Origin of the sequence: Flavobacterium cheongpyeongense, assembly GCF_003202435.1 — a bacterium.
In the GTDB taxonomy this organism is placed as follows: domain Bacteria; phylum Bacteroidota; class Bacteroidia; order Flavobacteriales; family Flavobacteriaceae; genus Flavobacterium; species Flavobacterium cheongpyeongense.
Map to the genome: position 1 here is coordinate 115,343 of NZ_QJHK01000007.1, position 96,584 is coordinate 211,926.

Annotated in this window: 81 protein-coding genes and 3 tRNA genes (1 of these 84 cut by a window edge); 55 read left to right on the top strand and 29 right to left on the bottom strand. The window is 34.3% G+C overall.

Annotated features, from left to right (window positions below; genetic code table 11):
- The 4 genes from DMB65_RS22640 to DMB65_RS10145 form a co-directional block, all read right to left on the bottom strand.
- Positions 1 to 879 carry the beginning of an aminotransferase class V-fold PLP-dependent enzyme gene (locus DMB65_RS22640; RefSeq protein WP_165834907.1) on the bottom strand. Its footprint begins 888 nt before the window's first position, so only the first 879 of its 1,767 coding nucleotides appear in the window; its start codon is at positions 877 to 879; the stop codon falls past the left edge of the window.
- A gap of 32 nt (positions 880 to 911) precedes the next feature.
- Positions 912 to 1,577: an ArsR/SmtB family transcription factor gene (locus DMB65_RS10135; RefSeq protein ID WP_110306533.1), complete on the bottom strand. Its 666-nt coding sequence runs from the start codon at positions 1,575 to 1,577 to the stop codon at positions 912 to 914.
- Between the two features lie 16 nt (positions 1,578 to 1,593).
- Positions 1,594 to 2,028, bottom strand: a complete 435-nt coding sequence (locus DMB65_RS10140) for a rhodanese-like domain-containing protein (protein ID WP_110306534.1) — start codon at positions 2,026 to 2,028, stop codon at positions 1,594 to 1,596.
- 363 nt (positions 2,029 to 2,391) lie between these two features.
- A complete protein-coding gene (locus DMB65_RS10145) occupies positions 2,392 to 3,711 on the bottom strand; it encodes a site-specific integrase (RefSeq protein ID WP_110306535.1) in 1,320 nt (439 codons plus the stop codon).
- 824 nt (positions 3,712 to 4,535) lie between these two features.
- On the opposite strand from DMB65_RS10145, the gene DMB65_RS10150 reads away from it, so the two are divergent.
- The 6 genes from DMB65_RS10150 to DMB65_RS10175 all read left to right on the top strand — a co-directional run bounded on the left by DMB65_RS10150 (position 4,536) and on the right by DMB65_RS10175 (position 12,694).
- Positions 4,536 to 5,297, top strand: a complete 762-nt coding sequence (locus DMB65_RS10150; protein WP_110306536.1) for a phosphatase PAP2 family protein — start codon at positions 4,536 to 4,538, stop codon at positions 5,295 to 5,297.
- Positions 5,298 to 5,365: 68 nt separating this feature from the next.
- Positions 5,366 to 6,046, top strand: a complete 681-nt coding sequence (locus DMB65_RS10155) for a response regulator transcription factor (protein WP_110306537.1) — start codon at positions 5,366 to 5,368, stop codon at positions 6,044 to 6,046.
- Complete coding sequence (locus tag DMB65_RS10160) at positions 6,036 to 7,301, top strand: sensor histidine kinase (protein WP_110306538.1); 1,266 nt, start codon at positions 6,036 to 6,038, stop codon at positions 7,299 to 7,301. Before DMB65_RS10155 ends, DMB65_RS10160 begins: the two co-directional genes overlap by 11 nt.
- 63 nt (positions 7,302 to 7,364) lie before the next feature.
- Complete coding sequence (locus DMB65_RS10165; RefSeq protein WP_110306539.1) at positions 7,365 to 9,776, top strand: TonB-dependent receptor domain-containing protein; 2,412 nt, start codon at positions 7,365 to 7,367, stop codon at positions 9,774 to 9,776.
- A 75-nt stretch (positions 9,777 to 9,851) separates the two neighbouring features.
- A complete protein-coding gene (locus tag DMB65_RS10170; protein WP_110306540.1) occupies positions 9,852 to 11,810 on the top strand; it encodes an LTA synthase family protein in 1,959 nt (652 codons plus the stop codon).
- Positions 11,810 to 12,694, top strand: a complete 885-nt coding sequence (locus tag DMB65_RS10175; protein ID WP_110306541.1) for a diacylglycerol/lipid kinase family protein — start codon at positions 11,810 to 11,812, stop codon at positions 12,692 to 12,694. Before DMB65_RS10170 ends, DMB65_RS10175 begins: the two co-directional genes overlap by 1 nt.
- 78 nt (positions 12,695 to 12,772) lie before the next feature.
- Here the strand turns inward: DMB65_RS10175 and DMB65_RS10180 are convergent, their stop codons facing one another.
- From DMB65_RS10180 to DMB65_RS10200, 5 genes are all read right to left on the bottom strand, one after another.
- Positions 12,773 to 13,531 (bottom strand): phosphatase PAP2 family protein, encoded by a 759-nt coding sequence (locus tag DMB65_RS10180; RefSeq protein ID WP_110306542.1) that lies wholly within the window; start codon positions 13,529 to 13,531, stop codon positions 12,773 to 12,775.
- Positions 13,532 to 13,850: 319 nt separating this feature from the next.
- Entirely contained in the window at positions 13,851 to 15,161 is a 1,311-nt protein-coding gene (locus DMB65_RS10185) for a site-specific integrase (RefSeq protein WP_110306543.1), read from the bottom strand.
- A 427-nt stretch (positions 15,162 to 15,588) separates the two neighbouring features.
- Positions 15,589 to 15,662 (bottom strand) — tRNA-Arg (locus DMB65_RS10190).
- A 31-nt stretch (positions 15,663 to 15,693) separates the two neighbouring features.
- Positions 15,694 to 15,768, bottom strand: a tRNA-Pro gene (locus DMB65_RS10195).
- A gap of 13 nt (positions 15,769 to 15,781) precedes the next feature.
- Positions 15,782 to 15,865 (bottom strand) — tRNA-Ser (locus tag DMB65_RS10200).
- A gap of 238 nt (positions 15,866 to 16,103) precedes the next feature.
- Here DMB65_RS10200 and DMB65_RS10205 point away from each other — a divergent pair.
- From DMB65_RS10205 to DMB65_RS10215, 3 genes are all read left to right on the top strand, one after another.
- Complete coding sequence (locus DMB65_RS10205) at positions 16,104 to 17,282, top strand: acetyl-CoA C-acyltransferase (RefSeq protein WP_110306544.1); 1,179 nt, start codon at positions 16,104 to 16,106, stop codon at positions 17,280 to 17,282.
- A gap of 64 nt (positions 17,283 to 17,346) precedes the next feature.
- Positions 17,347 to 18,108 (top strand): C40 family peptidase, encoded by a 762-nt coding sequence (locus tag DMB65_RS10210; RefSeq protein WP_110306545.1) that lies wholly within the window; start codon positions 17,347 to 17,349, stop codon positions 18,106 to 18,108.
- 27 nt (positions 18,109 to 18,135) lie between these two features.
- A complete protein-coding gene (locus DMB65_RS10215; protein ID WP_110306546.1) occupies positions 18,136 to 19,197 on the top strand; it encodes an SMI1/KNR4 family protein in 1,062 nt (353 codons plus the stop codon).
- Between the two features lie 117 nt (positions 19,198 to 19,314).
- Here the strand turns inward: DMB65_RS10215 and DMB65_RS10220 are convergent, their stop codons facing one another.
- Positions 19,315 to 20,022, bottom strand: coding sequence for a class I SAM-dependent methyltransferase (locus DMB65_RS10220; RefSeq protein WP_110306547.1), 708 nt, complete (start codon positions 20,020 to 20,022; stop codon positions 19,315 to 19,317).
- Positions 20,023 to 20,204: 182 nt separating this feature from the next.
- On the opposite strand from DMB65_RS10220, the gene DMB65_RS10225 reads away from it, so the two are divergent.
- From DMB65_RS10225 to DMB65_RS10235, 3 genes are all read left to right on the top strand, one after another.
- Positions 20,205 to 21,083: a LysR family transcriptional regulator gene (locus DMB65_RS10225; RefSeq protein ID WP_110306548.1), complete on the top strand. Its 879-nt coding sequence runs from the start codon at positions 20,205 to 20,207 to the stop codon at positions 21,081 to 21,083.
- 146 nt (positions 21,084 to 21,229) lie between these two features.
- Positions 21,230 to 22,507: a DUF2130 domain-containing protein gene (locus DMB65_RS10230; protein WP_110306549.1), complete on the top strand. Its 1,278-nt coding sequence runs from the start codon at positions 21,230 to 21,232 to the stop codon at positions 22,505 to 22,507.
- Positions 22,508 to 22,879: 372 nt separating this feature from the next.
- Positions 22,880 to 23,449, top strand: coding sequence for a hypothetical protein (locus tag DMB65_RS10235; protein ID WP_110306550.1), 570 nt, complete (start codon positions 22,880 to 22,882; stop codon positions 23,447 to 23,449).
- A 168-nt stretch (positions 23,450 to 23,617) separates the two neighbouring features.
- Here DMB65_RS10235 and moaA read toward each other — a convergent pair whose 3' ends face one another.
- The 11 genes from moaA to rocD form a co-directional block, all read right to left on the bottom strand.
- A complete protein-coding gene (gene moaA / locus DMB65_RS10240) occupies positions 23,618 to 24,625 on the bottom strand; it encodes a GTP 3',8-cyclase MoaA (RefSeq protein WP_110306551.1) in 1,008 nt (335 codons plus the stop codon).
- Positions 24,612 to 25,526 carry a bifunctional molybdenum cofactor biosynthesis protein MoaC/MoaB gene (gene moaCB / locus DMB65_RS10245; protein WP_110306552.1) on the bottom strand — a complete coding sequence of 305 codons (915 nt, stop codon included), beginning with the start codon at positions 25,524 to 25,526 and terminating at the stop codon, positions 24,612 to 24,614. Before moaCB ends, moaA begins: the two co-directional genes overlap by 14 nt.
- An 11-nt stretch (positions 25,527 to 25,537) precedes the next feature.
- Complete coding sequence (locus DMB65_RS10250; RefSeq protein WP_110306553.1) at positions 25,538 to 25,969, bottom strand: molybdenum cofactor biosynthesis protein MoaE; 432 nt, start codon at positions 25,967 to 25,969, stop codon at positions 25,538 to 25,540.
- Between the two features lie 27 nt (positions 25,970 to 25,996).
- Complete coding sequence (locus DMB65_RS10255; RefSeq protein WP_110306554.1) at positions 25,997 to 26,350, bottom strand: lysozyme inhibitor LprI family protein; 354 nt, start codon at positions 26,348 to 26,350, stop codon at positions 25,997 to 25,999.
- A 26-nt stretch (positions 26,351 to 26,376) separates the two neighbouring features.
- Positions 26,377 to 27,462: a HesA/MoeB/ThiF family protein gene (gene moeB, locus DMB65_RS10260; protein ID WP_110306555.1), complete on the bottom strand. Its 1,086-nt coding sequence runs from the start codon at positions 27,460 to 27,462 to the stop codon at positions 26,377 to 26,379.
- An 11-nt stretch (positions 27,463 to 27,473) separates the two neighbouring features.
- On the bottom strand, positions 27,474 to 27,710 hold the full coding sequence (locus tag DMB65_RS10265) for a MoaD/ThiS family protein (protein ID WP_110306556.1): 237 nt from the start codon (positions 27,708 to 27,710) through the stop codon (positions 27,474 to 27,476).
- A gap of 189 nt (positions 27,711 to 27,899) precedes the next feature.
- The gene (gene cobA / locus DMB65_RS10270; protein WP_110306557.1) at positions 27,900 to 28,688 is read right to left on the bottom strand and encodes a uroporphyrinogen-III C-methyltransferase; all 789 of its coding nucleotides are present in this window, start codon (positions 28,686 to 28,688) and stop codon (positions 27,900 to 27,902) included.
- Between the two features lie 6 nt (positions 28,689 to 28,694).
- Complete coding sequence (locus tag DMB65_RS10275) at positions 28,695 to 29,267, bottom strand: molybdenum cofactor guanylyltransferase (protein ID WP_110306558.1); 573 nt, start codon at positions 29,265 to 29,267, stop codon at positions 28,695 to 28,697.
- A gap of 133 nt (positions 29,268 to 29,400) precedes the next feature.
- On the bottom strand, positions 29,401 to 30,147 hold the full coding sequence (locus DMB65_RS10280) for a sulfite exporter TauE/SafE family protein (RefSeq protein ID WP_110306559.1): 747 nt from the start codon (positions 30,145 to 30,147) through the stop codon (positions 29,401 to 29,403).
- 74 nt (positions 30,148 to 30,221) lie between these two features.
- Positions 30,222 to 31,394, bottom strand: coding sequence for a molybdopterin molybdotransferase MoeA (locus DMB65_RS10285; protein ID WP_110306560.1), 1,173 nt, complete (start codon positions 31,392 to 31,394; stop codon positions 30,222 to 30,224).
- 505 nt (positions 31,395 to 31,899) lie between these two features.
- Complete coding sequence (gene rocD / locus DMB65_RS10290) at positions 31,900 to 33,153, bottom strand: ornithine--oxo-acid transaminase (protein ID WP_110306561.1); 1,254 nt, start codon at positions 33,151 to 33,153, stop codon at positions 31,900 to 31,902.
- Positions 33,154 to 33,303: 150 nt separating this feature from the next.
- On the opposite strand from rocD, the gene DMB65_RS10295 reads away from it, so the two are divergent.
- The 3 genes from DMB65_RS10295 to DMB65_RS10305 all read left to right on the top strand — a co-directional run bounded on the left by DMB65_RS10295 (position 33,304) and on the right by DMB65_RS10305 (position 35,696).
- Positions 33,304 to 33,756 (top strand): Lrp/AsnC family transcriptional regulator, encoded by a 453-nt coding sequence (locus DMB65_RS10295; RefSeq protein ID WP_110306562.1) that lies wholly within the window; start codon positions 33,304 to 33,306, stop codon positions 33,754 to 33,756.
- A 129-nt stretch (positions 33,757 to 33,885) separates the two neighbouring features.
- Positions 33,886 to 34,659 carry a dienelactone hydrolase family protein gene (locus DMB65_RS10300; protein WP_110306614.1) on the top strand — a complete coding sequence of 258 codons (774 nt, stop codon included), beginning with the start codon at positions 33,886 to 33,888 and terminating at the stop codon, positions 34,657 to 34,659.
- A gap of 20 nt (positions 34,660 to 34,679) precedes the next feature.
- Positions 34,680 to 35,696: a M28 family peptidase gene (locus tag DMB65_RS10305; RefSeq protein ID WP_110306563.1), complete on the top strand. Its 1,017-nt coding sequence runs from the start codon at positions 34,680 to 34,682 to the stop codon at positions 35,694 to 35,696.
- A gap of 193 nt (positions 35,697 to 35,889) precedes the next feature.
- On the opposite strand, the gene rho is transcribed toward DMB65_RS10305, so the two are convergent.
- Positions 35,890 to 37,683 carry a transcription termination factor Rho gene (gene rho, locus DMB65_RS10310; RefSeq protein ID WP_110306564.1) on the bottom strand — a complete coding sequence of 598 codons (1,794 nt, stop codon included), beginning with the start codon at positions 37,681 to 37,683 and terminating at the stop codon, positions 35,890 to 35,892.
- A 184-nt stretch (positions 37,684 to 37,867) separates the two neighbouring features.
- On the opposite strand from rho, the gene DMB65_RS10315 reads away from it, so the two are divergent.
- From DMB65_RS10315 to DMB65_RS10325, 3 genes are all read left to right on the top strand, one after another.
- Positions 37,868 to 38,281, top strand: coding sequence for a DUF4293 domain-containing protein (locus DMB65_RS10315; RefSeq protein WP_110306565.1), 414 nt, complete (start codon positions 37,868 to 37,870; stop codon positions 38,279 to 38,281).
- 166 nt (positions 38,282 to 38,447) lie between these two features.
- The gene (locus DMB65_RS10320; protein ID WP_110306566.1) at positions 38,448 to 39,113 is read left to right on the top strand and encodes a response regulator; all 666 of its coding nucleotides are present in this window, start codon (positions 38,448 to 38,450) and stop codon (positions 39,111 to 39,113) included.
- 180 nt (positions 39,114 to 39,293) lie between these two features.
- Complete coding sequence (locus DMB65_RS10325) at positions 39,294 to 40,982, top strand: tetratricopeptide repeat-containing sensor histidine kinase (RefSeq protein WP_110306567.1); 1,689 nt, start codon at positions 39,294 to 39,296, stop codon at positions 40,980 to 40,982.
- A gap of 101 nt (positions 40,983 to 41,083) precedes the next feature.
- On the opposite strand, the gene DMB65_RS22125 is transcribed toward DMB65_RS10325, so the two are convergent.
- Positions 41,084 to 41,224 (bottom strand): hypothetical protein, encoded by a 141-nt coding sequence (locus tag DMB65_RS22125; RefSeq protein WP_165834910.1) that lies wholly within the window; start codon positions 41,222 to 41,224, stop codon positions 41,084 to 41,086.
- Positions 41,225 to 41,478: 254 nt separating this feature from the next.
- Between DMB65_RS22125 and DMB65_RS10330 the strand changes: the two genes are divergently transcribed.
- Positions 41,479 to 43,167, top strand: a complete 1,689-nt coding sequence (locus DMB65_RS10330) for a tetratricopeptide repeat-containing sensor histidine kinase (protein WP_110306568.1) — start codon at positions 41,479 to 41,481, stop codon at positions 43,165 to 43,167.
- A 64-nt stretch (positions 43,168 to 43,231) separates the two neighbouring features.
- Here the strand turns inward: DMB65_RS10330 and DMB65_RS10335 are convergent, their stop codons facing one another.
- Both DMB65_RS10335 and DMB65_RS10340 read right to left on the bottom strand, forming a co-directional pair.
- Positions 43,232 to 43,729 (bottom strand): metallophosphoesterase family protein, encoded by a 498-nt coding sequence (locus DMB65_RS10335; protein WP_110306569.1) that lies wholly within the window; start codon positions 43,727 to 43,729, stop codon positions 43,232 to 43,234.
- 203 nt (positions 43,730 to 43,932) lie between these two features.
- Positions 43,933 to 45,858, bottom strand: a complete 1,926-nt coding sequence (locus tag DMB65_RS10340) for an SPFH domain-containing protein (protein WP_110306570.1) — start codon at positions 45,856 to 45,858, stop codon at positions 43,933 to 43,935.
- Between the two features lie 403 nt (positions 45,859 to 46,261).
- Between DMB65_RS10340 and truA the strand changes: the two genes are divergently transcribed.
- From truA to DMB65_RS10390, 10 genes are all read left to right on the top strand, one after another.
- Entirely contained in the window at positions 46,262 to 46,996 is a 735-nt protein-coding gene (gene truA / locus DMB65_RS10345; protein ID WP_110306571.1) for a tRNA pseudouridine(38-40) synthase TruA, read from the top strand.
- A 68-nt stretch (positions 46,997 to 47,064) separates the two neighbouring features.
- On the top strand, positions 47,065 to 48,819 hold the full coding sequence (locus DMB65_RS10350) for an ABC transporter ATP-binding protein (protein WP_110306572.1): 1,755 nt from the start codon (positions 47,065 to 47,067) through the stop codon (positions 48,817 to 48,819).
- 20 nt (positions 48,820 to 48,839) lie between these two features.
- Positions 48,840 to 50,414 carry a histidine kinase gene (locus DMB65_RS10355; protein WP_110306573.1) on the top strand — a complete coding sequence of 525 codons (1,575 nt, stop codon included), beginning with the start codon at positions 48,840 to 48,842 and terminating at the stop codon, positions 50,412 to 50,414.
- An 85-nt stretch (positions 50,415 to 50,499) separates the two neighbouring features.
- On the top strand, positions 50,500 to 53,100 hold the full coding sequence (locus DMB65_RS10360; protein ID WP_110306574.1) for a zinc-dependent metalloprotease: 2,601 nt from the start codon (positions 50,500 to 50,502) through the stop codon (positions 53,098 to 53,100).
- 20 nt (positions 53,101 to 53,120) lie between these two features.
- The gene (locus tag DMB65_RS10365) at positions 53,121 to 56,459 is read left to right on the top strand and encodes a SusC/RagA family TonB-linked outer membrane protein (protein WP_110306575.1); all 3,339 of its coding nucleotides are present in this window, start codon (positions 53,121 to 53,123) and stop codon (positions 56,457 to 56,459) included.
- A gap of 10 nt (positions 56,460 to 56,469) precedes the next feature.
- Entirely contained in the window at positions 56,470 to 57,789 is a 1,320-nt protein-coding gene (locus tag DMB65_RS10370) for a RagB/SusD family nutrient uptake outer membrane protein (RefSeq protein WP_110306576.1), read from the top strand.
- A gap of 169 nt (positions 57,790 to 57,958) precedes the next feature.
- Positions 57,959 to 58,723, top strand: a complete 765-nt coding sequence (locus tag DMB65_RS10375; protein WP_110306577.1) for a LytR/AlgR family response regulator transcription factor — start codon at positions 57,959 to 57,961, stop codon at positions 58,721 to 58,723.
- Positions 58,724 to 58,942: 219 nt separating this feature from the next.
- On the top strand, positions 58,943 to 59,527 hold the full coding sequence (locus tag DMB65_RS10380) for an NUMOD4 domain-containing protein (RefSeq protein WP_110306578.1): 585 nt from the start codon (positions 58,943 to 58,945) through the stop codon (positions 59,525 to 59,527).
- 429 nt (positions 59,528 to 59,956) lie between these two features.
- A complete protein-coding gene (lpdA, locus tag DMB65_RS10385; RefSeq protein WP_110306579.1) occupies positions 59,957 to 61,345 on the top strand; it encodes a dihydrolipoyl dehydrogenase in 1,389 nt (462 codons plus the stop codon).
- A 331-nt stretch (positions 61,346 to 61,676) separates the two neighbouring features.
- Positions 61,677 to 62,069, top strand: a complete 393-nt coding sequence (locus DMB65_RS10390) for a hypothetical protein (RefSeq protein WP_110306580.1) — start codon at positions 61,677 to 61,679, stop codon at positions 62,067 to 62,069.
- Positions 62,070 to 62,436: 367 nt separating this feature from the next.
- On the opposite strand, the gene DMB65_RS10395 is transcribed toward DMB65_RS10390, so the two are convergent.
- Complete coding sequence (locus DMB65_RS10395) at positions 62,437 to 63,810, bottom strand: jacalin-like lectin (RefSeq protein WP_110306581.1); 1,374 nt, start codon at positions 63,808 to 63,810, stop codon at positions 62,437 to 62,439.
- 133 nt (positions 63,811 to 63,943) lie between these two features.
- Between DMB65_RS10395 and DMB65_RS22130 the strand changes: the two genes are divergently transcribed.
- The 4 genes from DMB65_RS22130 to DMB65_RS10410 all read left to right on the top strand — a co-directional run bounded on the left by DMB65_RS22130 (position 63,944) and on the right by DMB65_RS10410 (position 66,418).
- On the top strand, positions 63,944 to 64,102 hold the full coding sequence (locus tag DMB65_RS22130; RefSeq protein WP_165834912.1) for a hypothetical protein: 159 nt from the start codon (positions 63,944 to 63,946) through the stop codon (positions 64,100 to 64,102).
- Positions 64,103 to 64,581: 479 nt separating this feature from the next.
- Positions 64,582 to 65,154 (top strand): hypothetical protein, encoded by a 573-nt coding sequence (locus DMB65_RS10400; RefSeq protein ID WP_110306582.1) that lies wholly within the window; start codon positions 64,582 to 64,584, stop codon positions 65,152 to 65,154.
- A gap of 175 nt (positions 65,155 to 65,329) precedes the next feature.
- Entirely contained in the window at positions 65,330 to 65,632 is a 303-nt protein-coding gene (locus DMB65_RS10405) for a hypothetical protein (RefSeq protein ID WP_110306583.1), read from the top strand.
- A 186-nt stretch (positions 65,633 to 65,818) separates the two neighbouring features.
- Entirely contained in the window at positions 65,819 to 66,418 is a 600-nt protein-coding gene (locus DMB65_RS10410) for a nitroreductase family protein (RefSeq protein WP_110306584.1), read from the top strand.
- 382 nt (positions 66,419 to 66,800) lie between these two features.
- Here the strand turns inward: DMB65_RS10410 and DMB65_RS10415 are convergent, their stop codons facing one another.
- Positions 66,801 to 67,721 carry a hypothetical protein gene (locus DMB65_RS10415; RefSeq protein ID WP_110306585.1) on the bottom strand — a complete coding sequence of 307 codons (921 nt, stop codon included), beginning with the start codon at positions 67,719 to 67,721 and terminating at the stop codon, positions 66,801 to 66,803.
- Between the two features lie 574 nt (positions 67,722 to 68,295).
- Here DMB65_RS10415 and DMB65_RS10420 point away from each other — a divergent pair.
- The 14 genes from DMB65_RS10420 to DMB65_RS10485 all read left to right on the top strand — a co-directional run bounded on the left by DMB65_RS10420 (position 68,296) and on the right by DMB65_RS10485 (position 79,493).
- The gene (locus tag DMB65_RS10420; RefSeq protein ID WP_110306586.1) at positions 68,296 to 68,889 is read left to right on the top strand and encodes a Crp/Fnr family transcriptional regulator; all 594 of its coding nucleotides are present in this window, start codon (positions 68,296 to 68,298) and stop codon (positions 68,887 to 68,889) included.
- 310 nt (positions 68,890 to 69,199) lie between these two features.
- A complete protein-coding gene (locus tag DMB65_RS10425; protein ID WP_110306587.1) occupies positions 69,200 to 69,598 on the top strand; it encodes a hypothetical protein in 399 nt (132 codons plus the stop codon).
- Positions 69,599 to 69,821: 223 nt separating this feature from the next.
- The gene (locus DMB65_RS10430) at positions 69,822 to 70,211 is read left to right on the top strand and encodes a helix-turn-helix transcriptional regulator (RefSeq protein WP_110306588.1); all 390 of its coding nucleotides are present in this window, start codon (positions 69,822 to 69,824) and stop codon (positions 70,209 to 70,211) included.
- A 306-nt stretch (positions 70,212 to 70,517) separates the two neighbouring features.
- On the top strand, positions 70,518 to 71,567 hold the full coding sequence (locus DMB65_RS10435; protein ID WP_165834914.1) for an alpha/beta hydrolase: 1,050 nt from the start codon (positions 70,518 to 70,520) through the stop codon (positions 71,565 to 71,567).
- Positions 71,568 to 71,714: 147 nt separating this feature from the next.
- Complete coding sequence (locus DMB65_RS10440) at positions 71,715 to 72,404, top strand: YiiX family permuted papain-like enzyme (protein ID WP_110306589.1); 690 nt, start codon at positions 71,715 to 71,717, stop codon at positions 72,402 to 72,404.
- 443 nt (positions 72,405 to 72,847) lie between these two features.
- Positions 72,848 to 73,402, top strand: coding sequence for a DUF6985 domain-containing protein (locus tag DMB65_RS10445; RefSeq protein ID WP_110306590.1), 555 nt, complete (start codon positions 72,848 to 72,850; stop codon positions 73,400 to 73,402).
- A gap of 776 nt (positions 73,403 to 74,178) precedes the next feature.
- Positions 74,179 to 74,547 carry a nuclear transport factor 2 family protein gene (locus DMB65_RS10450; protein ID WP_110306591.1) on the top strand — a complete coding sequence of 123 codons (369 nt, stop codon included), beginning with the start codon at positions 74,179 to 74,181 and terminating at the stop codon, positions 74,545 to 74,547.
- Positions 74,548 to 74,830: 283 nt separating this feature from the next.
- Positions 74,831 to 75,955, top strand: coding sequence for a lactonase family protein (locus tag DMB65_RS10455; protein ID WP_110306592.1), 1,125 nt, complete (start codon positions 74,831 to 74,833; stop codon positions 75,953 to 75,955).
- Between the two features lie 17 nt (positions 75,956 to 75,972).
- Entirely contained in the window at positions 75,973 to 76,497 is a 525-nt protein-coding gene (locus tag DMB65_RS10460; RefSeq protein WP_110306593.1) for a GNAT family N-acetyltransferase, read from the top strand.
- A 74-nt stretch (positions 76,498 to 76,571) separates the two neighbouring features.
- On the top strand, positions 76,572 to 77,153 hold the full coding sequence (locus DMB65_RS10465) for an LOG family protein (protein WP_110306594.1): 582 nt from the start codon (positions 76,572 to 76,574) through the stop codon (positions 77,151 to 77,153).
- Between the two features lie 97 nt (positions 77,154 to 77,250).
- Complete coding sequence (locus tag DMB65_RS10470; protein WP_110306595.1) at positions 77,251 to 77,940, top strand: DUF2490 domain-containing protein; 690 nt, start codon at positions 77,251 to 77,253, stop codon at positions 77,938 to 77,940.
- Between the two features lie 18 nt (positions 77,941 to 77,958).
- Positions 77,959 to 78,426, top strand: coding sequence for an SRPBCC family protein (locus DMB65_RS10475; RefSeq protein WP_110306596.1), 468 nt, complete (start codon positions 77,959 to 77,961; stop codon positions 78,424 to 78,426).
- Positions 78,427 to 78,445: 19 nt separating this feature from the next.
- Positions 78,446 to 78,727 carry an iron chaperone gene (locus tag DMB65_RS10480; protein ID WP_230470642.1) on the top strand — a complete coding sequence of 94 codons (282 nt, stop codon included), beginning with the start codon at positions 78,446 to 78,448 and terminating at the stop codon, positions 78,725 to 78,727.
- 82 nt (positions 78,728 to 78,809) lie between these two features.
- On the top strand, positions 78,810 to 79,493 hold the full coding sequence (locus DMB65_RS10485) for a 2'-5' RNA ligase family protein (protein WP_110306597.1): 684 nt from the start codon (positions 78,810 to 78,812) through the stop codon (positions 79,491 to 79,493).
- A 110-nt stretch (positions 79,494 to 79,603) separates the two neighbouring features.
- Here DMB65_RS10485 and DMB65_RS10490 read toward each other — a convergent pair whose 3' ends face one another.
- Entirely contained in the window at positions 79,604 to 81,751 is a 2,148-nt protein-coding gene (locus DMB65_RS10490) for a cation:proton antiporter (protein ID WP_110306598.1), read from the bottom strand.
- A 317-nt stretch (positions 81,752 to 82,068) separates the two neighbouring features.
- On the opposite strand from DMB65_RS10490, the gene DMB65_RS10495 reads away from it, so the two are divergent.
- From DMB65_RS10495 to DMB65_RS10530, 8 genes are all read left to right on the top strand, one after another.
- Positions 82,069 to 83,496 carry an L-serine ammonia-lyase gene (locus DMB65_RS10495; RefSeq protein ID WP_110306599.1) on the top strand — a complete coding sequence of 476 codons (1,428 nt, stop codon included), beginning with the start codon at positions 82,069 to 82,071 and terminating at the stop codon, positions 83,494 to 83,496.
- An 88-nt stretch (positions 83,497 to 83,584) separates the two neighbouring features.
- Positions 83,585 to 84,403: a 3-methyl-2-oxobutanoate hydroxymethyltransferase gene (panB, locus tag DMB65_RS10500; RefSeq protein ID WP_110306600.1), complete on the top strand. Its 819-nt coding sequence runs from the start codon at positions 83,585 to 83,587 to the stop codon at positions 84,401 to 84,403.
- A 268-nt stretch (positions 84,404 to 84,671) separates the two neighbouring features.
- Positions 84,672 to 85,361, top strand: a complete 690-nt coding sequence (locus DMB65_RS10505; protein WP_110306601.1) for an RluA family pseudouridine synthase — start codon at positions 84,672 to 84,674, stop codon at positions 85,359 to 85,361.
- 75 nt (positions 85,362 to 85,436) lie between these two features.
- The gene (locus tag DMB65_RS10510) at positions 85,437 to 86,765 is read left to right on the top strand and encodes an aldehyde dehydrogenase (RefSeq protein ID WP_110306602.1); all 1,329 of its coding nucleotides are present in this window, start codon (positions 85,437 to 85,439) and stop codon (positions 86,763 to 86,765) included.
- Between the two features lie 119 nt (positions 86,766 to 86,884).
- Positions 86,885 to 87,676, top strand: a complete 792-nt coding sequence (locus tag DMB65_RS10515; protein WP_110306603.1) for a hypothetical protein — start codon at positions 86,885 to 86,887, stop codon at positions 87,674 to 87,676.
- Between the two features lie 38 nt (positions 87,677 to 87,714).
- Positions 87,715 to 91,764, top strand: a complete 4,050-nt coding sequence (locus DMB65_RS10520; RefSeq protein ID WP_110306604.1) for a PAS domain S-box protein — start codon at positions 87,715 to 87,717, stop codon at positions 91,762 to 91,764.
- An 87-nt stretch (positions 91,765 to 91,851) separates the two neighbouring features.
- Positions 91,852 to 92,694 carry a KPN_02809 family neutral zinc metallopeptidase gene (gene ypfJ / locus DMB65_RS10525; RefSeq protein ID WP_110306605.1) on the top strand — a complete coding sequence of 281 codons (843 nt, stop codon included), beginning with the start codon at positions 91,852 to 91,854 and terminating at the stop codon, positions 92,692 to 92,694.
- Positions 92,695 to 93,207: 513 nt separating this feature from the next.
- On the top strand, positions 93,208 to 95,292 hold the full coding sequence (locus DMB65_RS10530) for an LruC domain-containing protein (protein ID WP_110306606.1): 2,085 nt from the start codon (positions 93,208 to 93,210) through the stop codon (positions 95,290 to 95,292).
- Between the two features lie 322 nt (positions 95,293 to 95,614).
- Here the strand turns inward: DMB65_RS10530 and DMB65_RS10535 are convergent, their stop codons facing one another.
- A complete protein-coding gene (locus DMB65_RS10535; RefSeq protein WP_110306607.1) occupies positions 95,615 to 96,382 on the bottom strand; it encodes an XRE family transcriptional regulator in 768 nt (255 codons plus the stop codon).
- Positions 96,383 to 96,584: the final 202 nt, after the last annotated feature.

Below are 96,584 nucleotides of genomic sequence, written 5' to 3' on the forward strand. Positions count from 1 at the left end.
GGTATTGCATAGTCGCTTTTCAATATGGCCGTTTAAAACAGCTTTGGGATAACGCGAAAAAATGATATTTTGAAGCCTATCTCTAAGTTCTATATTTTTGCTATGGTATTGATCTATTCTTGATGAGCTTAACTCTAAAGCCTTCGCTAATCCTACAATATAAGGAGTGTTTTCAGTACCTGCTCTAAAGCCATTTTCGTGCCCTGCTCCATGAATTAACGACTCAATTTTTATACCTTCGCCAATCAGTAAAGCGCCAATTCCTTTTGGTGCATAAAATTTATGTCCAACTACTGTCATTAGGTCAACTCCAAGATCCGATACATTAATGTGCATTTTACCCACAGCCTGTGCTGCATCAGTATGGACAAGTATATTCCTTTTTCTCGCTATTGCTACAATTTCCTTAACAGGCTGAATAGTTCCAATCTCATTGTTAGCAAGCATTACACTTATTAGCACAGTCTTATCAGTTATTGCATTTTCAATGTCCTTTGGGCACACTATCCCATATTGATCAACAGGCACAATAGTAACCTCGCAATTGTTTTGTTGCAAAAAGTTAATTGGAATTTGAATCGCAGGATGTTCAATGGCAGATATAATAATGTGATTCCCTTTACTTCTCTGGGCATGTACAACCCCTTTTAAAGCCATATTATTGGCTTCACTTCCACTGCCGGTAAATACAATCTTAAAACTTTCAGCGCCCAATGCAGTTCCAATTTTTTCTCTAGCCTCAATTATCGCTTTTTTTGAATTCCGTCCTAACAAATGGCTGCTGGAAGGGTTACCAAACTCGTGTTTAAAATAAGGCATCATCTCAGCTAAAACTTCTGGGTCAATCGGTGTTGTTGCATTGTAGTCAAGATAAATCATAAACAAGTATTTAATAGAGTAAAAAAAGTTTTTTAAGCGGAAAAGCTAACAGGAAAATTTCTGGATTTCCAGTCTGGATATCCTTCGATCATCCTATTGGCATTGAAACCTTCTTTGGTAAGTATTTCTACTGCCTGATCAGCATATATACAAAATGGTCCCCTGCAGTAGACAATAATTTCCATTTCTTTAGAAAGTTCCTCCAGCCGTGATACTAACTTATCAATGGGTATCGAAAGAGCATTCTGAATATGTCCATATATAAATTCGTCTTCAGGACGTACATCTATTAGGGTGATTTTTCCTTTGGAAACCTTTTCATAAATTTCATCAATACCAGCAGGCTGTAACGAATGATAGTTCATTCGGAATCTATCAACTGCCTCTCTCGCTTTCGAGCTCTGTTCTATGCCTAATTCCCGAAGACCCCGCCAAACATCAAATACTTTTTCACTTGCCAGGCTATAATAAATGAAATAACCCCTTCGATTTACCGTTACCAATCCTGCAGATTTAAGTACTTGTAAGTGTTGGGAAGCATTGGCAGTACTTATACTTGTGCAAGAAGCAATTTCTTCAACAGCATATGGACGCTGCGCTAATAGATCAATAATTTCAATGCGATGTGGATTAGACATGGCTTTTGAAATTTTGGACAATTCGCCATAAACTTCATTTTTAAAATCTCTTTTGTCCATCTTGGTTGTTTATATCTTAGTTTACAGGATATTTCATATCAATCCAATTCACTTTTATATTTTTCTGAAGACCCAAGACCTTTTGATTTTTAAATCCCATTTTGTTGAGCACTGCAAAAGCCGGTCTAATATTGGGACACTTATCAAAAGGGCAGCAACCGCAAAATATTACGATTTCTCTTGTCTTTTTTTCATTTTTTAGAATCCCTTTCAATTTTGCAATATTTGCTTTTTCAGATGCTGCCCCGGCATCTACAGACCCCTTAATCGTTGCTGAGGGTCCTATACTTATAATTAAAGGCAAAGCTCTGGTAGGATTGTTAATTTCCCATGCAAGTTCTGAAGGTTCCATAATCTGAGAATCCGTCCATGGCTCCTTCTTACTTTGTGCAAAGGAAATGCTTGCTGCCATTAGAAATAGTGTAAAGGCAAAAATTTGAAATATTTTCATTTTTATTTTTTTTACAAAAATAGACAATTTAAAACTATTCAATAAATTTGTTGAATAGTTTTTTTTATCTTTATAAAGACAAATCGCATTTTGAGTATACTACTGGAGTGGACACCTTTTTTGCTACAAAAACTTACTTTGGTTTTTAAAGATATTTACCAGTTGAATTTTCGTGGCAGAATCGTGGCATACCAATATTGTAAAAATAGAAAACGAGTTATGTTAGCGGATCCAACAGTTAGGTTCGAATCTGCAGCTCTCCGCTGAATTGCCACAATTTATAGTTGACAACATGTGTATCACATTAAAACTGTAGACTAACTTGAGAAAAATCTCTTCATTAGTCTTCCGCTTTTTATTAAATTATTCCTTTTGATTTATTGTAGCAAATTTCCTTTTCATTTCACTTAACTCCTTCTCCATCCTCTCAATTGTTTGTAAAGTTAACTTACCCGACACATCCTCTTTATCTGCCAATCTTTGTTTTAATCCCTTCATTTCCCGACCAATAGAAATCTGTTCTGTTATCGCATACTCTTCGGTTTGACTGACCGACTGGTGGCCCAGCATTTCTTTTACAATGTGTATTGGTACATTATTATTTAGAGTTATGGTACTTCCAAAAGTTCTTCTTGCTTTATGAGTGTTTAAAGCACTATTTATACCACATAAATCAGCAATTTCTTTAAGATATTCATTCATCTTTTGATTTGAGTTCACTGGAAGTACAGAATCTCGTTCAATGCAAGTAGGATGGTTTTTATACCGCTGTAGAATCTCAGCTGCCTTTGGCAGTAGTGGAATATTTATTGGACTTCCTGTTTTTTGCCTCTCTGTTAAAATCCACTGTTCCCCGTCTATTCCTTCTTTTATATCGGAACGTTTAAGATTAAAAACATCAATATAAGCAAGACCGGTGTAACATTGAAAAACAAAAACATCTCTGACTACTCCGAGACGGGCAGTAGAAAACTTATGTTTTTCCAGTAGTGCCAACTCAAAGCCTGCCAATGGTTTTTTCGGAACCTTTATTTTTCTGCATTTAAAACGCTTAAAAGGATCTGTTACAAGAAATTCTTTATCTAACGCAATAAGTACAATTTTCTTAAAGTTAGTAATATACTTAAGAGCAGTATTATTCGCATTGTTCTTTACAGTTTTAAGATAAAACTCATATTCTTTTACAAACTCAAAATTAAGTTCTGTAAACTCCATATCCTGCACACCATATTTGTACAGCATGAAGTCTTTAATATGATTCTTTGATATCTCAAAACGAACATGGGTACCTATTGCATATTCACCTTTTTTTACCAAAGCAAGCATCTGATCATTATGAATCTGAAATTCCTCAAGTACGGTAGTTTTCAGCTTAGTTTTACCTAAAATAAAATTAATCAGCTTTACACTGGTCACAGGTTCCTGCTTTTCCAAAAGCTGGTCAGCAAATTTTCTTATTTTCATTTCCAGAGAGTACAAAAAGAAATTCAATGCTTTAGCATCTTCTTTATTTCCTGCTGCACGTCCTGACTTCTGGTCCCAACGGTTTACATTCCACTTTCGTTTAGTGGAGGTTTCTTTGGGGACGCCATTAACTGTAATTCTAAGATAAATAAATCTTTCATTGGTACTTTTTGCGGAACTCTTCAAAAAGAAGATAATTCCAAAACTGTTTTCTAACATAATTCAACAATTAATAAGTTAATAAAGGTCGAATTATAATATCTCTAAATCAAGTCGTTAACCAGCTTAACATGTCTGACTAACAACGCATTACGTTGTTTTTCGTGGCAACTTTTTTTGAGATTCTAAAATGCCACAAATAATCCACAAAAATTAGGGCAGTTTTGAGCATTTTTGAAAACAAGATGAGGAATAAAAAAACCCGCATCGTAGTAATGATGCGGGTTTTCAACGTTTAAACTGATTTAAAAAATCAGTTTCAGTGATCCCAGAAGTTTTCGAACCCGCGATCTCCTGTAAGAAAAGACACAATTATATCTCGAATTTTAAATATTAATTCTAAGACATAAGTAACTAAAATTCAAGGCTTATGCTCTCTAAGCACCAGTAAATACAAGATGTCTGAGTAATATCTTTCAATTCATACTTCAATTCCCCAACACTCTAACAATCAGAAAATTAATTTAATCGTTTTCAAAACAACTTAAGTTTATAGGGCAAAATCGTGGCAATTTGAAATTCAAATTTTGAAAAGGCTTAAAATTACTGGGGTGTAGACCTGTAGGTTCGAATCTTTTTTGGAATGGATTCATTATCTTTAAAAGACCTAATTTACTTTTATCAATTGTTTATAAATCTATTGCAAAAAACGATTGCAATTGCAAACATTTAAACTGAAAACATCTTCATTACCAAAGTTTTATAAAAACTTTACAGGTTAATTAATTTCATACATTATATTTTTGCATCGAATTAAAAATAATCATACATTTAGTTAAAGACTTAATGATCAATATATCTTTGCAACAAAAAAAAATTATTTGATGAGAAAAATAATTATACTTGTTATTTTACAGTTTTTATCTTACGCTGTTTTAGGTCAAAATACCTCTCCAACGGATTCTATAATAAATGATACTGTTAAAAATATCAGGTTTAATTACAAACAACTTATCATTCCAGGAGTTTTGATAGGATATGGTTTTTGGGGAGCCGAAAGCGGGCAGATTAAAAGTTTTAACTTTCAAATACGTGATGAATTTACAGAGGATATTGATCAAAAGGTTACAATAGATGATTTTTCAAGATATGTTCCTGCTGTTTCTGTTTATGCACTTAATTCGTTTGGGGTCAAGGGAAAAAATAATATGCGGGACCGATCTGTAATTCTGGCGACTTCAACAATTTTAACTGTAGGATCTGTTTTCGCTTTAAAGTCAGTTACTAATGTAGAACGCCCCGATGGATCTTCCAATAATTCATTTCCTTCCGGTCATACCGCTATCGCTTTTGCAGGCGCTGAATTTTTATATCAGGAATATAAAGACAAATCTATATGGTACGGCGTGGCAGGGTATGCGGTGGCTACGGGTACTGGAATATTTCGAATGTACAACAACAGGCACTGGCTTACAGATGTAGCTGCAGGTGCAGGAATTGGAATTCTGAGTACCAAAATTGCTTACTGGATGAATCCCTATATTTCAAGAAAATTATTTCATAAGGAACAAAATAAATCGACATCTTTTATAGCCCCGTCATACGATGGAAAGAATTTTACAATCTGCTATTTTAAAACATTTTAGGCTGATTTAATTTCAATAAAGAGTCCTTTTATTCAGATTTTCTTCAGAATTCATTTGTAAATTGCAGCATGAAAATTTTGATTATTGAAGATGAGCGCGAAATTGCGCAGAGCATCAAAGACTACTTTAAAACAAACGGCATTCAATGTGAGACGGCCGAAAACTATGATTTGGCACTCACTAAAATAGACAGTTATGATTACGACTGCATCTTATTGGATCTTATGCTGCCAGATGGTGATGGATTTGATATCTTAAAAGAGTTAAAAGCTAAAAATAAAACCGAAGGGGTAATTATTATTTCAGCAAAAGAAAACCTTGAAACGCGTCTGGAGGGATTTAATCTTGGTGCCGATGATTACCTGACCAAACCTTTTCATCTTGCTGAACTTTTAGTCCGCATGCAGGCACTAATACGCCGTAAAAATTTTAAGGGAAGCAATAGTATAATATTTAATGAAATTGTAGTCGAAATTTTCTCCAAAACAGTTGCTGTAAATGATATAAAACTAGATCTCACCAAAAAAGAATTAGATTTACTTTTGTTTTTAATTGGCAACGAAAATAAAGTATTATCAAAATCTGCTATTGCAGAACATCTTTCCGGTGATATGGCTGATATGCTGGACAATCATGATTTTATATATGCCCATATTAAAAATCTTAAAAAGAAACTAACTCACGCCGGCAGTGGAGATTATATAAAAACCGTGTACGGCTTAGGATACAAATGGGAAAATGAGCAATAAAAAACTACTTCTTAAAACCACCAACAGTTTTCTTATTTACGCTGTTATTATACTTTTAATAGCGGCGCCGGTATTTTATTACATCTGCCAGTGGCTGTATATTTATGAAACAGATGAAGTGCTGCTTTTTCATAAAGGGGCTTTTGTAAATGAAAGCCATAGCAATTATCAGGCAAGTGATATTGCGGCATGGAACAAATACAATCATAATGTTACTATTGTGCCCGATATGGGCGTAACCAAAGATTCTATCGTTGGTGAGATGATTTTTGAAGCCATTGCCAATGAAAAAGAGCCTTTTCGCATACTGTATGCCCCGGTAGAAATAAACGGGAAAAAATACACTTATATAGAAAAGCGTAATTTGGTAGAAATGGAAGGAATGGTGATCAGCGTTGCTTTCATGTTTCTTTTTATCATCATTATCCTGCTTATCGGTATTATATGGATATCCAAAAAATCGGCGGCAAAAATCTGGAAACCTTTTTACAATACACTGAGCCAGATCGAGGAGTTTGAAATTGACAAAAATAGTCCGCCTCAATTTATTGCAACAGATATCGATGAATTTGACCGGCTTAATAAAAGTCTGGAACGGTTAATCGAAAAAAACACTGTTATTTATAAAAGCCAAAGAGAATTTGTAGAAAATGCAGCCCATGAGCTCCAGACCCCATTGGCTTTATTTCAGACTAAAATTGACACGCTCCAGCAATTGGACTTAACCCGCGAACAATCTGAATTGGTGGGATCTCTCAACAAAGACGTTTCAAGACTCAGCAGACTCAATAAAAACCTGCTGTTACTCTCTAAAATTGATAATGAAATTTATCTGGAACAGGAAGCCATTATTTTAAATGAATATATTGATAAAAATCTTGATTTCTTTATTGAACAGGCACAAGCCAAAAATGTAAAAATCAATACGCATTTTAAAAATATTCTAAGAACTAAAGGAAATACTGCCCTGACAGAAGTGCTGCTTAATAATTTATTCCTGAATGCCATTCGCCACAATATAAAAAATGGCGTCATTGATATTATAACAGAAAATAATTCGCTAAAATTTGTCAATACGGGTCAGCAAACGCCACTCGGAGCGCAGAGCATCTTCAACCGTTTTTCAAAAGTAAATCCGTCATCACAGGGAAATGGCCTGGGACTGGCTATTATCAAAAAAATCTGCGAAATTAACAAGTGGGAAATCCGTTATTCTTTTAATGATAATCTACATACTTTTGAGGTGATTTTTTAGAAAATTCAAACTTCCTACAGAATCACCTATGAGCTTTGTACTATTCTTTTTTAAATAGTACAAATGAAATCAAAAACACTACTGCTCTTCTCTTTTCTGCTGATAGCCGTAATGCAATTATCTGCCCAGAAAAAAACAGTAATTCTTTCGGGAATTATTACCGACAGCAAATCCAAAGTTGCGATACCTTACGCCAACGTTGTTTTAAAATCTTCAAAAGATCCTAAAATTTTCTTCGGGACTGTTAGCACCGAAGACGGGCGCTTTACTGTAACAGGAGTCAATTCAGGAAATTATACGCTGGAGTTAACTTCAATTGGTTTTAAAACAAAATCTCAACCTGTATTTGTTGGAAGCCTTTCTGATTATCTGGATCTTGGAGCTATCGAAATGGAAGAAGACATCAACACTTTATCTGAGGTCATTGTGAGTTCATACACGCAAAAAAATCCTGTAACAATGGATAAAAAAGTGTTTGCAGTCGCTGATAATATTACGCAAAGCGGAGGCTCAGTTTTGCAGTCGATGCAGAGCCTCCCGGGGGTTACTGTACAGAATGGAAAAGTGCAGTTAAGGGGAAATGATAAAGTAACCATTTTAATTGATGGCAAACAAACCGCGCTCACAGGATTTGGAAACCAGTCTGGGCTGGATAATATTCCGGCTTCTGCCATCGAAAAAATTGAAATTATCAATAATCCATCTTCTAAATATGATGCAAACGGAAATGCCGGAATCATCAATATCATCTATAAAAAAAATAAGCAGGATGGCCTCAATGGTAAAATTGGAATCAGTTCGGGTTATGGCGCGTTGTGGGAGCGTAAGGCAAATCTTTCTACGATCAGGGATCAATATCACATGACGCCAAAAATCAATCCGAGCCTGTCTTTAAATTACAGAAAAAATAAAGTAAACACTTATTTACAAGCCGATTATCTGTATACTGAAACCCTAAACAAAAATGAGTTTGTAACCAGAACCTATGATGATGGAACGATAATCAACCAACAAACCAAACGAAATCGTGACACACATTTTACGACTATTAAAACCGGAATCGACTGGAATTATAACGACCAGAATACTTTTTCATTTTCCGGATTATTTGGAAGCGAAAAAATTATCGATCACGGAGATGAGCCTTTTTTTAACCAAGATTATTCTCAGCGTTTGCGCTTATGGCAATTTTTAGAAGATGAGCTTAAAACAACCGTCATGGCAAGCGCTTCTTACCAGCATAAATTTAGACAAGCTGGGCGAAAATTAAATGCGGGAATTAATTACACGTACCATCAGGAAGATGAAAAATATTTCTTTGATAATATTCTGCCAGCTTCTACAGGAAAAGATGCTTTTAAGTTACTGTCAGATGAAAAAGTAATCGATCTGAATTTAGATTATATCCAGCCTTTAAAATACGGTCGTTTTGAAACGGGCCTAAAATTTAGAAACCGCCAAATTCCAACCAATATGCAGTTTTTTCCCGGCGAAAACTCCCCTATCGATGCCAATGCCGGAGGATGGGCCACCTATAAAGAAATCATACCTGCTGTTTATGGGAGCTATATTTATGAAACAGAAAGAATTGAAGCAGAGCTCGGACTGCGTTATGAATATGTACAGCTAAAGTATGAGGTCAATCCTGACCACCCTGTCTATAAAAGTGACGGTTACAATTATACAGAACCTTTTCCGAGTGTTAAGCTTGCCTACAAGATAGATGATCAAAATAAACTTACCGCTTTTTACAACCGCCGCGTTGACAGGCCCAACGAAGTGGATATTCGTATTTTTCCAAAATACGATGATGCTGAAATTATTAAGGTAGGAAATCCTGCCCTTCGTCCCCAGTACACAAGTGCCTTTGAAGCTGGATATAAAAATGATTTTAAAAAAGGCTATTTTTTAGGTTCACTTTATTACAGGGTGGTAAACGGCACCATTACCCGAATTGCAACAACGGTTCCTGGCAGCCCAATCATTTATAATGTATTCCAAAATGCCATGGAAAGTTCTTCTTTTGGCATTGAGCTTGTCTTCGCCAAAGAGCTCACTTCCTGGTATACATTTAATCTGAATGCAAATTTATATAAAAATACCATTGACGCTTTTACGGTAACCAATTTATATCCCGTTCCGTCAACCTATAACGCAAGTCTGCAGGAAGTAACTTCGGGAAATGTAAAATGGAACAATACTTTTCAATTTAATAAAACTCTTACCGGACAGGTTTCAATGGTTTACCTGGCACCCGATATTATTCCACAAGGAAAAATTGATTCACGCTTTTCTACAGATCTCGGTGTAAAAAAGATGGTGCAGAAAGGAAGAGGCGAAGTATTTTTAAATGCCGCAGACATCTTCAATACGCTGGTCATCAAAAAAGAAATTCAGGGTGAGGGTTTTCGCTACACCAGCAGGGATTATTATGAGACACAGGTAGTTCGCTTTGGCTACAGCTATAAATTCTGATTTCCCAATAAAAACCAAAATTCAAAATAAATTCAGAATTGGGTTATAAAATTTGCCTTTTAATAGTATAAAAACATGAATAAATTATCCTCAAAATACGGCAGGTATTCACTGCTGTTTCATTTCATTATCTGGTTTTTAATGCTTTCTCAGTTGCTGAGAATTTCCTTTTTCATATGGCAATATGATGAAGTTTCGTGGAATTTGATTGCTCTTTTAAGAACATTCCTGACAGGTTTGTTTTTTGATTTTGGCACTGTTACTTTCATTTCACTCTGCAGCATATTTTATTATAGCCTAATGCCTAATAAATGGATTGGCTCTATTTTAGATAAAGTCCTTGTTTATTTTTTTACCTCATTAACGGTATTTATTCTTGTCTTTACTTTTTTTGCCGAATTGACATTTTGGGACGAATTTAAAACCAGATTTAATTTTATAGCCGTTGATTATCTTATCTATACACATGAAGTTGTAGCCAATATCAAACAGTCTTATCCGCTTCCTTTGCTAATTGGCGGCGTTTTATTGTTAAGTGCCGCATTTTTGTTTCTTTTTCATCAACGAAAAGCCTTTACAACGACTTTTACTTCAAAAGCAACTTTAAAAACCAGACTTTCGGTTTTGTCTTCAGCTATAATTGTCGCTCTGTTTTTTAGCTTCTTTATTACCAATAATCAGGCGGAATGGTCTTCCAACCGCTATAATTCTGAAATTTCAAAATCAGGAATTTATTCCTTTTTTGCTGCTTTTAGGAATAACCAGATGAAATATGTGGACTTCTATACTTCAATCGATAATGACAAAGCTTTTGGTATTATAAGAAAAAAACTGGCAGCTGATAATGCGGTTTATGCCAAAAATGATTATTCTATTCACAGAAAAATAACAGACAGTATAGCTTCTCCTAAAAATAAAAATGTTGTCTTTATTTTGGTCGAAAGCCTTAGCGGAAGTTTCCTTAAAGAATTTGGAAACAAAGAAAATATAACTCCCTTTCTGGACAGTCTTGCCCAAAAAAGCATCTTTTTTGAAGATTTATATGCCACCGGAACCAGAACCGTAAGAGGTATGGAAGCCGTTACTTTATGTATTCCGCCAACGCCGGGGCAAAGTATTGTGAAAAGACCTCATAATCAAAATCTTTATACGGTTTCTAATGTTTTTAAATCCAGAAATTACGATTGTAATTTTTTCTATGGCGGAGACGGTTACTTTGATAATATGAACGCCTATTTTGGAGGCAACGGATTTACTATTTACGATCGCGGACGCGGAAGTGTTTTGAGCGACGAAATCAAAACCGTGCGTCATAATATTAATGATAATGAAGTAACTTTTGAGAATGCATGGGGAATTTGTGATCAGGACATTTTCAATAAAATGCTAAAAGTGGCCGATTCGCAATCCAAAGCCGGAAAGCCATTTTTCAATTTTGTAATGACAACATCCAATCACAGGCCTTTTACTTATCCCTCGGGAAAGATTGATATCCCATCGGGAACAAGCCGCGAGGGAGCTGTAAAATACACCGATTTTGCCTTGAAAGAACTATTCAAAAAAGCCAAAACAAAGCCCTGGTTCAAGAATACTGTCTTTGTAATCATTGCAGACCATTGCGCCAGCAGCGCCGGAAAGGACGAAATAGATGTTGCCAATTACCATATTCCAGCCTTCATTGTGAATTTACCTGAAAATCAGAATCAAAAAATAGCCAAACAGTGTTCGCAAATCGACCTATGGCCTACTCTTTTTTCTTTGTTTCAATGGAACTATGAATCTGATTTTTTCGGGAAAAATGTTTTGGATGCCAATTTTGAACAAAGGGCATTAATGGGAACGTATCGCAAACTGGTTTTGATGAAAAAAGATAAAGTAATGATTTTATCAGACCAGAAAAAGCAGGCCTTTTACTCATGGAACAAAAAAGATAATAGTCTTAAAGCTCTTACTATCGACGAGTCATTTTTAGAAGAAACAATTTCGTGGTACCAGACTGCCGATTTTCTTTTTACAAATAAACTTTTAAAATAATGATTTACATTCATTTTATAATCAATCCTATATCCGGGAGTGGACAACACAACCTATCTACTTCCTATCTTTTGAATCAATTTTCTAAAGACGAATATAAAATTCAAGTTGATTATACCAACCAAAAAAAGCATGCTATAGCACTCACAAAAGCTGCCATTTTACAAAATCCCGATTATATAATTGCTTGCGGTGGAGACGGAACCATCAACGAAGTAGCTTCCTGCCTTGTGGGAACCTCAATAAAATTAGGGATTATTCCTGTAGGCTCGGGAAACGGGCTGGCCTCTAACCTAAATATTCCCAGAAATTTTGACAAAGCGATTGCTATTATAAAAAAAGGAAATTCAACAGCGATCGATGTTGGGCAATTGAATCACAAATACTTTTTCAGCAATATGGGCATCGGTATTGATGCCATGATTATAAAAAAATATGAGAGATCAGGAAAAAGAACACTTCCCGCTTATGTCAAGGCTGCTTTGTCATCGAGTTTAGAATTCAAACCGCAAAAAACCATTGTGCATTTTAACGATCATATTCTGGAAACAAATCCTTTGATGTTATTCATATCTAACTCAAACGAAATGGGTTATAATATGAGCCTGACTCCAAAAGCAAGTCTTCAAGACGGATTACTGGATATGATTATTATACCGAAATTATCTTTTTTAGAAAAAATTATGCTGGGTTATCATGTACTTCGAAATTCAATTGAAAAATTTGAAAAGGCAAAACACTGTTTCTTAAAAGATATTCAAATCGAAATGCCGTCTAAAATCTTCATTGATGCCCAAATTGACGGAGAACAGTATAATTTAAAAACAAATAAAATAAAAGTAAGCATACTTCCGAAGGCTTTACAGGTTCTAGTAGATTTATAAATAACATTAATTCCATAGATAGACTTACTTACATCTGTCTATGGAATTAATTTTGTGATCCCTAAATTATATACTGCTTTAAAATTGCCTTACGAAACTGCATCCTAATTCTTTTCCGTTATAAAAAGGCATAATCATCGATGTGGTTTTATTTTCTTTTGAGGATTTAAATACCTTATTCTGCAGATAAGGATACATCCAATACGCAGCTTTTGTGCTTAATATCCCTATACCTGCGCCCGCCACTACATCTGTAAGCCAGTGCCTGTCATTATACATTCTAAAAAGTCCCGTTCCTGTAGCTACTGCGTATCCTGCAATTCCGTACCAAATGGATTGGTTCTTGTATTCCTGATACATAAATTCGGCTCCCGCAAAAGCAGTGGCCGTGTGCCCTGATGGAAATGAGTTATTGGAAGATCCGTCCGGTCTTTCAACTTTAGTAATATTTTTCAGGGCAAATACCGAAGCGCTCATCATCAAATAAGAACTGGCCAAAATAATAGAGCGGTCTTTTAGGTTATTTTTCCCTTTTACGCCAAAAGCATTAAGTGCATAAACAGAAGCTGCAGGTGCCCACTGAGAAAAATCATCAATTGAAACTTTATGATCAATATCCTCATTTACTTCTTCCTTAATTTCTGAATTATAACTCTTAAGCTGATCACTTTCCAAACCAATAAATCCATATCCCAAAAGAACTCCGGGAATGATTAATTGTTTGTAGTTGAATTTTAAATTGGGCAGGGTATTTTGTACAGCGATTGTATCACTTATTGTGTTTTGTGCACAAATCGAAGTCATACCAAAAAGGAATAAGAGGAAGGTTTTTAACATTTTAAAAAAGATTAGAAATTACTAATTACGCCTGTTGAATAGAAAATAAACGTAGTTTTTCCTCATAGAAACAGATTAAATTAAGGTGATAGGTTTTTATCTCAAAGATTAATTATAAGACAAAGTTGAAGATGAAATCTGAAGAAATTCTGTATTTGCGGTGTTTAGAATTTTTTTAACAAAAATATAATCGATTACTCCAAGCTATAGATTCTACAAATGTCAAATGGTACAACTAAACTGTATTTTCACCAAAAAAAAGTACCAAGCAAAGAGACATGTCGCTTCACTGGTACCCCTATCTTGTTACAAATTCATTCTATTTCAGCAAACTAAGCTTCTTTCTCATTTGATTTAACTCCTTCTCCATTCTTTCAATTGTTTGCAAAGTTAATTTATCGGTAACATCTTCCTTATCTGCCAGTCTTTGTTTTAGTCCCATCATCTCACGCCCGATAGCAATCTGCTCAGTTATAGCATACTCCTCTGTCTGACTTACTGACTGGTGGCCCAGCATTTCTTTTACAATGTGTATTGGCACATTATTATTTAACGTTACTGTGCTTCCAAAAGTCCTTCTGGCCTTATGAGTATTTAAAGCACTTGTAATACCGCATAAGTCAGCTATTTCTTTAAGATATTCGTTCATTTTCTGATTTGAACTCACTGGAAGTACTGAATTTCTTTCGATGCAGATAGGATGATTTTTATATCGTTCTAGAATTTCAGCTGCCTTTGGCAGTAGTGGAATATTAATTGGACTTCCCGTCTTTTGCCTTTCTGTTAAAATCCATTGTTCCCCGTCAATACCTTCTTTGATATCCGATTGTTTCAAATTGAATACATCAATATAGGCTAGACCAGTATAACACTGAAAGACAAAAACATCTCTTACTACTCCAAGACGGGCAGTAGAAAATTTATGTTTCTCTAAAAGCGATAATTCAATACCTGTCAGCGGCTTTTTCTGCACTCTTGTCTTTTTACCTTTAAAACGCTTAAAAGGATCAGAAGTTAACAGTTCTTTATCCATTGCTGTTAGAACAATTTTCTTAAAATTGGTAATGTATTTAAGCGCCGTATTATTAGCGTTGTTTTTTACTGTCTTGAGATAAAACTCATAATCTTTTACAAACTCAAAGTTAAGTTCATTAAACTCCATATCCTCCACTCCGTATTTATACATCATAAAATCTCTAATATGTTTTTTTGATATTTCAAAACGTTCATGTGTGCCAATAGCGTATTCACCCTTTTTCACTAAAGCCAACATCTGATCATTATGAAGCTGAAATTCCTGAAGAACCGTAGTTTTCAGTCTGGTTTTACCTAAAATAAAATTGATCAGCTTTACGCTATTCAGAGATTCCTGTTTTTCTAAAAGATAATCTGCATGTTTTCTGACTTTAATTTCTAATGAGTACAAAAAGAAATTTAACGCTTTAGCATCTTCTTTGTTTCCTATTGCACGTCCGGTTTTCTGTTCCCAGCGGTTTACATTCCATTTTCGTTTGGTGGAGGTTTCTTTAGGTACACCATTAACAGTAATCCTGATATAAATATATCTTTCACTTGTGCTTTTTGCGGAACTCTTCAAAAAGAAGATAATTCCAAAACTGTTTTCTAACATAATTCAACAATTAATAAGTTAATAAAGGTCGAATTATAATATCTCTAAATCAAGTCGTTAACCAGCTTAACATGTCTGAATAACAATACATTACGCTGTTTTTCGTGGCAACTTTTTTTGAGACTCTAAAATGCCACAAATAATCCACAAAAATTAGGGCAGTTTTGAGCATTTTTGAAAACAAGATGAGGAATAAAAAAACCCGCATCGTAGTAATGATGCGGGTTTTCAACGTTTAAACTGATTTAAAAAATCAGTTTCAGTGATCCCAGAAGGATTGCAACTATAGCCGCAAACCCGCGTCATTTCTAAACTTCAATAATTTCAAAAACCGTTTGCCACGGTTTTGCCACATTTTTTTCAGCAATTTTGAAAACAAATAAAATAAACAAAAAAAGCCACTCAAATTGATGAGTGGCTTTCTACGTGAACGCAGAAGGATTCGAACCTTCGACCGCCTGCTTAGAAGGCAGGTGCTCTATCCAGCTGAGCTATGCGTCCATTTTTTTAAAAACTTATGTAAAAGTTTTAGTCGGGGTGGCAGGATTCGAACCTGCGGCCTCCTGCTCCCAAAGCAGGCGCGATAACCGGGCTACGCTACACCCCGAGGCAAATTAAAGCGGAGAGACAGGGACTCGAACCCTGGCGACGGTTACCCGTCGACAGATTAGCAATCTGCTCCATTACCGCTCTGGCACCTCTCCAAGCTCAAGGAACGTGTCCTGTTTTGCGGTGGCAAATGTATAACAACATTCGATATCTCACAACTATTTTTGCGCTTTTTTTAATCTTTTTTTAATCTTTTTTTTAAAACACTTCACAATCAAACATATAGAATTAACAAAAAAAACACCTTGAATATAAAATTCAACGAATTGATTCAAAATTTGAATTTGTATAAATAAAGATTAAATTTGCTAGAATAACTAATATATCAGGACAATGAACAAAAGAGTTGTTATCGTTTCTGCCGCTAGAACACCTATCGGAAGTTTCATGGGAGGATTATCTACTATACCCGCTCCAAAATTAGGGGCAACAGCCATAAAAGGAGCATTACAAAAGATCAACCTTGACCCTAAGTTGGTTGATGAAGTATTCATGGGCAACGTAATTCAGGCAGGCGTTGGACAGGCACCTGCACGTCAGGCAGCTCTTTTTGCAGGAATTCCGGAAAACGTTTCCTGTACAACCGTTAACAAAGTTTGTGCTTCGGGAATGAAGGCTGTCATGTTTGCTGCCCAGGCGATTAGTTGTGGCGATGCAGAAATCGTTGTGGCGGGCGGAATGGAAAACATGAGCCTGATTCCGCATTACATACAAATGCGTACCGGAAATAAATTTGGCTCTGCTACTCTGCTCGACGGAATGCAGAAAGACGGTTTAACAGATGCTTACGATAACAGCGCAATGGGAGTCTGCGCTGATTTATGCGCTTCAGAATATAAAATTACACGTGAAGAACAGGACCAATACGCTATTCAGTCTTACGAAAGAAGTGCAACAGCCTGGGATACCGGAAAATTTGATAATGAAATAGTATCGGTAGAAGTACCTCAAAGACGCGGAGAACCAATTCTCTTTTCAAAAGACGAAGAATATACCAACGTAAAACTGGACAAAATACCTTCCTTAAATCCTGCTTTTTCAAATGACGGAACTGTTACAGCAGCCAATGCTTCTACTATTAATGACGGAGCAGCGGCCCTGATTTTAATGTCTGAAGAAAAAGCAAATACATTAGGTCTAAAACCTCTGGCATACATAAAAGGCTACGCAGATGCCGCACAAGAACCTAAATGGTTCACAACAAGTCCGGCTAAAGCATTACCAAAAGCCTTGGAAAAAGCCGGGATTTCGATCTCAGATGTTGATTATTTTGAGTTCAACGAAGCATTCTCTGTCGTTGGTTTAGCCAATTCAAAAATCTTAAATTTAGATAACAATAAAGTAAACGTAAATGGTGGTGCTGTTTCTCTAGGACATCCCCTTGGAGCTTCCGGAGCCCGTATTATAGTTACTCTGATGAATGTTTTAGAACAGAACAATGCCAAAACCGGAGCCGCAGCAATTTGCAACGGAGGCGGAGGGGCATCTGCTATTGTTATCGAAAGAGCTTAAATAAATTCAATTAGAAGCTGTTCTATTTAGCAGCTTCTAATTTTTAACTTATAAATTTTCCTAAATGTTTGGAATTTGCAATCTTGCCATAGTACCCGTAAGGGCTGAAGCCAGCGACAGAAGCGAAATCGTTACACAGCTATTGTTTGGCGAGCATATCGAAATATTAGAACGTCAAAATCAATGGGCGAGAATAAGGATTCAGTTCGATGACTATGAAGGCTGGGTCGATTCAAAACAATTTCAGATAATTTCTGAAACTCAATTCAATCAGTTAAGTCAGGAAGCCATTATTTTAAACGCAGACCTTATTGATTATATCACGGCTCCTGATAATTTACTGCTTCCAATTCCACTTGGTGCTTCGCTGTCTTTTTTGAATAACAGCGAAATCAATATTTCTAATTTTGATTTTGAAGGAACGAAGACCAGTGGTATTAAACCCAAAAGCGCGTTAATCAATACGGCCTTCATGTATTTAAATGCACCTTATTTGTGGGGTGGGAAAACGCCTTTCGGAATCGACTGCTCAGGTTTTACCCAAATGGTTTACAAATTAAACGGTTATAAAATTCATCGAGATGCGTCGCAGCAGGCTCTTGATGGAGAACCTTTAAGTTTTATTGAAGAAAGCGAACCTGGCGATTTGGCTTTTTTTGATAATGAAGAGGGAAATATCATCCATGTCGGCATCATAATGGAGAACAATTATATCATTCACGCCAGTGGAAAAGTCCGTATTGACCGCTTAGACCATTTAGGAATCTACAATCCCGAATTAAAAAAACATACTCACAATTTAAGGGTAATAAAAAAGATTATTTAGTTTCGTGTATCAACTCCCAAAAGTACAATGGCAAAAATTGAAATATCCAAAACAGGACTTCTAATTAATAGTGTAACTATCGTATTTCCAATTGACATAAAAGTTTTACACCAAGCTTTAGGAGATTACAGATACACCAAAAAGCAATACAATCATATTTATACCTGGGACGATTTCGGTATTATGGCTTTTTCTAAAGAAGGAAATCTGGCAGAAAGCCTTGCTGTTGAACTGGAACTAATAAAGTACGATTATTGTCCAAAAAGTATCTTTACCGGATCATTTCTTTTTGAGGGACATGAATTATTTGCATATTACGAAAACAACAAAAAGCAACTTACAAAACTTTTTAAAGGAGACCGAAGCGGTGCTTTTATCCTTAACGGAATCAGTCTCTGGTTTGGCAAAGAAGCGGACAAAATCACAAGTTTAAGTATTTCTCCTTACAAAGAACAAGAAAAAACTAAAAAAGCCACAGTACCTGTAGATACTGAATTCAAAATATTCGAACCTTTATGGCAGGAATGGATTTCAGAAATCAATAAAATTGTTTCCACAGATAATGACTACTACAATCTTGCAGAAGGAATTTCAGAAGAAGACATAAAAAACCATACTGCTCCCGATAGCAAAATAACGATTCCTCCTGCTCTGCTAAATTTTTACAAAGTCAAAAATGTCGATTACGATGCTGTAACTTCAGCTTTTCAGATTTTAATAAACAACTGGTCTTACGAACTCATTCCGTTTCAGGATATTAAACAAGAGTGGGAGTTGATACAAGATTTACAATTTGATGAAGATGACTTACCCGAACAACAAGAAATAGATTTCGAAAAACTCCAGAGTAATAACTACGCCAATCCAAAATGGATTCCGTTTGCAACTGGCAGAAACGGAGACTATTTGCTCTATGATACTGACCCGGCTCCAAAAGGAAAATTTGGTCAGATTATTGAACTTCAAAACGAATCATGGGAACGAAATATTGTGGCTGATTCATTAGATGAATTGATTCAAAACGAAATCAACAACTTAAAAGCTGGTAAAACCGAACATTTCGATTTTATAATCGGAAAAAAGAATTAAAAGAGGCATCCTGAACCCGTTCATTAATTAATTTAGCGCTTTTTGGTATTCTACTGCCCGTTTTCTTAATAAATTATACCTGCAAAGTTTGAAAAACCCTGCAGGTTATTTTGAACCTTATTTGATCCCTCCAAAAGCCCCGAAACACATATTTTTATGTAAAATTTCAACTTTTGAGAAACCCGCTTTTTTCATCAAATCCAACTGGTAATTCATTGATCTTGGTGAATCTTCCTTTTCTATGTAATCTAAAACTTTTTGTCGGTATGCTGCCCCGCCAATTCCTTCTAAATAATCTCCATAGATTTTCCACATATATTCATTTAATAGTTCTGTGTCCTGCGTTATCAAATCCGAAATCATCAAACAACCACCTGGTTTCAATAAATTAAACAATTTTGTAAAAGTAGTTTCCCAGTCTTCATCATCTCTCAAATGATGCAAAACTGCGCCTGCCAAAATAATATCAAAATGGTTTTCAGGTAAATTTACATCCCGAATATCACCCTGCTTTACTTCTACCCTGCCATTAGTTACTGCAGAAACCCTTTCAAAAGCCTTATCCAGCATTGGCAAACTCAAATCGACCAGAGTACAGTTTAAATGAGGCAATTTTGACAACATCTTCAACGTATAATTTCCGGCACCACAGCCAATATCCAAAATAGCTGCAGCATTCGGAACAATCCTTTTCGATGCCTCTGTGATTAATTCTAGAGAAATGGTAGCATCGATTGTTGCGACCTGTCCTGTTTCTAAATTCGAGAATCGTTCGACATCATTGTCAAAACGTTCTCTGATTTCTTCAATTGTTGATTTTTTCATAACATTTGTTTTTTACTCTCAGAGATCTAGACGATTATGGAGATGATTTCTAATCGTACCTAACAGAAATAAAATCTGCCAAATCAACTAAATCTGCGAGAGAATATTTTTATCAAAACTAAAACTTCAATATATACTTTAAAAATACTATTTTTATCAATTATCAATACTTTAAAGGTATCATGGAATTACGTCATTTAAAATATTTTCTGGCTGTAGCCGAAGAACTCAATTTTACCAAAGCTTCAGAAAAACTGTTTATTTCACAGCCACCATTGAGCCGTCAGATAATAGAACTGGAAGAAGAACTTGGAGCTCGTTTATTTATCAGAAACAACAAAAAAGTAGAGCTGACCGAAGCGGGAAAATATTTTGAAAAAGAAATAAAAGAACTTTTTCAGATGTTAGAAACCATTACTGTCAAAACAAAAAAGATTGCCGAAAACGTCTCTGGTGAATTTAGAATTGCTTATATCAGTTCGATTTATTCGAGTGTAATTTCAGAATTGATTCAGTTTCTAAAAGAACATTTTCCGTATGTGAATTTCAAATTATTCGAAATCTCCACCACCAAACAAATTGAAGCTTTAGAAAAAGGAAAAATCGACTTGGGAATCATTCGGTCGCCAATAAAATCACCCAAAATAAAATCGCAGCTATGGTTTAAGGATGGCTTTTCAGTTGTTTTTAATAAAAATTTCACCAACATTCGTTCCGAGAAAGAGATTCCGAATCTTGAAAACGCAACTTTTGTTTTCTTCAACAAAGATTACGCACCACATTATCACGAAGTTTTATTGGAACTGTGTGCATTTTATGGCTTTAGACCAAAGATTGTTCACGAATCCAATAACATCAATTCGATTGTGCAACTGGTAAAAAACGGATTAGGAATTTCAATTGTCCCGTCGAATATTGCCCGAAATAATCAGGATCCTGAACTGGGGTTTATCGAATTAAAAAAGATCAGTCTGTCTACCGATGTTTCTTTGATTACTTCAAAAGAAGATACTTCTGAAATTACACCGTTTGCTGTGGCGTTTTTATTGAAAAAAAGATAACTCCATAAAATCCTTTTAATCGGTGGCATAAGTATTCACGGCTATAACAAAAAATCGTTATAATTTAGTGCCAAAATCCACATTATAAAAAGAGAACTTTTAAATATCTTAGCAAATTATAATGCTACTTTAATAAATCAATAAAAATGGCTGAGCAATCTTCAATTCAGTGCCCAAACTGCGGAACACCTATCGATGTAAATGATGTTTTAAAACACCAGTTGGAAGACAGCATCCGTAAAGAATTTCAGCAAAAAGCTACTATTCAAAACCGTGAACTAGAACTTAAAAACGAACAATTCGAAAAAGCCAAAGCCGAATTTGAAGCAAAAAAGAAACACGAAAACGAACTTTTTGCCGAGCGTCTTGAACGCGAAAAAAAGGTAGCCGAAAAAGAAATTGGAGAAAAACTGAAAACCAAACTCGAAGAAGAAAACAAAGACCGTTTGTTATTAATGGAAAAAGAACTTTCTGAAAAGTCGGATAAAATTCGTGAACTGAATAAAATGCAGGGTGAAATTGCCAAATTACAGCGCGAAAAACTGGAAATGAAAGAAGCAATCGAAGCCGAAGCGCAAAAACAACTCAACGCCACTCTGGTTCTCGAAAGAGATAAAATCCGTAAACAGGAAGAAGAAAAAAACGAACTAAAAATAAAAGAATACCAAAAACAATCAGACGACCAAAAGAAGCTGATTGAAGAAATGAAACGCAAGCAGGAACAAGGTTCTATGCAATTACAGGGCGAAGTAATGGAACTGGCAATTGAAGAATGGCTGGCCAATAATTTTCCGTTAGACAGCATTGATGAAGTTAAAAAAGGAGCAAATGGCGCCGATTGCCTTCAGATTGTAAATACCCGTGAATTGCAAAACTGCGGTTCAATTTATTACGAAAGCAAACGTACCAAAGCGTTTCAACCCGCCTGGATTGAGAAATTCAAGAACGATATTCGAACCAAAAAAGCCAATATCGGAGTTTTAGTAACTGAGGTAATGCCCGCCGGGATGGAACGACTGGGCATGCGCGACGGCATCTGGATTTGTACCTACGAAGAATTTAAAGGCTTAAGCGCTGTTTTGCGTCAGTCCTTAATTCAGGTAAGCCAGGCAGTTCAGGCACAGGAGAACAAAGGCGATAAAATGTCAATGTTATATGATTTTTTAACCAGCAATGAATTCCGCCTGCAGATTGAAGGTATTGTCGAAGGTTTCACGCAAATGCAAAACGATCTGGATGCCGAAAAAAGAGCCATGCAGCGAATCTGGAAACAACGCGAAAAACAAATCGAAAAAGTAGTTCATAACACATTGGGAATGTACGGTTCTATTCGCGGAATTGCCGGAAATGCCGTGCAGACAGTTAGGGCTTTAGAACTCGATTTTATCCAAGATGACAATAAAGATCCTAAAGAACTAGAATAATTTTCGGTATACATATCAGGAGCTTATTCCAGCTGTACACTATATCTTTTATGGTTCCGTCCCAAAAACGGAACCATAAAAGGATGCCGTTCCCATCTGGGCTAGGGCATCCGTTTCTAAAAGACGTTTAGAAAATCTCAGAATCGTGATTTACAAAGTGATTTACCTCATTTTTCATGTAGAATTGTTAAGGAATTTAGATTTCGATTTCCAATCAAAATTACAAACAATTCTTTTTCAATAACTTATTCATTTTTATTTCCCAAAAACTTAACATTGGAAAGCTTGATTTATAATTATCTTTACCTTAACAAACAGATAACAATTTAGTTACATTGTAAAGATAATTCTCATCTAAATGCACCTATAACTATGGAAAACAAGACCGAAGAAACAACTCCTGAGAAAACTGATTCTCTAAAAACAGAAAATATTCAGCCGGCAACACAAAATGAAAACACTCCGGAAATAAAAAAGCCGGTGCGCAGTACTCCGGCTAAACCTGCTGGAACGGGAACAGCAAAACCAGCTACGGAAAAAGCTACCACTACTGCAAAACCAACAGCAGTAAAAAAAGTTCCTGCAAAAAATACAGTATCCACAACGGTACAAACAGAAGAAATAGCTGCAGAACCTGCTGTTAGTGAATCAATTCAAACTACAAACGAAGTTGCTGTTACAGAAACTTCAGAAGACAAATCCAATAAAAAGAAGAAAAAAGTGAAAGACAAAGAAAAAGACAAAGCGAAAAAGAAATTAGCTAAGAAAAAAGAGGAAGCAAAAAAAGACAAAAAGAAAGAAAAGGCTAAAAAAGCAAAACTAAAAGCTGCAGCTAAGAAAAAAGAAAAAGCAAAAAAAGAAAAAGATAAAGCGAAAGCTAAAAAAATAGCAAAAAAGAAAGCGAAGTCTAAAAAGAAGGCAAAAGCGAAAAAGAAAAAATAACATGAAAAAAGGTTTAACTTGAGTAAAGTTGAACCTTTTTTTGTTCTCTTTTTTGTCATTCTGACAGAGCAGAAATCACAAAAGTAATTCCTAAAAGTGATGAGCCAATTTTTGTCGATTTGCTAAACACTGTCCTAAAAGTTCGAAATAAAAAGATTACACAAACGTTTACCCCCCAATCGCAATCATACTCCGATTATCAAAATGCAGGTTTGGATCATCCATTTCAGCAATCGTTACCATTCCTGACCTTACTTTTTTCTTACTTTTGACAGACACCGAAATCAATTCAGTTATTGACTCACCGTTTCTAAAAGCCGTCAGTAAATCGGTTTCGGAGTTCGAGAAAAGGCAGTTTTTAATTTTTCCATTTGCCGTAAGGCGAATTCGGTTACAGCCATCACAAAACGGATTCGTAATCGAACTTATGATTCCGAAATCGCCCTGAAAACCTTTAATTTTATAGGTTCTGGCGGTGAAATTTTTCTCATCTTCCAGTTTCTGAATTTCATCCAAAGAAAAATTTCCTTCAATTTTTGATAAAATTTCCTCTTGTGAAACCATTTTGCTTCTGTCCCATTCATTTCCGGCAAAAGGCATAAACTCAATAAAACGAACCGAAATGGGCAAAGATTCGGTTAAATTGACAAAATCTGCAATTTCGTTATCATTAAAACCTTTCATCAAAACCATATTTATTTTTACCTGAAAATGATGATTTAAAAGTAAATGCAGATTATCAATTACTTTTTCAAACTGATTTCGGAGTGTTACAGAATGAAATTTTGACGCAACCAGCGTATCCAGACTCAGATTGATTTTTTTGATACCGGCCAGTTTTAAAACGGTAATATGACGGTCAATTAAAATTCCGTTGGTCGTGATCGAAAGCGAAACGTCTAGGGTTGCTAACTTCGAAACAATTTCGGAAAAATCTTTACGCAGTAAAGGCTCTCCTCCGGTTAACCTAATTTTATCAACACCATTTTCTGTGAAGGTTTGGGCGATAGCAAAAATCTCATCAGCTGTCATTAAACTGGCTTTTGGAGACAATGAGATGCCATCAGCAGGCATGCAATATGTACAACGCAGATTGCATTTCTCTAACAACGAAATACGCAAATAATTGTGTTTTCGCCCAAAATCATCCGTCAAAATGGTTTTAGAGGCTGTCATGATTTTTACCTTTTAAAATATGAAAAACGTGCAATAAATGCGGGAAAACTGCATCCATAGATTCCCTTGCACCGTTTGTTGAACCCGGCAAAGCCAAAACTACACTTTTTCCTAAAGTTCCTGCAACTGTTCTGGACAACATTGCATAAGGCATTCTCTGCTGACCGTAATCACGGATCGCTTCTTCGATTCCCGGAATTCTGCTTTCTAGTAATGGAGTTAGTGCTTCAGGTGTCACATCTCTGGGGGACAATCCGGTTCCTCCGGTAAAAATTACAAGCTGATTCTCTTTGACAAAGTTTTTTGTCCTTTCCTGAATAATATCCACCTCATCCGGAATAATTTCGTAATGTGCTGTTTCGACTCCGTATGAGTTTAGTTTTTCAACAATAATTTTACCGGATCGGTCTTCCTTGTCTCCTGCAAAAATCGAATCAGAACACACAAAAACTGCAGCTTTGATTGTATTGGGGAATTTATTTTTAAAAGACGATTTTCCACCTTCCTTATTGATTAATTTAATGGTCGAAATCTCTATTTCTGTATCAATTGGTTTCAGCATATCGTACATGGTAAGTGCTACAATTGATGCACCGTGCATTGCTTCAACCTCTACTCCGGTTTTATAAACAGTTTTTACTTTAAAAATAATCTGAATCTCTAATCCCACTATTTTATATTCTACCGAAGTAAATTCAATTGGCAAAGGATGGCAATCCGGAATAGACAAATGCGTGTTTTTTACGGCAAACAATCCGGCAGTTTTTGCCATTTCGAACACATTTCCTTTCGGAACAAGATTATTCACCACTGCATCAACTGTTTCCTGTTGGCTTACTTTGACAATTGCTGTGGCTGTTGCAACTCTTAATGTACTTATTTTATGCGTAATATCTACCATTGATAATTTTGTTAACTATTCTGTTTCCAGGTGAAGGTATCGTTCTCAAACATTTCCTTGCCAAAAATAGGCACATCGGTTTTAATCCAGTTTACAATAGCTTCTGTGGCCTCGTAAACTTGTTTCCTGCGTGTTGCCGATACAAATACGAACAAACAGATTTCGCCCGCTTTTACAACTCCTAAACTGTGATAAATATGCATACAGGTCAGGTCGAATTTAGCAAATGCTTTTTCCCGGATTGTGTGCAAAGCTTCGTTCGCCATATCCGTATAAGCAGAATAGTCAATCGCAACAACCGTATTGTCATGGATCACATCGGCACGAACCTGGCCCAGAAAGATATTGTGTGCCCCAATTGTATGTTTGGATTGATGTTTGGCAATTGACTCCGCAATAAACCCGGGAGAAATTGGTCCTTCTACAAATACATTTTTACTCATTTTTTTTGAACTTTTTTTATTGTCAAATCAAAAACCTTCAATTAATTCCTTTAATTCTTCAGTTCTACTTATAGTTGATTGTGTCAAACAATCAATGTTCATTTTATTGGCAATCACACCACCTTCATCCTCAGCATAACTCTTAAATTTACAATTAGAATCCCTAAATTTAATCCAATCTTTTTGAGAATTTGTTAAAGCAATTTGATCAGTTTTACTCAATTTCTTTTTAAGTTTATTATAAACAATATTTAATTCCTTGTCTGCTTTTTCATATTCTCTATAAAGTGCTGTTTCTCCCGTAAAATCTTTTCGTGTTTGCGAAAAAGATAATTGAATACTACAAAAAACTAAAAATAAAGCTGAAATTCTTTTTATCATTGTTTTATTTTAGATTGGTTAATGACTTAAATTTTTAATAAAATCTTTTCTTCTTTTAAAAATTTCTTCAATTTGAGAACTCCTCCAACAACACTTTTCACACCTCTAAATTCTTTTTTCCGAAGCAATTCAACAGCTATTTTACTTCTGATTCCCGATTGGCAGAAAACATAAATCGTTTGATCTGACTTCAGTTTTTGTATTTCATTTTCCAGATTCATTAACGGAATCTGAAGGCTGTTTTTAAAAGCTATTTTTGGAAGTTCATCTTCATTACGAACATCTAAAAACAAGACTTCTTGATTATCTATTTGACCTAAAGCTGCTTCGGCTGAAATCTCTTCGACAGTATTTCCTTTCTGAGAATATTTTTCTTCAAAAGTATTTCTGTCCATTACAAAAGAATCATTTTTTTCAAAATCATATTTCTGCTGTTCATTATTCAGAACATTATAAACCAATATTTTTCCGCTCAAAACTTCTCCCATTTCCAAAATCATTTTTATGACTTCATTGGCCTGCAGCATTCCAATAATTCCAACAGAGATTCCGATAACTCCCGCATCCGTACAATTTACAGACGAACTGTTTTCATCAGGATACAAACATCTGTAGGTTGGACCATTTTGATAATTAAAAACCGAAACCTGTCCCTGAAACCTGAAAATTGATCCGTAAACCATTGGTTTATTCGTAATCAGACAGGCATCATTTATGAGGTACTTTATCTTCAGATTGTCTGTTGCATCTACAATAATATCATGGTTTTCAAATAAATAAACTGCATTCGCCCCTGAAAGTTTTTCAGCAATAGCATTTATTTTTACATCGGGATTTAATTCTTCAGCCATTGCTTTGGCTTCGTCAACTTTAAATTGCCCAATCGATGAACTTTTATAGATCACCTGGCGTTGCAAATTTGAAACTTCAACTACATCATCATCCACTATCCCGATTTCGCCAACTCCCGCAGCTGCCAAGTACGGCAATATCGCAGCACCTAAACCTCCTGCACCAATAATTAAAACTTTTGATTTTAATAATTTGTACTGGCCTTTTTCTCCTATTTCCGTCAGCATTATTTGACGGTTGTAACGGGTATATGCATTCATAAAATTGTAATTTATCCTCCGGAAAAAGGAGGCAGTAAAGCGACAATATCGTTGGATTTCAAAGCATAATCGGTTGTTTTTGAAACTATTTTCTGATTGACTGCAACGCTAAATGAAAGTGATTCAAACTTGTATTTTTCTTCTAAGTCCTGCAATAAATCCTGCAAAGATATATTCGAAGAAGTAACATTCTCGAATGAACATTTTGTTTTTTCGGCGATAGCTCCAAAATACTTAACCTCAATCATTATTATAAATTTTAAAACGAATTTAATGTAAAAAACTAAATACCACTATGAATCGATCCTACAGCTCTCTCTTAATTTAGTCCCGGTGGGGTACTTTGTTTTGTGGCAACGGATTTATTCTGTTGTACCGATTTTGAAATAAATACTAAGTTCTGTAGGAACGATTCGTATATACTTCCTGACTCTTTGCTATAAATTTAAATTCTGAAATATAAACTCATCTTCCAAATGTTCCTGAAAATAAGAAGTCAGTCTTGACGTGTTTTTTACCACTTCGCCGATGACGATAATTGCAGGAGATGAAATATTTTTTTCGGCAACTAATTCAGTAATTGAGCTAATGTTTCCAACCACTTTTTGCTCTGAATCTTTAGTTCCGTTTTGAATAATGGCAATCGGCAGGTCGTCTGTGCGATTGGTTTTATAAATAGCAACGATTTCGTTTAATTTATGCATGCCCATCAAGATGACCACAGTAGCTGCCGATTTTGAAGCCAATTGCACATCCTTTGATAACTCATGACTGGAGGTGGTTCCTGTAATGACCCAGAAACTTTCAGCTACCTTGCGCTGTGTCAAGCTAATACCTACAGATGCGGGAACCCCTAATGCAGATGAAATTCCGGGAACAACGGCCGTTTCTAAACCAAATTTTTCTGAATATTCTATTTCTTCACTTCCACGCCCAAAAATAAACGGATCTCCGCCTTTTAAACGTACCACATGGCCGTAACGGTTTGCCATCGAAACAATCAATTCGTTAATCTGGTCCTGCGTATAGGCATGACATCCTAAACGCTTGCCTACAAAAATAATCTCTGCTTTGGCGGCATACTGCAGTAATTCTTCATTAACTAAAGCATCATATAAAACTACGTCGGCATTTTCTAACGTTTTAACAGCTTTCAGCGTAATCAATTCTACATCTCCCGGGCCTGCGCCTACTACTGTTAACTTTGGTATTATTACGTTTTTCATACTCTATTAGCTTAAATTGATATTCAGGTTGTCTAATTCGTCAGCCGAATTAATATTGGTTAAAGGAAGGTTATCGCTTTCTTCTATTTTTATAATCTGATGTGACACTTTTGCAATTAAATCCATTAATTTTAATTGATCAGTATCAATGGCATTTTTAATATCGGGTAATATCTCTTTCGAATAAAGTCCTATTAACGGATGCATTCTGCTAGCCGAAGCAAAAACCGTAACCCAGGCTTCCTGATTGTGTTTTGAAATCAATTCAGACAACAATTCAGTAGATATTAATGGAATATCACAACTTAGTATTAAATTAAATTCGGTTTCTGAATTTGTTAATGCTGTATAAATTCCGCCCAAGGGACCTTTGTCTTTAATAATATCTGCTAATTTCTGATATGGCAAATAATCGTATTCTTTGGTATTGGTTACTAAATAAATGTTTTCAGTAACGGGCAAAATCGCCTGAATGATATGCTCTATAAATGGTTTTTTCTGAAATAAAACCAATCCTTTCTCTGACCTCATTCGGGAGCTTTTGCCTCCGCAAAGAATAAATGCTGTTAGTGATTTCATCGTTAATTAGTTTTGTTTCAGGTTTAACATTTCAGGTTTTACCAAGCTTTCTTTTTTCAACATATAAAACATAGCTTTTCTTTATGTTTAAAAGCGTTTCACTGTTTCTATATCTCAAAATATTTTTCTTCTTTTAAGGAAAAATCAATTTTACACTTGCCATTAAAATCACTGTTCCTAAAACCATTTTTAAGGTTTTGTTCGAAAAATAACCACTTCCGTAAAATCCGCCTAATATTCCTCCAACTACAGCAATTGGAACCAGATAACAGCTTTCTATCGGAATAATTTTTCCTCCCAGAAAAAAGCCCAGCATTCCTGCAAATGAATTTACAAATATAAAAAGGCTTGAAATGGCTGCCGATTCTTTTACAGAAGCCCAACCTAAAAACAATAAAACAGGGCTTAAGATAATACCTCCACCAATGCCCAGCATTCCTGACAACAAACCAATTACAAATCCGATTAACAATGCAAAAGGCAATTTTATCTGAACGGCTTCTTTTTCCTTAAAATTGAATATCCCGAATAATCTAAGTGCTGCAAAAACCAATACAATTCCTAAAACAATTTTATAAATAGTATTATCCAAAGTAACGAATCCACCAATAAATGCTGCAGGTATTGACGCAATCGCAAACGGATAAAACAGCTTAGGCTTAAAATAATTCATTCTGTAATAAAAGAAAAACGAAATACTTGAGACAAACAAATTCAGCAACAACGCCGAAGGTTTCATAATCGCCACCGGAAAAGCAAAAATGGTCATTAAAGCCAGATAGCCGGATGCTCCGCCATGCCCTACACTAGAATACAAAAACGCAATCACGATTAATGCAAAGCTGAATAAGATTATATTTTCGGAATTAAGTAACTGCATTTGTTTTTTATTTCAGGTTGTTTCTATGTGTTTTTATATACATACTAATATTTATCATCTTTATTCTTTAATCTTTAATCAATCGGTAATAAATTCACAAACTGTTCTTTTTTAATCATTTCTGCATCCTCCGGAACTATTAATAAACAATTTGCTGTTGCAAAAGTGTTGAGCATTGCTGAACTCTGCCCGTCTAAAACGGTAACGTGAGTTTCATCATATAAAGCTTTTAAGAACAATGTTTTTCCGGAAGTATTTTTGACATCTGAATTTAATTTCCGGATTAATTTTGGCAAATGAATCGTTGCAAACCCCATTCGGTTTCTGATTGCAGGATACACATATACATAAAAATTAGTGAGTGATGAGGCAGGGTTTCCGGGTAAGGCAAAAACCAAAGTCTCATTTTTTGAACCGAAAAACATTGGTTTACCAGGTTTCTGATTGATTTTATAAAAGAGCTCCTTTACTCCGTTTTTGAGTAATGCTTCTTTTACAAAATCATAATCCCCAACTGAAATTCCGCCCGAAATCAAAACCACATCATATTTTTCTAATATGTCTTTTAAGGCCTTTTTTGTTGCTTTAAGATTGTCTTTAACTTTAAAAACCTTTGTTTTCTCTACACCAATTGTCTGAAGAGCTGCCTTCAGCATTACCGAATTGCTTTCGTAAATTTTTCCTTTTGGCAACTTTTTACCGGGCTTTACCAATTCATTTCCCGTAACTAAAATAGCTACTTTGGGCTTCTTATATACTGTAACTTCTGTGATTCCCAAACAAGCAAGAAAACCAATTGCAGCAGGTGTAATTAGAGTGTTGACTTCAAAAACAACTTCATCTTTCTTAATCTGCTCCCCTTTTGCCCTGACATTTGCAAATTTTTCAGGCATCCTGGATATCAAAATCGAGTTTTCATTTGCCATCACATGTTCCTGCATCACCACGGTATCTGCATCATCAGGAACAAAAGCTCCTGTGAAAATCCGGACAGCTTCGTTCTCTTTCAGTTTTATATTGGAATGATCCCCAGCCCGAGAAACACTGATAACATTATATTGATGTTTCTCACTATGAATAAAAGCATAACCATCCATAGCCGACTGGCGAAACGGCGGCATTACAATTGGCGAATAAACCGTTTCTGCCAAGACATACCCTAAAGCTTTGCTCACTGCTCTATTTTGCAATGGCATTTTCGAACTGTTTTCTGCTATGATTGTTAAAGCTTCGGTAACTTGTATCATCTTACAAATATAAAAACTAAGTACAAATACTTATTGCAAATATAAGTATTTATTACTAGTCAGGTTAAAAAAATTAATTTATTTTCACTATCTAAAATTACTCTAATTAATTCAGAATTGCTAATTGAGTCTATTTAGCCTAAACATAAGCAATCAGCTGCTTATTACTTTCTGCAACGATACCGAAAATGATGAGGAATTACGGAAGATAATGAAAGGCATTTTACCTTTTCTAAAATATTATACTGAACTGCCGTATTTAGTGAAGATATCGAGTTTGAGACCAAGCGCTTTTTAGGTAATTTTCCGCAGGCATATTCACACTTTATCTGTTATAGAAACTGGCATTAATCTTTCAAGGATTACTAATGAAGAAGTAGTGCCTGATGCGATTCGTTAAAAAAGAGTTTTTAGAATAAAAAGCCGTATCATTTGAAGCTATAACTTCAGCATGAAACGGCTTTTTTAATAACACTGTTAGAAATAATTTAATTCCTAACTACCTTTAGTTTCTAAAATGATTCAGCGATTTTTCAATAATTTGGAGGCATTCCTGAATTTGATTTTCGGTAATAACCAAAGGCGGAGCGAGACGGATTTTGTTTCCATGGGTTGGTTTTGCCAACAAACCATTATCCCTGAATTTCAGGCAAATTTCCCATGCCAAATCGGATTCCTCATCAGAATTAATTACGATTGCGTTTAGTAAACCTTTACCTCGAACCAGTGTAATTAAGTTATTTCGTTCTGCAATTTCGTTTAAGCCCTTTCTTAAAATAATTCCTAAACGTTCTGCATTTTCAGCCAATTTTTCGTCTTTTACAACTTCAAGAGCTGCAATGGCAACCGCTGCTGCAACAGGATTCCCTCCAAAAGTAGATCCGTGTTGTCCCGGTTTGATGACATTCATAATTTCGTTATTCGCCAAAACTGCCGAAACCGGATAAACTCCACCAGAAATTGCTTTTCCTAAAATCAGGATATCGGGCTGTACATTTTCGTGATGAACCGCTAATAATTTTCCGGTACGGGCAATTCCGGTCTGAACCTCATCTGCAATAAACAAAACGTTATGTTTTTCGCAAAGGGCTTTTGCTTTTGCCAAATATCCTTCACCAGGTACATATACTCCGGCTTCTCCCTGAATTGGTTCGACCAGAAAACCGGCAATATTATTCGATGCTTCCAACACTTTTTCCAAAGCATCAAGATTATCATATTCAATTTTTATAAAACCTTCTGTAAATGGCCCAAAACTTTTACGTGCGCTTTCATCATTCGAAAAAGAAATAATAGTGGTGGTTCTTCCGTGAAAATTATTCTCGCAAACAATAATTTGTGCCAGATTCTCTTGAATCCCTTTTACTTCATAAGCCCATTTCCTGCACAATTTCAAAGCGGTTTCAACTGCTTCGGCACCTGTATTCATTGGCAGTACTTTATCAAAACCAAAATAATTAGTCACAAACTCTTCGTAATTTCCTAGTTTATCATTGTAAAAAGCACGTGAAGTCAGCGTCAGTTTTTGAGCCTGATTAACCATTGCCCCCACAATTTTAGGATGACAATGCCCTTGGTTTACAGCAGAATAAGCCGATAAAAAATCATAATATTTTTTACCGTCAACATCCCAGACATATACACCTTCTCCCCTGTTTAATACGACCGGCAGCGGATGATAATTATGGGCTCCGTATTTATTTTCTTTTTCAATTAAAACTTCTGATTTGGCGGAAAGTATTTCTTGCAGATGTGACATGTTTATTAATTTTTAGCTTTTACAAAAATAATCATATTATATTGTTTAGCAATAAAAAACACTACTTTTGACTTTATTTACCTATAAAAAAGTCAATTTAAAACAATATAACAGAAATAAAAGTTAATTTTAATTTCAAAACTACAAATAATGGACACTTTAGACGAATTTGACATCAGAATTATCAAAGAACTTGAAAAAGATGGCAGAATGGCCTTTTCATCTATTGCCACTTCCCTGAAAATTTCAAACACTATGGTGCATCAACGAGTAAACCGACTAATTGGACAAGGTATTATTTCGGGAATCAAGCCTTTGATAAACGAAAAGAAAATTGGCTATGACTGGGCGTCATTTACCGGAATCACACTCAATAAAGATTCGGATTCAGAAAGAATTATCGAAGAATTAAAAACCATACCAGAAATTACGGAGTGCTATTATGTTACCGGTTCTTTTACACTTTACATCAAAATCATAGCTCAAAATCACGAACACATGAGAAAAGTACTTTACGAAAAAATAGACCGTATTTCAGGTATAGCCAAAACGGATTCAATTATTGAATTGGGGTGTGCTTTTAAAAGAAATATTACGCTTTAAAACTTCACAAATTACATTTAAAATTATAATTTTTCAATCCTTTAAATTCTTTTCAAATCCATTAAAAGAAAAAAATCAAGGTGTTTTGTACTATTATATTTCAGATATTTGTTTAAAATTGTAAAAATCATGAAAAAATCAACACTCTTATTTTTAGTTACCATGCTTTTTTTTGGTAGTATGAAAGCACAATTAAAAACTGTAAAATACAGCGACGGAGATCAGGTTCTAAATGGATTATCCATAAAATCAGCTAAAAAGAACCAACAAAATCCTGGGGTTTTGCTTTTGCCGGCATGGCTCGGAATAGACAATGCTTCAAAAGAAATTGCGGAAGATTTATCAAAACTGGGCTATACCGTTTTCATAGCGGATATTTATGGAGAAGGAAATTATCCGAAAAATACTTCTGACGCAGGAAAACAGGCAGGATTTTACAAAAACAACTATCTGGCTTATCAAAAAAGAATTCAACTGGCTTTGGATCAGTTAATCCAATCTGGTGCGAATGCTGACAATATCGTAGCAATCGGATATTGTTTTGGAGGAACAGGAGTTTTGGAAGCTGCACGAGGAGGACTAAAGCTAAAGGGTGTAGCATCTTTTCACGGTGGTTTAGGCAAGGATTCTGTCAGAAAAACCGAATCGATTTCAACTAAAGTTTTAGTATGCCACGGAGCGGATGACCCATTTGTTTCAAAAGAAGAAATTGCTTCTTTTCAACAGGAAATGCGCGATTCAAAAGCAGACTGGCAAATGATTTACTATGCAAATTCAGTACATTCATTTACAAATCCGGAAGCTGGAAATGATAATTCTAAGGGTGCTGCCTATAATGCAGTTGCAGCAAAAAGAGCATTTGAACATTTACAGCTTTTTTTGAATGAGACACTTAAAAAATAATTCCATTATAGAAATTTAGAATGAAAAAAATTGCAATTTTATTATTTGTTGTTTCTGCATTTTCATGTAAAAACACCCAATCGGTTATTTCTAAAGATAATTCAGACCCAGCCAAATACATTAAATATATTTCTGAAAAAGATTTAAAAACCATGCTCTACGTTGTGGCTTCTGATGAAATGGAAGGCCGTGAAACGGGCTCAAAAGGACAAAAGAAAGCAGGACTTTACATGATAGAGCAATACAAAAAAAACGGAATTCCGTTTCCAAAAGGAGCTACTGATTATTACCAACCTATTCCTGCATCTTTTTTAAATGCAAGACACAATGAAAACCTGCCGGATTCAGAGAATATTTGGGCATTCATTGAAGGTTCAGAAAAACCGAATGAAGTTCTGGTAATCTCTGCTCATTATGACCATGTCGGTATCCAGAATGGTGAAGTTTATAATGGTGCTGATGATGATGGTTCAGGAACAGTAGCTATATTACAAATGGCGAAAGCTTTTGCAAAAGCAAAAAAAGACGGACACGGCCCAAAACGTTCTATTTTATTTCTGCACGTAACAGGTGAAGAGCACGGGTTGCATGGTTCGAGATATTACTCTGAAAATCCATTATTTCCTTTAACAAGCACAATAGCTGATATTAATATTGATATGATTGGACGCCGCGATACAGAACATGCTAAAACAAACAATTACGTATATGTAATTGGAGCTGACAGACTATCTACTGATTTACACAAGGCTGTTGTATCACAAAACGACAAATACATCAAAATGGATTTGGATTTTAAATTCAATGATCCTAAAGACCCAAATCGTTTTTACGAACGCTCTGACCACTATAACTTTGCAAAACATGGTATTCCGGCGGTTTTCTTTTTTAATGGAGTTCATGAAGATTACCATGGAAAAGATGATATAGCAGAAAAAATTGAATTTGATGCGTTGACTAAAAGAACCCAACTGGCTTTTGTTGTTGCCTGGGAACTGGCAAACAGGGAGAATAGACTCATAGTTGATAAAAAATAATTCAATACCATTTGTGCGTGCATATAAAAACAGCATAAACATGCATAAATGATATAAATTACTGAGATTCTGAGTAGACTCTAGGTTTATTTTTTTAGATTTAAGCATAAAAAAAAGGATGAAATACATAATCTCATCCTTTTTTTTACTATAGCACACTAAAGCTCAATAAATTAAAAACTCAGAACCTTTATTAATCATTCATCGAAATCAAAAACTCTTCGTTGTTTCTGGTTTTCTTGAAACGGTCGTTTACGAAATCCATAGATTCTACAGGGTTCATATCTGATAAATATTTACGCATGATCCACATTCTTTGCAGGGTTTTTTCATCTAACAATAAATCGTCACGACGTGTACTTGAAGACGTAAGATCGATTGCTGGGAAAATACGCTTATTGGCAATTTTACGATCTAACTGAAGTTCCATGTTACCAGTTCCTTTAAATTCTTCAAAGATAACTTCATCCATTTTAGAACCCGTTTCTGTCAAAGCTGTTGCAATGATACTCAAAGAACCACCGTTTTCTACATTTCGGGCTGCCCCAAAGAAACGTTTTGGCTTTTGTAATGCATTAGCATCAACACCACCACTTAAAACTTTACCTGATGCAGGCTGAACGGTATTGTAAGCTCTTGCCAAACGTGTGATCGAATCTAATAAGATCACGACATCATGGCCGCATTCTACCAGACGCTTTGCTTTTTCAAGTACAATATTTGCAATTTTAACGTGTTCTTGTGGTTCTCTGTCAAAAGTAGAAGCGATAACCTCTCCACGTACATTTCTTTGCATGTCTGTTACTTCCTCAGGACGTTCATCGATCAAAAGAACAATCAGATAAACTTCCGGATGATTGGCTGCAATGGCATTAGCAATGTCTTTTAGTAACATTGTTTTACCAGTTTTCGGTTGTGCAACTATCATACCGCGCTGACCTTTACCTATAGGGGAAAACAAATCAATAATACGGGTTGAAACTGAACTACCTTTTTCGGCTAACTTAAATTTTTCTGAAGGAAAAACCGGGGTTAAATGTTCAAACGAAACTCTGTCGCGAACTACCTGCGGATCGTGTCCATTAATTTTTAACACACGAACAAGAGGGAAAAATTTCTCACCTTCTTTTGGCGGACGAACTACTCCTTTTACGGTATCTCCTGTTTTGAGACCGAATAATCTGATTTGCGAAGTTGACAAATAAATATCGTCTGGAGAAGCTAAATAATTATAATCTGATGACCGTAAGAATCCGTATCCGTCAGGCATCATTTCAAGAACGCCTTCACTTTCAATAATTCCGTCAAATTCAAAGTCTGAATCTCTGAAATTATTATTCTTTTTATTTTTATGATTTGGATTTTGGTTGCCGTTATTTCCGTTTCCATTCCCATTTTGATTTGGGTTCTGGTTTGGATTTTTATTTTGATTCGGATTGATCTTTTTTACCGGAGCAGTTTGTTCCTTTTTTTCTGCAATTGGAGTTGGTTCGGTGTTTTCACTCTCAACTGTTTGCTCAGGACTGCTTTCTTTTACAGTTTCTTTTTCTTTTTGTTGAGCAACTTTCTTCTCGTAAGCAGATTTATTAAATTTTACGATTTTGGGTTCTTTTATCTCTAGTGTTGACTTCTCAACAAGTTCTTCAGCTTTTGGAGCTTCCTGAATTTTTGCTTTTTGTCTGGAAATTGCCGGTCTTTCAATTTTTTCAGGAGTTTCCTCTACTTTATCAAATTCTAAAACGGGAGCATTTTTGCTTATTGCCGTTTTTTTCACAGGAACAATTCGTGCTCTTTTTGGTTTGTCATCAGCTATTTCTGCCTGGTCAACAGCAGGTAAAGGCGGTGCTAAAGTTGCTTCCTGGTGCGCTAAAATCTGACTGATTAAAGTCTCTTTTTTAACACCATTAAACTTTATAGTTTTAGCTAATTTAGCTATTTCTTGAAGCTCAGAAAGCTTCATTTCTTTTAATGCAGAAATATCAAACATGAATGTTCTATGAATTTAATTATTTTAAAGGAAATACTGTAAAAAGAATAGGTAGATAATTATTTTTGAATTGACCGCAGTATGAAGTGCTTACGGTATTATGATGCAATAATACGAATAAAATTTTATCATACAATAGTATTTATAAAAAAGAAAATATATTTTTGTAAAACAATTTCAGGTCATGATACAACGAATTCAAACTATATATTTACTGCTGACGTTTTTGATAAACGGAGTATTACTGTTTTTTGTTCCTCTTTGGACATCTAATAATGGAAAGCCTTTTTATTTTATGCAGGATCAGTTTTACACTATTTTACTGGGTTTGAGTACGATGCTTACTATTATAAGTATCATTTCATATAAAAAAAGACAAAATCAGTTTGTCATGGGCAGGCTGAACATCATATTAAATTTAATTTTATTAGGATTATTTGTATATCGGTCACTAAATTTATCTGGAGAAGCAGCTACTGTTTCAGAGAAAGGTATTGGGATGTTTCTACCAATTGTTGCTATCGTATTATTAGTTTTAGCTAATAAGGCCATCAAAAAGGATGAAGATCTTGTAAAATCTGTGGATCGTTTGAGATAAACCTATAAACTTAGTTTATTGCGCGAAGAGAACCCGAATTGTATGATTCGGGTTTTTTTGTGCAAATCCCACTACATTTGTCAAACAAAAAAGAAAATAAATTCCAGAAATTCAATATTATAAGTAGATTTTTCATAATTTCGCTATTGTTATTTCAAATTTATTTATGACACATAAAATAAGAATACACCTCGCCGATGACCATTTGGTACTTATTGATGGATTAACAAATTTATTAAGTACTGTTTCTGAATTCGAAATTGTAGGTTCATCCTCAAATGGTTTGAATATTTTTGATGAAGTAACAGCCAATAACACTCACATTCTGGTATTAGACCTGAGTATGCCTGAAAAAGACGGAATTGAAGTCTTAAAGGAGTTCCAACAAAAAGGATATCCTTGCAAGGTTATCATTTTATCAAGCTATGATGATTTAAAAATCATCAGAGAGGTAATGAATTTAGGTGCCAGTGGTTATCTGACAAAAAAATGCGCAGGCGAGAATATAATTGAAGCTATTGAAGTAGTTAATCAGGGGGAAGAATATTTTTGCAACTCCGTAAGAGAAAAGATCTTCAATACTTTTACAGAAAACAATCCTAAATTAAACAAAAAGAATATTGTTCCCGAAAACTCAATTCTATCATGTCGCGAATTAGAAATTATAACTCTGATTTCACTTGAATACACTGGTAAGGAGATTAGTGAACAGTTGTTTATCAGTACCAATACTGTAGAAACACATCGCAAAAATATCATGAAAAAGCTTCAAACAAAAAACACAATTGGACTTGTAAAATATGCTATTAAAAACAATTTAATAAAATCTTAAAATTGTCTTTTAAAAAAAACTTCAGCTTTTGCATAATGAACATATAAATTACTAAAACATTCTTGTAATATTGCCAATCTTAGAATATTTAAAATCATGCAATAAAAAGTACCATATTAAATTATGACACATTTGATTTTAAATTTTTTAAACTATATTTTTATACACTAATTTCTAACTATGTTGGCTTTTCGCAATTTTATAACTCTATTTTGGATATTCCTGTTTTCTATTCCTGTTATAGGTCAAAAAAAAAGTTTCACAGAAAAAGAACTAACAAAACTTTATAATGAAGCCACTGCAAACCTTCATAAAGAAAATTACGAAAAATCGCTCATACAATCCAGACAACTCTTAAATCATTCTCTTTTATTACAAAACCACAACTTAATTGGAAAAGCCTACAATACAATTGCTGCCAATTTTGATGGAATATCCGAACCAGAAAAAGCGCTTTTTTATTACAAAAAAAGTCTGATATATGCTGAAAAGTCGAATAATTTAGAACTTCAAAACTGGCTTTACAATAACATTGGTAATATTTATTGTTTTGACAAGAAAAAATACGAAAAAGGAATTTCTTATTACATAAAGTCACTATATTATAGCCGGGCAACTAATGATTCAGCACAGGTTTTTTTTACAAAACTTAATATCGCCTGGGCTTATTTCGACATTGGACGTTTTTCTGAAGGATATCCTTACCTGAAATACATCAATAAATACAACCATAAATACGGTATAGAAACAACTGTTGCCGTTACCGACATGCTTAATGGTATGTATTATACTTACAAAAATAACAAGCAAAAAGCAGATTACAGTTTTAAAAAGGGAATAAAAAATGCCATTAAGTATGATGAAAAATCAGACTTATGTTATATTTATCAGGAATATTCAAAATTTTTATCTAAAAATAAAAATTTTGAAGCCGCATACAAAACCCTGTATTTATTTCAGCTGTTAAACGATGAAATCAATCTTGAAGACAAAGCCAAAAAAGCAAAAATTGCAGGAATCAATCTCGAAATAGATGAATATAAACGGGAAATAGATAAAATGGGGATTGAAAGCAAAAGAAGGGAAAAATTATTTCATTCTGAAAGTGCCCGCAAAAACAAGATGACAACTATCATCTTATCCTTATTCTTGATCAGTCTTATTTTATTTTACTTTTTTTATCAAAACACAAAACTGAAACAAAAAAACAGAATTAAGGATATACAAAATAAAATACATCAGAATATTATTAATGCCAGTATTGACGGGCAGGAAAGCGAACGCAAAAAAGTTGCGTTATTTTTACATGATACTATCAGTGCTTCCTTATCATCTGCCGGAATGCACCTGAATGTGTTTTTAGCGCAACATGACAGCCTTTCTGATGAAATTACAAAAACAAAATTAATATTAGACGAAACCCATGATAAGGTACGTGATCTTTCGCATGATCTTATCCCTAGCTTATTAGCCCGTTTTGGATTATTATATGCTTTGGATGATTTATGCGAAAAATACTCCAATTCAACTTTGCATTTTGAATACCAGAATACTATTCCAATCAAAAAAAGATATACTGAGAAATTTGAAACGAGGCTCTATTTTATCATTTCTGAACTTCTAAATAACATCATCAAACACAGTGAGGCCAGTAGGGCTGAAGTTTCATTGATTGAAAACAATAACGAAATGATTATTGAAATTACTGATAACGGAAAAGGATTTGATACCAATAAGTTTAATTTTGTTGAAGGTTTTGGCCTTAATCAAATCAAAGCCAGGATAAATAACCTGAATGGGAAGTTTGATGTAAGATCAAAAATTAATGAGGGAACCTCTGTCTTGATTAATGTGCCTTTAAATGTTTAAATCACTTTTTAAGTTTTAAGTATTTTAAATAAAAAACGCTTCTAAAATATTAGAGGCGTTTTTATTTTTTACCAAGTTTTTTGTAAACTAAATTTCAATTATTAAGCGTCAGTTTTTCCACCTTTTCTGTCTTCTTCAGTTTCTTCTTCTTCAGTTTGTTCTTCATCAGCAAAAAACAACTGTTTTTGTTCTTCTCTTGCTAATTCCTGAATTTCTGCTACTTCTAAAAATCTCTTTGCCATATTGTATTTATTTAAGTTAAATTTCTTGAGCATTTTAAACACTTTAAAGAATTATGTGCTTACAAAATAAATTTTATTTACCATCAAATTATTGTATTAGCCATCATTAAACCCCTATTTTTCGAATATAAAATTATGCTAACTACTACACAATTATTAGTTTACAATAATAACATATTTTTTTTAATCAGAATAAATTTAATTATTAAATTTGAACAAAATGTTAAAAAATTATACCATAACAATTGTATTAAATGCGTAAAGCCTCATTTATTTCATTACTTCTTTTACAACTAATTTGTTTTAGCAACCCGTTTTATTCTCAAAATAAAATCCTGACTAAAAACGAAATTGAGAAATTAGTAACAGATGCTACTGAAAACTGGAAAAATAATGATTATGAAAAATCTTTAAAAAAATCGAGAATCGCCTTAAAAAATGCCATTGCTATTAATGAATATAATTTAATTGCACGTACTTATAATTTAATAGGCGTAAATTTTGACGATTTACTTATGCTTGATAAGGCGTTTCCATACTATATAAAAGCTTTATACTATATCAATAAGACAGATAATAATATCTTAAAAAGTAAAATCCATAACAATTTAGCAAACATTTATTTTTTCGAAAAAAAACAATATCAAAAAGGAATAATCCATTACAAAAAAGCGCTTGAATACTGCAATAGTACATCTGATACGTCATTAATTTATCTTCGAAAACTTAATATTGCCTGGGCCTATTTTGAAATTAAAGATTTCAAAACAGGTTTGCCTTATTTAAAATATATAAATCAATTTAAAGAATATGGTGATGAATCGACTGATGGTGCAGTAAATATGCTAAATGGGGTTTACAATGATCATATAAACGATACTGTAAAAGCGAATTTTTATTTTTTAAAAGCTATTGAACTTGGAAAAAAAAGCCATGAGAATTTTGATTTATCCATAACACATCAAAAATATGCTGATTTTTTGTTTAAAAAGAAAAATTACAAAAAGGCCTATGAAAATATACTCGAATTTAATCGGCTTACTAATGAAATTGATGATTTAGCTAAACAAAAAAAAACAAAACTTGCCGGCGTTAATCTTGAACTGGATGAATTTAAAAGGGAAGTTGACAAAATAGAAACAGCCTACAAAAACAAACAAAAATTATTACAGGAAGAACAATCCAAACACAAAAAAATTTTCAGCACAATTGTTCTTTTATTCCTTATTATAACCATCTTTTTTTACTTTTTTCATCAATATACAAAACTGAAACAAAAAAACAGGATAAAAAACATTCAGAATAAAATACATCAAAATATTATTAATGCCAGTATAGACGGACAGGAAAGTGAACGAAAAAAAGTTGCTTTGTTTTTACACGATACTATTAGTGCTTCTTTGTCATCAGCAGGTATGCACTTGAATGTGTTTTTATCCCAGCATAACACCGTTCCTGATGAAATCATAAAAACAAAATTTATTCTCGATGAAACACATGACAAAGTAAGGGATCTTTCGCATGATCTTCTGCCTACTTTACTGGTTCGTTTCGGATTGTTATATGCACTCGATGATTTATGCGAAAAATACTCTAATTCGAATCTGCACTTTGAATATCTGAATACGATTTCAAACAAAAAAAGATATACAGAGACTTTTGAAACGAGACTTTATTTTATCATTTCAGAGCTCCTCAATAACATCATAAAACACAGTGAGGCCAACAGGGCTGAAGTTTCACTATCAGAAAACAATAATGAATTAATTATTGAAATTACTGATAACGGAAAAGGATTTGATATAAATGACTTCAATTTTGTTGAAGGATTTGGCCTTAACCAGATAAAAGCCCGAATCAACAATCTAAATGGCAAATTTGATGTAAATTCAAAAATAAATGAAGGAACTTCGATTAAGATAAGTGTCCCTATTAGTAGTTAGTCCTTAGTAAATAATGCGTAGTGGATATTCTATTGTAATTAATTCTTAGTAATGAACTGATGAATCACACTCTTTTTTCGATTTCGATAATTTCTAAATCTTTTATTTTATCTTTTTCAATTACGAACCGCAACATCGTTCTTACCTGATGAAAACCGCTTTTTCCTGCCGCACCGGGATTCATATGCAATAAATTATTTTTTTTATCAAACATCACTTTCAGAATATGCGAATGGCCGCAAATAAATAATTTTGGCGGATTGTTTTTCATTTCTTCTTTAATGGCAGGATTATATTTTCCGGGATATCCTCCTATATGCGTCATCCAGACTGAAACATCTTCACAAAAAAAACGATTGTTGAGCGGGAATTCTAATCGGGCCTGTGCATCATCGATATTGCCGTAAACACAGCGCAGCGGTTTTAATTTTTTAATGGTATCGGTAACGTTTAAATCGCCAATATCCCCGGCATGCCAGACTTCATCTGCCTGAGCCACATATTTTAAAATAGTATCATCAATATGACTGTGAGTGTCTGAAAGCAGAAGAATCTTTTTCATTATAAGGTTCTAATATTTAAAAAAATTGTAACGTTAAAAGAACCAAAGATACAAAGGTTTTTTCTGTAGATGCACAGCAATATAGGTCTTTCCTTCCTTTTTGAATGGGTATAATTATAAAAAAACCGACCTGCTTTCGCCGATCGGTTTTACAACTCTTGTTTAGACGCACTGCTGTTCGCCTCTACTTATTGCTATTTTAATTATTGCTTTTTAGGATTTTTAAATTCTTTACTGTCTTTAGAATCTTTGGTATCCATCATTTCCATTAGCTTTAATCCTAGCAGACCACTGATTGAACCATCAGATCCGCCGTTACCGGTAATTAAAACATCTGGAATAACTTTGATATTTCCTTTACCAATTTCTTCAGTTACTTTATAACGGGTAAAATTATCTCCCCCCATAGCACTAACCTGAAGCTGATAGGCCTCTGCTGTCGATTTACCTATAGCCATAATTTTTTCGGCTTCAGCCAAACCTGTTTTTGAGATTCGTTCTGCTTCTGCACTTGCATTCAATTTTGTAGCTTCTGCCTGTGCTCCTGCTCTTGCTTTTGTTGCTTCGGCTTCGGCATTTGCACGCATTTTGGTAGCTTCAGCTTCGGCATTTACGTTCAGTTTTAAACTGGTCGCATCACCCTCTGCTTTTTTAACGGTTGCATCAGCGGTACGTTGTGCAATTTCAACACTTTGGGAAGCGCGTACAATTTCTTTCTGCATATCTGCAATAGCGGTTTCTTTTTCCATTCCCTGACGTTGTTCCTGCGCCATTTTTTGTGTCTGATATGTTTTTTGTTCTTCCTCAGCCAGTTTTCTGTCTGTTAGGGTTTTCATCAGTGAATCTGGTGGAACGATATCTCCTATTAAAGTATCAACTGCATTTACGTTATATTCGTCAAGCACTAATTTGATATGATTTTTAGCTGATTCCTGACGTTCTTTTCTCGTTGTCAAAAACGAAATCACATCGCTGTCCTGAGCCGAGTTTCTGAAATAATTACCAATCGTTGGTTCTAAAACCTGAGAAACCAGATTGTTCATGCTGCCAAAACGTGCAATTACCTTTGGTGCTTCTGCTGCCGGCACATGAATGATTTGTGCAACATCCAGATTGAATGGGAAACCGTCTTTTGAACGAACCGTAATCGTGGAAAGATTTTTATCCAGATCGTGTGATTCGCTTCGGGCATTTGCCCAGTTCAATACTAAATTTGTTGTAGGGACTGCTTCTAATTTTGTCGTGTACTTATTTAAAGCATATTTTCCCGGACCAAATGGTTCCATCCACACTCCACGCTGTCCTTTCGAAACAATATTTCCGTGTTTGAAAGTATCACCTGTTACATCCTGACCGTCCTCTCCAATATAAGAAATGACAACCCCAACATATCCAATTGGCACATCGGTCATTGGATTTTGCTCTATTAAAATCCCCCATGTATTGATGTAGTAGGATCCGGCCAACATTACCTGAGGCTGTAAACCACGATTTCCACCGTCTTCCAGAAACTTGTCAAAATCCTGAAAATTGTTATGATCATTTACAAATTTACCTGCAATTTGTCCCTGCGGAATCGGTTCTCCATCGAGAGCCGTTACAATACCAATCATGTTTTCGTAAATCTTGATCTGATCAGCAATTACGATTTCAAACAAAAACGTATTAATACGATACGAACCTGTGGTGATAAAAGCAGTCTGACGCCCTTTTTGCCCTCCATTATTCAAGAAAGCTGTAGCATCCTGAAAGTTATCACTTTCTACTTTTCTGGCAAGAATTCTTCCGGTTGGGATTTCTTTTCCGTCCTTGCTCAAAACCAATCCAATTTTACCTTCCGGTATTATTGTAAATCCGGTCATATCGATTGAATACTGCCAGATCCACATTCCCCAGTATAAACCCGGAGCTAATGTTTGTGCCTGATAACCAGCTTCGCCTTTGGTGGCAATAATTCGGCCATCTGGCAATGATTTGTCTGCGCCAAACAATACGAATTTTTTGGTTACTAAACCAATTTTATCTTCGGGAACCATTACCATTCCGAAGAAAACACGCAAAATAAATTTGTAAAAAATAATGGAGAATAAGATTAAAATTATCCACCAATAAGAAGTAATTTCATTCATAGTTTTAATATTTAGACTACAAACATAACAGAAATATTTCCTGTTAAAATACATTGATTTAAAAATTTAACTTTTAGGCATTTTTGAACATAAACGCTAAAAAAATACTTCTTTTATATCGTTGGAATTTCATTTGTATGACACGATTTTTTACTGAATAAACTATGATTTGAATTTTGGGTTTTAACGTTTTTTAAAGGAGATTGTGCAATTCTGAACACCTAAGGTCTATAGATTCTATTTTTGAATTTGAATTACATTGTTGCATTTCTACACAAAGCACTTTATTGGTCTGATAGAGACACTACATCAAAAAATACCAAAACCTTTAGACGCACAGCTGTACGTCTCTACAGAAAACTTTGTACCTTTGCAGCCTTGTCACTTTGAACCTTCAGAACACTTGAGATATTTTATTCACTTTGCTTATAACGGAACACATTATCATGGCTGGCAGTTTCAGCCCAATGCTTCATCGGTTCAGGAAACTTTAAATAAAGCTCTTTCGGTTTTGCTAAATTCAACTGTAAATGTAATGGGCGCCGGAAGGACTGATACTGGAGTCCATGCAGAAGAAATGTACGGGCATTTTGATTTTGAAATACCAATTGATATTCCAGTTTTAGTACATAAACTGAATTCGTATCTTCCAAAAGACATTGCCATATTTAATCTGATTCATGTTCATGATGATGCACATTGCCGATTTGATGCCACGAAGCGAACGTATGAATACCATATCAATAGCGTTAAAAATCCGTTTTTGGAAGGACTGAGCTGGTATGTGAATCAAAAATTAGATATTAATTTAATGAATGAAGCTTCGCAAATTTTATTGAAGCATACCAATTTTCAATGTTTCTCAAAAGTAAATACAGATGTGAATACATTTGATTGCACGATTTTTGAAGCGTATTGGGAAACTGAAAATAACAAATTGGTTTTTACCATTTCGGCGAATCGTTTTTTACGGAATATGGTTCGGGCAATTGTGGGAACTTTGATTAATATTGGCCTGCATAAAATTTCGCTGGCTGATTTTGAAAATATAATTGCCAGTAAAAACAGAGAAAAAGCAGGGTTTTCTGTTCCTGCACATGGTTTATATTTAACGAAAATTGATTACGATTATTTATAGCAATAAGCTACCGGCATTAAACTTACTGCTTACTGCCTGTAGCTTATTGCTTAAAGCATAAAAAATAAATGAAAGCAAAAGCATTTGATACCGGATTATTTAAACGTATTTTAAAATATACGAAACCTTATAAATGGCGCTATTACGGCGTTATTGTTTTTGCAATATCGTTATCGGTTTTTGCTGCACTTCGTCCTTATTTATTGAAGCAGACCGTTGACGGCTACATTAAAACGCATGACAAAAATGGTTTACTGATGTACATTATCCTGATGGGTATTGTGCTTTTGATGGAGGTACTTTCTCAATTCTATTTTGTGTATTGGGCGAACTGGCTGGGTCAGGATATTGTAAAAGATATTCGGAATAAGCTTTTTAAACATATTTTAAGCTTTAGAATGAAGTATTTTGATTTGGTTCCTGTTGGGCAATTGGTAACACGATCTGTTTCGGACATTGAGTCGATTGCACGTATTTTCAGTCAGGGTTTGTTTATGATTATAAGTGATTTGATGAAAATGCTTGTTGTACTTATTTTTATGTTTTATATGAACTGGAAACTGACCTGGATTGTGGTTGTTGCTATGCCAATTCTGGTTTATGTTACCCGAATTTTTCAACGTAAAATGCAGGTGGCGTTTGAAGAAGTGAGAACACAGATTGCTAATATGAATTCGTTTGTTCAGGAACGCGTAACGGGAATGAAAATCGTCCAGCTGTTTAACCGTGAGAAAATCGAAGCTGAAAACTTTAAAAACATCAACGACAAACACCGTGTTGCATGGATCAAAACGATTTTATACAACTCGATATTCTTTCCGATTGCCGATATTATTTCGTCTATTACCTTAGGTTTGGTAGTGGTTTTTGGTGGATTTAAAATCCTGAACGGAGATGATTTTACGACTTTTGGAGATCTGTTTTCTTATACGATGTTTATTGGGATGTTGTTTAATCCGTTGCGTCAGATAGCAGATAAGTTTAACGAGATGCAATTAGGGATGATTGCTGCCAATCGTGTTTTTGACATTATTGATACAAAGGATCATATTCAGGATACCGGAACTCTGGAAGCGCCTGTTTTTAATGGAATCATAGAATTTAAAGAAGTTCGTTTTAGCTATATTCCGGAAGAGGAAGTTATAAAAGGTATTGATCTTTCTGTCGCTTCAGGTCAGACAATTGCAATTGTGGGTTCAACAGGTGCCGGAAAATCGACCATTATTAACTTACTGAACCGTTTTTATGAAATTAACAGTGGTACTATATTTATTGATGGACACAATATCGAAAACTATACTTTGGCTTCTTTAAGAAAACAAATTGCGGTTGTTCTTCAGGATGTATTTTTGTTTGCCGATACGATTTATAACAATATCACACTACATAATCCTGAAATTTCGCGCGAACAGGTAATTGATGCTGCCAAAAAAATTGGTGTTCATGATTTTATTATGAGTCTTCCTGATAATTATGATTTTGATGTAAAAGAGCGCGGCGTTATGCTTTCATCCGGACAAAGGCAATTGATTGCTTTTTTACGTTCGTATGTTAGCAACCCGAGTATTTTGATTTTAGATGAAGCGACTTCATCAATTGACACGTATTCTGAAGAACTGATTCAGCGTGCTACTGAAACGATTACCAAGGGCAGGACTTCTATTGTGATTGCGCATCGCCTGGCCACTATTATAAACGCTGATAAAATTGTGGTCATGGACAAAGGTCTGATTGTGGAGCAGGGCACACATCACGAATTGCTGACTAAAGCTGATGGTTATTATAAAAATCTGTACGACTCACAATTTTCGGTTGTAAATTAGAACTTCAAATAATACTACTTTTGAAATTTAAACTAAAAAAAATAACATCCAGACGTGCGTTCTTTATATATGTCGCATTCACGATTTTAGTCACGGTTTCATCTGTTTACATTTTGAGTAATTTGATTACTGATCTTACTGAAAAAGCAAATGAAGAATTAGCGCAACGGAACTTTATTAAGAAACAGGAATTCATGTCACAGGAGTTTTCAAAATTGCTGGAGCAGGAAAACCGAATAAAGCATGTTTTAAAAATTAGTAATCCGGAGAATTTATCTTCTAATTTAGAAGTTTTATCCTCAGTACAAAAAACCAGTCCTTTGATCGTGAACAACTGGTTTCAGATTAACGATGAAAAAATTCAGTTTGCAACCGATTCTATTGCTACTCAGGCAGCAATTACTGATACAGAAAAATTTATTCTTCAACACAAAAATGAAGCTTATATAAGTACAATTGTATTGTCTGGAAAGGAATGGATCTGGCGAATTTATTTTAAACTAATTTCAAAAAAAAATACAACGGTACGTTGTGGTTACGACATCAGTCTAAAAAAATTCCGTGATTATTTGTCCACTGTCGATAAAACTGGCAATAATTATGCTTTTATTTTCGATAAAAACGGGAGATGTATCTACCACCCGGATTCTACTTTTATAGGCAAAAATATCTGCAAAGTATATTCTATCCGCTCTATTGATACTGTTTACAGCAAAAAACAGGATTATGTAAAAAGAGTAACCATGTCTGAGTTTTTGAAACTGGACGTAATCCGTTTTACAAAAAAATTTGATCTCAAAGGTTCTCAGTGGTTTATGTGTGTCAACCTCCCTAAAGTTTTCGATGACGAAAATGTCGATCTGATCAGAAAATATGCTACCTGGATATATTCGATTACGACCATAATGCTTCTTTTGATTTTCTATTTATTCTCGTATGCAAACAGGCGGGCTTACAAAGAAAAAGGAATCGCTATTAAAGAAAAAAACAGGCTTCGTGTAGAGAATGAAAAAATTATAAAAGAAAAAGCACTTATCCAGCTGCAGCAGCTGAAAGAACAGATTAACCCGCATTTTTTATTTAATTCACTCAATTCATTATATATGTTAATGACTAGCGATGTTAAAACTGCGCAGAAATTCACCCTGAATTTATCCCGTATTTACCGCTATCTGATTGATCCGCCAAAGAAAAACATAGTTCAGCTAAAAAATGAATTACTCTTTATTGAAAAATATATCTTTTTACAACAAACCCGATTTAAGGAAGAATTATTTTTTTCTATAAAAATTGAAGACGAAACGGCTTTAGAAAAATTTATTCCGTATCTGGCTTTTCAGGTTGTGGTTGAAAATGCTATTAAGCATAATATGGCAACTCAGGAAAACCCTCTCACAACCCAAATTTTAATTCAGAAAGATCAGGTCGTTATCAGCAACAATCTTCAAAAAAAGGCACACAGCGAACCTGGAGCTAATTTTGGTTTAAAATACCTTTCTAGTGTCTATACTTTTTATTCCAGAACCAATTTTCAAACCTCAGAAAAAGACGGTAATTTCGTATGCATTTTGCCATTAATATCCATTCACTCCTAAAAATAAGCCATTCACTCCCTTTCCTTTTTTATTTGAGTACGAAACAAATATTTTCGCGCTAAAATTAACCTAAAATTAACAACAAATGAGGGAAAAGGCATTCCTGTATAATTTAAAAGCAATCCTTGTATTCCTTTTCTTTTTATTAGGCCCGATTTCTGGATATTCTCAAAAAAAGAATAAGAAAAAAGAAAATACTACTGAAATAGCAAAAGATACAACGTCGTCTAAAAAAGGAAAAAAATACAATGATCTTGTAAAAAAGGGTACCGTAAAAAAAGGGCTCTTTAACATTATACAAGTTAAAACGGATGTTTATTTTGAGATTCAGGACAGTTTATTCGAAAGAGAGTTTTTAGTTGTAAACAAATTATCTCAGGTTCCTTTTCAGGTTAATGATGCAGGGCTTAATAAAGGAATGAATTATGAAAATAAAGTAATTAGTTTTTATAAAGATACGATTGCCAGAAAAGTTTGGGTTAGGTCTTATTTACCAAAAGTTTCTTCTCCAAAAGAGGATGCCATAACAGCCTCTGTAAAAGATAACTTTTCTGAATCTATTATTGAAGTTTTTGATATCGAAACTAAAAATAACGATTCTACTTCTATAGTCATTAAGGTAAATAAGATTTTTGACGGAAAACAAAAAAGTTTTAATGATGTTTTGAGCAACATCAGTTTTGGAGGTTCTGTAAAATCAGACTTGTCTTATATTGAAAGTTTAAAAGCTTTTCCTAAAAATGTGGTGATAAAATCACAATTAACAACTTCTATCAGCGAAGGTGGCCCCTCATTGTCAGTTACACTTGGTGTTACAAGCAATATTGTTTTGTTGGATAAAGTGCCGATGAAACCTCGTTTTTCAGACAACCGAATTGGTTATTTTACTGAAAAACATTGGTATTTTGCTGATGCACAACAGGCAATGGCTGAGAAAGAACTGATTACCCGCTGGAGATTAGAACCTAAAAAAGAAGAGGAAGAACGATATTTAAAAGGTGAATTAGTAGAGCCTAAAAAGCCAATCGTGTATTATATTGATCCGTCAACCCCAAAACAATGGAGAAAATATATCATTGAAGGAGTGCGCGATTGGCAATTGGCCTTTGAGAAAGCCGGTTTTAAAAATGCTATTATTGCAAAAGAGCCTACAGAAGCCGATGTGGATTTTGATGTAGACGATGTACGTTATTCTGTTATCACGTATGCCGCTTCACAAAAGTCAAATGCAATGGGGCCTTCTGTTGTTGATCCACGAAGTGGTGAGATTATTGAAGCCGATATTATCTGGTGGCATAATGTAATGACTTCCCTGCAAAGCTGGATGCGCATCCAGACCGGACCAATTGACCCGAAAGCAAGAGGTAATACGTTTAGTGATGAACATATGGGCGAAGCAATACGTTTTGTATCCTCTCACGAAGTAGGGCATACTTTTGGTCTGAAACATAATATGGGTGCCTCTTTTGCTTATGATGTTGAATCATTACGCTCTAAAGAATTCACTTCAAAAATGGGCGGAACTGCTCCTTCTATCATGGATTATGCACGATACAACTATGTAGCACAGCCTGAAGATAACGTCACAGCAATTACACCAAAAATTGGTGATTATGACAAATATGCTATTGAATGGGGCTACAGATGGTATGGAAATGATGATAATGAGCAATTAAAGCTGAATGTTTTAATCGCTTCGCACGAAAATGACCCTATTTATTTCTACGGAGAACAACAAGACGGAAGCAATTTAATTGACCCGCGTTCTCAATCTGAAGATTTGGGCAACGACGCCGTGAAAGCCAGCGGATATGGTTTAAAAAACCTAAAAAGTGTAGTTAATAATATCCTGAACTGGACTTACGAAAAGGACAAATCCTACTATGAAACTGCCAAATTATATATCGGGACTATTGGTCAGTGGCAATTGTACAACCGTCATGTGATGAACAACATTGGGGGTATTTATCTGAATGTAACTGTTCACGGTGATAATAAACAAAGCTATGTTCCAGTTCCGGCTTTAATGCAAAAAAGAGCAGCAGATTATTTAGTCAAAAACGTCATTACGATTCCGCAATGGTTATTTTTTAATCCGATTTTAGACAAAACAAATCCGTTGAAAGATTCGCCAATCGGGCCTTATGAGTACACACCATATACCTTATCAAGAGAATTGCAATATAGCATTTTGTATGACTTATTTAGTGATGACCGTTTGCTGAGAATGACTGAAAATGAATTGTATCAGCGAAATAAAACCACCGAAAAGGTTTTTACCGTCAATGAGCTGTTCAGTAAAATGCACCAAAAAGTTTTTGCACCAACGATTTTAAATAAATCGCTATCGATTCTGGAACGTATGACTCAAAAGAATTATGTAGATGTTCTGATTATTTCGACAAATAAATTATTCGAAAAAACAGATGCTAAAAAGACAATCGATATACAGGAAACATTACAAATGCCTCATTTATGTTCTTTAGATGATGCCCACATGATGAGAAACATTAATCAGTCATCGTTAAAAAGAGTTACGGAAGTTACTTCTGACAAAAAAGGAGAGTTGAATAAAGTGCTTCAATTATTAAAAACAAAGAAAAGCACTGGCGATCAGTCGACTCAAAACCATTACCGCGATTTGATACAACGAATCGAAAAAGCTTTGAATAATACAACCTTTTAATAAATACCCAATCCAAAAACATGAAAAAAATTCTACATGCTTTACTGCTGTTCCTGGCCATCGCAGGATATTCGCAGGAAACCCGAACGATTACGGGAATAATACTTGACGAGAATGATAAGTCCCCTATTCCGGGAGCTACTATTTTTGTCGAAAACAATTCTATTTCCAATAAAACTTCAATGGCGGGAATCATCCAGAGTTCAGCTATTGGAACTACTACCGATTTTGATGGTAAATTTCAATTAAAAATAGCAAAAAATGTAACTTCCCTAAGGGTAACTTTTATGGGATATGCTTCCTATACATTAGACCTTTCTGCACAAAGAGATTATACAATTAACCTAAAATCTGAAACTGCAAAGCTACAGGAAGTTGTAGTTACTGGTTACCAAAAAATTGAGAAAAGAAAACTTACTGCCGCAGTTACCAAAATTGACATGGCTGCAATCCAGCAGACCGGGGTTTCGAGTATTGACCAGTTATTAGTTGGACAAATTGCCGGAGTTGCTGTAAGTACTCCGTCAGGAGCACCAGGAGCACCTGCAAAAATCAGAATCAGGGGTACAGCCTCTCTTAGCGGTACACAAGATCCTTTATGGGTACTTGACGGATTGCCATTAGAAGGAAATGAAGTTCCTAAAAACTACGACAAAGACAATATCGATTTATTGAACAACTACTCTATCGCTGGCTTAAACCCTGATGATATTAAAGATATTACCATTTTAAAGGATGCGGCTGCTACAGCTATTTACGGTGCCCGTGCTGCAAATGGTGTAATCGTGGTAACTACTAAAAAAGGTAGAGCAGGTAAAATGGTGGTAAGTTTTAATACCAATACCTTTATTACACAAAGACCTGATTTTGCTAAATTAAATTTAATGAACGCAAACGAAAAAGTTGACTTAGAGCTTAATATGGCTAGCCGTGAAGATTTAACATACAGAGATACAGGTGGAGATATTGCCCGTATTCTTAACGGATCGAATGAATTAGCTACATTCAGAGCGGGTGGTTTCTCTTCTTTGAGCCCGGCAACACAACAATCTATTAATGATCTAAGAAACAATAATACAAACTGGGGTAACTTATTATACCAAACTGCGGTAAATATGCAACATGGTTTGAGTTTATCCGGAGGTGGAGAAAAGTCGGATTACTATTTCTCTTTAGGATACTATGACGAAAAAGGAACAACGGTTGGAACTGGTTTCAAACGTTATAACTTAACGTTAAAAAACAATTTCGAAATTACAGACAAATTTAAAGTTGGTGTTGGTATTTTTGGCTCAGAAAACAAAACAACATCCTATTTAACAGATACAGATTTGTTTACAAATCCGGCTAATTACTCCAGAAACGTAAACCCATATTTAACGCCATACAATGCTGATGGCAGTTATAAATATGATCAGGATATTGCAGGATACTCTGGTCGTTATGTTCCTTTTAACATTCTGGAAGAAAGAAAAAATACATCATATGATTTAAAAACAAGAGCTGTAAAAGCTTTATTCGATGCTGAATATAAAATAACAGACGCCATAAAAGTTACTTCGCAGTTAGGTTTACAACTGGACAATACAGCCAGTGAAAAATTTGCTGATAAAGAAACTTATTATACAAGAAAGCAAAAAGAAAAATCACGTTATTTTACTAACGGAGCTTACAACTATTTCCTTCCTGCCGGAGGTATAATTCAAAATTCAAATACTGATTTCTTTCAGTATAACCTGAAAACAATGGTTAACTATAAGAAAACCTTAGCAGAAAAACATGAAATTGAAGCCATGGTTGGTAATGAATTAAGAAGAAATTATAACACTTCTGTTGCTACTAAAGGTTTTGGTTTTAATAAAAATAATCTAACAACACAACAAATTATTTTCCCGACGACCTCTTTTGCTAATGATGCAGAATATAAAACCTATACAAAAACTGAAAACGAAAATGCATTTGCCTCTTTCTTCGCTACAGTTGCATATACATACAATAGAAAGTACAGTATATTTGGAAGTGTGAGATACGATGGTTCTGATTTATTTGGTGTAGATCCAAAATATAAATATCTGCCTCTTTGGTCAACTTCTGCATCATGGGCAGTTTCTGAAGAAGATTTCTTAAAAGAGAATTTAACTCTTTCTAACTTAAGGCTTCGTGCTTCTTATGGTTTACAAGGGAATATTGATAAAAATACTTCTCCTTACGTAATGGGTACAAACGGAACAGTAGTTATACTTCCTGGTCAGACAGAACCTGTAATTAATGTAGACAGTCCACCAAATGACAAATTACGTTGGGAAAAAACCGAAAATGTTAACCTTGGTGCAGACATAGGTCTTTTTAATAATCGTATCAGTATTGTAACTGATTTGTACGGAAGAAAAAGTTCTGACTTAATAGGTTTAAGAGCGCTTCCTTTAGAAAATGGTTTTGAATACAGCACTTTAAATTGGGCACAGGTAAGTAATAAAGGTTACGAGATTACTTTGTCTACTAAAAACATCGATAGTCCAAACTTTAAATGGAATACCAGTATTAACTTTTCTCATAACAAAAGTAATATTGACCGTATAGAGGTTCGTGACACTGATTACCTGCCAAGCAGAGAAGGCCGCCCTGTAAATGCTGTTTTCGGATTTAAAACAAACGGTATTGATGAGAACGGATATCCTTTATTCGTAAACAAAAATGGACAAACAGTAAATACCCAGACATTCTTTGGATTATACGATCCTTTTGCTGACTTTTTCCCGGGAGAACTTACACAATCAAGATTAACAGCCAGTGAATTTAGAGATTTGTTTACTTATTTAGGAGACAAAGATCCAAAATTTACAGGAGGTATCACCAATACCTTTAAAGTAAGCAATTTTGATTTGACAATTGCCGCTTCTTTTAACATCAAGCAAACCGTTACAAAAACACCTCCTTATAATGGAACTGAGGTTGACAGAGGACAAAATTACAGCAGGGATATTTTAAATGCATGGTCCCCAACTAATACATCTTCTAATTTGCCTGCAATCAATGGAAAAGATTCAGGAACGGGAGATTCTTATATGGCATATCTATGGTATTCCGGAGGAAATCAAATTCCAACAATGAATTACTTAGATACATGGGTTAGCGAAATGAGTTATATGAGACTAAGCAGTATGCGTTTGGGGTACACTTTCCCTAAAACACTGTCCGATTATCTTAACATTCAAAGCATCAGATTTAATGTTGAGGCAAGAAACTTATTCGTAATCAGCTCTGACTATAAAGGTTATTTTGACCCGGAAACTTTCGGAAACATTTATGCGCAACCAGTTCCTAAGTCCTTTACTTTAGGATGTAATGTAACTTTCTAATAAAATTAAGATGAAAAAAATCTCAAAATATATATTATTATTTGTTGCCGCAATAGCAGTAACAAGCTGCGATGACTACCTGGACATACAACCTGTAGGACGCGTCATTCCGGAAACTTTAGACGAATACCGTGCAGTTTTAACAAAAGGATATGATGCTTATCCTGAACACAAATCTTTAACAGCTGTTCGCACAGACGAATTGATACTGAACGAATTTAGTGAAGATTTAACATACTACAGAGATATTTATATCTGGAAAGATGCTAATCCGGACCGTATTACAACTACATTTCAGTATCAGTATTTGTACAATGTAATTTTTTATACAAATGTTATAATCAATGAAGCTTCAAAAAAACTTGAAGCATCTGAGGAAAAAAACCAACTAATAGGTGAAGCTTATGCACTTAGAGCAATGGCTTACTTTGATTTGGTTAACCTTTTTGCAAAACCATACAATGCTGCAACTGCTGGTTCAGATAAAGGAGTACCATTAGCTTTAGAGATCGATTTAGAGCAGGCCTTCGTTCCTCAAAGTGTTGAAGTAATCTATAATCAAATTATTTCTGATACTAACGAAGCTGAGAAATTAATCAATTTAAATACTCAGCCAACAGGTAAAAATTACCGTTTTTCTAAAGCTGCATTATACAGTTTAGAAAGCCGTATTTACTTATACCAGCAACAATGGCAAAAATCGTTTGACGCTGCAAATAAAGCTTTATCCATCAATAATACATTAATTGATTTAAAAGCAACTCCTGCTTTGGCAACAAAATATACTTCAGCCGAGTCTATATTGGCTCTTGAAGATGGATTAATCAACAATTTAAAAGGTGCTGTATACGCATCACCTGATTTAATTGCTGCCTACAGTAAAACAACAGATTTACGTTTTCCTCTTTACTTTTTAGCAAGCGGAAGCCGTTACAGAATCCAAAAAGGAGGCAATGATGATCAAAAATGCTCTTTCAGAACTTCTGAGTTGTATTTAACGAAAGCTGAAACCTCATTAAAACTAAATAATATTGCTGATGCAAAAACAACCGTTTTAAGTTTCATCAAAAACAGATATACTGCTGCTGCTTACACACAGCTTGAAAGCGATATCAATGCAATGAATGCTACTGATTTAACAAACTTCATCTATGCTGAAAGACAACGTGAATTTGCTGTAGAAGGTCAACGCTGGTTTGATTTAAGAAGAACTTCTCAAAAACAAATCGTTCATACATTTGACGGTGACGATTACACATTGATACAAAACGATCCGCGATACACCATCATTTACCCGGCAAACGCAAGATTAAACAATCCCAATCTATAATACCTACTATTGTTTTTTTTTGAAAAGGGTCCAGTTGAAAAACTGGGCCTTTTGCATTTATTTATACCAAATAAAAAAAAATATTCGATAACTAATTCTTAACCTTAACTAATATCTTTGCAGAAATAAATATCAGCCCATTTGCACATGGCGCATTAGTACCAAAAGAATGAAAATTGCTATTGTTGAAGATGAATATCTTGCTTCCAGCTACCTGAAATGTATTTTAGAAAAGCAAAATATTTTACCCGTAACAGAAATCATAGTCTCAAAATCAGTAAAAGAAGCTGTTGTTGTTTTTTCTGAAAACAATGTTGATCTGGCCTTTATGGACATTCATCTGGGTGATGGGAAAAGTCTTGAAATTTTCGAAAAAACGACTGTCTCCTGCCCTGTTATTTTTATTACAGCTTACGATTCTTATGCTATCACAGTCTTCAAACACTTTACCATTGATTATCTCTTAAAACCTTTTGAAGAAGCAGAACTATTAGATGCTTTGGAAAAATTCAAAAAAATAAAAAATACGTTCAACACTGATTCTGCCGTACAGTCACTTGTTGCCATAGAAAACCCTGATACCTGTAAAATACAGCGTCACTTTCTGGTAAACCACGGTTATAAGTTAATCTCAATAAATGAAACGGAAATCACATATTTTGTAGCATCCGGAAAACATCTTTTTATTTATGTAAATTCAGGAAATAGTTATTTGTACAACAATACGCTTACCGACATCATACACACACTGGATCCGTTTTTGTTTTTTAAGGTAAACCGTAAATACATCGTAAGCAGAAATATTATTAAAGAAGTTATCAAGCATTCAAATCAAAAAATTGAATTGATTCTTACCGTGCCCGCTGTCGAAAGTGATCCCATTATCATCAGTAAAAAAGAAATAAATAACTTTAAAAATTGGCTCGATCAATAGTCAAAGAGGTTTTATTAATCTAGAAAAATCAGCACATTAAAAAAGCCTTTACTATTATTAATTTAAGATGTAAACGGAGAAAATAAATCAAAAAAAAATGCAAAAGTTAAAAAAGCGTTATAATAATCATAAAAAAATCACTTCATAATCAGTCATATAGCTTTGTTTTCTTTGAAATTGTATCTTTGAGATAACAAAATTTCAAAATGCAAAAGAAACATGCCACAGATAAGATTTTATCCAAATGAAGAATTTAAAGAAATAGATATTAATGCATCCTTACAATTTCGATACGCAATTTCAAACAAAGGAAGACTCGTTAGTTTTACCGATGATATACAAAACGGACGTCTTTTAAAAGGAGGTTTGAGTGACGGCTATCCTATCTTTAGATTCAAAGTCAGACAAAATGATAAAATTGTTAATAAATACCTTTTTCTCTACAAATTAGTTGCCCAGTATTTTATTCCAAAAGAATCCGTAGAACAAACCTATGTACTTCATTTAGATTATATTCGAAACAATGACGATGTGAGCAACCTGCGTTGGGCTACCAAATCCGAAATGATGGCTCACAGCCGTAAAAGCCCACATGTAATCCAGGCAAAAAAGAACCTTATCGAACATAATATAAAATCCGACGGCAGAAAACTCACTACAACCAAAGTCATGCTGATCAAAAAAATATTAGCCCGCCCTGAGCAAAAAACCCGTATTAAAATGATTGCAAAACAATTTGGCGTTAGCGAAATGCAGATCAGACGTATTGCCAGCGGTGAAAACTGGGGGCATGTGAAAGTTTAAATATCAATTCCTTAATTATAACTTATCATTTCCAGCTAATATCAGGCTGAACGGAGTCAAAGAGCCCTTAGAATTAAATAGGGCTTCGACTCTGACCAGCCTGACAAACTTTATATCACATTCTATTTAATTTTTTGAAATTGTTATTGCCTTTGATATTACTGTTGATTTTTGCAATTGAAATTCATTTTTGAAAAACATGAGTTTTTATCAAAAAAAGCTTCGAAACCATCTTCATTTTACCATTTTATATAACTTTTATCCGAATCTCTGTGAAAAGACCAAAGCACTGAATGCTTAAAACAAAATTTGAAGTGTTTTTTTAAAATAAATCCTTAAATTCGCAAGCACAAATAATCGTGAATTATTGGAAAAGAGTTTTGGAAAAATAGGCCTCAATTTCAATAGTAAAACTAAAAAACCAAAAAAATGAAATACGACGTTATTGTTTTAGGAAGTGGTCCTGGCGGATATGTTACAGCAATTAGAGCATCACAATTAGGATTTAAAGTAGCTGTAGTTGAAAAAGAAAACTTAGGTGGTGTGTGTTTAAACTGGGGATGTATCCCAACAAAAGCACTACTTAAATCAGCTCAGGTTTTTGATTACCTTAAACATGCTTCTGATTACGGATTGAAAGTTTCTGAGTTTGACAAAGATTTCCCTGCAGTAATTCAGCGCAGCCGTGGAGTTGCTGAAGGAATGAGCAAAGGAGTTACTTTCCTGATGAAAAAAAACAAAATTGACGTTATTGAAGGTTTCGGGAAATTAAAACCTGGGAAAAAACTAGACGTTACAGACAAAGACAATAAAGTTACAGAATATAGTGCCGATCATATTATTATTGCTACAGGAGCACGTTCCCGTGAGTTGCCAAACTTGCCGCAAGATGGTGTAAAAGTAATTGGTTACCGTCAGGCGATGACTTTGCCAACACAACCAAAATCTATGATTATTGTAGGTTCAGGAGCCATTGGAGTTGAATTTGCACATTTCTACAACTCAATGGGAACCGAGGTTACTATTGTAGAATTTATGCCAAACGTAGTACCGGTAGAAGACGAAGATATCTCAAAACAATTTGAAAAATCTTTGAAAAAAGCAGGTATCAAAGTAATGACTAATTCTTCTGTAGAAAAATTAGATACTTCAGGAGCCGGCGTAAAAGCTACTGTAAAAACAGCTAAAGGAGAAGAAATTCTTGAAGCAGACATCGTACTTTCTGCAGTTGGAATCAAAACAAACATCGAAAATATCGGTTTAGAAGAAGTGGGTATTGCTGTTGACCGTGATAAAATCCTGGTAAACGCTTACAATGCAACCAATATTCCGGGTTACTACGCCATTGGAGACGTGACTCCGGGTCAGGCTTTAGCTCACGTGGCTTCTGCTGAAGGAATCAACTGTGTAGAGAAAATTAAAGGCTTACACGTAGACCCAATCGATTACGGAAACGTTCCGGGTTGTACGTACGCCACTCCAGAAATTGCTTCTGTTGGTTTAACTGAAAAACAAGCTAAGGAAAAAGGATACGAATTAAAAATTGGTAAATTCCCTTTCTCAGCTTCAGGAAAAGCAAAAGCTGCCGGAAACGCTGACGGATTCGTAAAAGTAATCTTTGATGCTAAATACGGTGAATGGTTAGGATGCCACATGATTGGTGCAGGAGTTACAGATATGATTGCTGAGGCAGTTGTAGCCCGTAAACTAGAAACTACTGGTCATGAAATCTTAAAATCGATACACCCTCACCCAACTATGAGCGAGGCTGTTATGGAAGCAGTTGCAGATGCTTACGGCGAAGTAATTCACTTGTAATACCTCCCATTACGGTTATATATAATTTCAATTCAAGGAAATCCGATTTGTGCAGACAGATCGGATTTTTTTTGGTAAGCCCCCGCAAAAAAAGTGTGATCGGGCTATTCGCTAAATCCCTAATTAACAAAAACTACGGCTAAAAAAGCCTTGTTTTTTCATGATGCTACGTACATTTTAAGGCTTTTACCGTTCTAATTTTTGGCCAGTAAATCAAATTACTTTTCACCGGAAGTTATTTTTTGTAGTTTAAATCAACTATTTTTACGTTAAAAATAAAAAAAGAGGTTTTGAGATAAACTGACGTTGTATGCAATCTTGAACCCTACAAATGAAAACATTAACTATAATTGGATTTCTTCTTTATACAATTCCCGCGCTTTCGCAAGAAAAAGAAAAAGATTCATTGATTTGGGTTGAACGGACTTGTGAAACGGGATTGAAAAAGGCAAAAAAGGATTTTGCCATTGGAATATATAATTCGTATTCCTATGGTTTGCTAGTGAAAATGGAACCAAAAGGATTGAAAGCTGGATTTGACGGTTTTTATAAAAAATACATGATGAAAAAATATTCTATGAATATTGAAAATAGAGGATGTGTCATTAACGATGACTCAATTTGCTATTCCGACGAAATGGAAAAACTTATAACCAAAAAGTTCGGAAAAGATATTTTTAAACGTGGCAAGAAAGAAGCCATGAAATTATTCACTCGAAAATAAATACCGCACACAATAACCCACTCCTATGTTAAAGCATCATAAAGTTATTCACAACTTTTGAGGTGTTATATGCTGGTTGTTTTTCGAGTATAAAATTCCGTTCCAAAGGCTTGTTGGAAAAGTTATTCTAACTTACACAATTTATGAAATAAAACCAGCCTCTTCTATACCAATATAAAAGAGGCTGGTGTATCATAGCTCAAAAAAAGTTACTGCCTTTTCACACTAAAAACTTAGTTGTAAAACGGATCCAGATTTCTTTGTTTACTTCAACCCCAAACTTAAAGAGGTTGAATTCAAAGAGAAAGAGACATAAACAATTAACTATTCAATTTACTTTTCTTCAAATTTATAGTAGTAATAAGGTTTACAACGAAACACCAAAAAAACCTAGCTGGTCAACTTCAGTAGCACTGCGACCAAAGAAACCTGTAATTTGATATCCAGTTGGGACGATATAATTAAAAACATTGGATGTTTTTGATCCAACTGCGATGGTTCTGTTTTGATTCGTCTTTAATTCAATATAAAAAATTCTAGTTTTACCATCCTTTTTTCCTGAACACATATTTACTGAATTTATATATTCACCAGTATTTAAAACAAGTGATTTTTCGGTTCCTCCATTACCACCATGGGACAATGTGGTTCCATTAGACAGTACAAAACTAACTTTGTCAACTCTGTCTCCACCTCTCAAAACAATTTTATTTACCTTTGAAGTAGCCGATAATAATGTAATGTCCGAGAAAACATCGCCATGTGGACCTCCAAATAAATCACTAGCTGTGTAAAGATCATTTTGAGACCAGGCAAAATTAACTGCTGTTGGAAAATGGTCTGAAAGGGGCAATCCTGCTCCATCAACAAAAAGAGAATTATTGATACTGAAATCAGAAGCAGTAAGTGTAATTTGATTATTACTTTTGTAAAATATTTTATCTACTTCTTCGCAAGTATTTGTAATATTAGATGCATCACAATCTAATGCAGGACTACCTAGTACAGGGATATTGTTATTTCTAATCAGTTTTATCCAAGCATCCGTCAAACCATTATTATCCATTAATAATCTAATATTGTCTCCCGACCTAGTGTAACGACAATTAGAATCAAACATTAAAATTACGGCATTCCCATTTGATTTAATTTTCATATAATCAGAAAGTTGTGCGATATTTGATTTTCTTGCATTCAAATCAGCAGTAGCATCACCTGCATTTGGGTGAGCATTATAATAATCTACATAAACACCTTCTTTAAGCCGCAATCTCATAAATGTAAACCCTTTTGGAGTTAAACAATCAGTTCCATTACAACTGTTCCATTTAACTCTTTCAAAATCTACAAAGCTATATTTAGATAACGTATTCAATCCATCACCAAAAGGCACTCCTCCACTAGTAGCTGTACGAAAAGGATGGTTGTCGTTTTCATACAATTTTGCATGATAATTAAAATCTTCTTGAACATTTACAATATCATAATTTCTTATTAATTGGCCTATTTTGGCAGTGTTTGCATCCGGACTTGAACTAGAAATTATGGCAGGAAGACCCGCTACATTGTACGTTAGTGCCAAAATGTTACCAGAAACTGCAATTCTAGCTGTTAAATTTGAAGCTTTTGGGGTACTTGAATTTACTGACAAGTCATTTGTTATCTCTGAACTATTATCGCAACTCAATAAAAGCAAACTTGAGACAAAAAGAGAAGAAATTAACTTAATTTTTGTTTTCATCTTTTAAAATTTAAATTACTATTTAACACAATTAATAATCACAAAACTAGAACTTTATAAAATTATATATGTTAAAAAAAAAACATTTAAATGTTAAACAACAAAAATATTAATACAATCCATTAACTATAGTATGAACGAAAGAGGTAAAATTGACTTAGATTACTTTCTTTATGAAATTTCCGTTGGGAATACTATATCCAGAGATTACGTAATCAATGGTGATTATGACCAACGTATTACTTTTAATACAAAAGCTCTGCAATTAACCAATAGCAGTTCACCGACCTGATAGCACTAGCCATTGCTTTGAATCCTAATAAATACAAGAGTCATTGTTGCAAAAATTATAACTATTCTAGTGGTAGTATAATAGAATTTATTTCAGGACTATTTTATGGATTATTCCTAACGCTCTATTTGCTTTTAGAGTGGCACAATCAATGAAAAATTCCGACGAAGCAAAGAAAGAGATAGCAACCAAAATATTAGATTTCAATTCAAAAAAACAATAAAATAACTGTAAATCATCGAGTTAACGCCTCAGCCAAATGGAACAGAGTGATCCTCTCAAATATTTGTATTCCCGAAAACCAATAAAAACCCGAGTACGACACACTGACTTTGTTTTTTCATGTTTATACAAGTCATTTTCAAGTCTTTTGCCGCTCTGCTTTTTGGGTAGCAAACCAGGTTACTTTCTAGCAAAAGTTATTTTTTTGTAGTTTAAATCGACTATATTTACCCTAAAAATAACAAAAAACGGACGTTTTGAGAGAAACTAATGTTGGTAAAGAGCTTGGAAAAAATATAAAAACAACTTATTTCCAACAAATAGAAAATCTTAAAAATAAAGTTGAATATATCAAAATGGTTTCAAAAATTAATATTGCAGAATTTAGAGAACGTTTAAATAAAAATACAAAATATGGAAATCCTAAAATTAAAGGAACTCCATTTACTGTCTTTTTTATATCTGGAGAATCAAATAAAAGTTTTTATGGGACATATGATAAAACAAAATTTGAACTGACTAAAAACTCAACTTTATTTCCAGCACCATTTATTATTTTTGGCGAATTTAATTCAACTAACAATACTCAAACTGAAATAGTTTACGAAGTTAAACCTATTGGATTTGGATATTATTGGATAAAGTATATGCCGGTTTTTGGAATCCTTATGTTTAATTTAATCCTTTTTACTGAATCAGCACCTTTGAACATATATACAATAATAAATCCAATTCTTTTTGGTTTTACCATTATTAGTCGTTTTTATATGTGGCGAAAAAAAAACATACTTATAACTAATTTTAAAAAAGTTTTTGAAATAGAATCCTAAATTACCAAATCGTAATTACTTAAAAACCATACACTAAATAATATACAATATTTACGCTGAAAACAATAAAAACCGGCGGTTTTGAAGATAAACTGATGTTGGCTGTAACCAAAGGCGACCCAACAATAATTAAATGGACAAAGTAAAATTCTGATACCATCTTGACGAAGCAACAATGCATTTAATTGACTTTACTAAGGCACTTTGCCAGAATGAGTTTTCAGATAATCTAAATAAAGACAGACTAGGCAGAGTGATTATCAAAAAAACAAGATGGAGATTAATGCATTGGCTCATCCCCTGTCACAATATACGCATTAAAATAAGTGGTTCTGAAAATAAAATTTCTTATCTAGCCCTGATGGAAGCGGTATCTCCCGATTTAGAAAACAAGGCTTTTGCCGTAGTTTTTCTTATCGGGAATTTAGCGGACAGCAGGACAAAAGGTACTGATGAAAATTTCTGTTTCTGCTTCTAATTAAAAAACTGCCAATCGAAACCCATACGGGAACGAAAGAAAACGGAGTACCGGCGAATAGTGCTGAAGCAAAAAACAACAATAAAACAGACTCTGTTACAAAACTAGGCTCCCAATTGTCGAAATATTCGGGTTATCAGCTTAACTTTGCAGTCTATAAAACTAAAAACGTTAAAATACAGTACCATGGATATTTTGGAATTAATGAAAAAAAGATACTCTGCGAAAAAGTACAACGCTGACAAGGCTATTCCGCAGGAAAAAATCGAAGCTTTGAAAGAGGTTTTATACCTGAGCCCGTCTTCTATAAATATCCAGCCCTGGAAATTTACCTTTGTACAAAATCCGGAAGTTAAGGCACAATTGGCTGCGGTTTCGATGCACAATCTCGAAAAAGTAAATCAGGCACAGCTGGTAGTGGTATTTAGTGTGGCTGATGATCTGAATGCTTTTCAGCAAATTGTCGAAACCGAATTACCGGAAGCCCGCAAAAACTGGTACAACCAAATTAGGGCAAGTAAGCCTGAAGCCGAAATGAAAACGTGGTTGTCTCAGCAGGTATATATCGCTTTGGGAGTTGGTTTGACGGCAAGTATTGCATTGGGTCTGGATTCTACCGCTATGGAAGGTATCGAATCTGATAAATACAAGGAAATCCTAAACATGCCCGCTTATAAACCTTTATTTGCAATGGCGGTAGGCTATGGTGCTGAGGATGATTTTAACCGAATTGAGGTGACGCCAAAATCAAGGAGGCAACCGGAGAGTGTGATTGAGAGTATTTAAACAAACTGTCTCGTTCTAAAATAAGTTTACATATTTATACTTAATCCTAAAATAGATTTACAAACCACTTTTAGTTCTGTTATTGGTTTACCATAAATAGGATTCTACGAAGAGTTCCTTATGAAAAGGCAAATGTCTCTTTGGGTATTTTTTTTTATATTCTTATTAATTCTAAATCTCTTAAAAGTCTCCATTCCTGAAAAGTACCAGAGTGGAGACTTAAATTACAAGACAAATTATAGCCTTTGTAATCCCGGCTAGAAAACAATAGATCATTTAATCAATTTTAAATAATCTATCTGCATAAGCGTGGTTATAATCGCTTTATTTAGTTTTCACAAGTAAATAGGGATTAAGAAAAAGCTGTGATACTTATTCACCATTAAATCTCTAAATTAGGCAAAACAAAAGATTTAGTATTAGGATGTAACCTTATCCATAAACCCGGATTGGCATTTAATTGCTGCAATGCCTGATCTTTATCTGTACTTAGTTTAGTAGTAAGCACATTAGCATACGTTTGAATTTTGGCCGGGGCAGAGTCGGCATCTACTACTGACTGAACCACCTTTTTGGCCTGTAAAATAGCTGCCGGTCCTAAAGTGAGAATATATTCGGCAGAGCGGCATTCTTTTTCGTCACTTTCATTTACAGGACTTCCGCCGGCTTTAAACTTATTGATGTGGTGTTCCAGAATACTACTTGATATTGGGATTACCCCGGCAATATGATGATTTTTTGCTCCGGAGAAAGGTTTGATATATGCCAGGTGCGATGCCTGATTTTCTTCCGGACCGTGACCGATAAAAAAGATATCCAAACCGCCTAACGCTTCTAATCTTGTCAAATATCCTGTAAGCGAAGATTCTAAATCTTTTGTATCTGTGCGCATTGGCGTGAAGCTTTTTATCTTTTTAAAAAAGGCATCGCCTAAAATACGCTCAAAATCCCTGACAAAACTAAAACCATTATTCATGCTTAAAGGTGCAAGTGCATCCTGAGTAAACACATTGAGCCTTGCGAGTAATTGATCCTGATGTGTTGAGTTGGCTAATTCGCCCAGTAAACGATGTAGTTCCTGGGCTCCTCTTCCGCCCAAAAGTGTAATATTAATATCTCCTTCTTTTGATGCTGCGGTACTGTAAAGTTCATTTAACATTGCCTGACCAACCTCAGCTTCACTGCCATGAACCACGGGCGTTATGCCATAATCCGTGAAATTAAATTCCTGATCGCTCTTTTGGGACAACCAAACATTGCTGTTGTCTTCATCTCTTGTAAATGGTGAGTTGATTTTATTCATGGTGCTATTTATTCTGATTGATTTTTATATAATAATTAGGTATACTTCCAAAATGGTTACATACAAAAACTTCCCAATGAGTACTAAAAATCAAAAGTACAAAACAACTTTTAAATTTGACATTGAAATCTAAAGGTCAGATCTGGGGTCTTACTTTTGAACATAACAACAAAAAAACTGTATTGGTAAAAGGTAAATAGCCTGCTCTAAATTTTCAAAAATTACCAAACTTCAACACATTTCATTAATTCGCGACTTATTCTAAAAAGTCATCTTATGATTACCATAAAACCATTCATTACCAGAAAGATTTACATTACAAAAAACTACTATTTATAATTTTTTACAGTAAAACACTGATAAATGCTTTAAAATTTCATTAAGAGGAATTATTTGTATACACCTGCTGCAGCAACAATAAATACTACGTATAAGCTTTAAAAAATTACCCAATACATTAAAATACTGGGGTTTGTATTATTTTTGCTCTAAAATAGGTTCTGATTATCTAATATTTCTATCTCATTTATAAAAATTATAGTTGATTTTTTTAGAACCTCAAAAGAAGATTGTCATGATCAATAATATTAGCGCTATACGTCAATTAATTTTAAGCTATATCGAAATTGATGATTCTGAGTGGCAATACTGCACTACACTTTTTAATATTGAGCAGATCAAAAAAAGAAATTTTCTTCTTGAACAGGGTAAGGTTTGCAGGAATGTATCTTATGTAGTGAGCGGGTTACTGCGAATTTACTTTGTGGACTATAATGGAGAGGAAAAGACATTTCATTTTTCTCTTGAAAATACTTTTGCGACAGATTATGAAAGCTTTTTAAAAGGCATCCCCTGTAATTTTTCTATTCAGGCAATGGAGGACACCATCGTTATTACCATTACGCTCGAAAAATTACAGAATTTTTATAAAAATGTCAGATATGGTGAAAAACTGGGAAGACTAGTTGCGGAAGATTATTTTTTTATTGTCAATGATAAAATAAAAGCAATTTACACACAATCGCCCATGGAAAGATATCAGGTCATGAATGCAAAATTTCCAAAAATTTTACAGCGCGTTCCACAACGTTATATTGCTTCCTACCTCAACATAAGTTCAGTCCACCTGAGCCGCTTAAAAAATTCTGCCACAGAAGACGAAATGTGATAACAAATGTTATCAGATAAAATAATTTTCCTGTGTTTCTTTGTCCGGGAACAAAAGTAACGCATTGAATCAGCATTTTTGTTACGGGCAACAAAATGTTAAAAAAAAATTAAATTGAAGTGTATTATAACTAGATGTTATATTATATAAATCAATTATAAGGAAATTGAAATCTAATATTTTAATATTGTATAAAAAAAACATTTTAATTTCCATCTTAAAAAGGCACTTTAAGTTTAGTAAAAAACCTTACTCTCTAAACTAGGCTTTATTCTAAAAAAAGTGTTCAAAAACAACTATTTATCAAATTATGTTTACAACTCTTACCTCTGATAATGTTCATTTTCGTTATGGATCAAAAAGCTGGATTTATACTTTCGACGAAATTGAAAAATTAAGCCTCATAAAACAAGAAAAATCATATATCGTTGAGAATTTTGCTTTCATTTTCATTACTGCGCTAGCCTATTATTTCATTATTTTTTCTGACATGATGGATCTCTATTATATAATTCCAACCATCTTATGTTATACCATTATAAGTATATTACGTTTTCATGATGCCTCACAATTTGAATATTATGTATATGTGAAAGACATTTATAATAAAGAAACCAAAATCAAAATTAAGACTGCTGACAGAATTGAAATAGGCAAACATATTGACTTATACTTGTCATTAAAGTTTAAAAAAATAGTAAAGCAATAAAATTAAAATCCTACAACAGATAAAAAATGTTATATATAGAAATCCCCCAATACGATTATATTTTAATAGGCGTAGCAGTCGTTTACGGTTATCTCATTACAACCAAAAAGAAATAAAAACATTTTCAAAACCTACATTTATACATGTTTAAAGATTCAGCAATAAGGGTTGGTACATTTGTATTAATTCTTTTTGGGCTGTAAAATATCCCCAAAAACAGATTATGAGTACTTCTTCTATAAAAAATAAAATAAAAAACATTAGAGAACTAAAAAATTATACTCAGGAATATATGGCAGATCAACTAGGTATAACGCAGGCTGGTTATAGTAAATTTGAAAAAGGCAAAGCAGATTTGAGTTATAGCAAACTTGTTGAAATAGCACGTATATTTGGTCTCAGTGTCGAAGGAATTATTAACTTCGATACCCAAAAGTATTTTAATAGTTTTAATAATGTAAACGGAAATTATAATGGTAATATTCTCATAAACCCAGATAACCATACGACCTTAAATAAACTGTATGAAGATAAAATAGTTCTTTTAGAGAAACTTTTAAAAAAAACAGATTCAGAACTTAAACGTTACAAAGAAAAATACGGGGAATTATAGCCGTAATGACTCAAAAACAACACTGGCAGAGATTCTCCGTTTATTAAAATATTTTTTATCAAGTGAACAAATCCCTATAGTGTCTTTATAGCAGCATAAAAAAGAAGTACCTACCCCAGTATAAGACATTAAAATTCATAATTTTGGCAACAACGAAACAGGCATATCTCTGTTATAGTCAAAAATGATTTAAGTGTTTCATAAGTTGTTGGAAAAAATATCTAATCATTTGCAGAAAAATTCGAATGCAATTAAACCTTTCATTACTAAGTGCAGTCTAACTTTTAACATTTAATTCTATTCGTTATGAAGTATATCTCACCAATTATTTTATTTATGCTGTTGCTAACATCATGTACCAAAGATTCAAATACAGCCCCCTCATCCCCACCCTATGTTGATGATGATCTTGAAGGACCTATTTCACGGCCAACCTCAGGATATGGAACAGACGGAACTTATTCTGTTGCAAAAATTTCGTTTGCAAGTCCTGTTTATAAAGGAAAAAATGTCGAAATCTTTTATCCACAGGGAATAACTTCTCCTAAGCCGGTTATTTTTTATTCTCATCCTTATGGAGGCGAGGAAAGTGCATATAATATTGGACTTTATGAATTTATCGCTAAAAAAGGATATGTCGTAGTATTTGCACCTTATCCAACTTCAGGAGTAACTATTGATGAGAGATACAATACTTTATGGCAGAGTTTTAAAAAAGCTGTAACAGATTATCCAAATATCATTGACACCAAAAAAGTTGGATTCATGGGACATTCTTTTGGAGGTGGTGCATCATTTTCATTAGCACACAAAGCCTTTATCGATGAAGGCTGGGGCGAAAACGGCAGATTTATTTTTGCAATGGCGCAGTGGTATTCCTATCAGCTATCAGACACTCAGTTATTGGATTTTCCTGCCAATACCAAATTGATCACAGAAGTGTACGATGATGATACAACAAATGATCACCGCCTCGCAATAGATATATTTAAGAATATCAACATTCCTAATTCAGAAAAAGATTTTATTCTAATTAAAAAAAGCGTACTGAACACTTTTACTTATACTGCAGAACATGATTTACCAAATACAAAATCATCTTATGATGCTTACGATTATTATGGTATTTATCGCCTTTTGGATGCTATGATTGATTATAGTTTCAATGGAAATGCAAAAGCCAGAAATGTCGCTTTAGGTAATGGGTCTGCAGAACAAATTACGATGCCAAGCTATAACGGACAGGCCTTATCTCCATTGGTTGTCACTGATAATCCTGTTCCTTTATATCCACAGTCAAAATTCTTGTTTCAATGTATTTCAACTAATAATCCAAGGGGCTCCCATTGTAATTAGTTCATTGAGCAATTCGAAAATTTTCTGGCATAATACTCATATAATAGGGAAAGAAGCTAATTTTTATTAGGTAATATGGAAGATACAATCGGTATAATTTCTAATCTGTAAAAAAATAAGTAATACTTTTAAGCTTTAAAATTCAAAATGAAAAAGAAAAAATACCTCATACCCCTAATTACCTTTTTGCTTAGTTTTTGTTGTGCCCTCTATGTAACGATCCAGATTTTTTCAAAGAACGAAAATCCATTTCTGGCATCTAAAACAAAAGGAGAAATAAATGTACCAGACAAGATTCAGGATGGCGATATTATCTTTCAAACTTCGGAATCTTCTCAGTGTGAGGCGGTACGAATTGCTACCAATTCCAAATTTTCGCATTGTGGAATAATTTATGAAATTAACGGTAATTTATTTGTTTTTGAAGCCGTTCAGCCCATAAAACTAACGCGTCTGGACGACTGGATTAGGCATGGACGGGATAAAAAGTACGTGGTAAAAAGATTAAAAAATGCTATTGAACTATTAACTCCGGCTACGCTGCAGAAAATGAAAGATTACAGCCAGCAATTTATGGGAAAAGAATACGATGCCTTCTTTGAATGGACTGATACCAGAATCTATTGCTCGGAATTAGTCTGGAAAATCTATAAAAACGGCGCTAATATCGAATTATCAAAACTGCATGAATTAAAAGACTTTAATCTAACGGATGAAAGGGTTCAAAAAATCCTGAAAGAAAGATATGGTAATGAGATCCCACTAAAAGAAAAAGTTGTTTCGCCATCCAATCTGGTTGATTCTGATTTGTTGGTAACGGTGATAGATACTTATTAAACATTAAAACTACAATATTAATGTCAGTACGATTTTTTAGTACAGAGAAACGAAACAAAAAAAATATATCAGAACCATTTTTGGTGCTAATTTTTCTATTCTCGATGCAATTTTCTATCGAAAATTAGCGGATTTTTGAGTAGTTGGCTTCGCCCCAAATGCAAAAGACTGCGCCTCTCAAAATATTTATTTTCACGAAAACCAATAAAAAACAATAAAAACCTGATTACACCACCGAACTCATGGTAAACCAGCTTGCGAGATGCTAAGTTTTCGGGATTTCAATACGACATAAGAGACTTACACCCTCTGAAAAAACACATACTGTAAGGGTTGTTTTCTAATCCGAAATTTGTATTTTCGAATTCTTATCTAAGCTTACAGCGTGTGTCCTCATCATACTGGGCACACAGGCGTCAACTTAAAAAACGACACAGACAAAAATGAGAAAAGAGATTATATCGAAAATTATAGGACGACTAAAACAAGAAGACCGTTTTCCCGATTGGTGGAAAAGTGAAGAAATCGCAATTCCTTTTTTTGACAATGAGAAGTTGAGGATAACTTTTATGGACTTTGAACCTGAACATGACAAAACTTTCATTGACGAAGCAGACCTGGCTTTGGCAAATTTTCTAAAACTAAACTTGAATGACCGAAATTTAATTTCAGAATTAGCATACAAAAACTGTATAGACTTTTTGGACGCTGTAGGATTTGATGAAACAGATGAAGCATTAAGGCTCATACAAAATAAAAACGAAATTTGGAAATTCATACAGCCCACAGAAGTTTATGTAACAAGACGACCTTACAAAGAGCAAGATATTTATGTTCAGATTGCTTGCGAATGTGATTGGGAACAAGAACACGGACTTCAATTAGTATTTAGACAAGGTAAGAAACTAACAAGAATAAGCGACCAGGACGGGCATTTGACAGAAGCAGATGCATACAACAAACCTGACGAAGAAGATGAATTGCTATCAAAGTTTTAATGACAAAATACTAGAAAAAAATACCAGAAATCCGAACCACCAATCGAGCAGACGCTCTGCATCAAATGGTACGGAGTGAGCCTCTCAGATATTTATATTCACGAAAACCAATAAAATCTGAATATCCCGCCAAGTGTAAGGGTCATCCCGACAATCGGATCATGCTGTATTTGTCGGTTGTAAAAATATGGGGTAAGTTCGATGCAAACATCTGTTAAGAATTGACAGCCAAGTTGTTTCAAGCGCTTCAAAGTAATGATGGTACTCAAAATTGGACTCTACTCAAATCTTTATTTAAATTTTGGTCTTTGTGATGTGCTTCGCAGTTGTGCAATTACCCAAACGGCTTTACGGGTAGCGACTAAAAACATAGGTGTGGTCTTGGTTAACCTCAAGCCGAATGTTTTTTTTGATACTCAATTATAAGAATTTCAAGAGGCTATTGTACCTCTGTTTTTGGAGGTGTTCTAAAAGTCGTTTTTTCAGTATTTTTGAATATAAATTCCCTAACCCTTAAATCAGTTTTCACAGAAATTTGAACTTTGGCTACCCTTAATTCAGTATCATGACAAAATTCCTAGGCAAGATAAACTACAAATCTGTTCTCTGATTCACCAGCGAGTTTTTTGAATACCTCAGAAATAGTTAATGTAATTTCTGAATCAGATGCGGAATCCTTTTGAAAAATGTCCTCGAATTGCTGATTTTAACCGGATAAATAAAAGAACAAACACTTTAATTTCATAACTTAGATTTCTTTTTTAAAGTCGTATACCATGAATAAGAAATCCATAGCCAGAAACTTCCTGAAACTCGCTGCAACTGGACATTCTCACGAAGCTTTTCGATTGTATACCGGCAAAAATTTCAAACATCATAATGCCTATTTTAAAGGTGATGCCAATACACTGATGCTGGCCATGGAAGAATCTGCAAGAACCAATCCGAATAAGATTTTTGAAATTCATCATATTTTAAGGGATGGCGATCTGGTCGCAGTTCATTCTCACGTTAGACAAAACTCAGCCGATTTAGGCACGGCAGTAGTTCATATTTTTCGGTTTGAATCTGATAAAATTGTTGAGCTTTGGGATTTAGGGCAGCCTATCCCGAATAAAACTATGAATGAAAATGGGATTTTTTAAAAACAAAAAAAGTTTTTTTTATAATTTGCTTCAGCCAAAATAATTTAAAAAACACCAAAATTAACAATCTTAAATGAAGGAGCAGAATCATAAATTTGTGTAATATCAAATTACAGGATAGCGCATTATCATTTAGACGAAAGAAATCTGATTAATAACGAACAAGCTAAAACAATTATACGGGAAACACCACTAATTGCAAGCGGATCTTTAACGATTTACCAGTGTGATTTCTCCTAAAGACCGGATGACAAGATTGAACATAAACCGAAACTCAAAAAGAATGAACCTAAAAACTATTTTTTTTACAATTGCCTTTCTGGCTTCATTTCATATATTCTCACAAAACACTTACGTATTTTTGGGTTCTTATAACAGGGATAAAGAAGCAGAATCTATTCAGGTGTATCAATTGGATAGTGAAGGCAGATTAACCAAAGTTGCTTCAACAACAAATGTTATCAATCCATCATACCTGACCATTTCCCCAAACGGAAAGTATATTTATGCCTGTACGGATACAAAAACACCAAACGCAGGGAGTATAAGCAGTTTTGAATTTAATCCTAAAAATAAAACCCTGACTTTTTTGAACAAACAAACCAGTGGAGGCGAAAATCCGGTTTATATTTCGGTTCATAAAAATGGCAAATGGCTTGTAAATGCTAATTATACTGATGGAAGTGTTGCTGTTCATCCTCTTTTGGAAAACGGAATAATCGATTCGATGGCACAGAATATTCATTACTCAGACAGAAGCATTCACAAAGAAAGACAAACGAGATCACATGTTCACTCAGCCGTATTTTCTCCTGAATTTGATGTTCTTTTTTTGCCAGATTTAGGTGCTGATAAAATTCGCAGCTATGCTTTTGACGAAAATCAGAAAAAACCTTTAACAGAAACACAAATCCCTTTTACAAAAACAGATTTAGAAGCCGGTCCCAGACATTTTACGTTTCATCCCAATCAAAAATTTGGGTATTGCATTGAAGAAATGTCAGGATCAATAAGTGTCTATACCTATAAAAATGGGATCTTACAGCAAATCCAGAGAATTAATACCCACGCTGATGAAATCAAAGAGGGTTTTGAAAGTTCAGATATTCACATTTCACCCGATGGAAAATTCCTATACGCTTCAAACCGGGGAAAAGAAAATAATATTGCTGTTTTTTCTATTTCTGAAAATGGTTTTCTAAAAAACATAGGCTATCAATCGACTTTTGGAGACCATCCACGAATTTTTGCTATTGATGAAAGCGGAAAATTCCTGGTTGCTACAAATGTAATTTCAGGAAACGTAATTGTTTTTAAAAGAAATCCAATAACAGGACTGCTCCAAAAAACAGGTACAGAAGTGAAGATGGAAAATGTTTCCTGCGTTCAGATAAAAAAATATTACTAACCAAATTTTATAAAATAATGAAACCAGACTTCAACCTGCAGCCTGATTTTTTAGAAAATGAAATCCTAAGATTAATTCCACTTCAGGAAGATCATTTTGAGGCACTTTATGAAGTCGCATCTGATCCTTTAATATGGGAACAACATCCGATAAAAGACCGATACCAAAAAGATGTTTTTAAATCTTTTTTTGATGGAGCCCTAAGTTCAAAAAGTGCTTTTTTAATCTTAGATAAAAGTACAGGCGAAGTTATCGGCACTACCCGATTTTATGATTATAATCCGGAGAAATCAAATATTGGAATTGGTTTCACCTTTATTGGAAGAAAGTTTTGGGGCGGACCTTACAATCGATCTGCGAAAGAACTACTGATTGACTATGCTTTTCAAAGAGTAAATACAATAATTTTTCATATTGGTACAGAAAATTTTCGTTCACAAAAAGCTGTTTTAAAATTAGGTGCCGTAAAAATAAATGAAATAATTTTTCTTCTTAACGGATTGAATTTGCCACATTTTGAATATGAACTGGTTAAAGTTTGATAGTCATTAGTAAATATATATAAATGCAGGTATCTGCAATTCTTAGCTCAGAATTATAACACTTAAACAAGAAAATGAAAAGAATAACAGTCTTCTGCGGATCCAGTTTTGGGAATGATGAAATTTACAAAGAACAGGCAGCCTTACTTGGTCAAACACTGGCAAAACAAAACATAGAACTGGTTTATGGCGGAGCCAATGTAGGTCTGATGGGTGCTGTTGCAGATGGTGTTTTAAATAACGGTGGAAAAGTAATTGGTGTTTTGCCAAATTTTTTAAGATCAAAAGAAATTGCCCATTTGGGTTTAACAGAGTTAATTCTGGTAGAAAGCATGCATGAAAGAAAAACCAAAATGAACGATTTATGCGATGGCGTTATTGCGCTTCCAGGAGGTTTTGGAACTCTGGAAGAACTTTTCGAAATGCTGACCTGGGCTCAATTGGGGCTTCATAAAAAACCAATCGCTATTTTGAACAGTAATGGCTTTTATGATTCTCTTATTCAATTAACTGAAGTAATGGTAAACAAAGGTTTATTGAAAGAAGTCAATCAACAAATGCTTTTAGTAAGCGACAACATTGCTGATTTACTGGAGAAAATGAATAATTATAAAGCACCAACAGTTGGTAAATGGATTGAGCAAAGAGAACTTTAGTCTTTTTTCACAACCTGCTTTTCTGTTTTTAACATAATTTCACGAATAACTTTCTTATCTTGTGATTCCAACAAAGACTGAAACCCTGCTATCCAAAATGAAACATTTAAAAGCCCATTACCTTTTAATAGCCCTTATCTTCTTATCCATAAATTTTACAAACGGACAGGATACTGATACCGGAAACTGGTTTATTTATTTTGGAAATCAGGCCATCAATAAAAAATGGAACTGGCATAATGAAATACAATATCGCAATTATAATTTTGCCGGCGATACACAACAAATATTATTAAGAACAGGAATTGGATACAACCTTACTGAAAACAACAACAATATTTTATTGGGTTACGGTTTTATTAATTCGCATAATTACATACCGGGAACAGATGACAAAACAGAAAATAATGAACATCGAATTTACCAGCAGTTTATAACCCGCCAAAATTTTGGACGGTTTTATCTGCAGCACCGTTATCGTGTAGAAGAACGTTTTTTAAAAGATGACTTTCAAATGCGTTTTCGTTACTTTTTAGCTTTGAACATTCCCTTAACTAAGCCAAAAATGGAAGATAAAGCCTTTTATTTTTCTGCTTATAATGAAATTTTTCTCAACACAGAATCCCCCACTTTTGACAGGGATCGTCTGTATGGCGCATTAGGATATGTAATCAATAAAAATTTCAGGGTTGAAACTGGTTTTATGAGACAAATTCAGGAAAAAACAGGTCGTAATCAGTTCCAAATCGCAATTTTCAATAACATACCTTTTAACAGCAGTAAATAACATTCAAAATCTGTAGATATGGCAATAGTAAATAATCATTTTGCAAAAGCCGAAATGCTGATAAGAAAACCCGTTTCAGAAGTTTTTGAGGCTTTTATAAACCCTGAAATTACCCGCAAATTTTGGTTTACTAAGGGATCTGAAAAATTAGAAGAAGGAAAATCGGCTGAATGGACATGGGAGATGTATGGTTTTTCACTGACGGTTTTCACCAAAATCGTAGAAACAGACAAAAGAATCGTAATTGAATGGGGAAACAGGGGAGAAGAAACCCTTGTAGAATGGTTTTTTACCCCACTGAACGAAAAAGAAACTTTTGTAAGCATTACCAATTCTAATTTTAAAGGCGATACTGACACAATACTTTCTGAAGTTCGAAATGCTACTGAAGGCTTTACACTGGTTTTGGCGGGAGCCAAAGCTTTTTTAGAACACCAGCTCGAATTGAATTTAGTATTGGACCGGTTTCCAAAAGGTGTCAGTTAATCATTTAAAATAAAGTGTCATGCCAGTAGCCCCTACTCCCAAACCTGCAAATATTAATTCGTACATTGGTCATTTTTCTAATGCTGTACAGGAGATATTAGAAAAAATAAGACTCGTAATTCATAAAGCAGCCCCTGATGCCAAAGAAAAAATCAGTTATTCAATGCCGGCTTTTGAACAAAAAAGAATCGTTGTTTATTTTGCCACATTTAAAAACCATATAGGTCTTTATGCCCTGAAAATTTTAAAGAAGTACTTTCAAAATATAAACCAGGAAAAAGATCTACACAAGTACTTTTAAATCAGACTTTTAAATTTGATTTAATTACCAAAATTGTAAAATTCAGAGTACAGGAAAATCTTCAAAAAGTAAAAAAATAAATATGAATTTATCCGGACATTACAACGAACTTTTCAAAACATCATCAGAACTCATTTTATCTGAAAATTATTCTATCGACACTCAAATTAATTCAGGCTCAGACAAGCGATTTGGCATTACTTTACTTGTTCGCCCCTGTGAAGAAATAAAAGCTAATATCCGAGGATTTCTGGATGAATTAAAAAAAACAGAACCGGAGCAGTACTATTATCCAAACTCTGATATTCATATAACAGTTTTATCCATTATTTCGTGTAACGATGGTTTTACATTAGATCAATTTTCAATGCATGAATATGTTGAAATCATCGAAAAAAGCCTGGTAGATGTAAATACAATAGAAATTGATTTTCGTGGTGTTACTTTGTCGCCTTCTACCATTATGCTTCAGGGATTTTCAACTGATAATACATTAGAAATTTTGCGTAACAAACTACGTGAAAAATTCAAAAATTCTTCTCTTACACAAAGCATAGACAGCCGTTACACTATAACTACATCCCATTCTACGATTATGCGATTTCAACAAAAATTAGAAAATCCTAAAAAATTAATCGAGATAACAGAAAAATACAGAAACTACAATTTTGGAAAATTTAAGGTTGATAAAATAGAATTGGCCTTTAATGACTGGTATCAGCGTAAAAAAAATACTGTAAGCTTATGTGATTTTTATTTACGATAAATCATTGATAAAAAACATGCCTCTGCCAAGTCAGATAAGAAAAGCTGTAAATGACCTTCCAATTTCAATATAATATTGCATTGTTTGTTCATAATTAAAACCTGAAATCCCTACCCTTTCTTCAAAATATTCCCCAAACCTTTACTAATCTGTTCTATCGCTTCAATACCTTTTGTTAATGGTGTTGCCATAAAATCTTCATAAGCATCCATTGCACTCTCTTTTCGGTCATCCTGAGGGTAAACCAGAATCAGATTATTTCCGGTGAATGATTTTTCAAATTTCTGGGGCAGTTTATCAAAGATAGTCTGATAGGAAACAGATCCTTTTCTCGATAAATTAAACACAATCAAATCGGTTGGTTTAATTTCATCTGATATTGCATCAAAATCTTCCCAGTCAAGAATACTTTTAAAGCCTAACTTTGAATTGAGTTTAAGATTATTCACTATTTGCTGAATTGCCTGATGCGTTTTATATTCGCCATAAATTACAATCTGAGTACTCAATTCCTGCGATAATCTGCAAATCTTCTGGATGAGTGGTGAAAAACCAATTCCTCTTTCAGAAAAAGGCGGACAAATAAAAACCAGTCTCTTCTCTTCTACAAAAGGTTTTTGAAACCGACAGATAAACAGATTTTTATCTACGTTATTAATGATCGAATCTACATTTTCTCCGAAAATTTTGTCCAGGAATCCTGTTTTTCGTGGCCAGCCAATAATCACAATATCCGACATGATTTCTTTAGAAGTCCGTGCAATTCCACTAGCCGGATTATGGTCAATTCTGGCAATTGTATTAATTTTTATTTCAGAAGCTGAGCCCTGAATAACAAACTTATCTACTGCTTTTTGATATTTTAAAATATTAATTTCAGCCTGGTCGTTATTAGGAACAATAGTCAGTAATGTAACCGGATTGGAAGATTTTTTATCTTTTATTAAAAGTGCAAAATCTAATAAAGGTTCTGTAGCCGATGTTTTTGCCAAAGGGATCAAAATGTGTTCATCAAAAATCTGATCCTTGCCGGCATCCTGCGGAGAAACTTCTTCCTCGCAGATAGCGATCTTTTTAGCTGCCTTTTCAGTAGCAAAAGAAGCAACAATACAGGTAATTAATATTAAGATAATGGTTCCGTTTAATATGTTTTCATCCAGTATTTTTGCTTTAAACCCAACCAAAATTACGGCCAGGGTTGCTGCGGCATGTGCACTGCTTAATCCGAAAATTAGTTGTCTTTCGGTTCTGGTATATTTAAAAACAATTTGGGTAAAAAATGCAGCGATCCATTTTCCAAAAATAGCCACTACACTCAAAGTTCCGGCAACAATCAGCGCAGTAGGCCCGCTTAAAATTACACTGATATCAACCAGCATACCTACAGAAATCAGGAAAAACGGAATAAACAGTGAATTTCCGATAAACTCAATCCTGTTCATTAAGGCTGATGAATGCGGAATTAAAGGATTTAAGGCCAAGCCCGCTACGAAAGCCCCAATTATAGACTCTACTCCTGCTACTTCTGCCAAAAAAGCTGCGAAGAAAACAACAGAAAGCACAAAAATATAATGGGCATGTTTTTCACTTTCGAGTTTTTTAAAGAACCATTTTGCAATTCTCGGGATAACCAAAAACATGATAGCCGAAAAAATAACCAGCGAAACGGTTAATTTTATCCAGAAAGCCTGATTCAGATTTCCCTGACTACTTCCCATAATCACGGCCAGAATAATCAAAACGGCAGTATCCGTCAAAATTGTTCCTCCCACTGTAATAGCGACAGCGTGGTTTTTGGCAATTCCTAACTTACTCACAATCGGGTAAGCAACCAAAGTGTGAGTTGCAAACATACTTGCTGTTAAAAAACTGGCACTATAATCATATTGCAATAGGTAAAAACAAACCGGAAAACCAATAGACAGGGGGAAAATAAAGGTAAAAAAACCAAATAATAAACTTTTATTTCTGTTGGCTTTAAACTCATTCATATCCAGTTCCAAACCGGCAATAAACATAATATAAAGCAATCCTATCGTTGAAAAAAGATCGACAGCAGAACTTTTGGCCAAAATATTAAGCCCGTGTGGACCAATAACAACACCGGATAAAATCAAACCAATAATTCCGGGAATATTAATTTTTTTAAGTAAAATAGGAATCAATAAAATTATAAAAAGTATTAACGAAAAAATTAACACCGGATTACTAAGCGGTAATTTGAATTCATGTATTAAGTGTCTGAAAAATTCTATCATAATCTAATTTTAGCTGCTTTTCGTTTTATTGAATCATTAAAATTCATATCAGAGTATAAAAAAAGAAAAGCTCGTATTTGCTCTTTATTCTTTTGCTGTTAAGGTAAAAAAAATACCTTTTCTACACAGATATTCCTCTACAAAAATACCTAAAAACACTCCTCGTTTTTACAAAAGTTAAATATTAAACACTAAATTTTAGTTCATTGACAAATTATTAAAATTTACTACATTTTTTAACAAAACCGCAACGTTAACAAATAAAAAACAAACTTCATTGCATTATTCAATTATCTTTGTGTAATAAAATTGGAACAATGGAAGAATGTATCTCTGTTTTTGATATGCTTAAAATTGGGGTTGGGCCATCGAGTTCCCACACACTTGGCCCATGGCGGGCAGCTGAACGTTTTTTAGAAGAGTTAAGAAGCCAGTCGCTATTAGAAGAAATTACAAGAGTGAAGGTTGACTTATACGGTTCACTTTCGTTAACTGGGAAAGGTCACGCCACTGATCTGGCAGTAATGCTGGGTTTAAGCGGTCAGGATCCTGAATATATCCCTGTCGAAAACATCGCAGGAATCATCAAAACCATCGAAAACAAAAATGAGCTTATTCTTGGTAATCAAATTATTATTCCGTTTTATTTTCTTCAGGACATTGTTTTTAACAAAGACTTTCTTCCTTTCCATGCCAACGGGTTAAAATTTACGGCTTATCAAACCGATAACTCTGAATATGAATCTACTTTTTATTCAATCGGAGGCGGCTTTGTGGTTAAAGAAGAACGTACAAATGCCAAAAATAAAATTGCTATAAAATGTGCATTCCCGTTTATGATTGACAATGCAGATAATTTGTTAAAATATACCATCGAAGAAAACAAAAACATTTCTGAAATTGTATATGAAAATGAAAAGTCAATGCGTTCTGAAGAAGAAATTCATAATGAGTTAATGCGAATCTGGCATACGATGCTCGAATGCATGTATATCGGATGCCACTCAGAAGGAGTTTTACCGGGAGGATTAAATGTACGCCGAAGAGCTTTTGATATGCATCAAAATTTAATTGGATTATCCAATTATAAGGATCCGCAGTCCTGGCTTGAAGAAATCAGGAAAACCGAAGTAAAATTTCGTCAAATCCTGAAATGGGTAAGCTGTTTTGCACTTGCCGTGAATGAAGTAAATGCATCTTTGGGTCGCGTCGTTACTGCACCTACCAATGGAAGTGCCGGTGTAATTCCGGCCGTTTTAATGTATTATTTAGTAATTGAAAACCATAATGCCGGCGAAAAAGAAATCAAACAATTTTTGATGGTGGCCGGCGAAATAGGAAGTCTGTTCAAACAAGGATCTACAATTTCAGCAGCGATGGGAGGCTGTCAGGCCGAAATTGGCGTTTCGTCCTCAATGGCTGCTGCTGCACTCTGCGAATTAATGGGCGGTACTCCTGCTCAGGTTTTAATGGCTGCCGAAATTGCCATGGAACATCATCTTGGACTAACCTGTGACCCAATTGGCGGTCTGGTTCAGATTCCATGCATCGAAAGAAATACTATGGGTGCCATAAAGGCCATAAACGCAGCCGAACTTGCACTTGAAACCGATTCTAAAAATGCAAAAGTACCTTTAGACAAAGTAATCAATACCATGTGGCAAACAGCAAAAGACATGAATTCGAAATACAAAGAAACATCTGAGGGCGGATTGGCAATTGCCGTAAATATGGCCGATTGTTAGTATAATATTGCTTAATTTTGCAGAAAAAAATTTCGTTTTAAAGAAAAACCAACTTTAAAACTATTCAAAAAACTAAAAAAAAGTATCAATGTCAGTAGCAAAAAAAGATTATAAAAGAATCACTACAAAGTCTTTAATCGAAATGAAAAGCCATGGCGAAAAAATCTCTATGTTAACGGCTTACGATTATACAATGGCAAAAATTGTTGATACTGCCGGTGTTGACGTAATTTTAGTTGGAGATTCAGCTTCTAATGTAATGGCGGGTCACGAAACGACTTTACCAATAACATTAGACCAGATGATTTATCACGCTTCTTCAGTTGTCAGAGCCGTAGAAAGAGGTCTGGTTGTCGTAGATTTGCCTTTTGGAAGTTACCAGTCTGATCCTAAAGAAGCCTTGCGTTCTGCTATCAGAATCATGAAAGAAAGCGGAGGACATGCCGTGAAACTGGAAGGTGGAAAAGAAATCAAAGAATCCATCAAAAAAATATTAAATGCAGGAATTCCTGTAATGGGACATTTAGGATTAACACCACAATCTATATACAAATTTGGAACTTACAGTGTTCGTGCCAAAGAAGATGAAGAAGCCGAAAAACTGATTGAAGATGCCAAAATGCTCGAAAAAATTGGCTGTTTTGCAATAGTTCTTGAAAAAATACCTGCTGATTTAGCCCAAAAAGTAGCCGAAAGCATTTCGATTCCCGTGATTGGAATTGGTGCCGGAGGAGGTGTTGACGGACAGGTTTTGGTCATTCACGATATGTTAGGAATGAACAATGAATTTAGTCCGCGTTTCCTTCGCCGCTATCTGAATTTATATGAAGAAATGACAAAAGCTATTGGTCAATATGCGGCTGATGTGAAATCAAAGAATTTCCCTAGTGAAAAGGAACAATATTAACTTTTAAAATTCTGATTAATCGGATAGTAAACATCTGATTTTTTTTAATCCCAAAGAACAAATTATCTCCAGCTTTAGCTTAGTTATTACGTTAAGTGACATGACCTTCAATTCGAGTCTTTAGCTTAAAAAGGTATAGCATTTTTAAACCATCCGAAGTGACGAACGAAAATTTCTTAACTTAATCACATTAAGCCTGGCTGGAGGATTTTTTTTAAGTATACTAAAATAGCTTTAGCTCAATTTTAAACACTAATCTAGATTCATTTTGAAAATTCTTTCGAACAAAACTAACCTGCAAATCCTACATGAGGACAACCATATTATTGTGATCAATAAACGTGTTGGTGATATTGTACAAGGGGATAAAACGGGGGATAAACCTTTATCTGAGATCGTAAAAGAATACATTAAAGACAAGTACAATAAACCCGGTGATGTTTTTTTGGGTGTGATTCATCGTCTGGACAGGCCTACAACCGGAATAGTTGTTTTTGCCAGAACCAGTAAAGCATTGTCACGAATGAATGAATTGTTCAGTAACCGTGAAACAAAAAAAACGTACTGGGCTATTGTAAAAAACAAACCTGAAGAAGCCACTTCCAAATTGGTTCATTTTTTAAAACGAAACGAAAAAAACAACACTTCAAAAGCACACTTAAAAGAAGTTCCAGATAGCAAACTGGCTAGCCTTGATTATAAAATTATAAAAGAACTTCAGAATTATACAGCCCTTGAAATTAATTTACATACAGGAAGGCATCATCAAATTCGTGCACAATTGTCTGCGATAGGCTCTCCTATCAAAGGCGATTTAAAATATGGTGCTGACCGCAGTAATCCGGACGGAGGTATTCATCTACATGCCAGAATGTTAGTGTTTACGCACCCTGTTTCAAAAGAAAACATAACGATAACGGCCCCAACTCCTGATGAAACTATCTGGAATGCCGTATAATTTTATGATTTCATTGTCAATTTTTTAATTTAGATCCTTTAAATTGGCATAGCCAAAATGTAAGTTTTCACTAAAATGGACTATAAAAACGATGTAAAGTACCGAAAAGAAACGCTTAAAAAATTACTTTTTAATATTCAGGAAAGTGAGGATTTAATTTTAAAAGCCTTATTTGATGATTTTAAAAAACCGGAATTTGAAGCCGTTTTAACAGAAACTAATTATGTTATTTCAGAGTTAAAAAGTACAATCAAAAACATTGATAAATGGGCTAAACCGGTACGTGTTTTTCCCTCTCTGTTAAATTTTCCTTCTACTGATTTTATTTATAAAGAGCCATACGGAAACGTTTTGGTCATTGCTCCCTGGAATTATCCTTTTCAACTAGCTTTATGTCCTTTAATTTCTGCAGTTGCAGCTGGAAATAAAGTTGTTTTAAAACCCTCAGAACTAACTCCAAATACTTCTGACATAATTGCGGAAATTATAGAAAAATCATTTCACATCAATCATGTTGAAGTTGTTCAGGGTGGTGTTGAAGTCTCTGACAAACTGCTGGCAAAACGTTGGGATTACATTTTCTTTACCGGAAGTGTTTCTGTAGGTAAAATTGTAGCTCGGGCAGCTGCAGTGCATTTAACACCAATAACTTTAGAGTTAGGAGGCAAAAACCCTTGTATTATTGATGAAACAGCTAATTTAAAACTGGCTGCAAAACGTATTGTCTGGGGAAAATTCATCAATGCCGGGCAAACGTGTATTGCCCCTGATTATATTTTGATTCAAAAAAACATGAAAGTTAGTTTTATTACTTTTCTGATTGAAGAAATTATTCAGGCTTATGGTAAAAAAATAAAAGATTCCCCTGATTATGCACGCATTATTAATAGTAAAAACTGGGTACGGCTAACCAGTATGATTGCTTCTGAAAAAGTGATCTTTGGGGGAGAATCAGATGACAGTAATTTTTACATTTCACCTACTCTTATTGACGAGCCTGAATTAGAAAGCGCGGTAATGAAAGAAGAGATTTTTGGCCCGATATTACCAATATTAGTTTATGAATCTGAAAATGATATTGATGCCGTAATTCGCAGGTATGAGAAGCCACTGGCATTTTATGTTTTTAGCGAAAATGATTCTTTCACAAAAAAAATGATTTCCCGTTATGCTTTCGGAGGCGGTTGTGTTAACGATACAGTGGCTCATTTTTCGAATAAGCGATTGCCATTTGGAGGCGTTGGTCATAGCGGAATGGGTGCCTACCACGGAAAACTAAGTTTTGATATTTTCTCCCATCAGAAAGCAATGGTAAAAAAAGCCAACTGGCTCGACCTACCTATGCGGTATGCTCCGTACGAAGATAAATTAAAAGCCATTAAAAGATTATTGGACTGGATATAAAAGACAAAAAAACTAATCTTCTTCTATTTCCTATAGTATAAAATGAATTGATTAAAAGTACTATATTTACGTTTGAATAGTTCACTAAACATAAAAAGTACAAAACAATTCTAATAGATATGAAATCCATACTTAATCAAATCGAAGACATAAAAAACAACGGTTATTCACTAGATTTTTCAGATGTTTTTAATCATGCTTTTGAAAATTATAAAAAAATAGCACTTTATGCAGGTCTTATCCTACTGGTTATTTCTATACTTTGCTTTTTCCTTGGCGGAGGAATATTAGTATCCTTATATGGTGCAGAACACTTCAATAAACAATTTTTCGAGAATTTGCAGAACAAACAGCCGGAAGGGACAACTCTACTGATCTATACAATTGTCATAACTTTTGTAACCGCAATTATGACTCCTTTCACAGCAGGTTTCCTAAAAATGGCAGACAGTGCTGACAAAGACGAAGCGTTTAATTTCTCAACTGTTTTTACTTATTACAAATCCCCTTATTTTTTTCGACTGTTTACTTCTGCCTTATTGATTGGCTTAACTAGCGGACTTATTTCTGTAGCTTTTAACTTTATCGGAATTACATTTATTGACTCTATTTTTGCCATTTTAATTTCATTGTTTACTTCTATGACAATCCCTCTTATTGTTTTTGGAAATTTAAACATAGCTGACGCCATTAAATCAAGTATTATGATCGTCAGCAAGCAGCCACTTGTTATTGCCCTATTGTTCATAGTCGCCGGAATTGGCTCTATTATAGGCTTTATTGGCTGTTGTATTGGTGTGGTATTTACCATTCCTATTACTTATTCTGTAAAATATGCTATCTACAGTGCCATACTGGAAATTGAAAATCCGGATTCAATCGATTCAATTGGCCAGTCAGATCCTGAATAATATGAGATTAATTTCAACAAAATCAATATTCAGATTCTATGGTATTCAGCTGTAGTCTTTTAAACTTTTCAATTTCAGGACCTACCTACTTTGGCAGTGTCCTGAAATCGTTTTGGGCTAATTGTTTTGTTCTTAAAGCTAACCTTATTTTCTACAATAGTCCTAAATTAATCCTGCTGCAGTTATGCCTGACTGTATTTATGGGCTTCCTGGTTTACCAATTTTTTAGGATTAAAGCAAAAATTGGTTCTTTTATAGAAAAAAACAAGGAAAAAGAAGTTTCACATAAAGAATACCAGCTTTATCTTTTGTTTTTCGGTATTACTATTATCGTCATTGAAATCATTAATGAAATTTTTGAAATAAGACCCGAAAGCCTTTTATATGTCAATATATCAATTGGTTTATCGATATTGTTATTTTATTTTTTATCAATTAAGATCGAATATTTAAGAAATAGAATTTCAATCGTTTTTATTTGCATCTTTTTGTTATTTACATTCCATATTGCCCGAAATATCATTATTCATCCTAATGATATTGTACCTGTCATTGCTCTTTTAATTACTTTTTATTTTTCTTATAGTATCCTTAGACCTATAAAAATTTATTGGTACTTTACTACGGGAATATTTATTTTTCACATCATCAATCTGGCTTTTGATTTCATTCCGATTAAATCCTCTGTTTTACTTCTCACGTACAGCCTGGTTATTTTTGTAATTAATCATATAAAATATGCTATCTTTTTAAACACTCGTGATAATTTCAGGTTTACAAATGAAATTGTCCACAAAGGGAGCTCCCTTACCGTTGCTTGCAATAAAAAAGGTGAACTCATTTTTTGCAGTGAATCAATTACAGAAATACTTGGGTATACAACTGAAGAAGTTATGGGAATGGGCTTCTGGAACCTTACTGAAGACCCTGATTTTATTGGTGAAGAATTTTTAGTCAACTATCAGGATAATGTTTTATATACCCGGAAACTAAAATGCAAAAATGGGGAATACAAATATATACAATGGAAAGATAAGCGTTTTTCTGAAGATTTATTTATTGGTATCGGGCAAGATATTACCGAACAAATTAAAATGCAGGACCAGTATAAAAACCTGATTCAGACAGCGGCAGATATTATTTTTGAAATAGATACCGAAGGCAATTTTACGTTTATAAATGATTTTGCCTTTTCTGTTTTACATTACACCGAAAAAGAAGTTATATCAAAACATCACGCCAATTTCATTCACCCTGAATATCGAAAAAAGGTAATGGATTTTTATAAAAACCTTGAAGAAAAAGAATTTAATCATGACACGATTGAGTTTCCAATTTTAAAGAAAAATGGTGATGCAATATGGATTTCTCAAAAGGTCATTATCCGCAAAAATGATTTAGAACAAACGATAGGTTTTGCAGGTATCGCAAGAGATATCACAGAACTGAAAAACAATGAAAACGAAAAAAGAATCAGACTTGAAAAGATCGAATCTTATAACAGTTCTACCAAAAAATTATCTACTACCGATTTTAGTCATTATGACAGCATACAAAGCGTAATTGATTTTATCATCAAAGAGGCCGCTGTTTCAAAAGCCAACAGAATCAGCTTCTGGAAATATTCTGATGATACCATCACTTGTGAAAATTTATACAGCCAGGACAACTCTGATTCCTATTATAAAGAAATCCTGGACAAAGCCTCCTATCCTATTTATTTTGAAACCTTAAGAAACAACGCGGTCATCAACGCTAGCGACGTATTTAATAAACTGGAAACCTCCGAATTTCAAAGAGAGTATTTTATAAACAACAATATCCTGTCTATGCTGGATGTCCCAATTTTTTTCAATGGACAACTAGCCGGGGTAGTTTGTTTTGAGAGCACAGATAAAAAAAGAAAATGGGATAATGAAGACATTAACTACGCCCGTACAATTTCTGACGTGATCTCGCTTGCCATATCATCACAAATGCGTTTAAAGGCAGAACGCAAATTAGAATTTAAAAGCCAACTGTTATCTGCATTAGCACTTTGCACCGAAAAATTCTTACTGAGCAAAACTATTGAAGAGATGTTTCAGGAAACTTACAATATCATTGGAAAAGTAGCGCACGCAGACCATATTTACTATTATGAAAAGGATTTTGACACCAATACCATCAGCCAAAAATACAAATGGTCCAAAGCAGAAACCCCTGATAAAAACATCATCCTTCAAAAATTCACAGAAGACAATTTAAAAGAAATAATTGAAAAAGCGCAAAATAAGAAAATCCTAAATACCCTTACCTGCCAACTAGAAGATACGTTTTTTAAAAATTTACTACTAACCCACAATATCAAATCGATATTGATTCTGCCTGTTTATGTGCAGGATGTTTTTAGCGGGTTTATTGGATTTGATGACTGCCATACTGAACACAAATGGTCTGAAGAAGAAATTTATATTTTTCAGACCCTGGCGAATAATATTTCATCTGCCCTGGAAAGAAACAGAAACCAGACTAAAATTATCGAAAGTGAGGAGAAATTCAAATTGATCACCAACAATATTCCCGGTACTGTTTACCTATCAAAATTTGATGCGTTTTCCACAAAAATATTTCTAAACGATCAAATTTTTAATCTTACAGGATATTCTAAAGCTGAATTTCTTGAAAATAACTTATCCTTTTTATCCCTCATTCATCCCGATGATAAGGATGAAGTTATTGACAATCAATTCCAAAATTTAAAGAGCGGAAAGCCCCTACACAATACCTACCGCATTAAGCGAAAAACAGGCGAATATATCTGGATTGAGGAATTTGGCGATGTTATTAAAAAGGGTGATGAAATTGAATTTGTGGGTGGCATCTATTTTGATATTACCAATAAAAAACAAACTGAAGATGCAATAAAAGCAAAACAGCTTGCCGAAGCTGCAAACAAATCAAAATCGGAATTTCTGGCCAATATGTCGCATGAAATCAGAACTCCGCTTAATGGTATTATAGGTTTTACGGACCTGCTGATGAAAACGAAACTTGAAGAAATTCAGTTAAAATATATGACTACAATCAATCAATCGGCAAATTCATTATTAGATATTATAAATGATATCCTTGATTTTTCGAAGATTGAAGCCGGAAAATTAGACTTATTTATTGACTTATATGATATCAATAAAATAGTAGGTCAGGTATTTGACCTGATTGTATATGAATCTAATTTAAAAAAACTGCAGCTTCAACTCAATATAGCTCCTGACGTGCCTCAATACATCTGGACAGACATTGTGAGACTCAAGCAAATCCTGATCAATTTATTGTCAAATGCCGTGAAATTTACACACAAAGGTTCTATTACTGTAACAGTTTCTGTTTTAGAGAAAAAAGAAGATGCTATGTGCACGATGCGATTTTCTGTAGTTGATACTGGTATCGGAATTTTAAAACAAAACAAAAAGAAAATTTTTAAGGCTTTTTCGCAAGAAGACAGCTCTACTACCCGAAAATTTGGAGGAACCGGTCTGGGTCTTACCATCTCAAATCAATTACTTGCCCTGATGGAAAGTCGCCTGCAGGTTAAGAGTAAAATAAATGTAGGAAGCACTTTTTATTTTGACCTGACCCTTAAAACAAGTGAACAAAACACGAATGAAAAGTATAAAACTGATTTCAATACGTTTAACACTAAACCTGTTCCAGCACCCAAAACTACTGATAACCGCAAATTTATTTTTTTAATAGTTGAAGATAACAAAGTCAACATGCTGCTCTTAAAAACCATTATTAAAAACCTCTATTGCAATGCTTCGATCCATGAGTGCGAAAATGGCTATGAAGCCTTAAGGGTATTTGAGAACATCACTCCTGACCTTATTTTTATGGATGTTCAAATGCCTGTCATGAATGGTTATGAAACGACGGTCGCAATACGAAATTCACAAAAAGGAAAGACAATCCCGATCATTGCAGTAACAGCAGGTACTGAAAAAGAAGAAAGAAATAAATGCATCAACTCGGGGATGAACGATTATGTCGCAAAACCGATCATGAAAGGCTCTGTGGAAGAAATCTTACAGGAATGGTTAAAATAATTTTTTGTTTTAATTAGCCTTTTGTTCAAAAAAAATATAAATTCGTGTTGATTAAATTCTAAAATCAACTTAAAAACACATCAGCTTATGAAATGGTTAGGCAGAAGACAAAGTGATAATGTTGAAGACAGAAGAGGTTTGTCTGGCGGAAAAGCAGTTCTTGGAGGTGGCGTTATTGGTATCATTATTTTGTTACTCAACGTTTTTGGCGGTGAAACCGGCCAAACAGTAGGATCTGCTTTACAACAACTACAAGGCGGTCAACAAACTGAGTCAGCAGCTCCTTTAAGTCAGGAAGATGAAGAAATGGGGGATTTTGTCCGGGTAATCCTTGCTGACAATGAAGACATCTGGGGGAAACTTTTTGCTGAAAACGGGATGACTTATGAAAATCCAAAATTAGTACTGTTTAGAGGATCTGTGCAGACGGCCTGCGGTGGTGCTTCTTCGGCATCAGGTCCTTTCTATTGTCCGGGCGACCAAAAAGTCTATATGGACCTCGATTTTTTTGAGGAGCTTAGAACAAAGTTTGGCGCAAAAGGCGGTGATTTTGCCATTGCCTATGTTATTGCCCACGAAATAGGACATCATGTACAAACATTGTTGGGAACTTCGGCCAGAATGCGCCAAGCACAGGAAGGAAAAAGTGAAGCTGAAGCCAATAAACTATCTGTTGCTTTAGAGCTACAAGCCGATTTTTATGCCGGTGTCTGGACCCACTATAATAAGGAAAACCTTGATACGGGAGATATAGAAGAAGCACTGAGCGCAGCTAATGCCGTTGGTGACGATGCCATCCAAAGTAAAATGCAAGGGCACATAGTACCTGATTCCTTTACACATGGTACTTCTGAACAGCGGATGTACTGGTTTAAGAAGGGATTTAATAGCGGTGACATCAAACAAGGTGATACTTTTGAGCAAATATAATGCATTCAAAACCAAACGATAATAAATATAAAAGCATGATTTTTAGAATCATGCTTTTTTTTATGACCAACTTAAAGATATTTAAACCCAGAGTGCGTATTAAACTTCGTAACAAATTTACTGTATCAATGCCAATATGCTATTAGCAATAAATCACTACTGCTGTCTTAGAGTCTTAAGAATTCCATGTGCCAGGACATTAAAAATCTTGGATACTGACAAAACATGCTCTCTTTGTTTATGTATCGATCCACACAAATAACCAACTTATTGATATTGAAGTATAAATCAAATATTTATATAGGTTTTTTATTATTTAAATTGTATTTTTATATCTGAATTATTGTACTTAATATGTGATCAGCTATTTTAAATGTATTTTTTGTAAGCCTAAAAAAGTAATCTATCAACCGACAGCCTCAATCATAGTGACAGTTATTATAAAAGTCATGTTTTTCAATACTTTCTTTGTATTACCATTCATCTTTTCTTTATTCTTAAAAAGTAAAATCCATGAAAAATCACACCTCTACAGAAAAAAATACACATACGAATACCAATTCGTTAGTAATGAAATTGTTAGTAGCATCAATTATTTTGCTTAACTCCTGCAGTAAAGATCCTGCAGAAACCCCAACGGATCCGGGAGAAGTTACTATTGAGACTTTAAAAGCCTCCCCTACATTTAACTGGAAGAATACTAAAGACACTAATATAACCATTCGAACAAAAGACAATGAGGGAAATGCCGTTCCTAATGTTAGAGTAAGTGTTTGGACAGACTTTGAAGAAGAAAATGGTGAAGAAATTATCAATGGTATAACCGATGAACAAGGAGAATTTGTTGTGAACTATACTTTAGAATCTGATATGCAGGAAGTTGTTTTAAAAACTGACTTTATTGGTTTTGTTCCCGAAACGAAAGTGCCAATAGATAATGGTACTGTTAATTTTACCTTTGGAGGTACAAGAAGCACTCAAAAAAGTCAAAAATCCAGTAGCAAACCCTTTTATCCAAAACCAGAAGAAACACATTCCGGTAAATTGAATGCAAATGTCAAAATTAACTATATAGGTACCTATAATAGTAATGGAGTACCAAATAATTTATTAGCTAAACCTGATGTTATAAAGAAAGATTTTCTAATTGATGTAAACAATGCTTTACCCGAAAATATGCCTGTTCCTACCTATCACCCGGAATATCTTTTAGGAAATAACCAGCACAATTTAGTGATTGTAGATAAAGCTGAAGTATGGATTACGTTTTTATCTGAAGGAGCCGGTTATAAAAATGTATTGGCATACTACACTTATGACAGAGATTTTCCGCCTAAAACCGCCGCTGATATTAAAGAATGTTTTGTGATTTTTCCGAATGCATCATTTGCTGGTTCTGGAGGAGGATTGTACTCTGGAGATAAAGTTTCTCTGGGTGTTTTTGAAAAAAACACCGTAATAGGCTGGATGCTGATGCGAAATGGGTGGGACGACAAAACCAGACAATCAACTGAAGGTTTGGGTTTATTGTACTCTAATCTGGAGTTAAACCCAGAGACAGATATCAAAAATCGTCAACATACTGTAATGCTTTATGATAATAAAAGAAGTTTATTCATAATTGGGTTTGAAGATTTAATTCGTCCCGGAGGAGACAATGACTTTAATGACGCTATTTTTTATGCAACAGCAAACCCTATAGAAAATGTTGAAATAAACAACATACAAAAAGTAAATGCTAATCGAATAGATACAGATAAAGATGGTATAAACGATAGTTCAGACGATTATCCTAACGACCCTAAATTAGCATTTAATAACTTTTACCCAAGCAGCAACATTTTTGGAACACTCGCTTTTGAAGATTTATGGCCTTCAAAAGGAGATTATGATTTTAATGACCTGGTGATTGATTATAATTTTAACAGAATTACAAATGCTCAGAATAAGGTTGTAAGTTTGAAAGCAAAATTCAATGTAAGAGCTATTGGTGCAAGTTTTCAAAATGGTTTTGGCTTCTCCATTCCCGGCGTAACTCCATCACAAATTGCATCCGTAAACGGAACAAAATATACAGAAAGCTACATAAAAACAAACGGCAATGGAACAGAGGCGGGTCAAAAAAATGCAACCATAATTGTTTTCGACAATGCATGGAAACACGGTTCTGGTAACACACTACCAGACCAGCCATTTGTTGCCTCAGAAACTATTGAAGTTACCATAGATCTTGTAAGCCCTATTGATGCCAATACCTTTGGAATGGCCCCTTATAACCCATTTATCATCGTAAATAAGGAAAGAGGTAAAGAGATCCATTTGGCAAATTACGCCCCCACTGATTTAGCGGACAGATCTTACTTTGGAACTTCATTTGACAATTCTCAACAAGCAACAGGAAAATATTACAAAACAAAAGACAACTTACCTTGGGCAATTGATTTTGCGAGTCGTTTTGAATATCCAATTGAAAAAGCAAAAATCGATGTAAGCCACTTAAAATTTATTAATTGGGTTTTAAGCAACGGAGCAGAATACAAAAATTGGTATAAAAACGAATCGGGCTATAGAAATAATTCGAATGTTTATAAAAAATAAAGACACTAAACCAAAAGTTTATAATTTCAAAAGTCAAGACTTCAGTTTTATAATCGGAGCCTTGACTTTTTAAATATAAAGGTAAATTAGTGTAGAATAAAGTTCATTTAATCATGTATTTGCTGATAAACCAGTTATTTTAATTATTGGTAAATAAACGATACAAGAATACATTAGATGATTTATTGATCAAGTTTTTTTTATAAAAATCTCACATAAATAATCCGATTTCCTAATTATCACCGGAAATTTATGAAGCCTATACCTGTACCGTCAGATGAATAACCCGAAATAAAATTAAGTTTTAAACTTTAAAAAATTTTTACTCTTTGTTATTCCGTATTTCCCGTACTTCTCTCTTTACTTCTAAAATCAATTCTTTCAGGTCTTCAATTTCATTTAATTCCTGTTTTTTATCTGTTCGTCCAATATTACATTGGTATTCCCAGATTTCTATAATGTCTGAAAGCCTGACTTCGTAATTCGGATAGAAACTATTATCTGATTCTAAAACCAAAGCGTTTTTTTTATTTTTATTAAGACGCTTGTATACCATCCCTTCATTTTTAGTAATAAGAATATAGGTTTTACCATCCTGTACATCCCCTAACCTTTCTATATAACGGCCTACAATAATGCTTCCATCTTCGTGTGGTGGCATCGAATCCCCTTCTACCGGAAACCCCCTGTGTTTACCGGGTCCCAGAAAAGGAAGTGAAATTTGTTGGAGGTTTTCTATATATTCCGGATCTGCATATCCATTAAGATAACCCGCTTTTACTTTTTGAGTTACTATTTCGATACAATTTTCCCCTTGATGATCTACCAGAATCGGTAAGACCAATCTGTTGTTTTCAAGTTTCAGCAAATGCTGCATGTCTATTTTTCGGATGTCCACCGAAAGCAGCAAATCGATACTCATGTGATAGTAGCGGGCTATTTTTTTTAAAATTTCATACGGAGCTTCAGAAGTACCGTCTTCATATTTGACATACCTGCCCCTTGTAATCTGAAGGCTTTCTGCTAATTTCTCCTGTGATATTTTTTGTCTGACCCTTAAAACCCTGATGTTGTCCGAAAATAACGACATATTAGCTATGTTCTAGTTTAGAACAACAAATATATTAAATTTTGTTATTAACTGTACTAATTTTGTTTTCTAAAACATTGTTGTCCGCTAAAAAAAGAAGCCAAATTAATGGCTTCTAAAATAATCGTAATTTAGAGTTGCAAAATTCAAATAACGATGGGTAAAAATAAGTATTTTTCGACTAAGTCTGTTTTCGGACAGC

What these genes read in the sequence shown, in the direction of transcription:
- DMB65_RS10205 (WP_110306544.1), top strand. Translation starts at nt 16,104, where the DNA reads ATGAACAAAAGAGTTGTTATCGTTTCTGCCGCTAGAACACCTATCGGA.
- DMB65_RS10295 (WP_110306562.1), top strand. Translation starts at nt 33,304, where the DNA reads ATGGACACTTTAGACGAATTTGACATCAGAATTATCAAAGAACTTGAA.
- DMB65_RS10335 (WP_110306569.1), bottom strand. Translation starts at nt 43,729, where the DNA reads ATGAAAAAGATTCTTCTGCTTTCAGACACTCACAGTCATATTGATGAT.
- DMB65_RS10220 (WP_110306547.1), bottom strand. Translation starts at nt 20,022, where the DNA reads ATGAAAAAATCAACAATTGAAGAAATCAGAGAACGTTTTGACAATGAT.
- DMB65_RS10170 (WP_110306540.1), top strand. Translation starts at nt 9,852, where the DNA reads ATGAATAAATTATCCTCAAAATACGGCAGGTATTCACTGCTGTTTCAT.
- DMB65_RS10475 (WP_110306596.1), top strand. Translation starts at nt 77,959, where the DNA reads ATGGCAATAGTAAATAATCATTTTGCAAAAGCCGAAATGCTGATAAGA.
- rho (WP_110306564.1), bottom strand. Translation starts at nt 37,683, where the DNA reads ATGTTTGATATTTCTGCATTAAAAGAAATGAAGCTTTCTGAGCTTCAA.
- DMB65_RS10370 (WP_110306576.1), top strand. Translation starts at nt 56,470, where the DNA reads ATGAAAAAAATCTCAAAATATATATTATTATTTGTTGCCGCAATAGCA.
- DMB65_RS22130 (WP_165834912.1), top strand. Translation starts at nt 63,944, where the DNA reads ATGAACGAAAGAGGTAAAATTGACTTAGATTACTTTCTTTATGAAATT.
- lpdA (WP_110306579.1), top strand. Translation starts at nt 59,957, where the DNA reads ATGAAATACGACGTTATTGTTTTAGGAAGTGGTCCTGGCGGATATGTT.
- DMB65_RS10265 (WP_110306556.1), bottom strand. Translation starts at nt 27,710, where the DNA reads ATGATTGAGGTTAAGTATTTTGGAGCTATCGCCGAAAAAACAAAATGT.
- DMB65_RS10150 (WP_110306536.1), top strand. Translation starts at nt 4,536, where the DNA reads ATGAGAAAAATAATTATACTTGTTATTTTACAGTTTTTATCTTACGCT.
- panB (WP_110306600.1), top strand. Translation starts at nt 83,585, where the DNA reads ATGTCAGTAGCAAAAAAAGATTATAAAAGAATCACTACAAAGTCTTTA.
- DMB65_RS10435 (WP_165834914.1), top strand. Translation starts at nt 70,518, where the DNA reads ATGAAGTATATCTCACCAATTATTTTATTTATGCTGTTGCTAACATCA.
- DMB65_RS10325 (WP_110306567.1), top strand. Translation starts at nt 39,294, where the DNA reads ATGTTGGCTTTTCGCAATTTTATAACTCTATTTTGGATATTCCTGTTT.
- DMB65_RS10230 (WP_110306549.1), top strand. Translation starts at nt 21,230, where the DNA reads ATGGCTGAGCAATCTTCAATTCAGTGCCCAAACTGCGGAACACCTATC.
- rocD (WP_110306561.1), bottom strand. Translation starts at nt 33,153, where the DNA reads ATGTCACATCTGCAAGAAATACTTTCCGCCAAATCAGAAGTTTTAATT.
- DMB65_RS10470 (WP_110306595.1), top strand. Translation starts at nt 77,251, where the DNA reads ATGAAACATTTAAAAGCCCATTACCTTTTAATAGCCCTTATCTTCTTA.
- DMB65_RS10420 (WP_110306586.1), top strand. Translation starts at nt 68,296, where the DNA reads ATGATCAATAATATTAGCGCTATACGTCAATTAATTTTAAGCTATATC.
- DMB65_RS10375 (WP_110306577.1), top strand. Translation starts at nt 57,959, where the DNA reads ATGAAAATTGCTATTGTTGAAGATGAATATCTTGCTTCCAGCTACCTG.
- DMB65_RS10235 (WP_110306550.1), top strand. Translation starts at nt 22,880, where the DNA reads ATGGAAAACAAGACCGAAGAAACAACTCCTGAGAAAACTGATTCTCTA.
- DMB65_RS10175 (WP_110306541.1), top strand. Translation starts at nt 11,810, where the DNA reads ATGATTTACATTCATTTTATAATCAATCCTATATCCGGGAGTGGACAA.
- moaCB (WP_110306552.1), bottom strand. Translation starts at nt 25,526, where the DNA reads ATGGTAGATATTACGCATAAAATAAGTACATTAAGAGTTGCAACAGCC.
- DMB65_RS10280 (WP_110306559.1), bottom strand. Translation starts at nt 30,147, where the DNA reads ATGCAGTTACTTAATTCCGAAAATATAATCTTATTCAGCTTTGCATTA.
- DMB65_RS10165 (WP_110306539.1), top strand. Translation starts at nt 7,365, where the DNA reads ATGAAATCAAAAACACTACTGCTCTTCTCTTTTCTGCTGATAGCCGTA.
- DMB65_RS10460 (WP_110306593.1), top strand. Translation starts at nt 75,973, where the DNA reads ATGAAACCAGACTTCAACCTGCAGCCTGATTTTTTAGAAAATGAAATC.
- DMB65_RS10315 (WP_110306565.1), top strand. Translation starts at nt 37,868, where the DNA reads ATGATACAACGAATTCAAACTATATATTTACTGCTGACGTTTTTGATA.
- DMB65_RS10495 (WP_110306599.1), top strand. Translation starts at nt 82,069, where the DNA reads ATGGAAGAATGTATCTCTGTTTTTGATATGCTTAAAATTGGGGTTGGG.
- DMB65_RS10155 (WP_110306537.1), top strand. Translation starts at nt 5,366, where the DNA reads ATGAAAATTTTGATTATTGAAGATGAGCGCGAAATTGCGCAGAGCATC.
- DMB65_RS10330 (WP_110306568.1), top strand. Translation starts at nt 41,479, where the DNA reads ATGCGTAAAGCCTCATTTATTTCATTACTTCTTTTACAACTAATTTGT.
- DMB65_RS22125 (WP_165834910.1), bottom strand. Translation starts at nt 41,224, where the DNA reads ATGGCAAAGAGATTTTTAGAAGTAGCAGAAATTCAGGAATTAGCAAGA.
- DMB65_RS10410 (WP_110306584.1), top strand. Translation starts at nt 65,819, where the DNA reads ATGGATATTTTGGAATTAATGAAAAAAAGATACTCTGCGAAAAAGTAC.
- DMB65_RS10395 (WP_110306581.1), bottom strand. Translation starts at nt 63,810, where the DNA reads ATGAAAACAAAAATTAAGTTAATTTCTTCTCTTTTTGTCTCAAGTTTG.
- DMB65_RS10530 (WP_110306606.1), top strand. Translation starts at nt 93,208, where the DNA reads ATGAAAAATCACACCTCTACAGAAAAAAATACACATACGAATACCAAT.
- DMB65_RS10285 (WP_110306560.1), bottom strand. Translation starts at nt 31,394, where the DNA reads ATGATACAAGTTACCGAAGCTTTAACAATCATAGCAGAAAACAGTTCG.
- DMB65_RS10255 (WP_110306554.1), bottom strand. Translation starts at nt 26,350, where the DNA reads ATGATAAAAAGAATTTCAGCTTTATTTTTAGTTTTTTGTAGTATTCAA.
- DMB65_RS10380 (WP_110306578.1), top strand. Translation starts at nt 58,943, where the DNA reads ATGCCACAGATAAGATTTTATCCAAATGAAGAATTTAAAGAAATAGAT.
- DMB65_RS10365 (WP_110306575.1), top strand. Translation starts at nt 53,121, where the DNA reads ATGAAAAAAATTCTACATGCTTTACTGCTGTTCCTGGCCATCGCAGGA.
- DMB65_RS10300 (WP_110306614.1), top strand. Translation starts at nt 33,886, where the DNA reads ATGAAAAAATCAACACTCTTATTTTTAGTTACCATGCTTTTTTTTGGT.
- DMB65_RS10390 (WP_110306580.1), top strand. Translation starts at nt 61,677, where the DNA reads ATGAAAACATTAACTATAATTGGATTTCTTCTTTATACAATTCCCGCG.
- DMB65_RS10515 (WP_110306603.1), top strand. Translation starts at nt 86,885, where the DNA reads ATGAAATCCATACTTAATCAAATCGAAGACATAAAAAACAACGGTTAT.
- DMB65_RS10360 (WP_110306574.1), top strand. Translation starts at nt 50,500, where the DNA reads ATGAGGGAAAAGGCATTCCTGTATAATTTAAAAGCAATCCTTGTATTC.
- DMB65_RS10490 (WP_110306598.1), bottom strand. Translation starts at nt 81,751, where the DNA reads ATGATAGAATTTTTCAGACACTTAATACATGAATTCAAATTACCGCTT.
- DMB65_RS10455 (WP_110306592.1), top strand. Translation starts at nt 74,831, where the DNA reads ATGAACCTAAAAACTATTTTTTTTACAATTGCCTTTCTGGCTTCATTT.
- DMB65_RS10180 (WP_110306542.1), bottom strand. Translation starts at nt 13,531, where the DNA reads ATGTTAAAAACCTTCCTCTTATTCCTTTTTGGTATGACTTCGATTTGT.
- DMB65_RS10445 (WP_110306590.1), top strand. Translation starts at nt 72,848, where the DNA reads ATGAGAAAAGAGATTATATCGAAAATTATAGGACGACTAAAACAAGAA.
- DMB65_RS10160 (WP_110306538.1), top strand. Translation starts at nt 6,036, where the DNA reads ATGAGCAATAAAAAACTACTTCTTAAAACCACCAACAGTTTTCTTATT.
- ypfJ (WP_110306605.1), top strand. Translation starts at nt 91,852, where the DNA reads ATGAAATGGTTAGGCAGAAGACAAAGTGATAATGTTGAAGACAGAAGA.
- DMB65_RS10135 (WP_110306533.1), bottom strand. Translation starts at nt 1,577, where the DNA reads ATGGACAAAAGAGATTTTAAAAATGAAGTTTATGGCGAATTGTCCAAA.
- DMB65_RS10485 (WP_110306597.1), top strand. Translation starts at nt 78,810, where the DNA reads ATGAATTTATCCGGACATTACAACGAACTTTTCAAAACATCATCAGAA.
- DMB65_RS10145 (WP_110306535.1), bottom strand. Translation starts at nt 3,711, where the DNA reads ATGTTAGAAAACAGTTTTGGAATTATCTTCTTTTTGAAGAGTTCCGCA.
- DMB65_RS10275 (WP_110306558.1), bottom strand. Translation starts at nt 29,267, where the DNA reads ATGAAATCACTAACAGCATTTATTCTTTGCGGAGGCAAAAGCTCCCGA.
- DMB65_RS10350 (WP_110306572.1), top strand. Translation starts at nt 47,065, where the DNA reads ATGAAAGCAAAAGCATTTGATACCGGATTATTTAAACGTATTTTAAAA.
- DMB65_RS10305 (WP_110306563.1), top strand. Translation starts at nt 34,680, where the DNA reads ATGAAAAAAATTGCAATTTTATTATTTGTTGTTTCTGCATTTTCATGT.
- DMB65_RS10250 (WP_110306553.1), bottom strand. Translation starts at nt 25,969, where the DNA reads ATGAGTAAAAATGTATTTGTAGAAGGACCAATTTCTCCCGGGTTTATT.
- DMB65_RS10520 (WP_110306604.1), top strand. Translation starts at nt 87,715, where the DNA reads ATGGTATTCAGCTGTAGTCTTTTAAACTTTTCAATTTCAGGACCTACC.
- DMB65_RS10185 (WP_110306543.1), bottom strand. Translation starts at nt 15,161, where the DNA reads ATGTTAGAAAACAGTTTTGGAATTATCTTCTTTTTGAAGAGTTCCGCA.
- DMB65_RS10450 (WP_110306591.1), top strand. Translation starts at nt 74,179, where the DNA reads ATGAATAAGAAATCCATAGCCAGAAACTTCCTGAAACTCGCTGCAACT.
- DMB65_RS10320 (WP_110306566.1), top strand. Translation starts at nt 38,448, where the DNA reads ATGACACATAAAATAAGAATACACCTCGCCGATGACCATTTGGTACTT.
- DMB65_RS10480 (WP_230470642.1), top strand. Translation starts at nt 78,446, where the DNA reads ATGCCAGTAGCCCCTACTCCCAAACCTGCAAATATTAATTCGTACATT.
- DMB65_RS10405 (WP_110306583.1), top strand. Translation starts at nt 65,330, where the DNA reads ATGCATTTAATTGACTTTACTAAGGCACTTTGCCAGAATGAGTTTTCA.
- DMB65_RS10425 (WP_110306587.1), top strand. Translation starts at nt 69,200, where the DNA reads ATGTTTACAACTCTTACCTCTGATAATGTTCATTTTCGTTATGGATCA.
- DMB65_RS10510 (WP_110306602.1), top strand. Translation starts at nt 85,437, where the DNA reads ATGGACTATAAAAACGATGTAAAGTACCGAAAAGAAACGCTTAAAAAA.
- DMB65_RS10340 (WP_110306570.1), bottom strand. Translation starts at nt 45,858, where the DNA reads ATGAATGAAATTACTTCTTATTGGTGGATAATTTTAATCTTATTCTCC.
- DMB65_RS10415 (WP_110306585.1), bottom strand. Translation starts at nt 67,721, where the DNA reads ATGAATAAAATCAACTCACCATTTACAAGAGATGAAGACAACAGCAAT.
- DMB65_RS10215 (WP_110306546.1), top strand. Translation starts at nt 18,136, where the DNA reads ATGGCAAAAATTGAAATATCCAAAACAGGACTTCTAATTAATAGTGTA.
- DMB65_RS10140 (WP_110306534.1), bottom strand. Translation starts at nt 2,028, where the DNA reads ATGAAAATATTTCAAATTTTTGCCTTTACACTATTTCTAATGGCAGCA.
- DMB65_RS10465 (WP_110306594.1), top strand. Translation starts at nt 76,572, where the DNA reads ATGAAAAGAATAACAGTCTTCTGCGGATCCAGTTTTGGGAATGATGAA.
- moeB (WP_110306555.1), bottom strand. Translation starts at nt 27,462, where the DNA reads ATGAATGCATATACCCGTTACAACCGTCAAATAATGCTGACGGAAATA.
- DMB65_RS10440 (WP_110306589.1), top strand. Translation starts at nt 71,715, where the DNA reads ATGAAAAAGAAAAAATACCTCATACCCCTAATTACCTTTTTGCTTAGT.
- DMB65_RS10225 (WP_110306548.1), top strand. Translation starts at nt 20,205, where the DNA reads ATGGAATTACGTCATTTAAAATATTTTCTGGCTGTAGCCGAAGAACTC.
- moaA (WP_110306551.1), bottom strand. Translation starts at nt 24,625, where the DNA reads ATGACAGCCTCTAAAACCATTTTGACGGATGATTTTGGGCGAAAACAC.
- DMB65_RS10430 (WP_110306588.1), top strand. Translation starts at nt 69,822, where the DNA reads ATGAGTACTTCTTCTATAAAAAATAAAATAAAAAACATTAGAGAACTA.
- DMB65_RS10210 (WP_110306545.1), top strand. Translation starts at nt 17,347, where the DNA reads ATGTTTGGAATTTGCAATCTTGCCATAGTACCCGTAAGGGCTGAAGCC.
- DMB65_RS10535 (WP_110306607.1), bottom strand. Translation starts at nt 96,382, where the DNA reads ATGTCGTTATTTTCGGACAACATCAGGGTTTTAAGGGTCAGACAAAAA.
- cobA (WP_110306557.1), bottom strand. Translation starts at nt 28,688, where the DNA reads ATGAAAAACGTAATAATACCAAAGTTAACAGTAGTAGGCGCAGGCCCG.